This window comes from Cupriavidus sp. MEYA8, from assembly GCF_059278825.1.
This window is the reverse complement of the sequence record NZ_CM181221.1, coordinates 841076-953483: the sequence shown is the minus strand read 5'-3', so window position 1 is coordinate 953483 and position 112408 is coordinate 841076. Positions and strand designations below refer to the sequence as shown.

The 112408-nt window shown below is 66.4% G+C and carries 102 protein-coding genes, 4 tRNA genes and 1 pseudogene (2 of these 107 cut by a window edge); 61 read left to right on the top strand and 46 right to left on the bottom strand.

The window, feature by feature from the left end:
• The 3 genes from pepN to AC5WJ1_RS04405 all read left to right on the top strand — a co-directional run.
• Positions 1-1305: the 3' end of an aminopeptidase N gene (gene pepN / locus AC5WJ1_RS04415; RefSeq protein ID WP_135704859.1), read on the top strand. Its footprint begins 1410 nt before the window's first position; only the last 1305 of its 2715 coding nucleotides appear in the window; its start codon lies off the left edge, out of view; it ends in the stop codon at positions 1303-1305.
• A 96-nt stretch (positions 1306-1401) separates the two neighbouring features.
• Positions 1402-2418 (top strand): class 1 fructose-bisphosphatase, encoded by a 1017-nt coding sequence (locus tag AC5WJ1_RS04410; RefSeq protein WP_133094119.1) that lies wholly within the window; start codon positions 1402-1404, stop codon positions 2416-2418.
• Positions 2419-2600: 182 nt separating this feature from the next.
• A tRNA-Thr gene (locus tag AC5WJ1_RS04405) sits at positions 2601-2676 on the top strand.
• A 463-nt stretch (positions 2677-3139) separates the two neighbouring features.
• On the opposite strand, the pseudogene AC5WJ1_RS04400 reads toward AC5WJ1_RS04405, so the two are convergent.
• From AC5WJ1_RS04400 to AC5WJ1_RS04385, 4 genes and pseudogenes are all read right to left on the bottom strand, one after another.
• A pseudogene (locus AC5WJ1_RS04400) lies at positions 3140-3472 on the bottom strand (MgtC/SapB family protein); the annotation flags it as partial.
• 12 nt (positions 3473-3484) lie between these two features.
• A complete protein-coding gene (locus AC5WJ1_RS04395) occupies positions 3485-4864 on the bottom strand; it encodes a TolC family outer membrane protein (RefSeq protein WP_195428159.1) in 1380 nt (459 codons plus the stop codon).
• Positions 4865-4877: 13 nt separating this feature from the next.
• Positions 4878-7931, bottom strand: coding sequence for an efflux RND transporter permease subunit (locus AC5WJ1_RS04390; protein ID WP_195428169.1), 3054 nt, complete (start codon positions 7929-7931; stop codon positions 4878-4880).
• A complete protein-coding gene (locus AC5WJ1_RS04385) occupies positions 7928-9034 on the bottom strand; it encodes an efflux RND transporter periplasmic adaptor subunit (protein ID WP_255519758.1) in 1107 nt (368 codons plus the stop codon). The genes AC5WJ1_RS04390 and AC5WJ1_RS04385 overlap by 4 nt, the downstream gene beginning before the upstream one ends.
• Positions 9035-9373: 339 nt before the next feature.
• Between AC5WJ1_RS04385 and AC5WJ1_RS04380 the strand changes: the two genes are divergently transcribed.
• Positions 9374-10087 (top strand): TetR/AcrR family transcriptional regulator, encoded by a 714-nt coding sequence (locus AC5WJ1_RS04380; RefSeq protein WP_195428172.1) that lies wholly within the window; start codon positions 9374-9376, stop codon positions 10085-10087.
• 9 nt (positions 10088-10096) lie between these two features.
• Here the strand turns inward: AC5WJ1_RS04380 and AC5WJ1_RS04375 are convergent, their stop codons facing one another.
• Entirely contained in the window at positions 10097-10744 is a 648-nt protein-coding gene (locus tag AC5WJ1_RS04375; protein WP_135704841.1) for a TetR/AcrR family transcriptional regulator, read from the bottom strand.
• A gap of 336 nt (positions 10745-11080) precedes the next feature.
• Between AC5WJ1_RS04375 and AC5WJ1_RS04370 the strand changes: the two genes are divergently transcribed.
• From AC5WJ1_RS04370 to AC5WJ1_RS04310, 13 genes are all read left to right on the top strand, one after another.
• Positions 11081-11728, top strand: coding sequence for a paraquat-inducible protein A (locus AC5WJ1_RS04370; RefSeq protein ID WP_135706230.1), 648 nt, complete (start codon positions 11081-11083; stop codon positions 11726-11728).
• Positions 11725-12399 carry a paraquat-inducible protein A gene (locus tag AC5WJ1_RS04365; RefSeq protein ID WP_195428174.1) on the top strand — a complete coding sequence of 225 codons (675 nt, stop codon included), beginning with the start codon at positions 11725-11727 and terminating at the stop codon, positions 12397-12399. The genes AC5WJ1_RS04370 and AC5WJ1_RS04365 overlap by 4 nt, the downstream gene beginning before the upstream one ends.
• The gene (locus AC5WJ1_RS04360; protein ID WP_195428346.1) at positions 12383-14014 is read left to right on the top strand and encodes a PqiB family protein; all 1632 of its coding nucleotides are present in this window, start codon (positions 12383-12385) and stop codon (positions 14012-14014) included. The genes AC5WJ1_RS04365 and AC5WJ1_RS04360 overlap by 17 nt, the downstream gene beginning before the upstream one ends.
• Positions 14011-14616, top strand: coding sequence for a PqiC family protein (locus AC5WJ1_RS04355; RefSeq protein WP_195428176.1), 606 nt, complete (start codon positions 14011-14013; stop codon positions 14614-14616). The genes AC5WJ1_RS04360 and AC5WJ1_RS04355 overlap by 4 nt, the downstream gene beginning before the upstream one ends.
• Positions 14617-14756: 140 nt before the next feature.
• Positions 14757-15572, top strand: a complete 816-nt coding sequence (locus AC5WJ1_RS04350) for a GntR family transcriptional regulator (RefSeq protein WP_135704839.1) — start codon at positions 14757-14759, stop codon at positions 15570-15572.
• Positions 15573-15843: 271 nt separating this feature from the next.
• On the top strand, positions 15844-16392 hold the full coding sequence (locus AC5WJ1_RS04345; RefSeq protein ID WP_133094108.1) for a 2,4'-dihydroxyacetophenone dioxygenase family protein: 549 nt from the start codon (positions 15844-15846) through the stop codon (positions 16390-16392).
• 143 nt (positions 16393-16535) lie between these two features.
• A complete protein-coding gene (locus tag AC5WJ1_RS04340; protein ID WP_255519759.1) occupies positions 16536-17639 on the top strand; it encodes an SMP-30/gluconolactonase/LRE family protein in 1104 nt (367 codons plus the stop codon).
• A 202-nt stretch (positions 17640-17841) separates the two neighbouring features.
• Entirely contained in the window at positions 17842-19095 is a 1254-nt protein-coding gene (locus AC5WJ1_RS04335) for a CaiB/BaiF CoA transferase family protein (protein ID WP_195428178.1), read from the top strand.
• Complete coding sequence (locus AC5WJ1_RS04330; RefSeq protein WP_195428180.1) at positions 19088-19855, top strand: enoyl-CoA hydratase/isomerase family protein; 768 nt, start codon at positions 19088-19090, stop codon at positions 19853-19855. The genes AC5WJ1_RS04335 and AC5WJ1_RS04330 overlap by 8 nt, the downstream gene beginning before the upstream one ends.
• Positions 19856-19865: 10 nt before the next feature.
• On the top strand, positions 19866-21656 hold the full coding sequence (locus AC5WJ1_RS04325) for an acyclic terpene utilization AtuA family protein (RefSeq protein WP_195428181.1): 1791 nt from the start codon (positions 19866-19868) through the stop codon (positions 21654-21656).
• Entirely contained in the window at positions 21653-22468 is an 816-nt protein-coding gene (locus AC5WJ1_RS04320; protein WP_195428183.1) for a GntR family transcriptional regulator, read from the top strand. The genes AC5WJ1_RS04325 and AC5WJ1_RS04320 overlap by 4 nt, the downstream gene beginning before the upstream one ends.
• Positions 22469-22506: 38 nt before the next feature.
• The gene (locus AC5WJ1_RS04315; RefSeq protein ID WP_195428186.1) at positions 22507-23268 is read left to right on the top strand and encodes a cupin domain-containing protein; all 762 of its coding nucleotides are present in this window, start codon (positions 22507-22509) and stop codon (positions 23266-23268) included.
• Positions 23269-23321: 53 nt separating this feature from the next.
• Positions 23322-24314: a Bug family tripartite tricarboxylate transporter substrate binding protein gene (locus AC5WJ1_RS04310; RefSeq protein ID WP_135704833.1), complete on the top strand. Its 993-nt coding sequence runs from the start codon at positions 23322-23324 to the stop codon at positions 24312-24314.
• 654 nt (positions 24315-24968) lie between these two features.
• Here AC5WJ1_RS04310 and ppk2 read toward each other — a convergent pair.
• Together ppk2 and AC5WJ1_RS04300 are read right to left on the bottom strand one after the other, a co-directional pair.
• Entirely contained in the window at positions 24969-25886 is a 918-nt protein-coding gene (gene ppk2, locus AC5WJ1_RS04305) for a polyphosphate kinase 2 (protein WP_135704832.1), read from the bottom strand.
• A 79-nt stretch (positions 25887-25965) separates the two neighbouring features.
• The gene (locus tag AC5WJ1_RS04300; protein WP_494476376.1) at positions 25966-27354 is read right to left on the bottom strand and encodes an FAD-binding oxidoreductase; all 1389 of its coding nucleotides are present in this window, start codon (positions 27352-27354) and stop codon (positions 25966-25968) included.
• 231 nt (positions 27355-27585) lie between these two features.
• On the opposite strand from AC5WJ1_RS04300, the gene AC5WJ1_RS04295 reads away from it, so the two are divergent.
• A complete protein-coding gene (locus AC5WJ1_RS04295) occupies positions 27586-28698 on the top strand; it encodes a CapA family protein (RefSeq protein ID WP_133094100.1) in 1113 nt (370 codons plus the stop codon).
• Positions 28699-28783: 85 nt separating this feature from the next.
• Here AC5WJ1_RS04295 and AC5WJ1_RS04290 read toward each other — a convergent pair whose 3' ends face one another.
• Positions 28784-29113: a hypothetical protein gene (locus tag AC5WJ1_RS04290; RefSeq protein ID WP_133094099.1), complete on the bottom strand. Its 330-nt coding sequence runs from the start codon at positions 29111-29113 to the stop codon at positions 28784-28786.
• Between the two features lie 126 nt (positions 29114-29239).
• On the bottom strand, positions 29240-30853 hold the full coding sequence (locus AC5WJ1_RS04285) for a flagellar assembly protein A (protein ID WP_195428188.1): 1614 nt from the start codon (positions 30851-30853) through the stop codon (positions 29240-29242).
• Between the two features lie 264 nt (positions 30854-31117).
• Between AC5WJ1_RS04285 and AC5WJ1_RS04280 the strand changes: the two genes are divergently transcribed.
• Positions 31118-31975, top strand: coding sequence for a class I SAM-dependent methyltransferase (locus AC5WJ1_RS04280; RefSeq protein ID WP_133094097.1), 858 nt, complete (start codon positions 31118-31120; stop codon positions 31973-31975).
• A gap of 1 nt (position 31976) precedes the next feature.
• Here AC5WJ1_RS04280 and AC5WJ1_RS04275 read toward each other — a convergent pair whose 3' ends face one another.
• On the bottom strand, positions 31977-32594 hold the full coding sequence (locus AC5WJ1_RS04275) for a DUF1415 domain-containing protein (protein WP_135704829.1): 618 nt from the start codon (positions 32592-32594) through the stop codon (positions 31977-31979).
• 89 nt (positions 32595-32683) lie between these two features.
• On the opposite strand from AC5WJ1_RS04275, the gene AC5WJ1_RS04270 reads away from it, so the two are divergent.
• A complete protein-coding gene (locus tag AC5WJ1_RS04270) occupies positions 32684-33958 on the top strand; it encodes a TIGR03862 family flavoprotein (RefSeq protein WP_135704828.1) in 1275 nt (424 codons plus the stop codon).
• On the opposite strand, the gene AC5WJ1_RS04265 is transcribed toward AC5WJ1_RS04270, so the two are convergent.
• Entirely contained in the window at positions 33955-35580 is a 1626-nt protein-coding gene (locus AC5WJ1_RS04265) for an NAD(P)/FAD-dependent oxidoreductase (protein ID WP_195428190.1), read from the bottom strand. The two genes, AC5WJ1_RS04270 and AC5WJ1_RS04265, sit on opposite strands and share 4 nt — an antisense overlap.
• A gap of 69 nt (positions 35581-35649) precedes the next feature.
• Positions 35650-36039, bottom strand: coding sequence for a hypothetical protein (locus AC5WJ1_RS04260; protein WP_240745934.1), 390 nt, complete (start codon positions 36037-36039; stop codon positions 35650-35652).
• Between the two features lie 175 nt (positions 36040-36214).
• On the opposite strand from AC5WJ1_RS04260, the gene AC5WJ1_RS04255 reads away from it, so the two are divergent.
• On the top strand, positions 36215-37651 hold the full coding sequence (locus AC5WJ1_RS04255; RefSeq protein WP_195428192.1) for an aminotransferase-like domain-containing protein: 1437 nt from the start codon (positions 36215-36217) through the stop codon (positions 37649-37651).
• A gap of 200 nt (positions 37652-37851) precedes the next feature.
• A complete protein-coding gene (locus AC5WJ1_RS04250; protein ID WP_195428203.1) occupies positions 37852-39357 on the top strand; it encodes a sensor domain-containing diguanylate cyclase in 1506 nt (501 codons plus the stop codon).
• A gap of 58 nt (positions 39358-39415) precedes the next feature.
• Here AC5WJ1_RS04250 and lpxO read toward each other — a convergent pair whose 3' ends face one another.
• From lpxO to AC5WJ1_RS04235, 3 genes are all read right to left on the bottom strand, one after another.
• Entirely contained in the window at positions 39416-40318 is a 903-nt protein-coding gene (gene lpxO / locus AC5WJ1_RS04245; RefSeq protein WP_133094091.1) for a lipid A hydroxylase LpxO, read from the bottom strand.
• Positions 40319-40456: 138 nt separating this feature from the next.
• A complete protein-coding gene (locus AC5WJ1_RS04240) occupies positions 40457-40780 on the bottom strand; it encodes a hypothetical protein (RefSeq protein WP_133094090.1) in 324 nt (107 codons plus the stop codon).
• A gap of 247 nt (positions 40781-41027) precedes the next feature.
• A complete protein-coding gene (locus AC5WJ1_RS04235; protein WP_133094089.1) occupies positions 41028-41471 on the bottom strand; it encodes a carboxymuconolactone decarboxylase family protein in 444 nt (147 codons plus the stop codon).
• 131 nt (positions 41472-41602) lie between these two features.
• Here AC5WJ1_RS04235 and pdxR point away from each other — a divergent pair, with 131 nt between their 5' ends.
• Positions 41603-43051, top strand: coding sequence for a MocR-like pyridoxine biosynthesis transcription factor PdxR (gene pdxR, locus AC5WJ1_RS04230; protein ID WP_133094088.1), 1449 nt, complete (start codon positions 41603-41605; stop codon positions 43049-43051).
• Positions 43052-43205: 154 nt separating this feature from the next.
• A complete protein-coding gene (locus AC5WJ1_RS04225) occupies positions 43206-43514 on the top strand; it encodes a hypothetical protein (protein WP_116317469.1) in 309 nt (102 codons plus the stop codon).
• Positions 43515-43587: 73 nt separating this feature from the next.
• Here AC5WJ1_RS04225 and AC5WJ1_RS04220 read toward each other — a convergent pair whose 3' ends face one another.
• The gene (locus tag AC5WJ1_RS04220) at positions 43588-44271 is read right to left on the bottom strand and encodes a Fe2+-dependent dioxygenase (protein ID WP_135704826.1); all 684 of its coding nucleotides are present in this window, start codon (positions 44269-44271) and stop codon (positions 43588-43590) included.
• 180 nt (positions 44272-44451) lie between these two features.
• Here AC5WJ1_RS04220 and AC5WJ1_RS04215 point away from each other — a divergent pair, with 180 nt between their 5' ends.
• Complete coding sequence (locus AC5WJ1_RS04215) at positions 44452-44733, top strand: hypothetical protein (protein WP_133094086.1); 282 nt, start codon at positions 44452-44454, stop codon at positions 44731-44733.
• Between the two features lie 127 nt (positions 44734-44860).
• Here the strand turns inward: AC5WJ1_RS04215 and AC5WJ1_RS04210 are convergent.
• The 3 genes from AC5WJ1_RS04210 to AC5WJ1_RS04200 form a co-directional block, all read right to left on the bottom strand.
• Positions 44861-44936 (bottom strand) — tRNA-Met (locus tag AC5WJ1_RS04210).
• Positions 44937-45161: 225 nt separating this feature from the next.
• Positions 45162-45422: a hypothetical protein gene (locus AC5WJ1_RS04205; protein ID WP_063237150.1), complete on the bottom strand. Its 261-nt coding sequence runs from the start codon at positions 45420-45422 to the stop codon at positions 45162-45164.
• Between the two features lie 189 nt (positions 45423-45611).
• Positions 45612-45688 (bottom strand) — tRNA-Arg (locus AC5WJ1_RS04200).
• Between the two features lie 134 nt (positions 45689-45822).
• On the opposite strand from AC5WJ1_RS04200, the gene greB reads away from it, so the two are divergent.
• Positions 45823-46386: a transcription elongation factor GreB gene (gene greB / locus AC5WJ1_RS04195; protein ID WP_133094085.1), complete on the top strand. Its 564-nt coding sequence runs from the start codon at positions 45823-45825 to the stop codon at positions 46384-46386.
• Positions 46387-46484: 98 nt separating this feature from the next.
• Here the strand turns inward: greB and AC5WJ1_RS04190 are convergent, their stop codons facing one another.
• The 4 genes from AC5WJ1_RS04190 to AC5WJ1_RS04175 all read right to left on the bottom strand — a co-directional run bounded on the left by AC5WJ1_RS04190 (position 46485) and on the right by AC5WJ1_RS04175 (position 51050).
• A complete protein-coding gene (locus tag AC5WJ1_RS04190) occupies positions 46485-49016 on the bottom strand; it encodes a RelA/SpoT family protein (protein ID WP_218959574.1) in 2532 nt (843 codons plus the stop codon).
• Positions 49017-49107: 91 nt separating this feature from the next.
• Positions 49108-49311, bottom strand: coding sequence for a DNA-directed RNA polymerase subunit omega (rpoZ, locus tag AC5WJ1_RS04185; protein WP_006578656.1), 204 nt, complete (start codon positions 49309-49311; stop codon positions 49108-49110).
• 95 nt (positions 49312-49406) lie between these two features.
• The gene (gene gmk, locus AC5WJ1_RS04180; RefSeq protein WP_133094084.1) at positions 49407-50069 is read right to left on the bottom strand and encodes a guanylate kinase; all 663 of its coding nucleotides are present in this window, start codon (positions 50067-50069) and stop codon (positions 49407-49409) included.
• A gap of 45 nt (positions 50070-50114) precedes the next feature.
• Complete coding sequence (locus AC5WJ1_RS04175) at positions 50115-51050, bottom strand: YicC/YloC family endoribonuclease (RefSeq protein ID WP_135704825.1); 936 nt, start codon at positions 51048-51050, stop codon at positions 50115-50117.
• Positions 51051-51266: 216 nt separating this feature from the next.
• On the opposite strand from AC5WJ1_RS04175, the gene AC5WJ1_RS04170 reads away from it, so the two are divergent.
• The 5 genes from AC5WJ1_RS04170 to hemW all read left to right on the top strand — a co-directional run bounded on the left by AC5WJ1_RS04170 (position 51267) and on the right by hemW (position 55972).
• The gene (locus tag AC5WJ1_RS04170) at positions 51267-52301 is read left to right on the top strand and encodes a serine/threonine protein kinase (protein ID WP_135704824.1); all 1035 of its coding nucleotides are present in this window, start codon (positions 51267-51269) and stop codon (positions 52299-52301) included.
• A 55-nt stretch (positions 52302-52356) separates the two neighbouring features.
• Complete coding sequence (locus AC5WJ1_RS04165; RefSeq protein WP_133094081.1) at positions 52357-53271, top strand: PP2C family protein-serine/threonine phosphatase; 915 nt, start codon at positions 52357-52359, stop codon at positions 53269-53271.
• Between the two features lie 108 nt (positions 53272-53379).
• Positions 53380-54099: a ribonuclease PH gene (gene rph / locus AC5WJ1_RS04160; protein ID WP_133094080.1), complete on the top strand. Its 720-nt coding sequence runs from the start codon at positions 53380-53382 to the stop codon at positions 54097-54099.
• Positions 54100-54113: 14 nt separating this feature from the next.
• Entirely contained in the window at positions 54114-54731 is a 618-nt protein-coding gene (gene rdgB, locus AC5WJ1_RS04155) for an RdgB/HAM1 family non-canonical purine NTP pyrophosphatase (protein WP_133094079.1), read from the top strand.
• Positions 54728-55972, top strand: a complete 1245-nt coding sequence (gene hemW, locus AC5WJ1_RS04150; RefSeq protein WP_133094078.1) for a radical SAM family heme chaperone HemW — start codon at positions 54728-54730, stop codon at positions 55970-55972. The genes rdgB and hemW overlap by 4 nt, the downstream gene beginning before the upstream one ends.
• A gap of 86 nt (positions 55973-56058) precedes the next feature.
• On the opposite strand, the gene AC5WJ1_RS04145 is transcribed toward hemW, so the two are convergent.
• Entirely contained in the window at positions 56059-56565 is a 507-nt protein-coding gene (locus tag AC5WJ1_RS04145) for an outer membrane lipoprotein (protein ID WP_133094077.1), read from the bottom strand.
• 312 nt (positions 56566-56877) lie between these two features.
• Here AC5WJ1_RS04145 and AC5WJ1_RS04140 point away from each other — a divergent pair.
• Positions 56878-56967 (top strand) — tRNA-Ser (locus AC5WJ1_RS04140).
• Between the two features lie 43 nt (positions 56968-57010).
• Here the strand turns inward: AC5WJ1_RS04140 and AC5WJ1_RS04135 are convergent.
• From AC5WJ1_RS04135 to AC5WJ1_RS04115, 5 genes are all read right to left on the bottom strand, one after another.
• On the bottom strand, positions 57011-57334 hold the full coding sequence (locus AC5WJ1_RS04135) for a hypothetical protein (protein ID WP_494476523.1): 324 nt from the start codon (positions 57332-57334) through the stop codon (positions 57011-57013).
• Positions 57335-57430: 96 nt separating this feature from the next.
• Positions 57431-58606, bottom strand: a complete 1176-nt coding sequence (locus AC5WJ1_RS04130) for an osmoprotectant ABC transporter ATP-binding protein OsmV (RefSeq protein WP_135704822.1) — start codon at positions 58604-58606, stop codon at positions 57431-57433.
• Complete coding sequence (locus tag AC5WJ1_RS04125; RefSeq protein WP_133094239.1) at positions 58603-59253, bottom strand: ABC transporter permease; 651 nt, start codon at positions 59251-59253, stop codon at positions 58603-58605. The genes AC5WJ1_RS04130 and AC5WJ1_RS04125 overlap by 4 nt, the downstream gene beginning before the upstream one ends.
• A 22-nt stretch (positions 59254-59275) precedes the next feature.
• On the bottom strand, positions 59276-60217 hold the full coding sequence (locus AC5WJ1_RS04120) for a glycine betaine ABC transporter substrate-binding protein (RefSeq protein WP_135704821.1): 942 nt from the start codon (positions 60215-60217) through the stop codon (positions 59276-59278).
• Between the two features lie 26 nt (positions 60218-60243).
• A complete protein-coding gene (locus tag AC5WJ1_RS04115) occupies positions 60244-60960 on the bottom strand; it encodes an ABC transporter permease (protein ID WP_133094073.1) in 717 nt (238 codons plus the stop codon).
• Between the two features lie 675 nt (positions 60961-61635).
• Between AC5WJ1_RS04115 and AC5WJ1_RS04110 the strand changes: the two genes are divergently transcribed.
• From AC5WJ1_RS04110 to AC5WJ1_RS04085, 6 genes are all read left to right on the top strand, one after another.
• Positions 61636-62574, top strand: a complete 939-nt coding sequence (locus tag AC5WJ1_RS04110) for a pirin family protein (RefSeq protein ID WP_195428219.1) — start codon at positions 61636-61638, stop codon at positions 62572-62574.
• Positions 62575-62929: 355 nt separating this feature from the next.
• Positions 62930-64489, top strand: a complete 1560-nt coding sequence (locus AC5WJ1_RS04105; RefSeq protein ID WP_195428221.1) for an ABC transporter ATP-binding protein — start codon at positions 62930-62932, stop codon at positions 64487-64489.
• Positions 64482-65591 (top strand): ABC transporter permease, encoded by a 1110-nt coding sequence (locus AC5WJ1_RS04100; protein ID WP_494476375.1) that lies wholly within the window; start codon positions 64482-64484, stop codon positions 65589-65591. The genes AC5WJ1_RS04105 and AC5WJ1_RS04100 overlap by 8 nt, the downstream gene beginning before the upstream one ends.
• 17 nt (positions 65592-65608) lie before the next feature.
• Positions 65609-66529, top strand: a complete 921-nt coding sequence (locus AC5WJ1_RS04095; RefSeq protein WP_133094069.1) for an ABC transporter permease — start codon at positions 65609-65611, stop codon at positions 66527-66529.
• A gap of 70 nt (positions 66530-66599) precedes the next feature.
• Positions 66600-67745, top strand: coding sequence for a BMP family ABC transporter substrate-binding protein (locus AC5WJ1_RS04090; RefSeq protein ID WP_195428222.1), 1146 nt, complete (start codon positions 66600-66602; stop codon positions 67743-67745).
• Between the two features lie 211 nt (positions 67746-67956).
• Entirely contained in the window at positions 67957-68250 is a 294-nt protein-coding gene (locus AC5WJ1_RS04085) for a YkvA family protein (protein WP_062797448.1), read from the top strand.
• Positions 68251-68319: 69 nt separating this feature from the next.
• Here AC5WJ1_RS04085 and AC5WJ1_RS04080 read toward each other — a convergent pair whose 3' ends face one another.
• From AC5WJ1_RS04080 to AC5WJ1_RS04065, 4 genes are read right to left on the bottom strand one after another with little or no spacing between them, the layout of a single operon-like run.
• A complete protein-coding gene (locus AC5WJ1_RS04080) occupies positions 68320-69297 on the bottom strand; it encodes a quinone oxidoreductase family protein (RefSeq protein WP_195428224.1) in 978 nt (325 codons plus the stop codon).
• Between the two features lie 42 nt (positions 69298-69339).
• Complete coding sequence (locus AC5WJ1_RS04075) at positions 69340-69741, bottom strand: methylglyoxal synthase (protein ID WP_195428350.1); 402 nt, start codon at positions 69739-69741, stop codon at positions 69340-69342.
• 44 nt (positions 69742-69785) lie between these two features.
• On the bottom strand, positions 69786-70574 hold the full coding sequence (locus tag AC5WJ1_RS04070) for an SDR family oxidoreductase (protein WP_133094065.1): 789 nt from the start codon (positions 70572-70574) through the stop codon (positions 69786-69788).
• A 54-nt stretch (positions 70575-70628) separates the two neighbouring features.
• A complete protein-coding gene (locus AC5WJ1_RS04065) occupies positions 70629-71516 on the bottom strand; it encodes a DMT family transporter (protein WP_133094238.1) in 888 nt (295 codons plus the stop codon).
• A gap of 244 nt (positions 71517-71760) precedes the next feature.
• Here AC5WJ1_RS04065 and AC5WJ1_RS04060 point away from each other — a divergent pair, with 244 nt between their 5' ends.
• Positions 71761-72765: a Bug family tripartite tricarboxylate transporter substrate binding protein gene (locus AC5WJ1_RS04060; protein ID WP_135704815.1), complete on the top strand. Its 1005-nt coding sequence runs from the start codon at positions 71761-71763 to the stop codon at positions 72763-72765.
• A 67-nt stretch (positions 72766-72832) separates the two neighbouring features.
• Positions 72833-73321: a MarR family winged helix-turn-helix transcriptional regulator gene (locus AC5WJ1_RS04055; RefSeq protein WP_133094063.1), complete on the top strand. Its 489-nt coding sequence runs from the start codon at positions 72833-72835 to the stop codon at positions 73319-73321.
• A gap of 71 nt (positions 73322-73392) precedes the next feature.
• Here the strand turns inward: AC5WJ1_RS04055 and AC5WJ1_RS04050 are convergent, their stop codons facing one another.
• Complete coding sequence (locus tag AC5WJ1_RS04050; protein WP_195428226.1) at positions 73393-75672, bottom strand: xanthine dehydrogenase family protein molybdopterin-binding subunit; 2280 nt, start codon at positions 75670-75672, stop codon at positions 73393-73395.
• A 70-nt stretch (positions 75673-75742) separates the two neighbouring features.
• Here AC5WJ1_RS04050 and AC5WJ1_RS04045 point away from each other — a divergent pair, with 70 nt between their 5' ends.
• Positions 75743-76510 carry a TetR/AcrR family transcriptional regulator gene (locus tag AC5WJ1_RS04045; protein ID WP_195428228.1) on the top strand — a complete coding sequence of 256 codons (768 nt, stop codon included), beginning with the start codon at positions 75743-75745 and terminating at the stop codon, positions 76508-76510.
• A 19-nt stretch (positions 76511-76529) separates the two neighbouring features.
• Here the strand turns inward: AC5WJ1_RS04045 and AC5WJ1_RS04040 are convergent, their stop codons facing one another.
• The 4 genes from AC5WJ1_RS04040 to AC5WJ1_RS04025 are packed head-to-tail and all read right to left on the bottom strand — an operon-like array spanning position 76530 to position 79851.
• Positions 76530-77171, bottom strand: a complete 642-nt coding sequence (locus AC5WJ1_RS04040) for an N-carbamoylsarcosine amidohydrolase (protein ID WP_133094060.1) — start codon at positions 77169-77171, stop codon at positions 76530-76532.
• Complete coding sequence (locus AC5WJ1_RS04035) at positions 77164-78243, bottom strand: 2,5-dihydroxypyridine 5,6-dioxygenase NicX family protein (protein WP_135704812.1); 1080 nt, start codon at positions 78241-78243, stop codon at positions 77164-77166. Before AC5WJ1_RS04035 ends, AC5WJ1_RS04040 begins: the two co-directional genes overlap by 8 nt.
• 13 nt (positions 78244-78256) lie before the next feature.
• A complete protein-coding gene (locus tag AC5WJ1_RS04030) occupies positions 78257-79087 on the bottom strand; it encodes an alpha/beta fold hydrolase (RefSeq protein WP_133094058.1) in 831 nt (276 codons plus the stop codon).
• Positions 79088-79098: 11 nt separating this feature from the next.
• Positions 79099-79851, bottom strand: coding sequence for an aspartate racemase/maleate isomerase family protein (locus tag AC5WJ1_RS04025; RefSeq protein WP_368671147.1), 753 nt, complete (start codon positions 79849-79851; stop codon positions 79099-79101).
• Between the two features lie 352 nt (positions 79852-80203).
• On the opposite strand from AC5WJ1_RS04025, the gene AC5WJ1_RS04020 reads away from it, so the two are divergent.
• The 6 genes from AC5WJ1_RS04020 to AC5WJ1_RS03995 all read left to right on the top strand — a co-directional run bounded on the left by AC5WJ1_RS04020 (position 80204) and on the right by AC5WJ1_RS03995 (position 87984).
• The gene (locus AC5WJ1_RS04020; RefSeq protein WP_195428231.1) at positions 80204-81364 is read left to right on the top strand and encodes an FAD-dependent monooxygenase; all 1161 of its coding nucleotides are present in this window, start codon (positions 80204-80206) and stop codon (positions 81362-81364) included.
• Positions 81365-81460: 96 nt separating this feature from the next.
• A complete protein-coding gene (locus AC5WJ1_RS04015) occupies positions 81461-81958 on the top strand; it encodes a (2Fe-2S)-binding protein (RefSeq protein ID WP_135704809.1) in 498 nt (165 codons plus the stop codon).
• 68 nt (positions 81959-82026) lie between these two features.
• Positions 82027-84882, top strand: coding sequence for a c-type cytochrome (locus AC5WJ1_RS04010; RefSeq protein WP_135706223.1), 2856 nt, complete (start codon positions 82027-82029; stop codon positions 84880-84882).
• A 590-nt stretch (positions 84883-85472) separates the two neighbouring features.
• Positions 85473-86873 (top strand): MFS transporter, encoded by a 1401-nt coding sequence (locus AC5WJ1_RS04005; RefSeq protein WP_218959576.1) that lies wholly within the window; start codon positions 85473-85475, stop codon positions 86871-86873.
• Positions 86874-87035: 162 nt separating this feature from the next.
• Complete coding sequence (gene upp, locus AC5WJ1_RS04000; RefSeq protein ID WP_116317432.1) at positions 87036-87686, top strand: uracil phosphoribosyltransferase; 651 nt, start codon at positions 87036-87038, stop codon at positions 87684-87686.
• Between the two features lie 136 nt (positions 87687-87822).
• Entirely contained in the window at positions 87823-87984 is a 162-nt protein-coding gene (locus tag AC5WJ1_RS03995) for a DUF3149 domain-containing protein (protein ID WP_133094054.1), read from the top strand.
• 81 nt (positions 87985-88065) lie between these two features.
• Here AC5WJ1_RS03995 and AC5WJ1_RS03990 read toward each other — a convergent pair whose 3' ends face one another.
• A complete protein-coding gene (locus AC5WJ1_RS03990; protein WP_195428235.1) occupies positions 88066-89592 on the bottom strand; it encodes a helicase HerA-like C-terminal domain-containing protein in 1527 nt (508 codons plus the stop codon).
• A 176-nt stretch (positions 89593-89768) separates the two neighbouring features.
• Between AC5WJ1_RS03990 and AC5WJ1_RS03985 the strand changes: the two genes are divergently transcribed.
• The 9 genes from AC5WJ1_RS03985 to AC5WJ1_RS03945 all read left to right on the top strand — a co-directional run bounded on the left by AC5WJ1_RS03985 (position 89769) and on the right by AC5WJ1_RS03945 (position 97910).
• Positions 89769-90494: a YebC/PmpR family DNA-binding transcriptional regulator gene (locus AC5WJ1_RS03985; RefSeq protein ID WP_133094052.1), complete on the top strand. Its 726-nt coding sequence runs from the start codon at positions 89769-89771 to the stop codon at positions 90492-90494.
• An 88-nt stretch (positions 90495-90582) separates the two neighbouring features.
• Entirely contained in the window at positions 90583-91851 is a 1269-nt protein-coding gene (gene purD, locus AC5WJ1_RS03980) for a phosphoribosylamine--glycine ligase (protein ID WP_133094051.1), read from the top strand.
• Positions 91852-92013: 162 nt separating this feature from the next.
• On the top strand, positions 92014-92925 hold the full coding sequence (hemF, locus tag AC5WJ1_RS03975) for an oxygen-dependent coproporphyrinogen oxidase (protein ID WP_133094050.1): 912 nt from the start codon (positions 92014-92016) through the stop codon (positions 92923-92925).
• Between the two features lie 10 nt (positions 92926-92935).
• Positions 92936-93661, top strand: a complete 726-nt coding sequence (locus tag AC5WJ1_RS03970; protein WP_195428238.1) for a nicotinate-nucleotide adenylyltransferase — start codon at positions 92936-92938, stop codon at positions 93659-93661.
• Positions 93662-93723: 62 nt separating this feature from the next.
• Positions 93724-94497, top strand: a complete 774-nt coding sequence (gene rsfS / locus AC5WJ1_RS03965; RefSeq protein ID WP_135704806.1) for a ribosome silencing factor — start codon at positions 93724-93726, stop codon at positions 94495-94497.
• A gap of 71 nt (positions 94498-94568) precedes the next feature.
• Entirely contained in the window at positions 94569-95048 is a 480-nt protein-coding gene (gene rlmH / locus AC5WJ1_RS03960) for a 23S rRNA (pseudouridine(1915)-N(3))-methyltransferase RlmH (RefSeq protein ID WP_133094047.1), read from the top strand.
• A gap of 91 nt (positions 95049-95139) precedes the next feature.
• The gene (locus tag AC5WJ1_RS03955; RefSeq protein ID WP_135704805.1) at positions 95140-95742 is read left to right on the top strand and encodes a Maf family protein; all 603 of its coding nucleotides are present in this window, start codon (positions 95140-95142) and stop codon (positions 95740-95742) included.
• 89 nt (positions 95743-95831) lie between these two features.
• A complete protein-coding gene (gene rng / locus AC5WJ1_RS03950; protein WP_133094045.1) occupies positions 95832-97298 on the top strand; it encodes a ribonuclease G in 1467 nt (488 codons plus the stop codon).
• 99 nt (positions 97299-97397) lie between these two features.
• The gene (locus AC5WJ1_RS03945) at positions 97398-97910 is read left to right on the top strand and encodes a hypothetical protein (RefSeq protein ID WP_133094044.1); all 513 of its coding nucleotides are present in this window, start codon (positions 97398-97400) and stop codon (positions 97908-97910) included.
• Between the two features lie 40 nt (positions 97911-97950).
• Here the strand turns inward: AC5WJ1_RS03945 and AC5WJ1_RS03940 are convergent, their stop codons facing one another.
• Complete coding sequence (locus AC5WJ1_RS03940; protein ID WP_135704804.1) at positions 97951-98541, bottom strand: peroxidase-related enzyme; 591 nt, start codon at positions 98539-98541, stop codon at positions 97951-97953.
• Positions 98542-98752: 211 nt separating this feature from the next.
• On the opposite strand from AC5WJ1_RS03940, the gene waaC reads away from it, so the two are divergent.
• Positions 98753-99739, top strand: a complete 987-nt coding sequence (gene waaC / locus AC5WJ1_RS03935; RefSeq protein WP_195428257.1) for a lipopolysaccharide heptosyltransferase I — start codon at positions 98753-98755, stop codon at positions 99737-99739.
• Between the two features lie 60 nt (positions 99740-99799).
• Here waaC and msbA read toward each other — a convergent pair whose 3' ends face one another.
• Entirely contained in the window at positions 99800-101521 is a 1722-nt protein-coding gene (msbA, locus tag AC5WJ1_RS03930) for a lipid A export permease/ATP-binding protein MsbA (protein WP_195428259.1), read from the bottom strand.
• A 160-nt stretch (positions 101522-101681) separates the two neighbouring features.
• On the opposite strand from msbA, the gene AC5WJ1_RS03925 reads away from it, so the two are divergent.
• Together AC5WJ1_RS03925 and AC5WJ1_RS03920 are read left to right on the top strand one after the other, a co-directional pair.
• Entirely contained in the window at positions 101682-102443 is a 762-nt protein-coding gene (locus tag AC5WJ1_RS03925; protein ID WP_195428262.1) for a glycosyltransferase family 2 protein, read from the top strand.
• A 47-nt stretch (positions 102444-102490) separates the two neighbouring features.
• Positions 102491-103546: a glycosyltransferase family 4 protein gene (locus AC5WJ1_RS03920; RefSeq protein WP_195428264.1), complete on the top strand. Its 1056-nt coding sequence runs from the start codon at positions 102491-102493 to the stop codon at positions 103544-103546.
• Between the two features lie 25 nt (positions 103547-103571).
• Here the strand turns inward: AC5WJ1_RS03920 and AC5WJ1_RS03915 are convergent, their stop codons facing one another.
• A complete protein-coding gene (locus AC5WJ1_RS03915; RefSeq protein ID WP_195428266.1) occupies positions 103572-104825 on the bottom strand; it encodes an O-antigen ligase family protein in 1254 nt (417 codons plus the stop codon).
• Between the two features lie 257 nt (positions 104826-105082).
• On the opposite strand from AC5WJ1_RS03915, the gene AC5WJ1_RS03910 reads away from it, so the two are divergent.
• Positions 105083-106105: a glycosyltransferase family 2 protein gene (locus tag AC5WJ1_RS03910; RefSeq protein ID WP_195428268.1), complete on the top strand. Its 1023-nt coding sequence runs from the start codon at positions 105083-105085 to the stop codon at positions 106103-106105.
• Positions 106106-106141: 36 nt separating this feature from the next.
• On the opposite strand, the gene dnaE is transcribed toward AC5WJ1_RS03910, so the two are convergent.
• A complete protein-coding gene (gene dnaE, locus AC5WJ1_RS03905; protein WP_135704802.1) occupies positions 106142-109657 on the bottom strand; it encodes a DNA polymerase III subunit alpha in 3516 nt (1171 codons plus the stop codon).
• 216 nt (positions 109658-109873) lie between these two features.
• On the opposite strand from dnaE, the gene AC5WJ1_RS03900 reads away from it, so the two are divergent.
• Positions 109874-110719: a sulfurtransferase gene (locus tag AC5WJ1_RS03900; protein WP_135704801.1), complete on the top strand. Its 846-nt coding sequence runs from the start codon at positions 109874-109876 to the stop codon at positions 110717-110719.
• A 21-nt stretch (positions 110720-110740) separates the two neighbouring features.
• Here the strand turns inward: AC5WJ1_RS03900 and AC5WJ1_RS03895 are convergent, their stop codons facing one another.
• The 3 genes from AC5WJ1_RS03895 to trmD all read right to left on the bottom strand — a co-directional run.
• A complete protein-coding gene (locus AC5WJ1_RS03895; protein ID WP_133094034.1) occupies positions 110741-111421 on the bottom strand; it encodes a CoA pyrophosphatase in 681 nt (226 codons plus the stop codon).
• Between the two features lie 150 nt (positions 111422-111571).
• A complete protein-coding gene (rplS, locus tag AC5WJ1_RS03890) occupies positions 111572-111964 on the bottom strand; it encodes a 50S ribosomal protein L19 (protein ID WP_133094033.1) in 393 nt (130 codons plus the stop codon).
• 75 nt (positions 111965-112039) lie between these two features.
• A protein-coding gene (gene trmD, locus AC5WJ1_RS03885) for a tRNA (guanosine(37)-N1)-methyltransferase TrmD (protein ID WP_133094032.1) crosses the window boundary here: on the bottom strand, positions 112040-112408 show its final stretch. It continues 414 nt past the right edge of the window; only the last 369 of its 783 coding nucleotides appear in the window; its start codon lies off the right edge, out of view; the stop codon is at positions 112040-112042.

Genomic DNA, 112408 nt, shown 5'->3' with positions numbered 1-112408 from the left:
CTGACGCTGACGCAGCGCTGCCCCAAGGTCGGCATCGAGACCCGCGCCGGCACGCCCGAGAAGCAGCCCTTCCACATCCCGTTCGCGCTCGGCCTGCTCGGCGCCGACGGCAAGGACCTGCCGCTGCAGCTCGAGGGCGAAGGCGCGCCCGGCGCGACCACTCGCGTGCTCGACTTCACGCAGGCCGAGCAGACCTTCCGCTTCATCAACCTCCCGCGCGGGACCGAAGCGCCGCTGCCCTCGCTGCTGCGCAATTTCTCCGCACCGGTGATCGTCGATGCCGAGTACACCGACGCGCAGCTGACCTTCCTGCTGGCGCACGACAGCGACGCCTTCAACCGCTGGGAAGCCGGCCAGCGCCTGGCCACGCGCGCGCTGCTGCAGCTGGTCGCCGACGTGCAGGCCGGCCGCGAGCTCAGGCTCGACCCGGCGCTGGTGCAGGCCATGCGCGCGGTGCTGACCGACGACACGCTCAACCCCGCCTTCCGCGAGCAGGCGCTGGTGCTGCCCGCCGAGGCCTACCTGGCCGAGCGCATGGGCGTGGCCGATCCGGCCGCCATCCACCGCGCCCGCCAGTTCATGCGCGAAGGCCTGGCCCGCGCGCTCAAGGCCGACTGGCTGGCCGCCTACGAGGCCAACGCCACGCCCGGCCCCTACTCGCCGGATGCTGCCTCCGCCGCCAGGCGCGCGCTGCGCAACCTGGCGCTCGGCTATTTGGCCGACAGCGGCGACGCCGACATGCACGCGCTGGCCGACCAGCAGTACCAGGCCGCCGACAACATGACCGACCGCTTCGCCGCGCTGTCGGCGCTGGTCAACAGCTTCGCGCCCGGGCGCGAGCATGCCCTCACCGATTTCTACGAGCGCTTCGAGGACGACCCGCTGGTGATCGACAAATGGTTCTCGCTGCAGGGCATGCAGCGCGGCAGCGTGGGGAAACAGCCGGGCGGTCCGCACGCCGGCAAGCGCACCATCGACACCGTGCTCAGGCTGATGGAGCATCCGGCGTTCAACCTGCGCAACCCCAACCGCGCGCGCTCGCTGATTTTCAGCTTCTGCTCCGGCAACCCGGCGCAGTTCCATGCCGAGGACGGCTCGGGCTACCGCTTCTGGGCCGACCAGGTACTGGCGCTCGACGCCATCAACCCGCAGGTGGCCGCACGGCTGGCGCGGGTGATGGACCGCTGGCAGAAATACGAGCTGACGCTGCGCGACCGCATGCGCGCCGAACTGGAGCGCGTCGCCGCCAGCACCACGCTGTCGCGCGACGTCCGGGAGATCGTCGGCAAGGCGCTGGCCGCCTGAACCACGGAGTATGTCAGGGAGGCCCCGCAACGCCCCCTTTGCCCGGCCAGGGCCGGCCGGGCATGTAGAATTGCGGCCATCCAAGGAGAACCAACCATGACTCGCATCAGCCTCACCCGCTACCTGGTCGAGGAGCAGCGCAAGCACAACACGATCCAGCCCGAACTGCGGCTGCTGATCGAAGTGGTCGCGCGCGCCTGCAAGGCCATTTCCAACGCCGTCAACAAGGGCGCGCTCGCCGGCGTGCTCGGCTCGGCCGGCACCGGCAACGTGCAGGGCGAAACCCAGCAGAAGCTGGACGTGATCGCCAATGAAGTGCTGCTCGACGCCAACGAGTGGGGCGGCCACCTCGCCGCGATGGCGTCGGAGGAAATGGAATCGTTCTACGAGATTCCCAACCGCTATCCGAAGGGCGAATACCTGCTGCTGTTCGATCCGCTCGACGGCTCGTCCAACATCGACGTCAACGTGTCGATCGGCACCATCTTCTCGGTGCTGCACATGCCCAAGCCCGGCCAGACCGTGACCGAGGCCGACTTCCTGCAGCCGGGCACCCACCAGGTCGCCGCCGGCTACGCCGTGTACGGTCCGCAGACCACGCTGGTGCTGACCGTCGGCAACGGCGTGCACGTGTTCACGCTGGACCGCGAGGCCGGCAGCTTCGTGCTGACGCAGTCCAACCTGATGATTCCGGAAGACACCAAGGAATTCGCCATCAACATGTCGAACATGCGCCACTGGGCCCCGCCAGTGCGCAAGTACATCGACGAATGCCTGGCCGGCGACGAAGGCCCGCGCGGCAAGAACTTCAACATGCGCTGGATCGCCTCGATGGTCGCCGACGTGCACCGCATCCTGACCCGCGGTGGCGTGTTCATGTATCCGTGGGACAAGCGCGAGCCGGAAAAGGCCGGCAAGCTGCGCCTGATGTATGAAGCCAACCCGATGGCGATGCTGGTCGAGCAGGCTGGCGGTGCCGCCACCAACGGCCAGATCCGCCTCATGGACGTGCAGCCGGAAAAGCTGCACCAGCGCGTGTCGGTGATCCTGGGCTCGAAGAACGAAGTGGAACGCGTCACCCGCTACCATCACGAAGCCGAAGGCAAGGCCTGAGCCTCGCCACCCGGCAACAAGACGGGGCGCCAGCTGGCGCCCCGTTTTTCATCCGCCTCCCGCAAGCGGAGCAGGCGCCGCCTGGACGGTAGACGGCGGATGACACAGGCGACACAAAGGGCTTCCCAAGCCGTAAAAACACTGCTAGTATTGCGGGCTGTTCCAGTTCACCGGAACTTGTTGCCGAAGTAGCTCAGTCGGTAGAGCAGCTCATTCGTAATGAGAAGGTCGGGGGTTCGATTCCTCTCTTCGGCACCAATCAAATCAAGCACTTAGCCCAGCCCGCCCGGTTGGGCTTTGTTGTTTCTGGGCAGCGTGTAGCCAGCAGGCTGCGGTTATTCTGCGCTGCCTGAAGCCGATGCCGAGGGCGTGGCATCGGCAAGAACGTGCGTGGCCACCCAAAGCCAGCCACTTGTCGTCGACCGACGCCTCCACGAGCCGGCTCTGGCCGCTTACGTCAGGTCTCTTCCAACAGTACTTTGGCATCTTGCCAGTCAACGGTATCGAACCCTTCGGTGAAGGTGTCATGAATACCGGCCAGGATGGTGCAGTTCGGCCGCGAAGATCAGGCTCATGGCAAGGGCGAACGGATCAGAGGCCTTGCTGGCCAGCGCCAGCGCTTTCTCGCTGCGCACGCACGCCTGGTCCGGAAAACCAAGAAACCAGAGCGTCCAGCTTAACGTGCTCCGCATATGGAGGGCGAGGTTAGGCGCATGACGCAGAGGCCCCGGATGGTCATGCCGTCCTTCATGATGCCCCCCGCGCAAAGGAAGCCGACGCCGGTGACGACCCCCTGCACAATACGTGTCGGGTCTGCCTGGGCGTGCGCTGCAGCACCGCCGTACCACAGCGCCGGGTAGCCGACGAACACCGTCAATGCCGTCGACGCCATGCACACGAGGCCGTAAGTGCGCATGCCAGCGGCCCGGCCGTTGTACGAGCGCTCGTAGCCAACCAGCATTCCCAGCAGCAACGCGCCCGCCAGGTTCAATCCGATGAACGCGTTGGCGGCGAGAAAGCTACCGCTCCAATAGTGCTGCAGATCTCCGATCATGGGGTTTCGCGATCAGGATGCGAGCCAGGCATTCAGCGAGCGCAAGGTTTCCTCGCTCAGCTCGCCGGCCGCGGCGGCAAGACGCAGACGGCCCAGGAGGTAGTCCAGGCGTGCCTGGACCACGTCAAGCTCGGCGGCGAACACGCGCTGCTGCGCGTCCAGCACGTCGGGTTCCGTACGGGTTCCCACGTCACGGCCAAGCGTCGTCGCCGCGAGCGCGCTACGCGCCGAAGTCAGCGACTGCTCGAGTGCGGCGACGCGCGACACGCCCGTTTTCACCGAGAGGAATCCATCCTGCACCTTCAGGCGCACGTCGCGCCGGGCGGCGGCAAGCTCCTGCTCCGCCTGGCTCTTCCTCGCAACGGACTCCCGCTCGCGCGAATCCAGACCGCCGCCCGCGTACAGCGGAATGTTGAGCTGCAAGCCGACCGTCGCGGTGCGGGTGTTGCTGGGTGCAACCCAGGGAGCCAGGTTGCCGCTCTGCCCTTGTGCGCCATAACGTGCCACCAGCGCAACGGTCGGGCGGCTGCTGACGCGGTACTTGTCGATCTCCATGCCGGCAATGTCGAGCTCCGACTGCCTGGTCTTCACCAGGTAGCTCTGCTCTTCCCCCCTTGCCTGCCACGCCGTGAGATTGTCCGGTTCCGGCGGCCGCGGCGCGAAACCGGGCGCCAGCGCGCTGAGGTGATCGGGCGGCATGCCGACGGTTTCCTGGAATCGCGTGCGTCGTTGCTCCAGCGCGGACTGCGCCGTAACTTCGCGACTCTCCACCCCATCCAGGCGCGCCTGGGCTTCATGAAGATCGGTGATCTTGCCCTGGCCGACGTCGAAGCGGGCCTTGGCGCGGTCGCGTTGCTGCCGCAAGGCCGCCTTCTCGGCTTGCACCACACGCAGCGTTTCCTCGCCCAACACCACGCCGAAGTATGCCTCTGCCACCCGCAGGGCCAGGTCTTGGCGAGACTGGTCGAACTGCGTCTGCGCCAGGTTTGACTGCTCGCGGAACTGCTTCCTCGTTGCTACCGCGGTCCTGTCGTACAGCGGCTGAACCAGCACCACGCCGGCCTGCCGCGACGTTCCCGAGCTATCGCTGGCTACCAGCGGCGCGCCGTCGACCGGCTGGTTGCCAGACGAACGATTGTTGATCCTGTCCAGTGCCGCCTGGAGGTTTACGCGGGGACGCAGCAAGGCGTCGCCCTGCACTGCCTTTTCCCTCCCCGCCGTGAGCGCATCGTTTGCAGCGAGGCTCGTCGGATCATGCGCCAATGCTTGCTGATAGGCCGTCACGAGATCGATAGCGCCCGACTCTCCGGCGTTTAGGAACAGCATGCAGCCCAAAGCCACTTGCGCGGCCCGCAGGGCCATACTCAATCTTTTCATCGAAATCACTCTCATCGTCACATTGCGATCAGACGGTCGCAGGACGCTTTGCGCGGTACCAGGTCGCATACAGGGCAGGAAGGAAGACGAGGGTCAGCACCGTGGCAACGGCGAGCCCACCCATGATTGCCCACGCCATGGGACCCCAGAACACGGAATGGGTAAGCGGCACCATCGCCAGGATCGCCGCCAGGGCAGTCAGCACGATCGGGCGTAGCCGTCGGACCGCCGCCTCCACGATGGCCGTCCACAATGGGACACCCGCGGCCACGTCCTGGTCGATCTGCACGACCAGAATCACCGAGTTGCGGATGATCATTCCGGCGAGGGCGATAACGCCTAGCATGGCGACAAAACCAAATGGAATCCGGAACGCGGCCATGATGATGCTGACACCGATCAATCCGAGCGGCGCTGTCAGCAAGACCATCGCCATCTTTCTCATATCCTGCAATTGAATCATCAGCAGCAGGAGCACCACGATGATCGTCACAGGCATCACCGCGAAAACAGAAGCCTGAGCCTTCGCACTCGATTCGTAAGCGCCACCGATCTCGATGCCGTAGCCGAGCGGAAGTTCTTTTTCCAGTGCGTCGATCTTCGGCTGCAGTGCACGCGTGACGTCGGGTGCCTGCGCCCCCGCGATATCGGCACGAACCGTCAGCGTCGGCACGCGATTACGCCGCCACAGCTCGCTGTCCTCGCTGTCAAGCGTGAGTCGGGCCACCTGCGAGACCGGCACGAACTTGCCGTCGCGCACGTAGATCTTTGCGTCCTTCAGGTTGTTCAGGTCCGTGCGTTCCGCCGCGACGAGGCGCGACACCACATCGATACCCTGGTCTTCCTCGCGGTACTGCGTGATTGGCGTGCCCGACAGCGAAGCCTCAAGGGCCTCCTTGATCTGGCCTGAGCTGACACCCAGTGCACGCGCCTTGTCCTGGTCGACGTCGACCTGCAAGCGCTTGACGCGTTCGCCCCAGTCCTGATTGACCTGGCGCACGTGCGGCTCTTCGCGCATGATTGCGGCCAGTTTCTGCCCGATTGCGCGTACTTTGGCGTTGTCCTGCCCGTACACTCGGAACTGCACCGGGTAACCGACCGGCGGACCGTTTTCCAGTCGATTGACGCGGCCGCGCACATTGGGGAATTTTTCGTCGAACAGCTTCTCGAGCTTCTCCTTCACCCGCTCCCGTGCCTCGCCGCCCTTCGTCATCACCAGCATCTCGCCCAGATTCAGATTGGGCGTCTGCACGTCGAGGGGCAGGTAGAATCGCGGCGCACCGTTGCCAACAAAGCTGGTCACCGCCGCAATGTCCGGATCGCCCTTGAGCAGGCCTTCCAGCTTCTGGACCTCGCGTTGACTCGCCTCGAACGTCGAAGCCTTCGGCATCCACAGGTCCACAATGAGTTCGGGACGGTCAGACGCCGGAAAGAACTGCTGGGGTATTGCCTTGAACAGCAGCAGTGAGCCGATGAACGCAGCAACCGTGATGCCGAGCACCCACACGCGCTGCTTCAGGCAGAAGTCGATGAACCGGCGGAATCTGACATAGAAGCCGCGCTGGTAGACCGCGTCCTCGTCATGCGAGGCGTGCGCATGCTCCTTCAGGAGTTTGAAGCCGATGTAAGGCGTAAAGAGGACTGCCACGACCCATGACAGCACCAGCGAAATACCCACCACCTGGAACAGGGAGTACACATATTCGCCCGTGCCCGACTTCGCAAAGCCGACCGGGAGAAAACCCGCCGCGGTAATCAGCGTTCCGGTGAGCATCGGGAAAGCCGTGGCAGTGTAGGCGTAGGTGGCGGCGCGGAACCTGTCCCAGCCCTGCTCCAGCTTCAGCGCCATCATTTCGACGGCAATGATGGCGTCGTCCACCAACAAACCTAGCGCGATGATCAGCGCACCGAGCGAGATGCGCTGCAACTCGATGCCCATCACGTACATCGCCAGGAAGGTCATGGCCAGCACCAGCGGGATGCTGAGCGCGACGACCAACCCGGTGCGCAAGCCCAGCGACAGGAAGCTGACGACGAGCACAATGATCACGGCCTCGGCCAGGCTCTTCTTGAACTCGAATACGGAATGTTCGACGATACGCGGCTGGTCGCTGACCGCGTGGATCTGCACGCCCACCGGCAGGTTGGACTCGATGCGCTGGATCGTTTCGTCCAGCTTTGCGCCAAGCCGAATCACGTCGCCGCCCTTGCGCATGCTCACAGCCAGGCCGATCGCCTCATTGCCGTTGAAGCGCATCCTCGAGGTGGCGGGCTCCACAAAGCCGCGGCGGACGTCGGCGATATCGCCAAGGCGGAAGGTACGCTGGCCGGCACGGATGCCGATGGCGCGAATTTTTTCGACTGAGTCGAACTCGCCACTGACAGCCAGCCGTACTTGTTCCGCCGACGTTTGAACCGTTCCGCCGGATGTCACGGCATTGGTTTGTGCGAGCGTCGATGCGATCAGTGCCGGGTCGATACCCAGCGAGGCGAGCTTGGCGGTGGAGACTTCCACATAGATCTTTTGTTCCTGCTTGCCTACCAGGTCGACCTTGTTGACGTCGTCGACACGAAGGAACTCATTACGCGCGGCGTCCGCGATCCGTCTCAGGTCGTCATAGTCGAAGCCATCGCCCGTGATGGCATAGAGGTTACCGAACGTGTCGCCGAACTCGTCATTGAAGAGCGGGCCCTGCGTGCCCTGGGGCAGGGTATGCCGGATGTCGCCCATCTTCTTGCGGACCTGGTACCACACATCGGGTACGGCCTCCGGTGGTACATTCTCGCGCAGGTTGACCTTGACCTGCGTTTCGCCCGGCTTCACATAGGTGGACGTATAGTCAATCTCGGCGACCTCTTGCAGCTTGCGCTCGATCTTGTCGGTGACCTGGTCGGCCATCTGCTGCGCGGAGCTTCCCGGCCAGTACGCCTGCACAACCATGGTCTTGATCGTGAACTCGGGGTCTTCCTTCTGGCCCAGGCTGCCGTATGCCAGCGCACCGGCCACTGACAACAGCAACAGCAGAAACGCCACCATCTGCTGGTGCTTCAGTGCCCATTCGGACAGGTTGATCCCTTTCACTTCACACCTCCCGCCCTGGCGACAGTTACCGCCTCGGCCACCTTCACCTGCTGGCCCGCCTGCAGCATGTGCACGCCGGCACTCACCACGGTCTCTCCGCCCGCCAGGCCCTCAACCACGAGGACGCTGTCGTTCTGCGCCGCACCCAGCCTGACTTCACGCGCGATCACCCGCGACGTCTTCGGGTCGACCACCCATACCTGGCGGCCACGTTCATGATCAACGATGGCGGTCAGCGGCACGCGGACTACGCCGTTGCCGTCCACGTCGGGTGCGATCACCGACGCTGTCATGCCTAACCGCAGCTCCGGATCCGCCTCCTGAATGGAGATGCGCGCCGAGTACGTCCGGGTGACGCTGTCCGCGTCCGGCGCAAGCTCGCGGAGCTTGCCCGTCCAGGACTTGTCCGGTTGCGCCCATACCGTAATCGTCAGCATCGGCGCCTTGCGCAACTCGTCGACGCGCGACTCCGGAATGCTGATTGAAACCTCGCGTTCGCCGTCAGCCGCGACGGTGGCGATCGTCTGCCCGGCTGAAACCACCTGGCCAGCTTCCGCGTTGATTGCGCTTACCACGCCATCGCGGTCGGCTACGAGCGTGGTAAATCCGCGCATGTTGGCATTCAGCTGCTGACGCGCCTGTGCCGAACGCAGTTGTGTTTCCGCCTGGTTAAGCGCCAGCCGCTGCTGGTCCAGCTCGGCTTGCGAAGCAAAGTTCTGGGCCAGCAGTTGCTCGGTACGCTTAACGTCCACCCGCGCCTGGGCTACCCGGCTTCTTGCCGCATCAGCCTCCGCGCCCGCCGCGGCTACCTGCAACGTTTCTTGCGTGGGATCGAGCTGGAACAACGGCTGGCCGCGCTTGACATGGCTGCCGACTTCCACCATGCGCGCGACGATCTTGCCGCTGGTGCGGAATCCCAGCTGACTTTCGTAACGCGCACGAATCTCGCCTGAATAGGTCGCACCGACCGACCCGGCGGTGCGCCCGGCGACCACTGTCCGCACTGGCCTCACGTCCTTGCGTTCGGGTTCCGGACCCGGTGTGCACGCGGCCAGATGTGCCGCGATGACGGTAAGAGCTGCCGCTCGAAGGTTCCTGTTCAATTTCTGCGCTCCACTAAGGTCCGTCGCTCGCCTGCGATTCATCAGCGATCCACGCCACGGACTCGTGCTGGCTTCATTGACGGCAGGCCTGTTCGGGCTTTCGCCCTTCCTGAAAGCCCGAAGTCTACTTCATAATGATTTATTTGTCATGATGACATACAATGTATTTTTGTGTGTGTGAGGACGGGTCGCCTTTGAGGTCCCGGAGCGCAGGAGACGAAGACAGCCCGTGCGCAAAACGACAATGGCGATACGCGAAGTGATGCGACGGAGGCTGCAGATGCAGGAAGACCGGCGCGCGGGTCGCCGACGCATTAACCATGAGGAGAGAACAGATCAATGGCCCCGATGCAGACCCGATTCGCAACGGAAGCAGAACCGTGGAAGACTGGCGACCACCGTCAGCGCGTCGCGGCAAAACGGCGGCAGCGTATGCGCTCACTGTTGCTGAACAGTGCGATGCGCCTGATGCTGGAGAACAGGGTCTCGACGCCGTCCATCGACGACATCATCTCGGCAGCAGGGGTTTCACGCGGAACGTTCTACAAGTACTTTCCGTCGTCCGACGCGATCGTGCAGGAGATTGTCGGGAAGATGGCCGAGCAGTGGGTGCGGGCGGCCGACCCCATTGTGCGCGACCATGACGACCCGGCCGAGCACATCGCCAGGGGAATACGGCTGGCGTCGATCCTGACGGTACACCAGCCGGAGGTGGCTGGCATCCTTGGCCGGCTCGGATGGACGGCCTACCAGGCGCCGAATATGCTGGAGTTTGTCCGCAGGGACATAGAGGAAGGCGTTCGGCTCAATCGCTTCAAGCGCATGCCGATCGCCCTCGGCTTCAATATCGTTGCCGGAGCCGCAATGAGCGCAATGCAGAGCATGCTTGAGACCGAATGTCGCGAAGATTTTTCGGAGCTCGCCGCTGCCGTGGCATTGCGCGCCCTGGGCGTGGAGGAATCAGCGGCCGATGCGATATCCAGGTCGCCGCTGCATGCGAGTGAAGCGCTATTCGATGGCTTGCTCGCGAAAACGATCAGCGATATGCCATAGCGCTGGCTGCTAGTTGGAGGGCTCGGCCTTGGCGGCGAGCTTCTCCTGGGCCTTTTCGAGCAAGGATTCCGGCGGAGCCACCAGCTTTGGCAAAGGCGGGGAGGTCAACCGTACCGCACTCGCTGCAGGCACGCCGAGCGACTGCAACACCGCCCGGACAATCCGTTCCGGATAATCCTTGGCTGTTCTTCCCTTGGCCATGCGGTGAACGGCGATCAACCCGGCGCCGGCCACCATGTCCAACGCCACATCGGCCGCAACCTCGTCAAACGTGCCTCTCTTCAGGCCTTCCTTGATATCCGAGGGCAGGTATTCGTAGACGGCAGCACCCTTGCTGCCGACCAAAAGCAGGCCCGTACCGGAAAGAAACTGCGCCACGACAGGATAGGAGCGCGCAAGGTGGAGGTATAAGCGTATCCCCGTTGCAACCCGCAACGCCGGGTCTTCGATATCGCCGACCACGCTCTCAATCATTTGCACCATGTCGTGACTGAGCGCGTCACCGACAGCCGCCAGCAGATCCTCGTTAGTACGGAAATGGTTGTAGAAGGAACCTTGCGAGACGCCAGCAGACGCGATGACTTCCGGGATCACGCTGGCCCCCACACCCCTTTGCCCAAAAACGATCATCGCGCTTTCAATGAGACGTTTGCGCATCCGTTCACGACGTTCTGCGGCAACGCGAGGGCGATGGTCTTTGGGATCAGGAGCGGCAGGCATCTTCAGTTAGAGGACCTTATGTGACGAGGCGATTATATCAATACGCCGCTTCAACGCCGCCAGCATGGCGTACGCCATGCTGGCGGCAGCGGGCGCCGGCGCTCTTCTTATAACATACAACATGTCATGATGACATCTAAGTCATTATGTGGAAGAATACGGAACTCATCAAAGATCCCGATGCGCACACGCGCTACTTGCCTCACGCAACGAGGCCCAATCATTTTCCCGAGGACATCAGTGCATCAGAACCACGCGTCGCTGCCAGTGGCCATGCAGGATCCGGACAAGCTGGTGGCATGCGAACATTGCGACGCACTCCATACACGAGCGGCGCTGAAACAGGACGAACGTGCCACGTGCCTGCGCTGCGGCGGCGCGCTGTATCGCGACAGTTCGCGAGCCTATCGCCGCTTGCTGCCGCTCGTGGTGACTGCCTTGATCCTGCTTCTGGTTTCGAACGCGTACCCGATTGTCGCCATGGACCTCAAGGGCTCGCGCATGGAGACCACGCTATGGAGCGCGGTACAGGCACTCTACGCGGACGATATGGCGCCGGTGGCGATGCTCGTGTTCGCCACGACCATCCTGTTTCCGCTCGCCGAACTGCTGATGATGTGCTACCTGCTCGTGTCGATGGCGCAGAACCGCACGCCACCCGGGTTCGAGCGCATCTTGCGCGGCATTTGCCGGACGCGGCCGTGGGGCATGATCGAAGTCTTCATGATCGGCGTGCTGGTTACGCTGGTGAAGCTGTCGACCATAGCGCAAGTGATGCCTGGTGTCGCGCTCTGGTCGTTCGGCGCCCTGGTGGTTGTACTGGCCGTCATCCTGTCGTTCGACCCGCGTGAACTCTGGCACCACCTCGATGTGCACGATGCAGATGACGTACCGGCCCGCTCGCGGGATACCGCGCCATGACCGAGCCGCTTTCGCCCCTCCCCACCGCCACCTCGCGCGGACTGCTGTCGTGCCACACGTGCGACCGGCTCAGTCCGATGACGCTCGAGGCGGAACCGTGTCCGCGCTGCGGCACCGTACTGCATCATCGCAAGCCGGCCAGCCTGGCGCGCGCCTGGGCCTTCCTGCTGGCTGCCTACCTACTGTATATCCCGGCCAATCTGTTGCCGATCATGGTGACGCAGTCAATTTTCGGCACGCAGCGCGACACCATCATGTCCGGCGTGATCTATCTGTGGTTGTCCGGCTCATACATGCTGGCAATCGTGGTGCTGATCGCCAGCATCGTCGTCCCGTTGCTGAAGATGATGATCCTCACCTTGTTGCTGCTATCGGTGCGCCGCGGATCGACCTGGCGCCTCCGCGAGCAGAGCAGCCTCTACACCCTGGTCGAAGTCATCGGCCGGTGGTCCATGCTCGACATCTTCGTGGTGGCACTGCTGGCATCGCTGGTGCGCGCCGGGGCGCTGGCCACCATTGCGCCCGGTGCCGGAGCCCTGGCCTTTGCCTCGGTTGTCGTACTGACCATGCTCGCGTCACTGAGCTTTGATCCCCGTCTGCTGTGGGATGCGCTCGAGACCTCTCCTTCCCCCACCGAATTTCAGCACTCCGAAAATGCCCGAACACACTAACCATCCTCCCCCAAACGGTATTCCACCGCCAGGACGCAAGCCCCGCGCGCGCTGGCTACCTTCCCTCGTCTGGGTAGTCCCGATCGTTGCCGCGGTGGTCGGACTCTCGCTGCTGGTCAGCACGCTTGCGTCACGCGGGCCCGAGATCACCGTCACATTCCGCACCGCGGAGGGCCTGACGCCAGGCAAGACCGCCGTGCGCTACAAGGACGTCGATATCGGACTGGTCAAGACAGCACGTCTGGCAGCGGACCGTTCGCATGTGATCGCGACGATTGCTCTCACCAAGGACGCCAGGAACTTCGCCGTGGCCGACACACGGTTCTGGGTGGTACGGCCCCGCTTTGCCGTGAGCGGCGTGTCAGGACTGGAGACGCTGCTATCGGGCGCATATATCGGCGTGGATGCCGGCAAGTCGGCCGAGACGAAGCACAGCTTCACCGGGCTCGAAAATCCGCCGGTCATCACCACCGACGCTACCGGCAGGCAGTTCGTGCTGCGTGCGCAGGACCTGGGCTCGCTCGACATCGGCTCACCGGTCTACTATCGTCGCGTGCGGGTCGGCCACGTGGTGGCGTACCAGCTCGAACCGAATGGCCGCGATATATCGCTGCGCGTATTCGTCAACAAGCCCTATGACAAGCTCGTTTCCGCCGACACACGCTTCTGGCACGCCAGCGGTGTCGACCTCAAGCTCGACGCGAACGGCCTGAAGTTGTCCACGCAGTCGCTGGCCACCGTGATGCTTGGCGGGGTGGCCTTCCAGGCCCCGGACCACTCCACCGCGCATGCCCCGGCCGCCGAGAACACCGAGTACCTGCTGGCGGCGGACCAGTCCGAAGCCATGAAGGAACCGGACGAGCTCGCTCCCGCGCTGGCAGTGCTCAACTTCGATCAGTCCGTGCGCGGCCTGTCGCCCGGTGCGCCGGTCGATTTCCGCGGCGTGACCGTCGGGCAGGTGCGCTCGATCGGTATCGAATACCAGCGTGACAAGAAGGCCTTCCGCATGCCCGTGGTCGTGGAGCTCTATCCGTCTCGCATGGGTCTGCGCGAGAAGGACGTGGCTGACGACGCGCGCAAGCGCGCCATTGTGCATAGCATGGTACAGCGCGGCATGCGTGCGCAGATGCGCACCGGCAATCTGCTGACCGGCCAGATGTATGTGGCACTCGATTTCTTTCCGAAAGCGTCCTCGCCGGTTAACCTGGACCTGAACGCGTCGGTGCCTGAGCTCCCCACCACACCGGGCACCTTCGACGAGTTGCAGGCCAAGCTTGGCGACATCATCACCAAGATCGGCAAGGTGCCGTTCGACCAGATCGGACAGGACGCGCGCACGGCGATGGTGTCGATGAACAAGATGCTCGTCAAGGCGGACAAGCTCGTGGCACAGGTCAACGGCGATGTGGCTCCGCAGGTGGTCGCTGCCCTGCAGGATATGCGCCGCACGCTCGATACGGCCAATGGCGCGCTGGCGCCCGACGCATCACTGCAACAGGATACGCGCAGGATGATGCAGGAACTCACGCAAACAGCCGTCTCGCTGCGCATGCTCACCGATTATCTCGAGCGGCATCCCGAAGCGCTCCTGCAAGGCAAGAGGGAAGAGAAATGATGAAACGTCTAACGATGCTCCTTACGCTGGCCGCCGCGGCCACGACCCTGATAAACGGCTGCGCGTCGCCCGAGGCGCGCTACTACACGCTGGCGGCCAGTCCCTCCGACGCCGCGCCGGCCGGTACCTCGCGAGCCGGCCGTAGCGGCGACCCATTATGGATCGAAGTCACGCCGGTGCGCGTGCCGGAGCGCCTGAACCGTATTCAGCTGGTGGTGCGTGACGGCAATGGGGGCCTCAAGCTTTCCGACACCTCTCGCTGGACGTCGCCATTACCCAACGAACTGCGCGATGCGCTGTCGCAGCAGCTGCAGGCGAGCCTCGATGCGGTGGATGTCTACCAGCGCGGCCTGTCGGCGACGCAGCCGGCATTCCGTGTGACGACCGATGTGGTAGCCCTCGACGCCGACGTGGGCAAGCGGGCAGCGGCGACCATCGCCTGGACCGTGCGGCGGCTGCCGGACGGCAAGGTCCTGAGCGGCCGCACCGAAACGGAGGTGCCCGCGCCCGGGCAGGTGGAGGGCGTGGTGAAAGCATATCGGGAGATCCTCGCGACAACCGCGGCCGATATAGCAGTTGGCGTGCAATCGCTAAACCGCTAGACGTGACGTTCGTACCCGGCGCCACCGCGCCACATCTCGACGCAGCCGGTTCCGGCCGACCGACGGTGGACGCCTGCCAGCTAAGGGGCCACCCGTTTTTCTGGGGCATACTCCAAGGTTCTGAGTGTCAGGCAACTGGAATGACGGACGATCGAACTACGGGGAATGAGTGGCCGGACCTGTCGGCTGAACGGGGCGTTGCGCAATATCAGCGGCTGGCCTCGTTGCTGAGGCACCGGATCGCAAAGGGCGAGTATCCGCTCGGCATGCTGCTGCCGCCGATAACGCAGCTCGCCGCTGACCTGGGCGTGGCCGTCGTTACCGTCCGGCAGGCGTATGAGCTGCTTTCCAAGGAAGGCCTGATTCGTAGCCAGCGAGGCATCGGGACCCACGTGGCTGCCCTGCCCGCCGCCACCGGCGACCTCGAACTGGCGATCAACGATCCGTTCGCGGCGCCGGAGGCGCTCGCCTTCGAAGTACTCGAAGTCCGGCGCCGCACCAAGGTGCCGCAGGAACTGCTCGGACCGGGCGACCGGTCGGACGGCGAGTACGTCTGTGTCCGCAAGCTACACACCTATTCCGGCGAGCCGTTCTGCTACGCGGAGATCTATGTGTTGACCCTGGTCTTCGACGCATTGCCCAAGGACACCGCCAGGAACAAAAAGCTTCTCGCCGCGCTGCTCGATGAACTGGGCTCGCGGGGCAAACGTGTGCGACAACGGTTGACCGTAATGCCGGCGGATTTTCCCCTGTGCGACATGCTGAAAATCCCGTTCGCCACACCCGTCGCGAAGATGTCGCGACGTCTTCTTGATAACAAAGGCAACGTACTCTACGCCGGCGTCACATGGTATCGGGGTGACCGCTACGTCTCCGAAATTGACATCCCGGCGTCCGCATTGAAGGCGGTGCCTGCCATTACCGAACCTCGCAGGGCCGCTGGCGAGCGCAAGTAAGGCTAAAAATCCTGGTCGTTCAGCCCCTAGGGTAAACAAGGGGCAGAAAAATCCTTCCTCAGCCACTAACATTCCAACATTAGAACTTTAGAAGTATCAACTTGACATGCAAGCCCGTTAGCCAGGCTTCGCCGTTGCACTGGGCGCTTCTATTCCTCCGGCGCGTTGCCGCCGTACTGAGTTCCCCGCCGAAGCGGCGTCCCTCTTCCGTGTCGTCAAAGGGCGACTTCCTTCTCAAGGATTCACATCCTCTAACAAACGGAGACAACTCATGACTGCAAGAGTACTTACACAGCCCACGACGTCCACCGGCGCCAAGCTGCCGCTGCCCGCCTTGCCGCAGGACAAGCTCCTGACCGTCAATATCGAGCAGATCCCGCTGATCAAGGATGTCTTTCCGGGCATCCACATCAGGCCGCTGCGCATGGACCCGGAGCGTGGTGAGTGGGTCATCATGGCCATCGTGGAACCCGGCTGTTCCCTTCCGATTCACTACCACACCGGAACGGCGCAGGTGTGGACAATCCAGGGCTGCTGGAAGTATCGCGAGTACCCTGACCAGCCGCAGACGGCCGGCTCCTACCTGTACGAACCCGGCGGCTCGGTGCACACCTTCTACACCCCCGAGGACAACACCGAGGACACGATCACCATCGCCTGGATCGAAGGCGCGCAGGTGAGCTTCAACGAGGACGGCACGTTCCACTCGCTCAATGACGCACTCTCGATCCAGTACGCGATCCAGGCTCTCGCGGCTGCGCGCGGCATCGGACCGGTGCCCTACGTCCGCGGTAACGGCACCGACGTTATCGAGGGATAAGAAGCGACTGACACCAAGGCAGGCCGCTCGCCGGCCTGCGCGGTGCCGTTCCTCTGCTCCTTACAGGCCAGCGTGTACGACACCGATCAGATCAATCAGTGACGATCCATCAATCCGCGAGATTGAGAGAGTGCAAGATGAGAATGATCAAAGCCGAGAGGATGTCGATACTGCCGATGCTGTTGTTGCTCGCTTTGCTGGCGACGCCGCTAGCCACAAGAGCGTGGGAACGCGGCAAGGTCGAAACCTTCGCCAAGTTGCCCGCTGGTGAGGCGCATCCCGAGGGGATCACCGTGGACCGCGAGGGCAATGTCTACGTCGTCACGGTGGCGGCGAACAAGCCCAGGACGAGCGAGGGCACGCTACTTGTGTTCGATCCGCGGGGCAAGCACCTGCGCACTGTCACCATCAAGGGCTCGAGCAGATTGTTGCTTGACCTCGGCTTCCATCCCCGGACGGGCCAGTTGCTCGTCGTCGACTACAAGGGTGCGAAGGTCCTGAGCGTCGACCCCAGGACGGGTGCCTCGTCCGTGTTCATGACGGTCACCGGCAAGAACCCCGGCCTCGACGGGTTGACGTTCGACCCCGCCGGAAACGTCTACGTGACCGACGCCCATCAGGGGATCATCTGGAAGGTCGGACCCGATGGCGGCGAAGGGACGGCCTGGGTCACCAGCGCGCTGCTGAAGCCCACGCGGATACCACCGACCATCGGCGCCAATGGCCTGGCGTTCAACAACAAGAAGACGGCATTGTTCGTTGCCAATACGGCGAACGACATCGTTGTCAGGATACCGGTGAGCGGCCCGACGCTCGAGCCCGGCACCCCTGAAGTCTTCGTCAACCGGATCGGCGGCGGACCCGACGGCCTGATCATCGACGAGCACGACAACCTCTGGATCGCGTGCAACCAGTCCAACGAGATTCTCGTGCTCGAGCCGACGCAAGGCCGGGTCATTGCCAAGCTCGGCGATTTCGGCGGCATCGATCGCAACGGGGCGCCGATCGGCTTCCTCTGGTCGAACAGCCTCGTCTTCCATGGCGACGACATTCTGGTCACCAACCTCTCACTCGATGTCGAGACGGCCATTTCGCAGCTCAGTGACGAGCTTGGCCTGGCGCATCTTGTGCCCAGGAATCTGCGCACCATCGATGGGCCGTGGGCGCGCCAGGTGAAGACCCACACCATCTCGAGAATCAAGAAGCCGATACCAGAACGTCTTGCGCTCGACCGCGGTCCACGCTAACCAGATCCTGGTCGCTGACCGCACGACACCGGTCGATGAAAGCTTGCAGCCGATGATGGTGGACGAATTCAACTGAGTTAATCCAGCCGGAGACCGACCGATGAACGATGCGTTGTTGCAAGCCCGAGGTCGCGGCCGATCGGCACGGAACGGCGGCCTTCCGGCCAGCCGTCATACATTGCCCCAACGGGATGAAAAGGATATGAAGAAAGAGGAGACAACGGGGCCGCTGGCCGGCGTGAAAGTCGTCGACATCACGTCAGTATTCATGGGGCCTTCTGCCACCCAGATGCTGGCTGACCTGGGCGCCGACGTGATCAAGGTCGAGCCTCCGGGCGGAGACAGTACGCGCGGCATCGGTCCCTGCGGCGATGAGAAGATGGGCCCGCTATTCCTGGGTCTGAATCGCAACAAGCGCAGCATCGTGCTTGACCTGAAAGCGCCCGCGGGGCGTGAGGCCCTGCTTTGCCTGGTACGGGATGCCGACGTGCTGGCCTACAACGTGCGCCCGCAGGCGATGCAGCGGCTGGGGCTGGACTATGAAACGCTGTCGGCCATCAATCCGCGCCTGGTCTATGTCGGCATGTTCGGCTTTTCGCAGCGGGGACGCTACGCGCCCCAGGCTGCCTTCGATGACCTGATCCAGGCCGCAACCGGCCTGCCGCTGGCCGTTTCGCTGGGCAGCGGCGACAGTCCCCGGTATCTGCCCATCACCATCGCGGATCGCTCGGTGGGGCTCTATGCTTTCGGTGTGATCTGCGCCGCCCTGTATTCGCGCATGAGCACTGGCAAGGGCCAGCGCGTTGATGTGCCCATGTTCGAGACGATGGTTCCCTATGTGATGGGAGACCACCTGTATGGCGAGACCTTCGTCCCGCCGAAGGGCGGCTTCGGCTATCCGCGACTGCTCTCGCCCGAGCGGCGCCCGTATAAGACGAAGGACGGACATGTCTGCTGCCTGATCTATCACGATCACCATTGGCGGGCCTTCCTCCGGGTCATTGGCAAGCCTGAGTTGTATGACACCGATCCGCGCTTCGCCAACATCAACACCCGCACCGCCCACATCACCGACCTGTATGCCATGGTCAGCAACGAAATGGCCAGGCGCAGCACCGAGGAATGGCGCACCCTGCTCAAGGAGGCCGATGTTCCGGTCTTTCCGATGCACACGTTCGAGTCGCTGCTGGACGATCCGCATTTGCAGGACATCAGCTTCTTCAGCGAATCGGACCACCCGGCCGTCGGGCGTATCCGGGAGATGGCGGTGCCCAGCGAATGGCATGGCACCCCACCGACCAGCCGCCGCCATGCACCTGGCCTGGGTGAGCACAGCCGCGAGGTACTGCGTGAGGCCGGCTACGACGACGCCACCATCGATGCGCTGCACGCGTCCGGCATCTTGGGGGACTGGCCGAAAGCGCTCCACGCCAAAGGAGAAACCAGCCATGAGTGAAGAATTGCTGAGCGAGGTCCGGGGCGCAGTGCTCTACCTGACCATCAACCGCCCGGGGCGCCGCAATGCCATCACGCCGGGCGTAGTGCAGGGACTTCGCGACGGCATCCTGCGCGCCGATCGTGATGCCGACATCCGCGCTGTGGTCATTACCGGAACGGGCGAGCAGGCGTTCTGCGCCGGCGCCGATCTGCAGACCGGCAGATCCTTTGCCTTCGATTACGCCGAGCCCTACCTGGGGATGGCGGACCTTTTCCGCTGCGCCAGACAGTCGACGGTACCGCTGATCGCCCGTGTCAACGGCGCCTGCATGGCGGGCGGCATGGGGCTGATGGCGATGTGCGATCTGGCGATCGCCAGCGAAGGCGCCCGCTTCGGCCTGCCGGAGGTCAAGCTGGGCTTGTTCCCGGCACAGGTCTTGAGCGTGCTGCAGCACCTGGTGCCACGCCGCACGCTCACCGAATTGTGCCTGTGCGGCGAGCCGCTGTCCGCGAGGGAAGCGCTGGCCGCAGGACTCGTCAACGATGTCAGCGACGCTCTCGACGCCAGGCTGGACTTGCTGCTGGCCCGCCTGCTGAACAATTCGCCCGCCGCCATTCGTCGGGGGCTGTACACGCTCAAGCATACGGAAAACATGTCGTTCGAGCAGTCCATGGCGTTCACGGAAAGCCAGATCGGGCTCTTTGCACTGACCGAGGACGCGCGCGAAGGCCAGCTGGCATTCCGCGAGAAGCGCGAGCCCTTGTGGACTGGCAGATAGGGAGATGGGAATGGACGTGAAAACGGTACGCATTGGCGGGGCTTCCGGGTTCTGGGGCGACAGCAGCGTTGGCGCGCCACAGCTTGTGCGCCACGGCGATATCGATTACCTGGTGTTCGACTACCTGGCCGAACTGACCATGTCGATTCTCGCCGCCGCCCGATTGCGCAAGCCGGAACTGGGTTACGCCACCGATTTCGTGACGGTGACAATGAAGCACCTGCTCGGAGAAATTGCCGCGCGCGGGATCCGCGTGGTCAGCAATGCCGGCGGCATGAACCCGCACGGGTGTGCGCAGGCCATTGCCGCGCTGGCCGCGGAACAGGGCCTGACAGTGCGCATCGCCGTGGTGGAAGGCGATGACGTGATGCCCCTGCTTCCACACCTGCGCGAAGCCGGTGTGCAGGACATGCAGAAAGGCCGCCCCCTTCCGGAGAAGGTAGTCAGCGCCAACGCGTACCTGGGGGCCTTGCCGATCAAACAGGCGCTGGACCAGGGAGCCCAGATCGTCATCACCGGACGCTGCGTGGACAGTGCCGTGACGCTCGGCGTGCTGATGCACGAGTTCGGTTGGCAGGCCGACGACTATGACCGCCTGGCGCAAGGCAGTCTGGCCGGGCACATCATCGAGTGCGGGTGCCAGGCCACGGGCGGCTTGCATACCGACTGGGAAAGCGTCCCGGACTGGCACGACATCGGCTATCCGGTGGTCGAGTGCCGTGCCGACGGCACCTTCCTGGTCGGCAAGCCCCCCGCCACGGGGGGACTGGTCAATACCGCCACGGTCGGCGAGCAGGTGTTGTACGAGATCGGCGACCCGGCCACCTATCTGCTGCCAGACGTCACCTGCGATTTCACGCAGGTAACCCTTCGGCAGGCCGCAGCCGACCTGGTGGAAGTCAGCGGCGCGCGCGGGCGGGCCCCAGGCAATGCCTACAAGGTCTGTGCCACCTATATCGACGGCTTTCGCTGCAATGCCCAGCTTTCCATCGTCGGCATCGACGCGGTGGCCAAGGCGGAACGCACGGCGCAGGCGATCCTTGCCCGCACGCGCAAGCTGTTCGGGGAGAACGGGTGGGGAGACTACAGCCGCACCCACGTTGAGGTGCTGGGAGCGGAGTCCTGCTTTGGGCCACATGCTGCCGTCCGTCACACCCGCGAGGCGGTGATGCGGCTGGCGGTTATGCATCCCGAGAAGGCGGCGCTGGAATTGTTCGCGCGGGAAATTGCCGCGGCGGGGACCAGTTGGGCGCCGGGCACGACGGGCTCGGCTGGCGGGCGTTCCAGTCCCTCGCCATCGATCCGCCAGTATGCATTCCTGCTCGACAAGGGCACCTTGATCCCGGCGGTGGTGATAGACGGCGTACGCAGCGGCGTCACTGTTCCTTCGGGCGGCCAGGCGGTACCCGTCGCCCCGGTGGCGTCTTCACTCGCGGAAGCGCCGGCCACGGGCCCGGCAGAAAGCGACACCGTCGAAGTTCCGCTGATCCGGCTTGCCTATGGCCGTAGCGGCGACAAGGGGGATACCTCGAACATCGGACTGATCGCCCGCCGGCCGGCGTACCTGCCCGTGCTGCGGGCGGAAGTGACGGTGGCGCGCGTGGCGGAGTGGCTTGGCTACCTTGTGAAAGGGCCGGTGACCTGCTACGACCTGCCTGGCTTCGACGCCATGAACTTTGTCTGCGAGTCGGCACTGGATGGCGGTGGCATGGCGTCGCTGCGCAATGATCCGCTCGGCAAGGGAATGGCGCAGATTCTGCTTACCATGCCCGTGCGCGTGCCGCGGGAGTTGTTGTCATGACCAGCAATGCGACCAGCGCTGCGGCCAACGAGAGCGTCATCCTCGCCGACGACGGCACCGGCGGCGTGACGCGATATCGACAACTCGCCAGCGTCATCCGGCACAAGATCGTGTCAGGCGAGTACCCGGTGGGCATGCAGCTACCAACCGTGGACAGCCTCGCCCAAAGCTACGGGATCGCCAAGGTCACCGTGCGCCAGGCCTTTGCCGCGCTGACGGAAGAGGGGCTAATCAGCAGCCAGCGCGGTCGTGGCACCCACGTCATGAAGCAGCCGCCAGCACCCGGAGAAGGCCTGCGCTCCGCCATCAATGACGAATCGGCCCATGGCAGCGAACTGGAAATCCGCATCCTCGAACTGCGCGAGGGCGTGGCGCTGCGGCCGGGGCTGGCCCGCCGCGGCACGCCGCTGGACAGTTATGTCATGGTCCGCAAACTGCATTTGCATGGCGGCACGCCATTCTGCCTGATCGAGGTGTATGTGGCCTCGTCAGTCTTTGCCCGCTTTCCCCGCGGTGGCGAAAGACACCACAAGCTCGGTCACCTGCTGCGCCAGGTCGAAGGTGACCGCCTTGGCATGATGCAGCAGACCATGACAGTGGAGCCGGCCGACTACATCCTGGCGCGCGACCTCGCCTATGGCTTCGGGGCGCCTATTGCCAGGATCGTCCGGTCGACGCTGGACGTCGACGGCAATGTACTGCTGGCAGGGGAGTTCTGGTATCGCGGCGACCGGTTCATCCTGGACGTGGAAATGCCCGCCAAGCTGACCGAGCACTACCCCGCGCTCGCCATCCCCGACAGCCGTCGCTGAGCGCGACAGATTTCACCTTCAAGCGAGGAGACATCCGAATGACATCATCCTATGTACGGCGGGCCGCTGACGTGCCCGCGTACGCACCGGACAACCATACGGGAACGGCGAACCAGCGCATCATCGGCAAGGAGACTGTCGGCGCGCGCCGGCTCGAGGTCCTGCTGGGCACGATTTCGCGGGGCCACGGCGCGTTGCCGCATGCACACCCGAATCTTGAGCAGGCGTCGTTCCTGCTCGCCGGCGAGGGTCTTGGCGAACTACCGGGAAAGCAGCGCATCTTGCGCGCGGGTGACTGGAGCTTCAACGCCGCCGGCGTCTTCCATCGCTTCGAGGTCATCAGCGACGAACCGGTACAGGTGATGGTGGTCTACGCGCCGCCGTACAGCGAAAACCCGAACGCTGCAGTGACCGCGGCCGGCCCGGACGACCCACGCCTTCAGACCGGTGCTGCCGATGTCCGCGACGTTCCTGCCAGCACCGAACCGATCGCGCTGCCGCACTACCGTGGCGCGCTCGTCAGGCCGGTCATCACACGCGAGACCGTCAATTCCCGCTTTCTCGACATCTATATGGTCGAACTTGATCCCGATGGCGGCGCCGAGCCGCACAGGCTTGGCGAGACCGAGCAGGTGCTCTTCGTGCGTGGCGGCACGCTCCACGGGCACATTGAAGAGGAGCGCTTCGCAGCCGGGACCGGGGAGTGGGTCTACGTTCCCGACGGTGCGGAACTCAGCCTCGAATCGGCGGACGGGACGTGTGAGCTGATTGTCATTCGCGCACACGATCCGCTGTCTTGACGCAAGCTCGGCCAAGTCAATCCATCAGATCCCGAGATGCGGGAGGAGACAAGATGATCCAGCGATTTCCCCGGCGGCGCATGCTCGCCCTGCTGTCCGGACTGGCCGCTGCTTCCGCGGCCCCGCAATGGGTGTGGGCAGCGGGCCTCAACGAGTATCCGGACAAGCCGATCCGTGTCGTGGTGCCGTTCCCTGCAGGCAGTGGCACGGACAACATCGCGCGCTACATCGCGCGGATTATCACTGACCAGACCGGACAGTCCGTCGTCGTGGAAAACCGCCCCGGTGCCAACGGCTTCATCGCGGCAACGGCGGTCGCGACTGCGCCCGGCGATGGCTACACGATGCTCATCACGACAAATACCACCCACGCGGCCAATGCGTCCCTGTTCAAAAAGCTGCCCTATGATCCCATCAAGGACTACGCGCCGGTGTCGTTGATCGCAAGAAGCGGATTGGTCCTGGTGGTGCCATCCGACAGCCCGGTGCAGAAGGTCTCAGAACTGACCACGCTGGCGAAAAGCCGGCAAGGCAAGTTGACCTTCGCCAGCGGCAGTTCCTCCACCCGGGTCGCCAGTGAGCTCTACAAGATGATGAGCGGCGCACCGGCACTGCATGTGCCCTACAAGGGCGTGCCGCAGGGCCTGACCGACTTGATGGGCCACCAGGTCGACTTTATGATTTCCGACATCAATCCGGCCCTGCCCCTGATCCAGAACGGCAAGCTGCGCGCAGTCGCCGTGACCACGTCCAGGCGCCATCCCCTGCTCGCCAATGTTCCGACCATGGCGGAAAGCGGCCTGGCAGGGTATGAGATGACGGCCTGGGTTGCTGCCTTCTTTCCTGCCACCACGCCGAAACCCGTCGTCGCGCGCATGAGCCAGCTGATTCGGCATGGGCTGACGAGCCCGGCGGCTACCGAACACTTCAGCCGGACAGGAGGCCAACCCTTCCCATCGACGCCAGAAGAACTGGCAGCGTTCGTGCGCAGCGAGACCGTCAAATGGTCTGAGGCAATCAAAGCCGCCGGCATTCAGCCGGAATGACCTGCGCCGCCGTCGGAGGCCGGGAATACTCGGCCGGCCCCCTGGCGGTAGTCAGAACATCCGGATCAGTCGGATCTGGGTGAACTTTCCGTGCTTGGCATTGCGCGACGGCGCCACGAATAGGATTTAACTCGTTGATTTTTAAGGAGTATGACAACGGAAATCGCCTCTCTTCGGCACCAAAAAGAATTCAGGGCATCGCCCACGCAAACCCGGACAGCCCTCACGCTCTCCGGGTTTTTTGTTGCCTGATCTCCGAAGCGCGGCCCAGGCCAGCGCAAGCGGATCTTCTTCCGTCTCGATAAGCTCCCATCCTCGCGGCATCTAGCGCATGGCGTCTGCCCACGGCGCGCATGATGCCACCGCAGACGCGTCGGCCATGGCGTTCCGGCAAACGGGGAGAGGCAGGCTACCGCCCCAACCGCCGCGCCCACCAATACCGGAACGGATGGTCGAAGTCGGGATAGAGCACCGGCTGGCTGAAGCAGCCAGCGTGCTTCATCAGGAGGTAGGCGACAAGCATGGTCGCCCAAAAAGCAAACAGGTCCACGATGCACGGCCACCCTTGTTTGCCAGGTGGCCGTTTTCATTATAGGGAGCGCTGCCGCTGCGGGGCCGATACCGCACTCCGCACTTACCCTAACGCCAGGTGCGTCAGTACACTTCCGGCACGAACATCTCTTGCGGCACCGGATGCCGCACATAGTCCTCATGCCGCTCGCGCGCCGGCAGCACGATCGTGGGTGCGTCCACGTCCTGGTAAGGCACCAGGCTGAGCAGGTGGTGGATGCAGTTCAGCCGTGCGCGCTTCTTGTCGTCGGCCTGCACCACCCACCACGGCGCCTCGGGGATGTGGGTGCGCTCGAGCATGATCTCCTTGGCCTTGGTGTAGTCCTCCCAGCGCCGCTGCGATTCCAGGTCCATCGGGCTGAGCTTCCATTGCTTGAGCGGATCGTGGATACGGCTGAGGAAGCGCAGGCGCTGTTCGTCGTGCGTGATCGAGAACCAGTACTTGACGACCTGGATGCCGGAGCGCACCAGCATCTTCTCGAACTCTGGCACCGAGCGGAAGAATTCTTCGTACTGCTCGTCGTTGCAGAACCCCATCACGCGCTCGACGCCGGCGCGGTTGTACCAGCTGCGGTCGAACAGCACGATCTCGCCTGCCGCGGGCAGTTGCGCCGCGTAGCGCTGGAAGTACCACTGGGTGCGTTCGCGGTCGTTGGGCGCGGGCAGCGCGGCCACGCGGCATACGCGCGGGTTCAGCCGCTGCGTGATGCGCTTGATCACGCCGCCCTTGCCGGCGGCGTCACGCCCTTCGAACAGGATCACCAGCTTGTGGCCGGTGGCCGCGACCCAGCTCTGCAGCCTGACCAGCTCGCCCTGCAGGCGGAACAGCTCGCGGAAATAGTGGCGGCGGCTGTCCTGCTCGGCCCCTTCGGGCAGATGTACCGGGTCGCCGAAGGCTTCGCTGGCTTCGCGGTCGTCCAGCTCCAGTTCGATCTCTTCGTCGTAGTAGTCGGCCACTTCATTGTGGATGCGCCGTACCAGCTCTGCCTCGCCCGGTCTCATCTGCTCCTCCTGTCGGATACATCGCGGTCGCGCCGATGCTGGCACGCCAGTGTTGCAGCCGCGTGAACGCCTGCGCGCGCTATGCCGCCGGGTTGATGTTGTGGTTGTGGCGGAACAGGTTGCCCGGGTCGTAGCGGCGCTTGACCTCGACCAGCCGTGCGAAGTTGGGACCGTAGGCGGCGCCGATGCGGTCGGTTTCTTCCTGCGTCAGGAAATTGACGTAGACGCTGCCCAGCGCGAACGGCGCCGCGGCGCGGAATACTTCGCGGGCCCAGCCGATGCACGCGTCGTCCTCGGCCGGCGTGTCCCAGCGCCCGTGCAGGTTCATGATGAACTGCGCGTCGCGGTTGGCATAGGCGGTGGCGTCCGGCGCCACGCGGTTGGTCTGGCCGCCCATCGCGCCGACGAACACCTCGCATTGCGGCGACGGCAGCTTGCCGATCTGCTCGACCAGCATCGCGATCAGGCCGTCGTCGAGCCCGGCGAAGTTGTGCGATTTCCAGTAGTTGCGCGCTCCCGGCGTCAGCAAGGGATCGAAGGCCTGCTGCCATGCCGTGAACGGCATCGGTCCGACATGCTCGCCATAAGGCGTGCCCAGTTTGCGCAGCGGCTCGACCAGCGCGGCGCCATGCTCCGGCGGGCCGATATAGCAGATCGCCAGCGCCATGATCGGCTTGCCATGCGCCTCCGGTGGCAGGAACGGCAGCGGTGGGGCCTGGCGCAACACCGCCCATACCGTCAATTCATCCGGCATCGACTTGAACTGCTCGCGAAAGGCCGGCAGCACGGTGGGACCCTGCTCGAGGGGGTAGATGATCAGGCCGCCATAGACCTCGGGGCCGACGGGGTGCAGCCGGAACTCGAACATTGTGACCACGCCGAAATTGCCGCCGCCGCCGCGCAGTGCCCAGAACAGGTCGGGGTGCTCGTCGGCGCTGGCGCGCAGCAGCTTGCCGTCGGCAGTGACCACCTGCGCCGAGACCAGGTTGTCGACGGTGGTGCCGAACTTGCGGCTGAGCCAGCCGAAGCCGCCGCCAAGGGTCAGACCCGCGACGCCGGTGGTCGAGTTGATGCCCAGCGGCGTGGCCAGCCCGAAGGCCTGCGCCTCATGGTCGAAGTCGCGCAGCGTGGCGCCGGGCTCTACCCAGGCACGCTGTGCCCGCGGGTCAATGCGCACCGAGCGCATCGCCGTCAGGTCGAGCACCATGCCGCCGTCGCAGATCGCCAGCCCGCCGATATTGTGGCCGCCGCCGCGTATTGCCAGCAGCACACCGTGCTCGCGCGCAAAGTTGACCGCGGCGATCACGTCGGCGACGCCGGCGGCCTGCACGATCAGTTGCGGCCGGCGGTCGATCATTGCGTTCCAGATGCGGCGGGCATCATCGTAGGCGGCGTCGGCGGGCTGCAGCAGCCGTCCGCGCATTTGCGCCTTTAGTGATTCGATATGTTCTTGCGATAACTGGCCCATGATCAGCCTCCCGATGCGGGTTTGGAAACATCGGACGACGCGCGGCTGCCGGGGTGCAGGAAGATGGCCACGAGGACCGATGACTTCACCATTTAAGGCAGGCCCCCGGCGAATGTAAACGCGGCGTGCAGCGCGCCCCGCTCAAGTGCCGCAACGCGATCATGGCGCCGTGCCCGCCTATCATGGAAGCAACGCCGGCACGGTGCAAACGGGCGCCGGCCGGCTGCGCAAATGGACACAACCAGCCACCCTCCCCTGTTCCTGTGCGGCGATGTGATGACCGGGCGCGGCATCGACCAGATCCTGGCGCATCCCAGCCAGCCGCTGCTCCACGAGTCGTATGTGCATTCGGCGCTCGACTATGTGCGCCTGGCCGAGCGCAAGGCGGGCCCGATCGCTCATCCGGTGGCGCCCGCGTATCCGTGGGGCGATGCGCTTGCCGAACTCGACAGTCGCGGCGCATGGCCGCGCATTGCCAACCTGGAGACGGCGATCACCACCAGCGACGACGCATGGCCCGGCAAGGCCGTGCATTACCGCATGCATCCGGACAATGTCGATTGCCTGCAGGCGGCAGGCATCGACTGCGTGTCACTGGCCAACAACCATGTGCTCGACTGGGGACGCGCTGGCCTGGCCGATACGCTGGCGGCGCTCGATGCCGCGCGTATCGCGCATGCCGGTGCCGGCCCCGATGAGGACAGCGCGATGCGGCCGGCGTGGCTGCCGCGGCCGGGCGGCGGGCGCGTCGCGGTATTTGCCTTCGCCATGCATAACTGCGGCACGCCCGCTGCATGGCGCGCCACCGCCGGCCACTCCGGCGTGAACCTGCTGGATGACTGGTCCGCCGCCTCGTGCGACCGCATTGCCGCGTGGATTGGCAGGGACAAGCGTGCCGGCGACCTCGTGGTGGCATCGATCCACTGGGGTGGCAACTGGGGCTACGACATCGACCCGGCGCAACGCGCCTTCGCGCACGGGCTGGTGGAGCGGGCCGGCGTGGATATCGTGCATGGGCATTCCTCGCACCATCCGCTCGGCATCGAGCTGCATGCCGGCAAGCCCATCCTTTATGGCTGCGGCGACTTCATCAACGACTACGAGGGCATCGGCGGCTACGACGACTACCGGCCGGACCTGGCGCTGATGGTATTCGTCCGCTTCGATGCGGCAGGCAACGCAGACCTGCGGCTGGTTCCGCTGCGGCGCAGCCATTTCCGGCTCGAATATGCGGGCGAAGTCGACATCGCCTGGCTGCTGGCGATGTTCGCCTATGAAGGACGCACGCTCGGCACGCGGGTCGAGCGCAGCGGGCTGCACGAACTGCGCCTGTCGGCGGCATGAGATCGCACCATGAGGCCGGCGCCATGAAAAAGCCCGCCGGCACGGCGGGCTCTTGCGGCACGTACCGCCAGGCTGCGGTGCGGCGCTAGTGGCGGTGAATCATATGGTCGAACCATGTGCGTACCGACTGCTCCTGCTGCTGCAGCAGCGTCGGATTCTTTTCGCGCATGATCCAGATGGCAAAGGCGGCACAGGCCACCAGGGCGATCAGCGCCAGTGCCGTGATCAGTGCGGCAGTCATAGCAACCTCCTGTAGAAGACTGGTTGCACCTTCAGTGTAGGTCGGATCGCGCGCGATGCAGGGGACGTGCAAAAGCAGGAAGGCCAGCCGCATTGGCTGGCCTTCCGGTATCTCAAGTGCCACGTGAGTCGGTTCCGTGTAACGCTTCCACAGTTTGCTGGTCCGCTTCTGCATTCACTGCCCGAGACTAGCTCTCTCGCCCATCCTGCGGCACCCCAGGACATACCTGCAGGATAGTACAAATTCGGGCGCGGGGAAGCGCGCGCGCTGATGCGGGCACAGGTCACGCACAGGTCACGCTCACGTCACCTCAATACGGTCGTCGACGAGGCGGATCTGGCCACCGGGCTTGTCTTCCACCACCTTGAGCACGCGGCTGCCCACCTGCAGCGTGACGCCGCCATGGATGCGCCGTGCCGCGTCGATGACGGCACCGGCTGCGGGCTGCATCTGCTGGCCCAGTTCGGCCAGGCGGCCTTCCAGCTCGAACAGGTCACGCGAGAGCTTGAACAGCGTGGCACGCGCCTTCTCGCGCAGGTCGCCGACGGCCTTCTCCGGATGCCTGGCAAAGAACGCCACCAGCTGCCTGACCTTGTTCTGCTCGTCCAGCAGCCGCCGGCGGTCTGCCTCGAGCGCGGCGCGTTGCGCGTCGGCATAGGGATTCAGTCCCACCTGCACGCTGGTGGCGCTGCCGGCAGGACTGCCGAGCACCGCGGCGTGCACCGCCAGCATGGCGCGCGTGCGCCCGCCGCTGATGCTGCCCTGCACGCCGGGGCCTCCGACCACGATGCGCGCGCCCGCGGCAACATCGCTCTGGCGGATGCCGCTGTCGACGTTCACCTCGGTACCGGCCTCGACCACGGCGTTCTCGATGAAGCGGGCCTTGACCGCGCCCTTGCAGCGCACGCTGGCGCGGCTGATGCCGCCGTCGGCATGGCCGGTCTCGGACTTGCCGATGATGCCGCCCTTGACCACGACATTGCCGCCGGCGTCGATGTCGGCGGCTTCGATGGTGCCTTCGACCAGCACGTCGCCGCTGACGCGCACCGACATGCCGGTACGGATATCGCCCGCCACCCGCAGCGTGCCGTCAAATGCGACGTTGCCCGAATGCAGGTCGACCGCCTCCACCTGCACCACCGGGCTGACGGCGATGCCATGCACGCCGGCTACTGGGGCGCCGGCGATCACGGCAACCAGCAGGTCGGGGTCGTCGGGATCGGCGGCGGCGCCGGTCAGGCCCTCGGCAAAGGGCGGATCGTCCATCGGATCGGCGGCAATGGGCTTGCCGAACACGTCGACGCCATCATGGCCGGGCACCGCCGGGATGCGGCGCATCAGCGGCATGCCGGGACTGACCAGCAGCAGGTTGCCGAGGTCGCGCAGGTCGACGCGCGAATCGTCCTCATCGGCCTGCACTGGCTTGCGCGGCTGCAGCAGGTTGACGAAGCGTGCCGGCTCGCCCTGGCGCGGCGCCACGCCGGCGGCGATGGTGCGCAGCTCGCTGCGGCCTTCGGCCAGCGCGGCGTCGAGCGCCAGCGCCTGGATCGGCGCCACCACGCCGCGCTCGGCGACGGCGCGGCGGATCTCGTCCTCCGTGACCGGGCGGCCGCCTTCGGCGGGCATCAGCGTGAGCCGCGCGGCCAGGCCGTCGTCCGTGATATCGAGCTCGAACGCGCCATCGACGAGCACACCGATGGCGGCGTCGATCTCATGCTCGGCGCGCTGGCACTGCTGCAGGAACTGCGCGACCGCGCGTGCATCCAGCCTCGCGCCGGCCCAGCCGTGGCTGTCCAGGCACTGCCTCAGGCTGGCGTGATCCGGAGCCAGCCTGCCTGGCTCCGGTGTGTAGCGTGCATGCACCTGCTCACCTGGCTCGGTCAGCTCCAGGCGCAATCCCGACTCGTGCATCATGAGTCCCCTGACGTTGGTTGCGGAGCTGCATGGCGCTCGGCCACGGCGGCCTGCCCGCGCTGGCGGACAGCGCGTGCCCGGACGGCTGGCGCTCCACTTGTTATCGATCCAAGACCATCGGCAGCGGGAGTACGAAACTTGAGCGGGCAACGGCCCCCGCCGAGGAGGGGTGGGCCAGGCCATCAGCGGATGGCATCGCCGGACTTTTCGGTAAACTGTCGGCATTTCCGGGACGCGCCGCGTCCCGCAGCCTGTGCAGTCCCCATGTCAAATACCCACGAAATCCGCCCCGGCCAGTCCCTCGAGCTGCTCAAGGAACTCCATATCCTGACGCGCGACGGCAAGATGAACCAGGACAGCCGGCGCAAGCTAAAGCAGGTCTACCACCTGTTCCAGTTCATCGAGCCGCTGCTGCAGCAGGTCAAGGATGAGCGCGGCCGTGTCACGCTGGTCGACCATGGCGCCGGCAAGTCGTACCTCGGCTTCATCCTGTACGACCTGTTCTTCAAGGCCTTGAAGGACGATTCCCATATCTACGGCATCGAGACGCGCGAGGAACTGGTGAAGACCTCGCAGGCGCTGGCAGCGCGGCTGGGCTTTCCCGGGATGTCGTTCCTGAACCTGTCGGTGGCGGACTCGATCACCTCGCCACAGTTGCCGCCGACCGTCGACGTGGTCACCGCGCTGCATGCGTGCAATACCGCCACCGACGACGCCATCCGCTTCGCGCTGGCCAAGCGCGCGCAGCACATCGTGCTGGTGCCCTGTTGCCAGGCCGAAGTGGCCAGCGTGCTGCGCAAGCACAAGGGCAAGCTGCTGGCGGGCAATCCGCTGACCGAGATCTGGCGCCACCCGCTGCATACGCGCGAATTCGGCAGCCAGGTGACCAATGTGCTGCGCTGCCTGCAGCTGGAGGCGCATGGCTACCAGGTCAGCGTGACCGAGCTGGTGGGCTGGGAACACTCGATGAAGAACGAGCTGATCATCGCCCAGTACAAGGACCTGCCGCGCCGGCGCCCGGCGGAGCGGCTGCAGAACGTGCTGGAAACGCTGGGACTGGAAGAGATGAACGAGCGCTTCTTCACCGCCCCGGTTTCGGACAAGCCGGCCGAGCCAGCGTAAGTCAGTCTTTCGGGGGCGGGTTCTTGCCGGTGGCTTTGTCTTCGGCTTTGTCTTCGGCTTCGTCCTCGCCCGCCATCACGCGGCGCCAGCCCGCATGCCCCAGGCGGCGCATGGTTGCCTGGTTGCGCTCGTAGATATCCGCCGCATCCGGGAAGGCCGCCGCCGCGCGCGCGATGCTGTCCTCGCGCAGCAAGTGCAGGATCGGATACGGTGCGCGGTTGGTGTAGTTCTCGATGTCGTCAGGCTCGCTATCGGCGAACTGGTACTGCGGATGGAAGCTGGCGATCTGCAGCGTGCCTTCCAGGCCCAGGCTGCCGAGCAGGCGGTCGGCGAAGTACAGCAGGTCGTTGTAGTCGAGGAAATCGGCCACCGCGTGGGGCAGGATCAGCAGCGTGGTGTCGATCTCCGCCGGATCCGTCTCATCGAGCAGGCGCAACTCGCGCTCGAGTTCACCCAGCACATCCGGCGCTTCGGTGGCGGTGCTGACCACGTAGCGCACCTGCTCCTTCACATAAACACTCTTGGCAAATGGGCACAGGTTGAGCCCGATCACCGCGCGCTCAAGCCAGTGGCGGGTGGCGGCGATGACAGCGTCTGCGGAAGTGGCGGCGGAGGGCATGATGGGGATACCGGGCAAACCGTCATTCTAGCGCTGCCGCAGGCTCTATAATCCGCGGCGGAAACACTGCTGTCCTTGCCGAGCGCCCCATGTCCCCTGCCACGCCTCCCGCTGCCACCGCCAACCCACCAGATGTCGCCATCATCGGCGGAGGACCGGCCGGGCTGATGGCTGCCGAAGTGCTGGTGGCGCAAGGCGCCAGCGTGGCGGTCTATGACGCGATGCCGTCGGTCGGGCGCAAGTTCCTGATGGCCGGCAAGGGCGGCATGAACCTCACGCATGCCGAGCCGGAACCGGCCTTCCTCGGCCGCTATGGCGCCCGTGCCGCGCAGATCGCGCCGATGCTTGCGGACTTCGGCCCGCAGGCGCTGCGCGAGTGGGTGCACGGGCTTGGCATCGACACCTTCGTCGGCAGCTCGGGCCGCGTTTTCCCGACCGACATGAAGGCCGCGCCGATGCTGCGCGCATGGCTGCACCGGTTGCGCGAGGCCGGCGTGCAGTTCCATATGCGGCATCGCTGGCTGGGTTGGGAGGACCGGGATCAGGGAGCGCTGCACGTGCTGCGCTTCGCCACGCCGCATGGCGAAGTGCCGGTGCCCGCGCGTGCCGTGGTGCTGGCGCTCGGCGGCGCAAGCTGGGCGCGGCTGGGATCGGATGGTGCGTGGGTGCCGCGGCTGGCTGACCGTGGCGTCGATATCGCGCCGCTGCGGCCGGCTAACTGCGGTTTCGATGTGGCATGGAGCGAATCGTTTGCCGACCGTTTCGCCGGCACGCCGGTCAAGCCGGTGGCGATCGCACTGACCGATCGCGATGGCAACGCGCACTATCGCCAGGGCGAGTTCGTCATCAGCGCTACGGGCATCGAAGGCAGCCTGGTCTATGCGTTATCGGCGCCGATGCGCGACCGGCTCGAAGCCGATGGCAGCGCGGTGATCCACCTCGACCTGCTGCCCTCGCACACCGCGGAACAGGTCGGCAACGAAGTGAACCATCCGCGCGGCTCGCGTTCGCTGTCGAGCCACCTGCAGAGCCGGCTCGGCATCACCGGCGTCAAGGCCGGGCTGCTGCGCGAATGCCTGACGAAAGATGCGATGCAGGATCCCGGCACGCTGGCCGTATCGCTCAAGGCGCTGCCGTTGCGCCTGCTGCGCCCGCGTCCGATTGACGAGGTCATCAGCAGCGCCGGCGGCGTGCGTTTCGAAGCGATGGATGAACGGCTGATGCTGCGCGCCCTGCCGGGCGTCTTCTGCGCGGGCGAAATGCTGGACTGGGAAGCGCCCACCGGCGGCTACCTGCTGACGGCATGCTTCGCCAGCGGACGCACCGCGGCGCTGGGCGCCGCGGCGTATCTGAGGCAAACCTAAGCCTGCTTGCCGCCGACGATGCTGAGCGCCACCGCCTCGGCCACCTCGATGCCATCGATCGCGGCCGAGTAGATGCCGCCGGCATAGCCAGCGCCCTCGCCCGCCGGGTACAGGCCCCTGACGTTGATGCTCTGGTAGTCGTCGTTGTTACGGCGGATGCGCAGCGGCGACGAGGTGCGCGTCTCCACGCCGGTCAGCACCGCGTCATGCAGCGCGAAGCCGGGCAGCTTCTTGTCGATCTCCGGAATGCCTTCGCGGATCGCCTCGATCACGTAGTCGGGCAATGACGTGCTCAGGTCGGTCGGCGTCACGCCCGGCTTGTACGAAGGCTCGACCGAGCCCAGCGACGTCGACGCACGGCCGGCGATAAAGTCGCCCACCAGCTGTCCCGGCGCGTTGTAGTTGCTGCCGCCAAGCTCGAACGCGCGCTCTTCCCACTTGCGCTGGAACTCGATGCCGGCCAGCGGGCCGCCCGGATAGTCTTCCGGCGTGATGCCGACCACGATGCCGGCGTTGGCATTGCGCTCGGCGCGCTTGTACTGGCTCATGCCGTTGGTCACCACGCGCCCCGGCTCCGACGCCGCCGCCACCACCGTGCCGCCCGGGCACATGCAGAAGCTGTACACCGAACGCCCGTTGCTGCAGTGGTGCACCACCTTGTAGTCGGCCGCGCCCAGCAGCTTGTTGCCGGCGAACTTGCCGAAGCGGCTGCGGTTGATCAGGCCCTGCGGATGCTCGATGCGGAAGCCCAGCGAGAACGGCTTGGCCTCCATGAACACGCCGCGGTCGTGCAGCATCTGGAAGGTATCGCGCGCGCTGTGGCCGACCGCCATGATGACGTGGTCGGCTTCCAGGTACTCGCCATTCGACAGCTTCAGGCCGCGCACCTTGCCGCCGTCGATGTCGATATCGTCGACGCGCGTTTCGAAGCGGATCTCGCCGCCCAGCTCGATGATCTCGGCGCGCATCTTCTCGACCATGCTGACCAGGCGGAAAGTGCCGATATGCGGGCGCGCCTTGTACAGGATGTCTTCCGGCGCGCCGGCGCGCACGAACTCGTTCAGCACCTTGCGCCCGTAGTGCTTCGGGTCCTTGATCTGGCTGTACAGCTTGCCGTCCGAGAACGTGCCCGCGCCGCCTTCGCCGAACTGCACGTTCGACTCCGGGTTGAGCACGCTCTTGCGCCACAGGCCGAACGTGTCCTTGGTGCGCTCGCGCACTTCCTTGCCGCGCTCCAGCACGATCGGGCGGAAGCCGGATTGCGCCAGGATCAGGCCGGCGAGCAGCCCGCACGGGCCCATGCCGATCACCACCGGCCGCAGCGCGGGCCCGCCCTGCGGGGCGCGCGCGACGAAGTGGTACTCCATATCGGGCGTCACGCTCCAGTTGGGCTTGCCGGCCATGCGCTTGCGCGCCGCGGCTTCGTCGCTGACTTCGAGATCGATGATGTAGGTCAGCTTGATGTCGGAGCGCTTGCGCGCATCGTGGGCGCGGCGGAATACGGTATAGCCGATCAGGCCGTCTCCCTTGACACCGATCTGCGCGGCGCTGGTACGCACGGCGGCGTCCAGGTCGGCTTCGGCATGGTCGAGCGGGAGTTTGACTTCACTTAGACGTAGCATGGGGAACCCGGGAACTGCGGCCGGGGGGGTTGGGCACACCAATGTGCCAGGTCCGGCCGGAGCGCAATTTTATAGTTTTTCGGGCGCCGGGTCGGCAATCGATTGCGGCTGGTGCCGCGATAGCCATGGCACGCGGCGCTTGCGCCACTCCAGCAGCGCCGCCAGGCGGGAGAACAGGCCAGGCGGCACCGCGATGGTAAAGACGGCGTCGCAGCCCGCCGCCACCTGCACCCAGCCTCGCGCCGGCATGGTCAGGGACTCGCCCGCACGCAGGCGCCGGCGCGGAATGTGGCAGGTTTCGGCCAGCCATTGCGGCGGCCCGCTGATCTCGACCTGCCCTGCGCCGGCATGCAGCACCGTACCCGCTGGCACATGCAGATGCAGGCATTGCCCGGCGGACAGGCGCGTGGCTGACACCTGCGGGACGGCTGCTGAAGTGTCGATCGATACGCTTGGCATGGCTTGGCTCCGGTAACAGGCACAGGACTCCAGCCTATCGACCGCCTCTCGCGCGCGGCAGGCACACCCCCGTGCGACCTCGACCGTAACAGCAAGGCAAAACCGGGGCTGTTACGATACAGAGGCCCCGCATCTGTATCTGTAACCCGATGGCCTTCCGCGCCACCATGCCGCCATGGAATCCACCCCGCTCTACCGCCAGGTTGCCGGCCACTACCGCCGCGCCATCGAAGCCGGCACCCTGACCGCCGGCGACCGCATGCCCTCCGTGCGCGCGCTGATGGGACTGCACGGCGTCAGCCTGTCCACGGCGCTGCAGGCCTGCCGCCAGCTGGAGAGCGACGGCCTGCTCGAAGCCCGCCCGCGCGCCGGCTATTTTGTTTCGGCGCCCCAGCGCGCGCCGCTCGCGCCGCTGACCGAGCCCGACGCAGCGCTGCCCGATCCCGCGCAGTACGTCGGCATCCACCAGCGCATTTCGGGGCTGCTGGCGCGCAGCCAGCACCAGCATGTCCATACCAACCTGGGCGGCGCCTACTGCGCGCCCTCGCTGTATCCCGCCGATGCGCTGCGCAGCGCCGCGGCGCGCGCCCTGCGCCGGCATCCGATGCTGTTCGCCGAGGCGGTCGAGCCGGAGGGCCATGCGCCGCTGCGCGGCGCCATCGCGCGCCAGGCGCTGCACGCGCGGATGCAGCTGGCGCCGGAGGAGATCGTCATCACGCACGGCTGTACCGAGGCGCTCAACCTGGCGCTGCGCGCGGTGGCCGGCCCGGGCGACGTGATCGCGGTGGAATCGCCCACCTACTACGGGCTGCTGCAGATCCTCGAAAGCCTCGGCATGCGCGCGCTGGAAATCCCGTGCAGCCCGCAGACCGGGATGTCGCTCGAAGCGCTCGAACTGGCGGCACAGCACTACGACAATATCCGCGCGGTGGCGGTGGTGCCCAACCTGCAGAACCCGCTCGGCTGCATCATGCCCGACGCGCACAAGGCGCGGCTGGTGCAGTGGTGCGAGGCGCGCGGCATCGCGCTGATCGAGGACGACTGCTTCTCCGCCACCGCCGACGGCGATACGCAGCCGGCGGCGGCCAAGGCCTGGGATAGCAGCGGCAACGTGATCCACTGCGCTTCGCTGCACAAGGTGCTGGCGCCGGGCATGCGGCTCGGCTGGATCGCCGCCGGCAAATGGCAGCCGCGCGTGGAAATGCTCAAGTTCGGGCTGTCGCGGCCCAACGAGATGCTGTCGCAGATGGCGGCGGCGGACTTCCTCGCCAGCGGCGCGCATGAACGGCACCTGCGCCGCCTGCGCACGCGGCTGCAGCTGCAGCGCGAATGGTTCGCCCAGGCGGTGGCGGCCAGCTTCCCGGCCGGCACGCGGCTGGGCTCGCCGCGCGGCGGCATGCACCTGTGGGTGGAGATGCCCGCGCAGGTCTCGTCCGAGGCGGTTTTCGACCAGGCGCTGCAGGCCGGCATCCGCGTCATGCCCGGGGTGATGTTCTCCAACGCCGGTCGCTTCGACCATTGCCTGCGCATCAACTGCGGCACGCCGCGCTCGGCGCAGATCGAGCGCGCGCTGGCCACACTCGCCGGCGTGGTCCAGAAGCTGGCGGGCTGAGCATCCGCTGCCGCTACGCATTTTTGCAGCACCGGCCCGATCCGCCCTTCCCGATCGACCGGCTTTTTTGCGCCGGTTTGTCCCCATTTGCCGCCGCCTCGCCTATCCTAGTGCGCTGGCGCGGCGGCCATGGCCCGGCTGGTCCCCGGTAACTTGCGAGCTCCGCCGCCAGACGGGAACAAGAACAAAGGAGAGTGGCCTTGAGCAGTCCATCCGCGGCATCGCGCAACCGCCCTGCCGGCACCGAGCCGGGCAACAGCTTCGACGATTACCAGACACTGTTCCAGCTCGCCCCGGTGTCACTGTGGCTGGAAGACTTCAGCGACGTGCGGGTGCACTTCGAACAGTTGCGCCGCGACGGGGTCACCGACCTGCGCGCCTACCTGCGCGCCAATCCGCACCAGGTGGCGCAATGCTCGTCGCTGATCCGCGTGATCGGCGTCAACCAGCGCACGCTCGACTTGTTCCGCGCGGCCGACCTCGATGACCTCATCGCCAATCTCGAGACGGTCTTCCGCGACGACATGTTCGACCAGCATGTGGAAGAACTCGGCCAGCTCTGGGACGGCGGCAACCGCTTTGCCAGCCAGACCGTCAACTACACGCTGGACGGCGAACGCCTCGACATCCGGCTCGAAGCCACGGTGATGCCCGGCCATGAAGGCAGCTGGGAGCGCGTACTGCTGTCGATCGAGGACATCACCGCGCGCGTGCGCACCGAACGCGAGCTGCGCCGCAGCGAGCAATACGCCGTTGGCCTGTTCGAACACTCGCCGGTATCGCTGTGGGTGGAAGACTTCAGCGCGGTCAAGATGCTGCTCGATGAAGTGCGCGCAGCCGGCATCACCGACTTCCGCACTTTCCTCAACGTGCATCCGGACTTCGTCTCGCGCTGCATGCAGGAGATCCGCGTGCTCGACGTCAACCGGCAGACGCTGCTGATGTTTGGCGCCGAGTCCAAGGAGATCCTGCTGTCGCGCCTCGGCGACGTGTTCCGCGACGACATGCGCATCCACTTTGCCGAGCAGCTGATCGACCTCTGGCACGAGAAGCTGTGGCAGCAGCGCGAAGTCATCAACTACGCGCTCGATGGCCGCCAGGTCGACGTCTTCATGCAGTGGTCGGTCTTCCCCGGCTGCGAGGCCGACTGGGACCAGGTGCTGGTGTCGCTGACCGACATCACCGCGCGCAAGAAGGCCGAGGCCTATGTCGAATTCCTGGGCAAGCACGACGTGCTGACCAAGCTCTACAACCGCGCCTACTATGAAGACGAACTGGCTCGGCTCGGCCGCAAGGGACCATGGCCGGTCAGCGTGGTGGCGGTGGATTTGAACGGACTGAAGGTGGTCAACGACCAGTTCGGCCACGGGGACGGCGACGGCCTGCTGCGCCGCACCGGCGAGGTGCTGAAGAAAGCGGTGGGCGAGCAGGCCTGCGTGGCGCGCATCGGCGGCGACGAATTCATGGTGCTGCTGCCCGGCCGCGACGAGCGCGGCGCCGCCACGGTGGTCGAGCAGATCGAGAAGGTGGTCGAGCTGAACAACACCTTCTATCCCGGCGTGCGCCTGAGCTTCTCTATCGGCCACGCCACCTGCGTGCAGGGCGAGCGCCTGACCGACTCGGTCAAGGTGGCCGACAGCCGCATGTACGAAGCCAAGCGCGCGCACTACGAGGCGCTGGGCAACGAGCGCCGCCGCGAGAACTGAAGCAGCCCAGCGCAAAAGAGCCGGCTTGCGCCGGCTCTTTTGCTGATGACATCGCGTACTACAGGAAGATGACCAGGGCCACGCCCCCCACGATCAGGCCGAACTTGGCCACGTAGTACAGCTGGCGGTTCCACGCCTTGAAGCGGCGGCGATATTGCCCGCCCAGCCAGACAAAGCGGAACAGCTTGTTGATCATGCCGGTCTGGTCGTGCTCGTCATTGGGCGAGCTGGCCGCGGTCATGACCTTGCGGCCCATCCAGTGGTTGAACCTGGCGGCCCAGCCATAGCGCATCGGCCGCTCGATATCGCAGAACAGGATCAGCCGGTTGGCGTCGCTGCGGTTCTCGGCCCAGTGCAGGTAGGTTTCGTCGAACACCACGCCCTCGCCGTCGCGCCAGCTGTGGCGCTCGCCGTCGACCTCGATGAAGCAGCGGTCATCGTTGGGCGTGGCCAGGCCCAGGTGGTAGCGCAGCGAGCCCGCGAACGGGTCGCGGTGCGGATTGAGCTTGCCGCCCGGGGGCAGCTCGGCGAACATCGCGGCCTTCACGCTCGGCAGCTCGCGCAGCAGCGCCACGGTCTTAGGGCATAGCACTTCGGCGGACGGGTGCTGGGCCTCGTACCACTTCAGGTAGAAACGCTTCCAGCCGTACTTGAAGAAGGAATTGAAGCCGGCGTCGTCGTTCTTGTCCGCGGCCTTGATCTTGCGCATCGCGGCCAGCGCCAGGCCTTCGTCGCGGATCTCCGGCCACGCGGCGCGCAGCTTCTCCAGGTCGGGGAAATTTTTGACCGGAATATACGGCGTGCGCGGCACGCCCGAGAACGCGTACATAAAGCAGTTGATCGGCGCGACCAGCGCCGAATGGTCCAGCAGCTGGCGCCAGATCTTCAGCCTTACCTTGCCGCGGAAGTGCACATACAGGATGGCACCGAGGTAGCCCGCGACGATTATCCACTTGATCACCCGAAATCCTCCTGGTTGGCCGCCCTGGCGCGCATGATGACGGGCGCAGCGGGCAGTTGGGCGAAAACCGGCATTTTACCGAAATGGCCGCCACAGCGCAGCCAGTGGCGGCTGCAGCACATCGCAACGGAGCGGCTGTCAGGACTCGCGATCCGGGCCGCCGCGCGACTGGCGCGCGATCCGATCGATCAGCGCCTGGGCATCTTCGGGCATGCCCTGCAGCGTCAGCAGGCGGGCGTTAAGCACCAGGTTTTCCAGCACCAGCTTGGCGGTCGAGGCCCACATCGTGGCCAGCAGCGCTTCCATCGGCATGCCGGAGGCTTCCAGCTGCTCGGAGCGCTCGGCGATCAGCCGGCATGCCAGCTGGCGCAGCGCGCGGTCATCGAACGGCAGGTCGGCGTAGTCGATCGGGTCTTCCTTCTCGACCTCGGCCATCAATTGCAGCAGGGTGTCTTCTGTCATGGGCAGACTCCTGGCACAGCATGAACGCGATGGGCATCGCCAGTCACGCGGCGACGAACTACGTGCCATCGCGCTCGACCTGATCGGCGTAGCCATTGCCATAGCCTACCATCGCATGGCCTGTCGGGCCACGATGCCTGCCCGCCACCCGCGTGGGATTGTGCCTTCCGCTCGGCGCCACAGACGCGAGCAAATGCAGCGCGCCGGGGCCTGTGGACCGGCCGCGGCGGCGAGCGTGGCGCTATGTTCAGAGCGCCGGCGGCTGGCGGCGGAAGCCGACGCCGAAGCGGTTCCACGCATTGATCATCGAGATCAGCAGCGTCAGGTCGGCAATTTCCTTTTCCGAGAACTGCTCGCGCACCGCGTTGTAGTCGGCGTCGGGCGCCTGGCTTTGCGGCAGCAGCGTCAGCGCCTCGGTCCAGGCCAGCGCGGCACGCTCGCGCGCGCTGAACCAGCTCACTTCGCGCCATGCCGGCAGCAGGCTCAGGCGGCGATCGCTCTCGCCGTGCTTGCGCGCGTCGGTCACATGCATATCCAGGCAGAAGGCACAGCCGTTGATCTGCGAGGCACGGATCTTCACCAGTTCCTTCAGGCTGTTTTCCAGCCCGCAGCGGGCAATGTAGATCTCTACGCCGACCATGGCCTTGTAGGCATCAGGGGCCACGTCTTGCCAGTTCATACGTTCTTCCATGTCGATTCTCCAGGGATCCGGTTGAGTGATTGGCGGGCGCTGGCCCGTTGGACTCAAAGATAGCCGCCGCGATTGGCTCCGTACACAGCCAATTTCCGGCAAAATCGGTAGACCAATTCCACGCAACGACCATGGAGCTCCATCTCGCGCTGGACCACGCCGGCGACCTGACCGCGCAGATCGTCCACCAGATCCGCGACGCCATCCAGTCGGGGCGCCTGGAGGCCGGCGCACGCATGCCGCCCACGCGGCTGCTCGGCACGCAGCTGGGCGTCGCGCGCAAGACCGTGACCACGGCCTACGAGCGGCTGGTGGCGGAGGGCTGGCTGCACGCCCGCGTCGGCGATGGCACCTATGTCGCCGAGGGACTGGCGCGCAAGCCGGTGCGCATCGCCGCCGCGCCGGTGCTGCCGCCGGCAGTTCTGCGCTGGATGGCGGCCGAGGCGCCCTTCCTCGGGCCGGCCGGCGGCGCGCGCTACGCCTTCCAGCCAGGCCAGGCCGACACCGCGCGCTTTCCGCACGAAGCCTGGTCGCGCTGCGTGCGCGCGGCACTCGCGGCGGAGCGGCAACGCGCGCCCGGGCCCGCGGATCCCAGTGGCGAGATGCCGCTGCGGCAGGCCATTGCCACTCATATTGCCTTCACCCGCGGCGTGCAGGGCGCTCCCACCGATATCCTGGTCACCGCCGGCGCGCAGCAGGGCATCGACCTGGCCGCGCGGCTGCTGCTTGGGCCGGGCGCCGTGGTAGCCATGGAGAATCCCGGCTACCCGATGGCCCGCGCGTTGTTCCAGGGGCTGGGCGCGCGCGTGGTGCCGGTACCGGTGGACGGCGAAGGACTGGTGGTGGAGGCGCTGCCCGGCGAGGCGACGCTGGTCTTCGTCACGCCGTCGCACCAGTCGCCGCTGGGCGTGCCGATGAGCCTGGCGCGGCGGCAGGCGCTGCTCGACTGGGCCGCGCGCCGCCACGCGGTGATCCTGGAGGACGACTACGACAGCGAGTTCCGCTATGGCGGGCAGGCGCTGGACGCACTGCAGACGCTGGACCGCCACGGCCGCGTGGTGTACCTGGGGACGTTTTCCAAGACGCTGCTGGCCAACCTGCGCTGCGGCTATCTGGTGGTGCCGCCATGGCTGATGCCGGCGGCACGCAAGGTCAAGCACCTGATGGACTGGTACACCCCGACGCTGATCCAGCAGGCGCTGGCGCGCTTCATGTCGGAGGGACACCTGCTGCGCCATATCCGGCGTTCTCACGCGCGCCATGCGCAGCGGCGCGCGCGTCTGCTGGCGCGGCTGCACGGCGACCTGTCACCGTGGCTCGAAGCCCTGCCGGCAATGGCCGGGTTTCACCTGGCGGCGCGGCTGCGCGTGCCAATGGCTTCCGACGCGCTGGTGGCGATGGCACGGCTCGCGGACCTGGAACTGGCCACCCTCGACCCCTTCTACGCCACGCCGCCACCGACCTGCGCCGGCCTGCTGCTCGGCTTCGGCGCCATCGACCTGCTCGACATCGATCCGGCGCTCGACCGGCTGGCAATGGTACTCTCTGCCTTGGCCCCCGAGCCGGCGCGCGTCGTGTGACGCTGCCGCCATCCAGCAAAAGTGCCGGCCTCAGGGTACGCACCGAATGCGTAGTAGCGCACGCGCAGTCATACTGGCGTTCGCAAGCTTCCGTTGAACAAATCGGACCGGAAGCAGTCTTATTCGCACTTCCAACCACACCAGAGTCGCGTTCATGACCAAGCGTTTGTTGTCCGCCATGCGTCAGTACGCATGGTTTTCAGGGGTGAAGCATCATGTCGTGCAGGGCGTCGAAGCCCTGGCGGAGTTGCTCAAGTCCCCTTCCGCCGCGGCGCGTGCCGTCGCGGCCGTGATCGCCGAAACCGAACACGGCGTGCAGGTCTGGGTCTCGTATCTCGGCAAGCCGCTGGACCCGCACACCAACTACGTGCTGTGGCCGAACCGCGCCCTGCGGCCGGCACGGCGCCGCATCCAGCCCTCCCCCATCGAGCAGTTGCAGATGCGGCGACGGCGCGACGAATAGCCCGAACAGCCGCGCCCTCCGCTGCATCGACGCAGCGCCCCGCCGGTATCCCGGCGCCGGGCGCTGGCGGCGCTCAGGCGTCCGCCCAGCGGCGCAGCAGGTTGTGATAGACGCCGGTCAGGCCGATAACGGCTTCATGCGACTGACCGAGTTCCTGCGCGGTCTGGCGGATGCGCCCGTCCATCTCGAACAGCAGCGCACGCTGGCCGTCGTCGCGCACCATGCTCTGGATCCAGAAGAACGACGACACCCGCGCGCCGCGCGTGACCGGCGTCACGTGGTGGATGCTGGTGGCCGGGTACAGCACCATATGCCCGGCGGGCAGCTTCACGCGCTGCTGGCCGTAGGTGTCCTCGATCACCAGTTCGCCACCGTCGTACTGGTCCGGTCCGGTCAGGAACAGCGTTGCCGACAGGTCGCTGCGGATGCGGAAGCTGGTGCCGCGCAGGTAGCGGATCGCGTTGTCGACATGGTTGGCAAAGGTGTGCCCGCCCTCGTAGCGGTTGAACAGCGGCGGATATACCTTCAGCGGCAGTGCCGCCGAGAAGAACAACGCGTTGTTGCCCAGCGCATCCTGGATCAGGTCGCCAACCTGGCGCGCCGCGGGCGAGCCTTCGGGCAGCTGCAGGTTGCGCTTGGCCAGCGCCGACTGGTAGCCCGAGGTTTCATTGCCATCGGTCCACGGCGCGGCGTCGATGATCTGCCGCACCTGCGCCACCTGGTCCTTGGAAAGTACGTCTGGAATCTGCAGCAACATGGTGGCGACAACCTCTGGGCAAGAATGGGGAAAGCGCGCACGCCGGACGGACGCGTCGTGAACGCGTATTGTATGTGAACCCTGATGCCGCTCGAACAAGAATCATTATTGTTTGAGCTTGCGCAGGCGCCGGTTCCACTACAATGGTTTTTGTGTTCCCGTCATCGCCAAGGAGAAGACATGTCCGAACCGCTACACGACGAAGCGCTGGTCAATCTCTACCTGGAACGCATTTCAGCCCTGTCGGTGAGCGCCTTCGATGGTGCCGATGTCGGCGCCGAGCTCGATGCCGTGATGCGCGAAGCGGTGGCCAAGTGCCAGGCAGCAGGCGGTCCGCAGGCACAAGGCACGCTGGCGGTGCTGGCCAAGCGATTGCGGGAGCGCGCCGATGCAGCCGAGCGCGAAGACCAGTCGCTGGTGCGCAATACCTTCCTGCAGGCGGCGCAACGATTGCCGGCCTGACGACGAGCAAGCACCGAGCGCGATCATCGCGGAGGTTCGCAGTTCAGTTCGGAGCTGGGAATGAATCAGGCCGGACGGCCTTGAGAACAACACCTTGAAGAATTGCGGCGGACACCGCGAAAGGTGTTGGTTGCGGGGGCAGGACTTGAACCTGCGACCTTCGGGTTATGAGCCCGACGAGCTGCCAACTGCTCCACCCCGCGTCTGAAGAAGTAAATTATGCAGCATTCGCGCGGATCTGGCAAGTCTTTTCTTGACCGGCTGCAAAAATCGCCAGCGTGCTCACACGCGATGCCTGGCGGTGTCACCACATCCAGCGTAGGAATGCCGGCCCGGATCAAAAATGATCCAGGTCAACGGCCACAGATCATGCCGTGATATATGCCATTGCGAACCGCGCAACGGCGCGCAAGTGGCGCGCGGGGGCATCACTCGGGCGGCGGCCCGAGCAGGCGGTCCACCAGCGCATAGCCAGCACCGAACGCCGCCACTTCCGCCGCATGGCGCGTAGCGAACTGTTGCGAGCCGCTCACCAGCACTTCGGTATCGCCCGCATCGGCGGGATCGACGCCTTCCTGGGCCACGCGCACTTCATAGCCCCATCGACCGATGCTTCCCTGGCCCTGCGGCGACACCTGGACGTAGACATCCATGTCGCGGTACTGCTCGACGCGCCAGTCGTTTTCCATGCCCATTGCTCCGGTTTGGCTTGTACTGCCCTTGAGTCGAGCCTAGGAGGCGGCAAGGACGCGCGCAAGCCGTGGCGCAGCAAAAACGCTGGCGGCGCGGGGACTACAAGCGATGCGAAAGACAGGGAGAGAGAGGCAGGAAAACAAAAAGGGCTTCCGTTTCCGGAAGCCCTTTTCTTACTGCATAGGTGGCGCGGCTGGCAGGATTCGAACCCACGACCCCTTGGTTCGTAGCCAAGTACTCTATCCAACTGAGCTACAGCCGCACTCGAGAAAAGAGATTATATCTGAGATTTCAGATTTGTGAACCCCCTTCTGCACTTTTTTCTCATCTTTTTGCGAGCGTGGGTCTGTCCGCAGCGTTTTTCTATAATGAGAACCCGAAGATGTGATCCGGACCATGAACAAGGCATTTGTCAAAGAGTCCTCTGGCGACGAGGACGACGACCTCCCCGAAGGCGCAACGCCGCTGCCACCCGGCACCAAGAACTACATCACCGCCGAAGGCTACCACCGCCTGCGCAATGAGCTGATGCAGCTGATCGACGTCGACCGGCCCGATGTGGTGCAGATCGTCTCGTGGGCGGCATCCAATGGCGACCGCTCCGAGAACGGCGACTATCTCTACGGCAAGAAGCGCCTGCGCGAGATCGACCGCCGCATCCGCTTCCTGACGCGCCGCCTGGACAAGGCCGAGGTGGTCGATCCCTCATTGCAGGGCGACAACGACCAGATCTTCTTCGGCGCCACCGTCACCTACGCCAACCGCGCCGGCGAAGAGACCACCATCACTATCGTGGGCATGGATGAAGTGGACCTGGACAGCAACTGCGTGAGCTGGATCTCGCCGATCGCCAAGGCACTGATCAAGGCGCGCGAAGGCGACACCGTGCCACTGCGCACGCCGGCCGGGATCGAGCAGATCGATATCCTGGAAGTGAGCTACCCGTCAAAGAAACAATAAGTGGGCATGTGCCCTGGCGCGGCGTGCGGCCGCAGACTGTACAAGTAGCACGGCAACAAGGCCGCACAACGACGCCAGGGCCGTCCTGAAACGCCCGCCTAGCCGTCGTTGCGGTCGCGGAAGATGCGGATGACGTCGGGGTTGCGGCGCAGCCCGCGCATCACGTTGGCCAGGTGCAGGCGGTTCTGCACCTGGATAATGAACTGCATGTAGGTGGCTTCCTGGTGGCTGCCGTCCTGCTGCTCCATCGCCACGTGCGCGACGTTGGCATCGGCGGCGGTCAGGTCCGCGGCGACGCGGGCGACGATGCCCTTGACGTTGCGCACCATCACTTTGATCGACACGTCGAAGGCACGCGTGGTTTTCTTGGCCCACATCACGTCGATCCAGTGCTCCGGATCCTTGCTGTGCAGGCGCTTGGCGATCTTGCAGTCCTGCACGTGGATCTGCAGCCCTTCGCCCTTGCCCAGGTAGCCCACGATCGAATCGCCGGGGATCGGACGGCAGCACGCCGAGAAGATTATCGACATGCCCTCGTCGCCGGTGATCGGCACCGCGGGCGCCTCTTCGCCGGCAAAGGTCTGCACCGCCGCCAGCAGCGCGCTGTCGACGTCGCCGGACAGCTCCTGCAGCAGGATCTCCATGCGCTTGGCCACCACCGCCGGCACGCGCCGGCCCAGCGCCAGGTCGGCGAAGATGTCTTCGCGCTGCTTGTTGCCGGTCCACTGGATCATGCGGTCCCACACCGACTGCGGCACCGCCTTCAGCTCGATGCCGAGCTGGCGCGCGGATTGTTCCAGCAACCGCTCGCCGAGCTGGATCGCTTCGTCCAGCTTGGTGGTCTTCAGGTAATGGCGAATCGCCGCGCGCGCCTTGCCGGTGCGCACGAACGACAGCCACGCCGGATTCGGCTTGGAGTACGGCGCCGTCACCACCTCGACGATATCGCCGCTCTTGAGTTCGGTGCGCAGCGGCAGCAGCTCGTTGTTGATCTTGACCGCGACGCACTGGTTGCCCAGGTCGCTGTGCACCGCGTAGGCAAAGTCCAGCGCGGTGGCGCCGCGCGGCAGCGCGCGGATATGGCCCTTGGGCGTGAACACGTAGACCGCATCCGGGAACAGGTCGATCTTGACGTGCTCGAGGAATTCCTGCGAATCGCCGGTCTGGCTCTGGATATCGAGCAGCGACTGCAGCCACTGGTGCGCCTGCTGCTGGATATCGTTGGCGTGGTCGGCCTGGTGCTTGTACATCCAGTGCGCGGCCACGCCGGCCTCGGCGATCTGGTGCATGTCGCGCGTGCGGATCTGGAACTCGACCGGCGTGCCGAACGGGCCCACCAGCGTGGTGTGCAGCGACTGGTAGCCGTTGATCTTGGGGATCGCGATATAGTCCTTGAACTTGCCGGGCATCGGCTTGTACAGACCGTGCAGCGCGCCCATCGCCATGTAGCAGTGCATCTGCGTTTCCACCACCACGCGGAAACCATACACGTCGAGCACCTGCGAGAACGACAGCTGCTTGTCGTGCATCTTGCGGTAGATGCTGTACAGCGTTTTCTCGCGGCCGGACAGTTCGGCCACGATGCCGGCATCGGCCAGCCCCTTCTGCGCCGCCTCGAGAATGCGCTTGACCACCTCGCGCCGGTTGCCGCGCGCGGCCTTGACCGCTTTTTCAAGCGTGGCGTAACGGAACGGCGAGCCGACCTTGAACGACAGTTCCTGCAGTTCGCGGTAGATGGTGTTGAGACCGAGACGGTGCGCGATCGGCGCATAGATCTCCATGGTCTCCAGCGCGATGCGGCGGCGCTTCTCCGGCGGCACGAAGTCGAGCGTGCGCATGTTGTGCGTACGGTCGGCCAGCTTCACCAGGATCACGCGCACGTCGCGCGCCATCGCCAGCAGCATCTTGCGGAAGCTTTCCGCCTGCGCCTGCTCGCGGCTCTGGAATTCGAGCTTGTCCAGCTTGGTCAGGCCATCGACCAGTTCGGCGACCTTGGGGCCGAATTTCTCGGCCAGTTCGCTCTTGGTGATGCCCTGGTCTTCCATCACGTCGTGCAGCAGCGCCGCCATGATGGACTGCACATCCAGCTTCCAGTCCGCGCACAGCTCCGCCACCGCCACCGGATGGGTGATGTAGGGCTCGCCGCTCTGGCGGTACTGGCCCAGGTGGGCCTCGTCGGAAAACTGGAAGGCTTCGCGTACGCGCGCCAGGTCGGGCGCCTTCAGGTACGCGAGCTTTTCCATCAGCCGGGTGATGGAAATGACCTGCTGGCGCGGCGGTACCGCCGGCTGCGAGGTCGGCCCGAAGAAGTGCCGGTATGACTGCGCCAGCACTGCATCGATAAACAGGCTGTCCGCCACCGGAGGCGTCGCTTCCTGCACTGCGGCCAGCTCATCCTGCAGCGCGGGCGCCCTCGCCTTGCCCGGCGCCAGCGCGGGCGCGACGGCACGCTCCCCGACGACATCGTCGCCGAGCGGATCGGGAAGATTGGGAGCGCCGGTGCGCGCGTTCACGGAAGACTGGCCCGGGATGGTGCGCTTACGCGCCGTGGGCGGTGCCGCATCGCCGTGCGCGCCCGCCGCGGGCGTCGACGGAGAGGAAGGCTGGGAGGGCGGTTGCGGCGAAGGCATGGCGGCGGCCCCTGGAATCCGGCTGGAGAGCCTGGAAATATGCTGGCACGTTGCGAGGATGAGCCATGGGCCGGCCGCTCGATCGGGTCGATCAGGTCGGGACCTTCTTCAGCATCTCGATGCCGACCTGGCCCGACGCGATCTCGCGCAGTGCCACCACGGTCGGCTTGTCCTTGGCCTCGACCTTGGGCGTGTGGCCCTGCACCAGCTGGCGCGCACGGTACGTGGCCGCCAGGGCGAGCTCGAAACGATTCGGGATGTGTTTCAGACAATCTTCGACGGTAATACGCGCCATATCAAATCCACCTTGGGACAAAACCTTGTGTTGGGTTGCTATTTTACAGCACGCGGCGGAAAACGCCGGCGGCGCCTGCGCTCGCGTGCCTCGGCTCAGTGGATGCCGAGCTCGATGAACAGCTCCGCGTGCCGTGCCTTTTGCGACGAAAAGCGCAGACGGGTGGCCCGAACCACGTTGCGCAGCTCTTCCAGCGCATCGTCGAAGACCTCGTTGATGATGACGTAGTCCGACTCCGACGCATGCGACATCTCGCTGCCCGCCGCCAGCAGCCGGCGCACGATCACGTTGGGCTCGTCCTGGCCGCGCTTCTTCAGGCGCTCTTCCAGCGCGGTCAGCGACGGCGGCAGGATAAAGATCTCGACCGCGTTGGAGAAGCGCTGGTGCACCTGCTGCGCGCCCTGCCAGTCGATCTCGAGCAGCACGTCGTTGCCTTGCGCCATCTGCTGCTCGATCCACACGCGCGAGGTCGCGTAGTAGTTGCCATGGACCTCGGCCCACTCCAGGAAATCGCCGCGGTCGCGCGCGGCGCGGAAGGCGTCGACGGTGACGAAGTGGTATTCGCGACCGTCCTGCTCGCCCGGGCGCGGCGCGCGCGTGGTGTGCGAGATCGACAGCCGGATGGCCGGGTCCTGCGCCAGCAGCGCGTTGACCAGCGTCGACTTGCCGGCTCCCGACGGCGCCACCACCATGAACAGGTTGCCCGGGTAGACGGTGTCGATGGGAGGATGCGGCGCGGTTTGAGACGTTTGGCTCATGATGATGATTCGGTGACTTCGGGGTGATTCTGGTTTTTTACTGCGTTATTCGAGGTTCTGGACCTGCTCGCGCATCTGCTCGATCAGCAGCTTGAGCTCCATCGAGGCATCGGCCAGTTCCTTGGCGGCGGCCTTGGAACCGAGCGTGTTGGCCTCGCGATTGAGCTCCTGCATCATGAAGTCGAGTCGCTTGCCGACCTGCCCACCCTTCTTCAGGATATGGCGGGTCTCGTTCAGGTGTGCCTGCAGCCGCGACAGCTCTTCCGCGATGTCGATGCGGATGCCGTAGACGGTGGCTTCCTGGCGGATGCGCTCGGCAATCTCGTCGCGGCTCATCGACGGCATGCCGGTGGGCGCGGCCAGGTTGAACGCTTCCTGCAGGCGCTCGGTCAGCTTCTGCTGGTGGTGCGCGATCAGCTGCGGGATCGCCGGCGTCAGGCGCTCGACGATCGCCAGCATGGCATCGACGCGCTCCATCAGCGCCGACTTGAGCGCCTCGCCCTCGCGGCGGCGCGCTTCCAGCAGCTGATCCAGTGCCTCGCGCGCGGCGCCGGTCACGGCTTCGCGCAGCGCGTCCTGCGACAGCTCGGGCTCGACCAGCACGCCCGGCCAGCGCAGGATCTCGCCCATGCGCAGCGTGCCGGCGCTGGGGAAGGTGCCGGCCACGGTGGTCTCCAGCGCGCGGATCTGCGACAGCAGGCTGTCGTTGAGCGCCAGCGTGGCGCCGCCCGAATCGGTGCGCTGCAGGTTGATGCGGCATTCCAGCTTGCCGCGCGACAGCTCGGCCATCAGCATCTCGCGCAGCGCCGGCTCAAAGGCGCGGCACTCTTCCGGGGCCCGGAACAACAGGTCGAGGAAACGCGAATTGACAGTGCGGAATTCCACCGAAACGGAGGCGGTGCGACCGCTCGGCTCGCCCTGTGCGTTGGTCAGTGGCGCCTGGCGCGTCGCCAGGCCATAGCCTGTCATGCTGTGGATCATTGGATGTTCTCGTGAGTGGAGGCGGCCCCGGGGGCGCTGGCGGCCCGCGGGCACCCTCCCCGAGCCTCCCGCAACCGGACCGGGAGCGCTCTCAAAACGTTGAAAGGAGGGCAACAATGCCCGTATTTGTGTTCTTTACAAGTGACCGATTAGCCCGGACAATCCGTTGGCAAATCTGCGGAGTCATCCGCGGAGGCAAATCCGGCCCCTATTCCCATGACAGAGTCCAAGGGCACGACACAACCGAAGAGTGCACCGCTGCCCGTCGGCACGCTGTTGTCCAACTATCGTATTGTAAAGAAGTTGGCCAGCGGGGGGTTCAGTTTCGTCTACCTGGCCACCGATGAAACCGGCGCGCCGGTCGCGATCAAGGAGTACCTGCCGTCGTCGCTGGCGCGGCGCAACCCGGGCGAACTGATCCCCGTGGTGCCCGAGGAAAACGCCGCGGCATTCCGCCTCGGCCTCAAGTACTTCTTTGAAGAAGGCCGCTCGCTGGCCCGCATTTCCCATCCGAGCGTGGTGCGCGTGGTGAATTTCTTCCGCGAGAACGCCACGGTCTACATGGTGATGAACTACGAGCTGGGCAAGACGCTGCAGGAGCACGTGCTGGCGGCCCGGCAGCAGGGCCGCGCCAAGGTGCTGCGCGAGCATTTCATGCGCAAGGTCTTCCACGACCTGATGAGCGGCCTGCGTGAAGTGCATATCCACAAGCTGCTGCACCTGGACATCAAGCCCGGCAACATCTACCTGCGCGAGGACGAGTCGCCGATCCTGCTGGATTTCGGCGCCGCGCGGCAGACGCTGACCATGGAAGCGGCGCGCTTCCAGCCGATGTACACGCCCGGCTTCGCCGCGCCCGAACTGTACGGCAAGCATTCCGACCTGGGGCCCTGGACCGATATCTACAGCCTGGGCGCCACGCTCTATGCCTGCATGGCCGGCATGCCGCCGCAGGAAGCCAACCAGCGCGAGAAGGAAGACCGCATGGGCGAGGCGCTGGTGCGGCTGCGCAGCAGCTATACCAACGGCCTGGTCGACCTGGTCGAATGGTGCCTGCGGCTGGTGCCGTCGGAGCGGCCGCAGAGCGTATTCAGGCTGCAGAAGGAACTGCGCGAGCAGACCAACGCGCTGAGCGGGCAGGCGCTGCTGGCGCCGCCGCCGGCCCCCGTCGAGCGCCCTGCCCCCGCTTCGCGCTTCCTTACGCTGCTGCGCCGCCGCGACGAGCCGGGCTCCGGCGCGAGCGTAGAATAAATCACAAATCGCGCCCATCGGGGCGCGGTGACCTTACTGAATTTCCGAAGCCAACATGCGATTCTCTGTCTACCAGGAAAGCAGGAAAGGCGGCCGCCGCGTCAACCAGGACCGCATGGGCTATTGCTTCACGCGCGACGCGCTGCTGATGGTGCTGGCCGACGGGCTCGGCGGCCACGCGCACGGTGAAGTCGCAGCGCAGCAGGCGCTGCAGACGCTGGCGCGGCAGTTCCAGGCCCAGGCCCGCCCGGCGATACGAAACCCCGCGGAGTTCCTGCAGGACACTATCATGCTGGCGCATCGCGAGATCCACCGCTACGCGGAAGCCAATCGCATGGCCGACGTGCCGCGCACCACGGTGGTCTGCTGCCTGGTCCAGCACGGCCAGGTCTACTGGGCCCATGCCGGCGATTCGCGCTACTACCTGTTGCGCAAGGGCCGGCTGCTGACGCGCACGCGCGACCATTCCAAGATCGAGAACCTGCTGCAGCAGGAACGCGTGCTGCCGATGCACGTGGCCAACCACCCCGAGCGCAACAAGCTCTACAACTGCCTGGGCTCGCCCAACCTGCCGCTGATCGACCTGGGCGGCCCGGTGCGGCTGGAGCCCGGCGATGTCGCCCTGCTCTGCTCCGACGGCCTGTGGGGGCCGCTGGACGACCAGGCGCTGGTCGACAAGCTGTCGCGGCTGTCGGTGGTGCAGGCGGTGCCGGCGCTGATCGAGCAGGCGCTGCAGAACGCCGGCGAAGGTGCCGACAACACCACCGGCATCGCCATGATGTGGGAGCTGGACAACAACACCACCGGGCCGGATTCGGTGATGACCGATACGCTGCCGCTGAACGCGTTCACCACGTCGATCCTGGACCGCACCGGCACGGACAGCGACCTGCTGTCCGAGGAAGAGATCGAGCGCTCGATCGCCGAGATCCGCGCCGCCATCGACAAGACCAGCAACCTGATGCGCTGACCCGGTTCGCGGGCGGCCTTTGCCCTTCACCGCGCGCCGGTATGCAGCGCGCGCGGGCCGGCGGCGGTAGAATCGCGGTCTCTCCCCCGATTCCGACCCGAACATTCCATGCGACCCAGCGGCCGCGCAGCCGATGCGCTGCGTTCCATCAGCCTTACCCGCCACTACACCCGCCACGCCGAGGGCTCAGTCCTCTGTGCCTTTGGCGATACCAAGGTGCTGTGCACCGCCAGCGTGCTCGCCAAGGTGCCGCCGCACAAGAAAGGCAGCGGCGAAGGCTGGGTGACGGCCGAGTACGGCATGCTGCCCCGCGCCACCCACACGCGCTCGGACCGCGAGGCCGCGCGCGGCAAGCAGACCGGCCGCACGCAGGAAATCCAGCGCCTGATCGGCCGTGCCATGCGCTCGGTGTTCGACCTGGCGGCGCTGGGCGAATACACCATCCACCTCGACTGCGACGTGCTGCAGGCCGACGGCGGCACCCGCACCGCTGCCATCACCGGCGCCTTCGTCGCCGCGCACGACGCGGTCGCCACGATGCTGCGCGATGGCCTGATTGCCGCCAGCCCGATCCGCGACCACGTGGCCGCGGTCTCGGTCGGCATGGTCGACGGCGTGCCGGTGCTCGACCTCGACTACGCCGAGGACAGCAGCTGCGACACCGACATGAACGTGGTCATGACCGGCAGCGGCGGCTTTGTGGAGGTGCAGGGCACTGCCGAAGGCGCGCCATTCAGCCGCGCCGACCTCGACGCCATGACGCGCCTGGCCGAAGCCGGCATCGCCCGCCTGGTGCGGCACCAGCGCGAAGCGCTCGGCCTGGCCTAAAGCGGGATCCGACCATGCAACGACTGGTACTGGCCTCCAACAATCCCGGCAAGCTGCGCGAGTTCGGCACGCTGCTGGCACCGCTCGGCTTCGACGTGGTGCCGCAGGGCGAACTGGGCATCCCGGAGGCCGAGGAGCCCTTCGTCACCTTTGTCGAGAATGCCCTGGCCAAGGCACGCCACGCCAGCCGGCTGTCCGGGCTGCCCGCGCTGGCCGATGACTCCGGCATCAGTGCGCGCGCGCTCGGCGGCGCGCCCGGCGTCTATTCGGCGCGCTATGCGCAGATGGCCGGCAAGCCCAGGTCGGATGCGGCCAACAACGCTTACCTGGTGTCGCAACTGGCCGGCAAGCTGGACCGCCATGCGCACTACTACTGCGTGCTGGTGTTCGTGCGCCATGCCGAGGATCCCTGCCCGCTGATCGCCGAAGGCGTGTGGCATGGCGAGGTCGTCGACGCGCCCCGCGGCGCGGGCGGCTTTGGCTACGATCCGCATTTCCTGCTGCCGGGGCTGGGCAGGACTGCCGCCGAGCTGTCGGCGGAAGAGAAGAACGCCGTCAGCCACCGCGCGCAAGCTCTGCGCGCACTGGTGGCCAGGCTGCAAGCCGACGCCGCGCAGCGCAACGGCCGATGATCCCGATCGTACCGGCCGGCAGCGCGCCGTCCGCCGCCTCCCCCGTCGACAGCAAGCAGCTGTGGCTCAAGCCCGGGCAGATCAGCCTGCCGGGGTCGCCGCCGCTGTCGCTGTACGTGCATATCCCGTGGTGCGTGCGAAAGTGCCCGTATTGCGATTTCAATTCGCACGCGGCGCCGGGCGCCGACAACCACGAGATCCCGGAAGAGATCTACCTGGACGCATTGCGCGCGGACCTCGAGCAATCGCTGCCGCTGGTGTGGGGCCGCCCTGTCCATACCGTCTTTATCGGCGGCGGCACGCCCAGCCTGCTGTCGGCCGCTGGCATGGACCGGCTGCTGTCCGATATCCGCGCCTTGCTGCCGCTCGATGCCGACGCCGAGATCACGATGGAAGCCAACCCCGGCACCTTCGAGTCCGACAAGTTTGCCAGCTACCGCGCCAGCGGCATCAACCGGCTGTCGATCGGCATCCAGAGCTTCAACGACCGGCACCTGCAGGCGCTCGGGCGCATCCATGGCGGCGCCGAGGCGCGCAAGGCGATCGATATCGCGCAGGCGAGCTTCGACAACATCAACCTCGACGTGATGTACGCCCTGCCCGGGCAGACGCTGGAAGAATGCCGGCAGGACCTGGAGACCGCGCTGTCGTACGGCACCACGCACCTGTCGCTGTATCACCTGACGCTGGAGCCGAACACGCTGTTCGCCAAGTTCCCGCCCGCGCTGCCGGACGACGACAGCGCGTACGAGATGCAGGACCTGATCGAGGCACGCACGGCCGAGGCGGGCTATCGCCACTACGAGACCTCGGCCTATGCCAGGCCGCATCGCGAGGCGCGCCATAACCTCAACTACTGGCGTTTCGGCGATTACCTCGGCATCGGCGCGGGCGCGCACGGCAAGCTGTCGTTCCCGCACCGCATCCTGCGCCAGATGCGGCACAAGCATCCCGCTACCTACATGGAGCAGGCGCTTGCCGGCAATGCCGTGCAGGAGGCGCGCGATGTGAGCGCCGACGAGTTGCCGTTCGAGTTCATGCTCAATGCGTTGCGTCTGACCGATGGCGTGCCGGCATCGAGCTTCCACGACTACACCGGGCTGCCGCTGCACACCATCAGCAAGCAACTCGCCGAAGCCGAGAAGAAGGGACTGCTGGAAGCGGACCTGACCACCATCCGGCCGACGGAGCTGGGGCGGCGCTTCCTGAATGACCTGCAGGAGATGTTCCTGAAGGACTGAGTTGTGGACGCTGCGGCGTCCCGGTAAGTCTCAACGAGAAAGGCCACGCAAGCGCGTGGCCTTCTGCTTTCTGACCGCCGTCAGCGTCAGTACGGCGTCGCCATATCGTTGGCCACGCGTGCGCGCATGCCCACTTGCAGGTTGCCCAGGTTCGACTGGGTCACCGTCGCGACGCGGCCGTCGTCCAGGCGCACGTTGACGCGATACGCGGTCTGCGTATTGCTGCCCGCACGCTTCTCGATCTGGTTGCCCGCTACCGCGCCGACCACGGCACCGCCGATGGTGGCCGCGGTCTGCCCGCGCCCGCCGCCGATCTGATGGCCCAGCAGGCCGCCGGCGGCACCGCCGATGACCGTGCCCAGCAGGCCAGAGCTGCCTTGCGTGGAGGTGATCGGCTCGATCGATTCCACACGGCCGTAGTACACCGAGCCGGCAGGCGCCTGCGTGGTGTTGGGGGTCTGGTAGCCCGGGGGCGGCGCCGTGTTGTAGCCGGTATTGCTGTAACCGCCGTTGTACGGCGCAGCACAACCGGCCAGCACCGCCACCGCGGTAGCTGCCGGCAGGATCAGCCATTTCTTGCTTTGCATTCGCATTTTGAGTTCTCCTCTGTTGCCAGTCGAAGCAGGGATTGCAGCACACACCGGCAGCAAACACCGGCGGCACACGCCGCGACCCCGTGCACTCCAATATGAGCAGCAGTCCCATGTGAAGGTTCCGCGGTGTCAGACAGACGCCGACAGCCGAGGCCAGCGGTGTGGCAGGAAGTTTACGCATGCCGCCTCGCCGCGCTGCAAGAGCACCCCGTTGCCCGCGTGGCCTTGTATAATGCGCGGCCTGACCTTCAGGTCGATGGCAACGCGGCGCCGAGGGACCCGCCCTTTCGCGCTACAATGCCCGCACTTTCCGGAAGCGTGGCCGAGTGGTTTAAGGCAGCAGTCTTGAAAACTGCCGATGGGGTGACCCATCCGTGAGTTCGAATCTCACCGCTTCCGCCAGACAGCAAGACGGCCCGCACCAGGCAACCGGTGCGGGCCCTTCTTATTTGGAAGTGGATTCGGGACTCTGCGTCAGCAACCGGTAGGCTTCCGCCTCAGAAATCTTCAGCCGGTACTTCTGAGCCAGCACGCGCGCAAAGGCGTGTGCCGAGTCCGGGTGACAGTACCGCAACTGCTCCCGGTACGCCTCCACTTCATAGCGCAGCCGCCAGCGTCGGCTGGCGAGATACAGCACGCCCATCAGCCCCCAGCTGCGCCAGAACTGGCGCACGTGGACCTTCTCGTGCTCGATCAGCGCGTCGCTGGCGCCGGGCCGCAGCAGGATCAGCGGCCCGGGCGTAAAGCCGTCAAACCCGCGCGGGATCAGCCAGCGGGTTTCGACGACGAGGCATAGCGGCTAGCGGCAGCAGCGGAGCATGTGTCAAGCATAGCCCGGATGCCCGCACTCTGCCGTGCGTTGCGCTCAGGCCGCCGCGCGCAGCGTCGCCGGCGCGGGAACCGCCGGCAGCGCCAGCGCCGACTGGCCGCGCGAGCGGCCGGAACTGAGGTAGCCCGCGATCGATTCCTGCGTCACTTCGCCCAGGTAGTCGCCGTCCGCGCCCATCACCGGCAGCCAGCTGGTGTTGTGCTGGTACATGCGCGACAGCACGATGCGCAGGTGCTCGTCGAACGCAGCGGTGACCGCGAACGGGCGCATCACGTCGCTGCACACGCCCTTGCCCGGGCGCGCGTCGCGGCGCGTGACATAGCCCAGCGCGCGCTGCGCATCGTCCACCACCGGCAGGTGGCGCACGTCGGCATCATCCATCACGCCCAGCGCCTCGGCCAGCGGCATGTCGGGGCGGCAGCTCGGCGGCATGGTGGCGGCGTCGCCGGCGCGCACCAGCAGCAGGCGCTTGAGCGTATTGTCGTGGCCGACAAAGGCCTGCACGAACTCATCGGCCGGGTGCGCCAGCAGCGCGTCGGGGTGGTCGAACTGCACCAGCTTGCCACGGCGGAACACCGCCACCTTGTCGGCCAGCTTGATCGCCTCGTCGATATCGTGCGAGACCATGATCACGGTCTTGCCGAGCTGGCGCTGCATCTGCAGGAATTCGTTCTGGATGCTCTCGCGGTTGATCGGGTCGACCGCTCCGAACGGCTCGTCCATCAGCAACACCGGCGCATCGGCCGCCAGCGCTCGGATCACGCCGATGCGCTGCTGCTGCCCGCCAGACAGCTCGCGCGGGTAGCGGCCGAGCATCAGGTTGGGATCGAGCTGCACCATCGCCATCAGCTCGCGCGCGCGCTCGCGGCACTGCTTCTTGTCCCAGCCGAGCAGGCGCGGCACGACCATGATGTTCTCTTCGATGGTCATGTTGGGGAACAGGCCGATCTGCTGGATCACGTAGCCGATCTTGCGGCGCAGGGTCACGCCGTCGATGCCGCGCGTGTCCTCGCCCTCGATGCGCACCGTGCCGGAAGTGGGCTCGATCAGCCGGTTGATCATCTTCAGCGTGGTGGTCTTGCCGCAGCCCGACGGGCCCAGGAAGACGCAGATCTCGCCGCGCGGCACCGTCAGCGACACGGCGTCGACGGCACGCACTTCGGTGCCGTCTTTCTGCTGGAAGGACTTGGTGAGTTGGTCGAGTTCGATCATAGACGGATCCCCTTCGGCGTCAGCGCCCGCTGCAACCACTGCAGGAAAGCGTCCGCCACGATGGCAAGCAGGCTGACCAGGACCGCGCCCACGGCCAGCTTGCTCATGTTGCTCTGGCTGATCGCTTGCAGGATCAGCACCCCAAGGCCACCCGCGCCGATGATGGCGGCAATGGTGGCAACCCCGATATTCATCACCACGGCGGTACGCACGCCGCCGAGGATCACCGGCACCGCCAGCGGCAGGTCGACCAGCCGCATCCGTTGCCAGGTGGTCATGCCGATGCCGCGGCCCGCTTCCTGGATGCCGGGGTCGACATTGGCCAGCGCGGTGTAGGTGTTGCGCATGATGGGCAGCAGCGAGTACAGGAACACCGCCGTCACCGCCGGCACGTAGCCGAGCGCATGGCCGAAGCGCGCGAAGATCGGGATCATCAGTCCGAACAGCGCGATCGACGGCAGCGTCAGCACGATGGTGGCCAGCGCCAGCAGCGGCGTGGCCAGCGCGCGGAAGCGCGTGATCACGATGCCCAGCGGCACCCCGATCAGGATCGCCAGCCCTACCGCCGAGCCGACCAGCGCGAGATGCTCGCCGGTCATTTTCAGCAGCGTGGGCCAGCTGTGCTGCAGGTAACCAAATATGTCCATTCGCAGGTCCATGCGGCCCTCCTCAGATCAGTCCGTGGCTGCGCAGGAAGTCCTCCGCGACCTTGTCCACCGGCTGCTGGCCGATGTCCACCTTGTAGTTCATGTCGGTCATGCTCTGGTTGTCGAGCTTGGCAGCGAGTGCATTGAGCAGGCCGGCTAGTTCCGGATGCTTGTCGAGCACCGGCTTGCGTACCACCGGCACCGCGTTGTAAGGCGGGAAGAAATGCAGATCGTCTTCCAGCAGCACGAGGTCGAAGCCCTTGACGCGGCCATCGGTGGCATAGACCAGGCCCAGCTCGACCTGGTTGTTCTTCAGCGCGGTGTAGACCAGGCCGGGGTCGAGCTGGATCACGTCGCGGCGCGAGAACGGCAGCTTGTACAGGTCCTTGAGCGGCTCCAGGCCATCCGGGCGCGCTGCGAATTCCATGTCGACCGCGAACGGATGGGTGGCGTCGGCGCCGGCCTTGCGCATCTGCTCGGCAAACGCCGACAGCGTAGTCACGCCTTTGCCGGCGCGTTCCTTCGGCATCGCCAGCGCGTAGGTGTTGTTGATGCCCGAGGCATCCAGCCACACCAGGCCGCGTGCGCCGTCCATCTGCCTGACGCGCTCATAGCTTTCCTTCGCGCCCAGCTTTTCCTGGACCTTGTTGAACACGATCAGCGCGGTGCCGGTGTAGTCCCAGACCACGTCGAGCTGGTTGCTCTCCATGGCCTGGCGCATCAGCGTGCTGCCCAGCCCGGCGGTCAGCTCGGTGGTGAGGCCCTTGGCGCGCAGGTACTTAGACGTCATCGACGACAGCAGCAGCTGCTCGGTAAAGTTCTTGCCGCCCACGCGGATCGGTGCTGCGGCAGCATCGGCGGCGTGCGCATCGGGCGCCGTTGCCAGCGCCAGCCCTGCCGCGAACGCGGTAACAGCCGCCACCAGCATCGCGGCGCGCCGCGCGCGGCGGCGGATAAATTGCATTGGATCTTTCATGTCGGCCCCTCTGTTCAGCGCACCAGCCCGCGGCGGCGCAGGTACACCTGGCCGGCAGCGGCGAACAACGCGTCCAGTGCCAGTGCCAGCAGCGCGGTGGCGGCCGCGCCCAGCAGCAGCAGCGACTGGTTGTTCAGGTAGATGCCCGGGAAGATCAGTTCGCCCAGGCTGTTGGCACCGATCAGGAACGACAGCGGCACCGTGCCGACGTTGATCACCAGCGCAATGCGGATGCCGGCCAGCATCACCGGCAGCGCGTTGGGCAGTTCCACGCGCACCAGCCGCTGCACCGGGGTCATGCCGATGCCGCGCGCCGCTTCCAGCAGCGTGGGCGAAACGTTGCGCAGCCCCTCGTAGGTGTTGCGCACGATCGGCAGCAGCGAAGCCAGCCACAGCGCCAGGATCGCCGGGCGCTCGCCGATGCCGAGCACTGCCAGCGCGAGTGCCAGCACCGCCAGCGACGGCACCGTGTTGCCGACGTTGAAGACCTGCATCAGCCGGTCGGCCCAGCGGCGCATGCACGGGCGGCTCAGCGCGATGCCGGCCGGGATGCCGGTGGCCAGCGCCAGCGTCATCGAGATCGCGACCAGGCGCAGGTGGTCGGCAACGTCGTAAATCAGGCGTTCCTGATATTTCCGAATCACATCGACGCCGATCCACGCGACCAGTGCGGCGATCGCGGCAAGCGTCAGTCCTGCCCAGGCGAAAGACCGGGCCGATTGCTTTGACATACTCTCCCCTTTTCCGGCCGGAAAAGAGCGCAAGACGCCACTTCCAGATCGCGGAAAACAATATGGGCTGGTGGTTGCGGAGATGTAGGCGCCACCCGCCCGGTTCAGATTGCATTGCCGCCATGACCGGCACGATTGCCGGCGGACGGTCTGTGGGCCTTCCGCGTTGGCGGGGAGCCCGATTGACGGGATGCCGGCATGCGGCCGGACATTCCCTGAAGCGGCGCAACCGGCGACGCTTCAAGCGTGGCGACCAGTTGGCCTGTGGCAGCGCAGGTATTGAGGTTTTTCGACGCGCCGCCGATCCATCGGCCGTTGACTGGCAAGGGCTGGCGCGGAATCGGCCACCTTGCAACTCACATCAACGGATGACAATGAGAGCGCTATTATAGCGATCTTCTTTTATTTTGTCATCTTTCCGCCTTCCGGCGCCAATTTTGCGGCAATTTTATGCTTTTGGGAGGCGTTCAGGGCACCGGTTTTCCCGGGCTTGCGGCGCCGGGTGCGCCGTTCCAATTTTGATAGCGACTCCTTCGCGCTATGCCTATGAGTAGAACAATCTGTTCCCTTCCCGCCCTCTACTCTTTCCCAGCCAAACCACTAAATTGACGGGGTAGCTGAAACGACGGGACCGCGCGGCACGATCGCAGCGCTTCCCGCCCACCGGAGAAAGACATGGACATCCGTACCCCCTTCACCACCGTTCCCGCCACCACCGCGGAAAGCGTGCAACGCTCGCGCACCGTGGACCGCGTCGTGCGGGGCATTGCCACGTCCGACGGCGCCGGCGTCAAGCTGACCCGCGTGCTGACACAGAACCTGCAGCGCCGGCTGGACCCGTTCCTGATGCTCGATGCCTTCGGCACCGACAGCAAGGACGACTACATCGGCGGCTTCCCCGATCACCCGCACCGCGGCTTCGAGACCATCACCTACATGCTGGCCGGCCGCATGCGCCATCGCGACAGCGCCGGCAACGAAGGCCTGCTGCAGAACGGCGGCGCCCAGTGGATGGTGGCCGGCGCCGGCGTGGTGCACTCGGAAATGCCCGAGCAGGAAGACGGCCGCATGGAAGGCTTCCAGCTCTGGCTGAACCTGCCGGCCGCGGACAAGATGACCGCGCCGTGGTACCGCGACATGCCGTCGGCCGAGATTCCGACGGTGGCACTGGACAATGGGGGCACGGTTCGCGTGCTGGCCGGCGCCAGCCATGGCGTGGCCGGCGCGGTGGCGCGCCCGGTGACCGAGCCGCTCTACCTCGACGTGCACCTGCCGGCAGGCCAGGTGTTCACGCAGGCGCTGCCGGCCGGGCATAACGCCTTTGTGTACGTGTACCAGGGCGAGGTGTCGATCGGCGACGAGGGCGACGACGGCGACCGCGCGGTGGTCGAGGCCCAGCGCATGGGCGTACTGGACAACGCCGGCACGGCTGACGGCGTGGTGGTGCGGGCCAACGCCGACGCGCGCTTCCTGCTGATCGCCGGCAAGCCGCTGAACGAGCCGATTGCGCAGTACGGCCCGTTCGTGATGAACACGCAGGAGCAGATCTACCAGACGCTGGCGGATTTCCGGGATGGGCGATTCGCGACCATCGCGGCTGGGAACGGTGCCTGAGGACGGGCTCCAGGCCGTCACCGCGCCGCCGGCTTGCGCCCCTCTCCCGCCCGCGGGAGAGGGGCGCAAGGGGAGAAAACAATCTCAAAGGCCGCCGCCTCCACCAGGAGGCCGCGGCTTTTTTTCGTGCCGCAACCGGCACGCGACTTGCAACCCGCCTGCAACCGTTGCAGGGACTGGACACTCGCTCGTTTCAAGCCTTCCATCCCCTGCTCACTTATATAATTCGTCACCTATATCGAGCATCACCAGTTCATGATGAATGCTGCAATGCGTCGCGGCGATCCTGCGCCACGCACTGCCGCGCTTTGACTCATCCGACGTTGCTGCCCTCACAACAACCCGAGCCGCCTCAGTGACATCACAAACCCCTCCCAGGCTGGCGCTTTCCCATATCAGCAAGCGCTATCCGGGCGTCGTCGCCAACGACGACGTCAGCCTTACCGTCGCACCCGGCGAGATCCACGCGGTCCTGGGCGAGAACGGCGCCGGCAAATCCACCCTGATGAAGATCATCTTCGGCGCCGTCCGGCCCGATGCCGGCGAGATGCACTTCAACGGGGCGCCGGTCACGATCAACAGCCCGCACGATGCCCGCAACCTGGGCATTGCCATGGTGTTCCAGCATTTCTCGCTGTTCGACACGCTGACCGTGACCGAGAACATTGCGCTCGGCCTGCCGGCCAGCCAGCAAGGCAACATGAAGCAGCTGGCCGAGCGCATCCGCGTCACCGCCGAACGCTACGGCCTGCCGCTGGAACCGAACCGCCACGTGCACACGCTGTCGGTCGGCGAGCGCCAGCGCGTGGAGATCGTGCGCGCGCTGCTGGCCAATCCGCAGCTGCTGATCCTGGACGAGCCCACTTCGGTGCTGACGCCGCAGGCGGTGGAGACGCTCTTCGTCACGCTGCGCCAGCTGGCCGGCGAAGGCACCAGCATCCTCTACATCAGCCACAAGCTCGACGAGATCCGCGCGCTGTGCCATCACGCCACCGTGATGCGCATGGGCAAGGTCACCGGCGTGTGCGATCCGCGGCAGGAAACCGCGGCGTCGCTGTCGCGGCTGATGATCGGCGGCGAACCGCCGCGCGAGGCGCGCGTGACTGCCTTCCGCGGTCCGGTGCAACTGAGCGTGCAGGAGCTGTCGCTGCCGCGCGCGCATGCCTTCGCCACCGAGCTGAGCCGGATTTCGCTGGACCTGCATGCGGGCGAGGTCGTCGGCATCGCCGGCGTCTCCGGCAACGGCCAGCAGGAGTTGTTGGCGGCGCTCTCGGGCGAGGACACGCGCGCGGCCAGCGCATCGGTGCAGATCGGCGGCAGGCCGGTGGGCAAGCTCGACGCGCGCCGGCGCCGCCGCGCCGGCCTCGCCTTCGTGCCGGAGGAACGCCTGGGCCGTGGTGCTGTGCCGGGCATGAGCCTGGCTACCAATGTCCTGTTGTCGCACCAGACGCGACCCTACGTGCGCAAGGGCATGATCTCGCCGAAGGCCGCCACCGGGCTGGCCACGGCGGTGATCGACCGCTTCCGCGTCAAGGCCAGCGGACCGGATGCGCTGGCGCGCAGCCTGTCCGGCGGCAACCTGCAGAAATTCATTGTCGGCCGCGAGATCGAAAGCGGCCCGAGGGTATTGATCGTGGCGCAACCGACCTGGGGCGTGGACGTGGGCGCCGCGGCGCAGATCCATAACGAGATCCTGGCGCTGAAGGCCACCGGCTGCGCCATCCTGGTGGTGTCGGAAGAACTCGACGAGCTGTTCGCGATCTGCGACCGGCTGCATGTTATCGCCAAGGGCCACCTGTCGCCGTCGGTGCCGACCGAAACTGCCACGCGCGAGCAGGTCGGCCTGTGGATGAGCGGCTTGTGGCAAGGCGGCCCCGCCAAGGCACACCCGGCGGAGGTGGCAAACCATGGCTGATGTGCGACGCCTCCTCCCCCGCTCCCCGCTAACGCTGGCACCGCGCGGGCTGCCGTCGCGCACCATGGCCTATGCCTCGCCGGTGGTTGCGCTGGCGCTGACGCTGCTGTTCGGCGCGCTGCTGTTCCTGGTGCTGGGCAAGGACCCGGTGGCCGCGCTCAAGGTCTTCCTGGCGGATCCGCTGCGCGACAAGCGCGCGATCGGCGAGGTGCTGCTGAAGACGGTGCCGCTGGTGCTGTGCGCGCTGGGGCTTTCGGTGTGCTACCGGGCCAATGTGTGGAACATCGGCGCCGACGGCCAGCTGATTGCCGGCGGCATCTGCGCCGGTGCCATGGTGCTGTATTTCGACGTGCCGGGGCAGGCCCTGAACGGCACCGTGGTTCTGGTACTGGCTTCGCTCGCCGGCATCGCCGGCGGCATGGCGTGGGCTTCGCTCACGGCGCTGCTGAAAGACAGGTTCAACGCCAACGAGATCCTGGTCTCGCTGATGCTCACCTATATCGCGCAGCAGTTGCTGCTGTGGGTGGTCAACGGGCCGCTGAAGGATCCCAATGGCATGAACTTCCCGCAGTCCAAGGTGTTCTCGTCCGAGTTCCTGCTGCCCAACCTGATGTCGGGCTCGCGCCTGCACGCCGGCTTTGCGGTGATGCTGGTGTTGGTGGTGGTGATGACGGTGTTCGTGTTCCGCAGCTTTGCCGGCTATCGGCTGCAGGTCGGCGGTACCGCGCCGGCGGCGGCGCGCTACGCGGGCTTTTCGGCGCGCAGCGCGTTGTGGAGCGCGCTGCTGATCTCGGGCGCGACCGCGGGGCTGGCAGGCGCGTTTGAAGTGGTCGGACCGATCGGCCAGTTGCTGCCGTCGATCTCGCCGGGCTACGGCTTCACCGCGATCATCGTCGCGTTTATCGGCCGGCTGCACCCGGTCGGCACCGTCTTCGGCGGCATCATGATGTCGCTGTTCTATATCGGCGGCGAGATGGCGCAATCGCGCCTGGGCCTGCCGTCGGCCATAGGCTGGGTGTTCCAGGGCATGCTGCTGTTCTTCCTGCTGGCCTGCGACACGCTGATCGAAAACCGCCTGCGCTGGCGCGCCACCACGGCCTGAGCGGAGCAAGAAAAAACATGGAACAACTCGCTCCCCTCATTGCCACCGCCATCAACGCCGGTACGCCGCTGCTGCTGGCGGCGCTGGGCCTGCTGATCAACGAACGCTCGGGCGTGCTCAACCTGGGCGCCGAAGGCATGATGCTGGTCGCCGCGGTGGCCGGCTTCATGGTCGGCTACCAGACCCAGTCGCCGATGCTCGGCTTTGCCGCCGGCGCGCTGGCCGGCATGCTGATGGCCACGCTGTTCTCGTGGCTGGCGCTGGTGCTGGCCACCAACCAGGTCGCCACCGGCCTGGCGCTGTCGATCTTCGGCACCGGGCTGTCGGCCTTCATGGGCCAGCGCTTCGTCGGCTTCGCCATGCCGGCGCAGGCCAAGGCCGTGCCGGGACTGGCCAACCTGCCTTTCTTCGGTCCGGCGTTCTTCCAGCATCACTGGATGGTCTATTTCAGCCTGCTGCTGTGCCTTGCCATCATGTGGTTCCTGTTCCGCACGCGCGCCGGCCTGACGCTGCGCGCGATCGGCGAGTCGCCGGAATCCGCGCACGCGCTGGGCTATCCCGTGCGCACCATCCGCTTCGGCGCGCTGCTGTTCGGCGGCGCCTGCTGCGGGCTGGCGGGCGCCTACCTGTCGCTGGTCTATACCCCGATGTGGGTCGAGAACCTGGTCGCCGGCCGCGGCTGGATCGCGCTGGCGCTGACCACCTTCGCCACCTGGCGTCCGGGCCGCGTGCTGATCGGCGCGTGGCTGTTCGGCGGCGTGACCATCCTGCAGTTCTACCTGCAGGGCATCGGCGTATCGGTGCCCTCGCAGTTCCTGTCGATGCTGCCGTACGCGGCCACCATCGTGGTGCTGGCGCTGATCTCGCGCAACCCCGCGTGGATACGGCTGAACATGCCGGCATCGCTGGGGAAGCCGTTCCGGCCCGGCAATGCCTGATCGCCAGTATCTGATCGATTTTTTTGACGGAAATCCCCGAGCTACCAAACAATTCACACAAGGAGAAATCATGATCGTCACGCGCAGGAAGACCCTGGCGGCGCTGGCCGCCACCGCAGTGCTGGCCCTGGCCGGCTGTGGCAAGAAGGAAGCCGAGAAGCCTGCCGAGACCGCGGGCCCGGCCTCCGCGCCGGCTGCCGCTGCCGCGGGCGAGCCGCTCAAGGTCGCCTTCGTCTATATCGGACCGGTCGGCGATGCCGGCTGGACCTACGCGCATGACAACGGCCGCAAGGCCGTGGAAGAAAAATTCGGCAGCAAGGTCAAGACCACCTTCGTCGAAAACGTGCCCGAATCCGCCGCCGACGCCGAGCGCGTGTTCCGCGACCTGGCCAGCCAGGGCAACAAGCTGATCTTCGGCACTACCTTCGGCTACATGGAGTCGATGCTCAAGGTCGCCAAGGAATTCCCGGACGTGAAGTTCGAGCACGCCACCGGCTTCAAGACCGCCGACAACCTGGCCCAGTACGACGTGCGCACCTATGAAGGCGCGTACCTGGCCGGCGTGGTCGCCGGCAAGATGAGCAAGACCGGCAAGATGGGCGTGGTCGCGTCGGTGCCCATCCCAGAAGTGATCCGCAATATCGACTCGTTCACGCTGGGCGCCCGCAGCGTCAATCCGAACGCCACGGTCAAGGTGGTGTGGGTCAACAAGTGGTTCGACCCGGGCAAGGAGCGCGAAGCCGCCACCACGCTGATCGGCCAGGGCGTCGACATGCTGATGCAGAACACCGACTCCGCCGCGGTGGTGCAGACCGCGCAGGAGAAGGGCGTGCATGCCTTCGGCTGGGACAGCGACATGACCAAGTTCGGCGACAAGGCCCACCTGGCCGCGTCGGTGATCTCGTGGGGCGTCTACTACAACAAGGTGGTGGAAGACGTGCTGAACAACCAGTGGAAGAACGGCACCACGTGGTGGGGCCTGAAGGAAGGCATGATCGACCTGAAGTCGTTCAACGCGGTCGTGCCCGAAGATGTGAAGAAGCTGGTCGAGGAGCGCAAGAAGGGCATTGCCGATGGCAGCGCGCCGATCTGGAAGGGTCCGATCAAGGACAACACCGGGACCGAGCAGCTGGCGAAGGATCAGGTCGCGGATGACAAGTTCCTGCATGGCGTGAAGTTCTACGTCGAGGGTGTAGAAGGGAAGATTCCGGGCTGATCGGTGCACCAAAGCCGCCCGGACTAGCCTAAGCAAGGTGTTCTCCCTCTCCCGCGCGCGGGAGAGGGGAGAAAACCGCAGGCATTGGCAGCCGCACCCCCACCGCCTCTCCCATCACATTGCCCCCGCGGAACTTGAAGCCGCCAACAACGGCCCAAGCTATCTGCGTATGCGCCAGTGTCAGGCGCGCGCCATGTGAAGGAGGCCTCTCATGTTGAAGCGATTTTCGGCCCTGTGGACGCTGGTACGCCGCGACGGGCGGCTGTTCTGGTACGCGCTGCGCCACCCGGATGCCCCGGCATGGCTGAAACCCGCGGCGATCGGGCTGCTGCTGTACGCGATTTCGCCGATCGACCTCGTGCCTGACGTGGTCGCCGGGCTTGGCATCATCGACGACGTGGTGCTGATCCCGCTGGCCGTCCACCTGATCCTGAAGCGCCTGCCGCCGCATATCCTGCGCCAGGCGCAGGCGCGCGCCACAGCCACCACGGTCCGGCCGCACTGAAGCCGCCAAAGAAAAATCCCCGGGGCACTCGCTGCGCCGGGGATTTTTTATGCCTGAGCGGAACCGGATTCAGCGCGGCAGCAGGATGGTCGAGCCGGTGGTCTTGCGCGCTTCCAGGTCGCGGTGCGCCTGCGCCACTTCCGACAACGCATATTGCTGGCGGATATCGACCTTGACCTTGCCGGTCATGACCGCATCGAACAGGTCGGCCACCATCGGCTCGAGCAGCTCGCGGTGCACCACGTAGGTCATCAGCGTCGGGCGCGTCAGCCGCAGCGAACCCTTGTTGCCGAGCACCGAGAGGTCGAACGGCGGCACCGGGCCCGAAGCATTGCCGAAGCTCACCATGGTGCCGCGCGGCGCCAGGCAGTCGAGCGAGCCCTGGAACGTATCCTTGCCGATCGAGTCATAGACCGCCGGCACGCCCTTGCCGTTGGTGATTTCCTTGACGCGGTCGACGAACGACTCGCGCGTGTAGACGATGGTATGGGCGCAGCCGTTGGCGCGCGCCAGCTCTGCCTTCTCGTCCGTGCCGACGGTGCCGATCACGGTCACGCCAAGCGCCTTGAGCCACTGGCTGACGATCAGGCCCACACCGCCGGCAGCCGCGTGCAGCAGCACCGTGTCGCCCGGCTGCGCCTGGTAGCTGTCGCGGATCAGGTATTGCGCGGTCAGGCCCTGCAGCATCATGGCCGCGGCGGTGTCGAACGGGATCGCGTCCGGCAGCCGCACCACGATATCGGCCGGCATCACGCGCACCTGCGCATACGCGCCGGTCGGACGGCCGGCATAGGCGACGCGGTCGCCCACGCTCACGTGGCCGACGCCCTCCCCCACGGCCTCGACCACTCCCGCGCCTTCCATGCCCAGGCCGCCCGGCAGCGGCTGCTTGTACAGGCCGGTGCGGAAATAGACGTCGATGTAGTTCAGGCCCACCGCTTCGTGGCGCACGCGCACCTGGCCGGGGCCGGGCTCGCCCACTTCCACATCGACCCACTGCATGACTTCAGGACCGCCGGTCTGCTCGATCCGGATGGCTTTGCTCATCTGCGTCGCTCCTAGTTGTGGTGTTGCATCGATCGGGGGAATTCAGCTTGCCTGCGCGCCGTCGGCCTCGTTGGCCAGGCCCGCGATCAACAGTTCGGCAGTAGCCACGTTGGTCGCGCACGGCACGTTGTGCACGTCGCACGCGCGCACCAGCGCGTTGATGTCGGGTTCATGCGGCTGCGGCGTCATCGGGTCGCGCAGGAACACCACGGCGCGCACGCGCCCTTCGGCCAGCTGCGCGCCGATCTGCAGGTCGCCGCCCCACGGCCCCGACAGCATGCGCGTCACTTCCAGTCCGACCTCGTCGATCAGGCGGCCGCCGGTCGTGCCGGTGGCCAGCAGCTCGCATTGCGAGAGGAACGCGCGATGGCGCGTGGCGAAGGCGACGATATCGTCCTTCTTGTGGTCGTGGGCGATCAGCGCGATGCGAGGGCGTGTCATCAGTAATTCCTGGTTGGGGTGGTGAGACTGCAGCAGGCTGGTGGAAATCAGAACGTGCCGGGGTAGGCGCCGCCGTCGATCAGCAGGTTCTGCCCGGTGATATAGGCAGCCTGGCGGCTGCACAGGAAGGCGCAGGCAGCGCCGAACTCGGCCGGCTCGCCGAAGCGGCGCGTCGGGTTCTGCGCGGCACGGCGCTGCGCCACTTCCTCGACGCTCAGGCCGGCCTTCTGGGCGCCGCCTTCCATGGTCTTGCGCAGGCGATCGGTATTGAACGGCCCGGGCAGCAGGTTGTTGATGGTCACGCCATGCTGCGCCACTTCGCGCGCCACGCCCGCGACAAAGCCGGTCAGGCCCGAGCGCGCGCCGTTGGACAGCCCCAGCACGTCGATCGGCGCCTTGACCGCGCCGCTGGTGATATTGATGATGCGGCCCCACTTGCGCGCGATCATGCCGTCGACGGTGGCCTTGATCAGCTCGATCGGGGTCAGCATGTTGGCGTCGAGCGCGGCGAGCCAGTCGCTGCGCTCCCAGTCGCGGAAGTTGCCCGGCGGCGGGCCGCCGGCGTTGTTGACCAGGATGTCGAGGTCGCCCAGCCTGGCGGCGGCGTCCAGCGCCGCCTTGCGGCCTTCGGGCGTGGTGATGTCGGTCGCCACCGCGATCACGCGGCGGCCATGGCGGGCGCGCAGGTCGGCGGCGGCCTTCTCCAGCGCCTCGGCGCCGCGCGCCACGATCACCACGTCAACGCCTTCCGCCGCGAGGGCGTCGGCGCAGGCCAGGCCAAGGCCCTTGCTGGCGCCGCACACCAGCGCATGCTTGCCACGCAATCCCATGTCCATGTGTTTCTCCTTTGTCTGTTGTGTTGGTACGGCCGGGAGCGCCCGGCCGATGCATCAATTTCTCTTTGCCGAGAGCAGGTACATGCCGCCCATCACCAGCGCGCCGCCGGCCAGCTGCACGCCGCTGATCGGCTCGCCCAGCAGCCAGTAGCCGAGCAACAGCGTCGATACCGGGCCGATCATGCCGGCCTGCGAGGCCAGCGGCGCACCGATGCGCGCCACCGCGACCATGGTCATCGACACGGGCAGCACCGTGCAGAACACCGCATTGACGAGTGACAGCCACATCACCGGCGCCGGCTGCGCCAGCTCGGCCACGGGCCGGCCCAGCGCCACATACTGGATCACGCAGCAGGCGGTGGACACGCACATCGCATAGGCCACCAGCCGCAGCGAGCCGATGCGCCGCACCAGCTCGCCGCTCAGGATCAGGTAGACAGCGTACGTCATGGCACTGCCCAGGACCAGCGCGCCGCCCAGCCACACCTGGCCGCCGCTGACGTCGAGGTCATGGGCAAAGACCAGTACGATGCCGGCATACGCCAGCAGCAGCGACAGCCACTGGCGCGAACTGATCGGCCGCCGGAACACCAGCGCGGTGGCCAGCAGCACGAACGACGGCGTCAGGAACAGGATCAGCCGCTCCAGCCCGGCGGTGATGTACTGCAGGCCGATGAAATCCAGGAAGCTCGACAGGTAATAGCCGATGAAGCCGAGGAACACCACGCGCCCGCGGTCCGCCCACGACAGCGGCGCCAGGCGGCGCGACTGCCACCAGCCGATCGCCATGAACAGCGGCACGGCGAACAGCATGCGCAGCGTCAGCACCATCACGGCATCGACGTTGTAGCGGTACATCAGCTTGGCGACGATCGCCTTGGCGGAGAACAGCACCGCGCCGACGGCGGCGATGGCAAGCCCCGCGCGCTGCGGCGACGGCAGCGCGGCAGGCGCGGCGAGGGACTTCTGGGAGACGGACACGGGAATACGTGGAAAGCGGGCCGCAGGGCCGGCGCACCGGCCCCGCGCGGCCCCGCGAAGCGACCCGACGATTGTATTCGAAAAGACGCAACCGCATCGGCGGTGCCCCCGGCCCTGCCCTGCCTGCGGCCTATCCCCTACAATGGCCGCGCGCCGCCTGCGTCACGGCCGGCGCCACAATAACAACCCCAGGAGACTTCTCGCCATGCCAATCCACCCCGCACACGCCGGCCGCCGCGCGCTGCTGCTCGCTGCCCTGACCGGGGCCGCGGCGCTCGCCGCCAGCTTCAGCGCCGCCGCCGCGCCCGGCGACGGCTATCCGTCCCGTCCGATCCGCTTTGTCGTGCCCTACGCCGCCGGCGGCACCACCGACCTGGTGGCGCGCACGGTCGGCCAGCGCGTGGGCGAGAAGCTCGGCCAGCCGGTGGTGATCGAAAACCGCCCCGGCGCCGGCGGCAACGTAGGCATGGACGCGGTGGCCAAGGCCGCGCCGGACGGCTACACCATCGGCTTCGGCGCGATCTCCACCAACGCGCTCAACCCGCATATCTACAAGCAGGTGCCGTTCGACCCGCGCAAGGACTTCACCGCGATCAGCCTGCTCGGCACGTCGACCATCGTGCTGGAGGTCAGCCCGGCGCTGCCGGTGAAGACCGTCAAGGAACTGGTGGCCTACGCCAAGGCCAACCCGGGGCTGACCTATGCGACGGCGGGCACCGGCACCTCGATGCACCTGGCCGGCGCGATGTTCGCGCAGATGACGCAGACCAGCCTGACGCATGCGCCTTACAAGGGCAGCAGCCCGGCCATCAACGACATGCTGGGCGGCCATATCAGCGTGATGTTCGACAACCTGCCGGCATCGCTGCCGCATATCCAGGCGGGCAAGCTGCGTGCGCTGGCGGTGGCCGGCAAGCAGCGCTCGCCTTCGCTGCCCGACGTGCCGACGCTGGCCGAGGCGGGCTTGCAGGGCTATGCGGTCGAGCCATGGTTCGGGGTCTTTGGTCCGGCCAACCTGCCGGCGCCGGTGGTGCAGGCGCTGAACAGCGCCTTCGTCGAGGCGCTGGCCCGTCCCGATGTGCGCGAGAAGCTGGTGCAGGCGGGCTTCAATCCCAAGGGATCGAGCGCGGCCGAACTGCAGGCGCTGACGCAGTCGGAATACGAGCGCTTCGGCACGGTGGCGAAGACTGCCGGGATCACTGTGGAGTAGTAGCAGTAGCGGACCAGCAGGCAGCGGATATACTCGGGGCACGCTCATCCAACGCATCACCATCGACGTGCCCAACCCCTCCGCATCCTCCGCATCGTCAGCAGACCAGGCCGCCCCCGACTACGATTTCACCGAGCAGGTGGGCCACCTGCTGCGCCGCGCGTACCAGCGCCACGTGGCGATCTTCCAGCAGACCATCCCGGATTCGCAGCTCACCGCGGCGCAGTTCGTGGTGCTGTGCGCGGTCAGGGACCGGCAGCCGTGCTCGCTGAATGAAGTGGTGCGCGCCACGGCGATCGACCAGGCGACGGTGCGCGGCATCATCGAGCGGCTGAAGGCACGCAAGCTGATTGCGGTGTCGCATGACCCGAACGACCGGCGCAAGGTGGTGGTGACGGTGACCCCCGGGGGGCTGGCGTTGATCGACGAGACGGTGCCGTTTGCGAAGCAGATCTCGGAGCAGACGTTTGGCAGCCTGAATCCGGCGGAGCGAGTGGCGGTGACTTACCTGCTGCGGAAGATGAGCGAGATCGATGAGGGGAATGGCGGCGTGTAAGTGAGACCTCCACCATGCCGCCGGTTTGCTCCCTCTCCCGCTTGCGGGAGAGGGAGCAAACCACCAGTTGGTTAAGGGCGCTCGCTCCTTAGCGCCGCCAACACTGTCTCCGGCACGAACGGCGGCCGCCGCAGACGCACGCCGATCGCATCGAACAACGCATTGGCAATTGCCGGCGCCCCCGGCAGCGATGCCGACTCCCCTGCCCCCATCGGCGGCTCTTCCTGCCGCGGCATCAGCACCACCTCGATCGGCGGGATCTCCGGAAAGGTCAGCAACGGATAGCTGCCCCACTCGCGGCTGGCGACACCGTCGGCGTCGAAGCGCACCTGCTCCTTCAACACCCGGCTCAAGGCCTGCACCACGTTGCCGTGGATCTGGTGGCGCACGCCGTCCGGGTTGACCATCATGCCGGTGTCCTGCCCGACCACCAGTTTCTCCACGGCGATGCGGCCCGTTGCCGCCTCCACCGCCACGTCGACCACCCATGCCGCCCATGCCGCGCCGAAGCCTGGGAAGCGGCTGTGGATATAGCGCGCATAGGCAACGCCGCGCCCGCGCAGCATGCCGTCGTTGCCAGCCTTGCCACGCGAACCGTGCGCGCCCCGCTGCCAGCCCGCCGCGTCGGCCACCGCGCGCAGCAGTTCGGCTGCGCGCGTGTCCGGCAAATGACGCAGCCGGAAATCGATCGGATCGGCGCCGGCTTCGGCAGCCAGTTCATCGATCACGCATTCATGCGCGAACGAATTCGGCAGCGCCGATACGCCACGCAACCATGACGCGCGCACGATGGCGGGCGTGTCGTCGCAGCCGATGCGGCGCGCGCGGTAGTCATACGGCGGCACCGCGGTGCGGTCGCCCATTTCCAGCGTGCGCGGCGCGTTGGGCACGATGCCGGCGAGCACCAGCGCCAGCGTCGGCGCATCGTTGGACGGATAGCGGCTGGTGAAGTCATAGCCGAGCAGTTCGCCGTCGGCGCCCAGCGTTGCGCTGACATCCATCAGCTGGGCCGCGCCCTTGGGTTCCCACAGGTGCTCCTGCTCGCGCGACAGCTGCACGCGCACCGGATGGCCGACGGCGCGCGACAGCAGCGCGGCATCGGCGCAGACATCGTCCGCGCAATTGCGGCCGTAGCAGCCCGAGGCTTCCATGCGCACGATCTCGATGCGGTCCTCGCCCAGCCCGCACAGGCGTGCCAGGTCGATGCGCAGAACATGCGGATTCTGCGTGCCCGACCATACCGTCAGGCCATCCTCATGCCAGTGCGCAACCGCGCATGAGGGGCCGATCGAACCGTGCATCTGGTATGGCCAGACGTAATGGCGATCCAGCGTCTTGCCGGTACCGGCCGCAGGCATCTCGCCGTCATTCAGCAGTTCGCGCCGCGTTGCGGGGTTGGCGCGCAGCGCGGGTTCAGGGTCGGCGAGCGACGGCATCGGCGGCACGGGTTTCCACTGCACCCGCAGCTTGCGCGCGGCAAGCACCGCGTACTCTTCACGCTCGGCCACCACGCCGACGAAGTCGCCCTGCACCACCACGTCGACCAGTCCCGGCACATCGCGCACCGATTCGCGGTCGACCGCGAGCAGGCTGTTGCCGACGAAGCCGCCGCTGTCGCGCCCGGCGTAAGGTGGCCGCACCACGCGCCCATGCAGCATGCCGGGCACGCGCACGTCATGGACGAAAGTCAGCACACCGCGTGCCTTGTCGGGGATATCGACGCGTCCGGCCGGGCGGCCGACGATGCGGTAGGCCTCCACCGGCTTGATCGCCACGTCGTCTGCCAACGGCAGCGCCACGTGATCGCCTTGCACCAGCGCGCCATAGCCGATGGCGGCGTCGGCCCCGCGCACGCGGAACTCGCCATCCTGCGCTTCCAGCTGGTCGGGCGCCACGCCAAGCTGTTGCGCGGCGCGCGCCAGCAGCCACGCGCGCGCCTGCGCCGCGGCACGGCGCAGCGGGATCGCGGAAATCTGGATCGATGCGCTGGCGATGGTCGGCCCCTGGTTGGGGGTGGCTTCGGTATGGCCCAGCACCATGCGCACCCGCGACAGCGGCACGTCGAGTTCTTCCGCCACGATCTGCGCCAGCGCCGTGCGGATGCCGGTGCCAAGGTCGACATGGCCGTTGAAGGCCAGCACCTCGCCACTGTCGCGCACGGCGATGAAGATATCGGGCAGCGCCGGCACGTAGTCCGACGCCGCGCCGGGCTGGCCGGGCGCGGGACGCGCCGCCGCCTGCGGCGCGCGCGTGACCAGCAGCACGCCGACGGCCTGCAGCAACGCCAGCCGCAGTGCGCGCGGCGTGGCGGGATCGGCCTGTGCCGCGGGTTGCAGCGTTGTTGCGGTCATCGTCTTCCCATCTCCTTCAACGGGGCCCCCGTTATACTGCCAGCCAACGGAGTCAGAGCCACCAATCATCATGACGAACACCACCGCGGCGAAACCTGCCGCCAAGCAGGCTCCCAAGCGGGCTGCCCCAGGCACGCGGGCCAGGCAGGCGCAGGACAGCCGCGACCGCATCCTGAAAGCGGCGATCAAGGTCTTCGCCCAGCGCGGCTATGACGGCGGCCGCATCGAACGCATTTCGTCGCTGGCCAAGACCTATGACCGGATGATCTACTACTACTTCGGCAGCAAGGAAAAGCTGTTCGTCGAAGTGCTGGAGACCATCTACCTGCAGCTCAACGAAGCCGAGCAGCAGCTCGAGCAGGAACTCGACGCCGCCGACCCGGTGCGCGCGCTGTCGCAGCTGGTCGACTTCATCTGGCAGTACTACCTCGGCCACCCCGAATTCGTCGCGATCCTGTCCAGCGAGAACATGAGCCAGGGCAAGCACGCGAAGAAGTCGGTCCGCCTCAAGGAAATCTCCAGCTACGCGCTGTCGGTGCTCGACGGGATCCTCACACGCGGCAAGTCCGCCGGGCTATTCCGTCCCGAGACCGGCGCGCGCGATGTCTACATGGTGATCGCCTCGCTCGGCTACTTCTACAACTCCAACCATCATACGCTCAGCGCCTTCCTGGGCGAGGCCATGATGAGCCCGCCCGCCTTGGCGCACTGGCGCGATGTGATCCAGCAGACAGTGCTGCGCACGGTGACGCTGCCCGGCGCCGTGCCGGAAGCCAGCGTGCCGCCGGCTACGCCGGCGCGCAAGGCCGCACGCAACAGGCGCGCGGCTGCAGGCTGAGACGCGGCGCCGGGTCGCCTCAGGCGGCGGCGCGGACGCCCTCACCCGCAATCCGCGCCAGCGCCTCGTCGCGCGCCAGCACGGTCGCGTACTTCTGCGCCATGTCGAACAGGTTGGCATCGTGCGGCCCGATGGCGCGGTCGCCCACGCAATCGGACACCACCAGCGGGCGGAAGCCCAGCGACATCGCATCGACCACGCTGGCGCGCACGCAGCCGCTGGTGACGCAGCCGGCCACCAGCAGCGTCTGCACGCCGCGCTGCGTCAGCCACGCCGCCAGCGAGGTGCCGAAGAACGCCGACGGCACCGTCTTGCGCACCACCAGCTCGCCCGGCGCGGGCACGAGCTCGGGCACGAGCTGGCTGTTGTGGCCATCTTCCTTCAGCGTCAGCATGCCGGGCACCTTCAGCGTGAAGATGTTGTGGTCACTGTCGTCGTCGGCGAACACGATGCGGCTGTGCGCCACCGGCCAGCCCTGCTCGCGCGCGGCGCGCAGCAGCGGCTGCGTGTTGCGGATGGCCTCGGGGATATTGCCGCCACCGAACACGGCCGGGTCGGCAAAGCCGTTGACGAAGTCGATGATCAGCAGCCCGTACGGCGCTTTCAATTCCATCGACGCGCCGAACCCTTGGCGCTGGTAGGTCTGCACTGCGTCATCCATGGCGCGAATCCTTGTAGAGCGATGCGGCGGGAGCATGGTGCCCGTCCATCACCTTGCCGCGCACCACCACCGGCTCGCCGTCGAGGCTGACCGTGCAGTGGCGCACCGGGATATCGATATGGCAGGCAGTGGTGCGGCTGCCGCCTGCCTCGTTGTTGGGGCCGAACGAGCACAGGAAATTGCCTTCATACGCACGCGCGTCCATGCCGATGGTGGCCTCGCGGTCGTACATCGCCAGCGCCGACCAGCTGGCGCGCGGCTGCAGGCCCCAGCCGATATGCGACATCGCATACGCTTCCGGGTCGTTGAACGAGGCCATGTAGTCGGCCAGCAGCTCGGCATCGACACCGCCTTCGATGCGGCGCACGTAGCCGGCCTCCACCGTGATGCGGATCGGCGCCTGCAGATAGGACTTCATCGGCAGCAGGATGTCGCCGCGGTCCAGCACGATGGTGCCGTTGGTGCCGCCCTCGTCCGGCCAGGTCAGCACGAAGCCGCTCGGCCAGTGGTCCCAGCGGCCGGGCTCGTCGACAAAGCCGTACTCGCTGATTGCCGGGAATTCACCCAGCCTGCAGCGCAGATCCATGCCCGCCTCGGACACGATATGCATCTCTCCCGCGCGGCCCAGCCGTTCAGTGGCAGCCTTGACGCGGGCGCGGTCGGCCTCGGTCGGCACCAACCGGGCCAGCACTTCGGGCGGCTCCACCGCCAGCAGGATCTTGGTGCCGCCGGACAGTATCTCGTGCTGCTCGGGCGAGAACAGCAGCGTCATCAGGTCCAGCACCAAATCGCTTGCTTTCAATGCGGCAATCGCCGCCGGATTGCCGGTCAGCGGCGTGGTGCCGAGATAGGCCAGTGCGTCGCGGCTGAGCGCCTTCTCGCCGTTAACCGGCGGCAGGTCGAGCCGGTTGACGATGGCGCCCATCGACTGCGCCGCCACCATCGCCGTACGCAGCGTCTGCGGATGCGTGGCCGCGCCGGTCAGCACGGTGACGGTCTGCCCCGGCTGCAGCTTCGACAGCGTCAGCACCTGCTTCCACGCTGCGGTCAGGTCGTAATCGCTTACGGGCATGTTCCCTCCTTGATCAGTTCAGCGCCGCGCCGAGGAAGTCGCCGAAGGCACGATAGAAGCCGGGCTCATCGTCCCACGGGATCATGTGGCCGGCATTGGCGACATGCGCGACCAGCAGCGCGGGCAGCAGCCTGCGCATTTCCTGCACGTCTTCCTCGCGGATCACGTCGCCGCGGCCCGCGGTCATCAGCAGGACCGGCACATCGACCTGCGGCAGGTCGGCGTGGATATCGTCTTCATGGAAGCCGTTGAAGCTGGCCAGGATCGCGCGCTCGTCGCAGGTATGCAGCCATTGCGCGCGCAGGCGCAGCTGGTCTTCAGTCCATGTGGGGCAGAAGCGGCGCATGCCTTCCGCGTCGATGCCCTGCTGTGCCAGCCGGATCGAATCGATGTACCACGGCAATTGCGCCGGATAGGCGCGGCGCCCCGGGCCCGACACCGGCGGATCGACCAGCACCAGCCGCGTCAGGCCAGCGGGCTTGCTATGCGCGGCGCGGATGCCGATGCGCGCGCCCATGGAATGGCCGACGATGGCGTAGCGCTGCAGCCCGAGCGCTTCGGCAAACGCGATCACGTCGGCGGCCTGCGCATCGAGGCTATAGTCCAGCTCCGCGCCGGCCTGCGACAGCCCGCGGCCGCGCACGTCGAGCACATAGGTATCGAACTGCCGCCCGAACTGCTCGCCGACGAAGCCCCACGTGACCGCCGGGCTGGTGATGCCGGGCACGATGATCAAGGCATCGCGCTGCGCGCGCGCGCCGTCCTGGCCGCCATAGCGCAGGTAGTGCTGCCGGATGCCGTTGGCATGGACGTTGCCGCCGTAAAGGAAAGTACTGGTCGCCATGGCCGGCTCCTTCAGTAGGCGCCGGACAGCAGCGCGCCCGCGCCCGGCACCACCGGCTCGAGGCCCAGGCGCTTGAGCATTGCATAGGTGGTGGCGATGGCGGCGGTGACCACCGGCTTGCCCGTCATTGCCTCGACCTTGGCCACCGCCGGCAGCGACGGCATCTGTACGCAGGCGGACAGCACGATCACGTCGGCATCGGCGACATCCATCTGCGCGACGATCTCCGGCAGCCGCGACGGATCGTGGCGGCCGACGTCGAGGTTGTCGGGGATCTCCAGCGCGCGGTAGTCGACCACCTCGTAGCCCTCATTGCGGATGTAGTCGACCACCAGCTCGGTCAGCGGCTTCATGTACGGCGCCACCACGGCGATGCGCCTGGCGCCCATCACCTTGAGCGCATCGACCAGCGCGCCGGCGCTGGTGATCACCGGCGCGTCGCCGCCGTTCTCGGCGGTGTGCGCCTGCAGCCGCTGCTCGGAGACGCGGTGGTAGCCGTGGCCCATCGCCATGATCGCCACCAGGCAGGCATAGCCGAGCACGTCGACGCGGGCGTCGCTCAGCTCCACCGCGCAGCGGTCGGATTCGGCATCCATGGCCGCCAGTTCCTCCTTGACCACCTTCTTCATCCGCATGCGGCTGGAGTGGAAGGTAAAGCGCTCCGGACGCACCAGCTGGCGCGCGGCCAGCATCGCCGGGATCTCGGTTTCCATCGTGGTGTTGGAGCTCGGCACGATCTGGCCGATTCGGAAAACTTTCTGCACTGTCGACTCCGTTATCTGTTTGTCTGTCTACCCGCCTGCCCTGCCCGGATGGCCTTGCATGCTGCGAATCGATTGTAGTGTACACACTTTATATAGGCAAATAGAATCTGCACCAAGCGCGATTCACTCGTTCAGTGCATACTTAATTAACCAATCCCTTGTTTAGCGCACAAATTCACCGTATTAAAGCATCGTGCGCAGACATTCATAAGATCATAAGGGTTTTCCATAGGACCCTCATTTTCTTCCTTGCCCTTGATATTTTGAGTGTGTACACTCGTTTTCAACGGTCGACCACATAGGTCGCCCAAGCCCCCATCGACCCATGTGTCATTGCCCCAGGAGAAATAACGTGCAAGGCAAACCGCGAATCGCAGTTGTCGGCGCCGGACTCGGAGGAACGGCCGCGGCCGCCCTGCTGCAGCGAGCCGGCTTCCAAGTCAGGCTGTATGAACAGGCACCGGCGTTCTCGCGCCTGGGAGCGGGCATCCACGTGGGGCCCAACGTGATGAAGATCATGCGGCGCATCGGCATCGAGGACGCGCTCAACAACATGGGCTGCCACCCCGACTTCTGGTACAGCCGCGACGGCCTGACCGGCGAAGTGATCGCGCAGATCCCGCTGGGCGACTACGCGGAGCGGCACTATGGCGCCAGCTACCTGACCGTGCACCGCGGCGACTTCCACAAGCTGCTGACCGACGCCGTGGCGCCGGGCACGCTGTTCTTCAACAAGAAGCTGGAAAGCGTCACCGACCGGGGCGACGTGGTCGAGCTGCGCTTCACCGATGGCACGCTGGACCAGGCGGATATCGTGATCGGCGCCGACGGTGTCAACTCCCGCATCCGCGAGACCCTGCTGGGCGCCGAGCCTCCCAAGTACACCGGCTACGTCGCGCACCGCGCGGTGTTCCCGATCTCGCGCGTCAAGGGCTTCACGCACGAGCGCTGCACCAAGTGGTGGACCGACGACCGCCACATGATGGTGTACTTCGACACCAGCAAGCTGGACGAGATCTACTACGTCACCGGCGTGCCCGAGCCCGAGTGGGACATGAGCAAAAGCTGGGTGCCGAGCAGCATCGAGGAAATGCGCACCGCGTTCGACGGCTGGCACGAAGGCGTGCAGTCGCTGATCGAAGGCACGGTCGAAGTGACCAAGTGGCCCCTGCTGGAGCGTGACCCGCTGCCGCTGTGGAGCCGCGGCCGCCTGGTGCTGCTGGGCGATGCCTGCCACCCGATGAAGCCGCACATGGCGCAAGGCGCCGCGATGGCGATCGAAGATGCCGCCATGCTGACGCGCTGCTTCACCGAGACCGGCCTGGACGACTACGCCGCCGCGTTTGCGCTGTATGAAGCCAACCGCGCCGAGCGCGCCGGCAGGGTCCAGCTGGTCTCGCACAACAACACGTGGCTGCGCAGCAACGAGAACCCGGACTGGTGTTTCGGCTACGATGTGTTCAACGTGCCGCTGGTGTCGGCCGGGCGTACGCCGCTGTCCGCGGCGGCGTAACACCGACCTTAGGCCTGACCTGAACCTGCACGCCGCAGCCCCTCGCACGAAGGGGCGCGGCGTGCCTGCCGCGTGATCTGCAACTTGCCGCCCCCGATGAACACGCCTCGCCCCCTGACGCTACAAGTCAACCACGCGGAGCACACGCTCAGCGTGGCGCCCGACACGCCGCTGCTCTATATCCTGCGCAACGACCTGGCCTGCAATGGCCCCAAGTACGGTTGCGGGCTGGGCCAGTGCGGCGCGTGCACGGTGCTGGTCGACGGCCTGGCCGCGCGCTCATGCGTGCTGCCGGTCAGGGCCGCGGTGGGCCACGCGGTCACCACGCTGGAAGGCCTGGGCACGGCGGAGCATCCCGACCCGGTGCAGCAGGCCTTTATCGACGAGCAGGCCGCACAATGCGGCTATTGCCTGAACGGCATGATCATGACCGCGAAGGCGCTGCTCGCGCAGAATCCCGATCCTGACGAAGCGCAGATCCGCGAGGCGCTGCGCTTCAACCTGTGCCGCTGCGGCACGCATGTGGAAATCGTGCGCGCAGTGCAGCGCGCCGCGGTGCTGATGCGGCAGGCTGGCGTGGGAGCGGCATCGTGAAGCAGGAACTCGTGCGACAGGCCGTGCAAACCGGCGCCCTGGCGAAACATGAGCCACCGCCGGCTTCCATGTGCCTCGTCGCCCATGTGCTGACGCCGCCAGGGCTGCGCTGGATCGACGGCAAGCCGTTGGTACCACGCCTGCTCGGCGCGGAGCGCGATGCCGCGCTGGCGTTGCCCGGCGTGCGCGCGGCCGTGGTGCGCAACCAGTTTGCGGGCGTGGCCGCGGAAAGCGATGCCTTGGCGGCCGACGCCGCCAGGGCCCTGCAGGCACGCTGGTCGGCGCCGCCTCGCGCGGATGAAGCTCCCGTACCGCGCCACGCCGTTGCGCGGCGCGGTGACGCCACCCGCGCGCTCGCCAGCGCCGCCACGCGCCACGCGCAGCACTACCAGTGGCCGCTGGCCGGCACCGGGACCGAAGCGTTCTGCACCGCGATCGCGGACTGGCGCGACGGCATGCTGTATGTGTGGCTGCCAAGCCTGCGCCACGGCGCACTGCGCGAAGAACTGGCCGCGCTGCTGGGCATTGCGCCGCAACAGGTCGCGCTGGCCGGGTGGCAGGCGGCCGCCGACGCCGGCGATCCGGCCCTGCTCGCCCACCACGCGGCCGCCGACGCCGCACTGCTGGCCCATGCCGCCGGCAAACCCGTGATGCGCCGGCTGTGCGCCGGCGATATCGGCCTGTCCGGTGCGCAGCTCGCCGTATGCATCGACAGCGCGCGCAGCGGCAATGCCATCGACGCCTACGCCGCAACACTGGCCGGCACGGCTCCGCCGCCGGTGCCGCTGGCACTTTGGCTCACGCATACGGCGTCGCCCGTGACGGACACCGGCGACAGCGGCAGCGCAGTCATGCCGCCCTACCGCATTCCCGATGTCGATGTCGGCAGCGCCGGCGCTGTAGCCGCTTTCGATGCCGCACCGCTTGCGGCGGCGCGCGCCCATGTCTTTGCGCGAGAATCCCATCTCGATGAAATCGCCGCCGCATCCGGCACCGACCCGGTCGCGCTGCGGCTTTCGCACCTCGACGACTCACGCGGCTCGGCCCTCGTCAGGCAGGTCAGCGAGCGCTCCGGCTGGACGCCATCCGTTCCGCATGCCGCCACATCGGCAGGCAATGTGCGGCGCGGGCGCGGTTTTGCCTATGCGCACACCGTCGACCACGACGCCGGCCAGAGCTGGTCGGCATGGGTGGCGGAAGTCGAAGTCGATGGCACCACCGGCGAGCTGGCCGTCACGCGCGTGACGGTGGGGCATGACAGCGAATCGCTGGCGCCCGCGCAAGCCACACCTGCTGCGCGCTCGCTGGAGCAGGCTGTTGCCGACGCTACCCTGCAATTGACCGCTGTCAGCCCGGCATTCGATACCTGGCCTGCCACGGAGGCTTCTGCCAACCAATCGCTCCCCGCCGTCGCAACCAGCGCAGTATTGCCGGAGGTCCACCTGGCTGGCACGCTCACCGAGCGTGACCAACTGGCCGCAGGCCCGGCCGATACGCTGCCCGCGGCTGCCGCCGTGGCCAACGCCATCTTCGACGCCACCGGCGTGCGCCTGCGCACGCCGCCCTTCAGCGCCGAACGCATCCGCCTGGCGCTGGCCGAGAGTGAGGACAAGCGCGCCGGCAAGCGCAGCAAGCGCGGCTGGATCGCCGCCGCTGCCGCGACCGCGGCCGGCCTGTGCGCAACGCTGATGCCGTGGCGCGCGCCGATCGCGCCGGTCGCACCGCCCGGGCCCGGCTTCTATTCCGCGGCCACGCTGGAACGCGGCCGCCTGGTGGCCGCGGCAGGTGACTGCGCGGTATGCCATACCGTCCCCGGCGGCGTGAAGAATGCGGGCGGCCTGCCGCTGGAAACGCCGTTTGGCACGGTCTATAGCACCAACATCACGCCCGATGTGCAGACCGGCATCGGCAACTGGTCGTTCGCCGCCTTCGAGCGCGCGATGCGCGAGGGCATCCACCGGGACGGACGGCGCCTGTATCCGGCCTTCCCCTACACCGCGTTCGCCAAGGTCAGCGATGCCGACATGCAGGCGCTGTATGCGTACCTGATGTCGGCCGAGCCGGTGAAGTCAGAGGTGCCGCAGACCCGGCTCACGTTCCCGTTCAACCTGCGTCCGCTGCTGGCGGGCTGGAACCTGCTGTTCCATCGCGACGCACCCTTCAAGCCCGACCCCGCGCGCTCCGCGCAGTGGAACCGCGGCGCGTATCTCGCCGAGGGGCTGGGCCATTGCAGCGCCTGCCATTCGCCGCGCAACGCGCTCGGCGGGGAACAAGGCGGGCGCAAGTACCTGACTGGCGGCAGTGCCGAAGGCTGGGAGGCACCGCCGCTGACATCGCTCTCCCACGCACCGGTGCCGTGGACCGAGGCGGCGCTGTTTACCTACTTGCGCGGCGGCTATGCACCGCATCACGGCGCCGCCGCAGGACCGATGGCGCCGGTGGTGGAAGAACTCGCGCAGTTGCCCGAATCGGATGTGCGCGCGATCGCGCATTACGTCGCGTCATTCGGCACGCCGCCGCCAGCGCCTTCCGTGCTCGACGCGCAGGCTGCCAGACTCGAACAACGCAGCGCACAGGCTGCACGCACCCTCGGCGGCCCCGGTGAACGCCTATACCAGAGCGCCTGCGCGGTGTGCCATCAATCAGACCAGGGCATCGCGCAGTTTGGCGTAAAGCCGTCGCTCGCACTCAACACCAACTTGCACAGCAAGCTGCCCGACAACGTGATCCAGGTGCTGCTGCAAGGCATGCCCGCGCCGCCCAACAGCGAGCTGGGCGCGATGCCGGCCTATGCCGACACCTTCGACGACCGGCAGATCGCGCAGCTGGCGCAGTACCTGCGCGCGCGCTTTGCCCCCGACCAACCCGCCTGGCAGGACCTGGAGAACACCGTCGCGCGGCTGCGCGCGGCGCCTGCCCACTGAAGACCAGCGGAGGGCCTTCGCGGCCGGCCCGCCGCGCCTTCGCATCCATCCTGACAGTATCCGTGCCGTGCCTGGCAGGGCGCTTTGCCACCGGGCAGGGAGGCCTGCGCCGACAGATCGGCGCACTGCGCGCCAGGCGCGGGAAAACCCCAAGGAGAGAAACCGCAGTTCGGCCTTGCCCGCCAGTTTCATGTAGCTTACGCTGAACGATCATGTAGCGCGCACTACATGAGTGCCGGCATCGATACCAAAAGCCGCGCCGCGGTGCCTCCCGGCACAAGGACGGCGCAAGAACCGCGCACACAAGCGGCAGACGAGACAACAAGACCACAAGATTGGCCCTTTACATCACCGGAAGCGCTGGCCCCGGGGCTTGCGTAGTCCCTCGCCGTGCCGACCGGGAACCCGGGCCCGGACAACCAAGGGTAGACAACAAGGAGTGACTATGTCGTATCAGTACCAGGAAGGTGTTGCGAGAGGACTACCTGGCCAGGTCTGGCCTCGCTAGCTTGGGGTAGCCACAGGTTTCGCCGCATCGCGGTGCTTGGCTTCCGAATTCAAGAATCAGCCTATAAAGACAGGTAGACAAAATGTCGTCATCAATTTCCTCAATGGCAGCAACGACCATCCCCGAAGCGACGATCAGCGTGCCCCCGCAGTCAAGCGCGCGGGCATCGTCGTCCCAGACCATCACGATCGAGCAAGGCATCCGCGCAGCCGGTGTCGGCCGGTTCCAGTATCGGCTGTTCGGCATTTTCGGCCTGGTGTGGCTGGCCGACGCGATGCAGGTCCTGTCGATCGGATTCACCGCGCCTTCCATTGCCGCGACATTCGGCATCCCCGTGCCGAGCGCCTTGCAGACCGGGACGATGTTCTTCGTCGGCATGCTGATCGGCGCCTTCGCGTTCGGCCGGCTGGCGGACCGGATCGGCCGCCGGCCGGTGCTGATGATGGCGGTGATCCTTGACGCCATCTGTGGCGTCGCCTCCGCCTTCGCCCCGGATTTCCAGTGGCTCCTGCTGCTGCGCTTCCTGACCGGCATCGGCGTGGGCGGCACGTTGCCCGTCGACTACACCATGATGGCCGAGTTCCTGCCCTCTGACCGGCGCGGCCGCTGGCTGGTGCTGCTGGAGTCGTTCTGGGCCGTCGGCACGATCCTGCTCGCCGTCCTGGCGCTGGTCGCCGTCTCGCAAGGCAACGATGCCTGGCGCATGATCTTCTTTGTCACCGGCCTCCCTGCGCTGGTCGGCGTAGTGGTTCGGTTCTTTGTGCCAGAGTCGCCGCTCTACCTGAATAAATCGGGGCGCTCGGAAGAGGCCCGCGCTGTGCTGCAGCGCGTTGCCAAGGCCAATCGGGTTTCGGTCGAGATCGCCCCGCTGGAGCCGCAGAAGATGGAGCGCAAATCGGTGTTCGCGCTGTTCGCGGCCGGATGCCGGCGCCGCAGCATCTGCCTGCTTGCTGCGTGGATGCTGATCTCGATCGCCTATTACGGTGTCTTTGTCTATCTGCCGGTAAAGCTGGCCGGCCAGGGCTTTGGCTTCATGCGTGGCCAGGTCTTCCTGATCCTGCTCGCGCTGGTCCAGCTCCCCGGCTTCGCGCTCGCCGCGCACGGCGTGGAGCGCTGGGGTCGCAAGCCGACCCTGATCGGCTTCCTGCTGCTCAGCGCCGCGGGCTGCATGCTGTACAGCCTGGGCACGTCCACCGCGCTGATCGTCGGCTCCACCCTGTTGATGAGCTTCGCGCTGCTGGGCACCTGGGGCGCGCTCTACGCCTTCACGCCGGAGGTGTACCCGACGGACCTGCGGGCCAGCGGCATGGGCACCGCCGGTGCGATGGCACGATTCGGTGGCCTGTTCGCCCCTTCGATCATTGCGCCGATCATGGCCACCCAGTTCACGCTCGCGCTTGGGTTGCTTTCGTCGTTCCTGGCGGTGGCGGCGTTTGCCATCTTCATGGTGGATATCGAGTCCAAGGACCGCGCGCTGGACTGACGCCCGCCGGATAAGGCCAGCTTGCCGGGGACCGGGCCGCAGCCGCGCTGCGGCCCGCTTCCATTACAATCCGGCTACAACGGCGCGGCGGCCGGGTCCACCCGACCCGGCCGCCCGCTCCAGCCGCTTGCCCCTATCCCCGCCGAGCCCTCGCCGCCAGCCATGAAACAAGATCCGCGCTTTCCCAACCTGTTTATCCTCGACCACCCGCTGATCCAGCACAAGCTCTCGCACATGCGCGACAAGGAAACGTCCACGCGCACCTTCCGCGAGCTGCTGCGCGAGATCACGCTGCTGATGGGCTATGAGATCACGCGCAACCTGCCGCTGACCACGCGCCGCATCGACACGCCGCTGGTGGAGCTGGATGCGCCGGTGATCGCCGGCAAGAAGCTGACCATCGTCCCGGTGCTGCGCGCCGGCGTGGGCATGAGCGATGGACTGGTCGAGCTGATCCCGTCGGCGCGCATCGGCCATATCGGCGTGTACCGCGACGAGCAGCACCGCCCGGTCGAATACCTGGTGCGGCTGCCAGACCTGGAAGACCGCAGCTTTATCCTGTGCGATCCGATGGTGGCGACCGGCTACTCGGCCGTGCATGCGGTGGAAGTGCTCAAGCGCCGCGGCGTCAAGGACGAGGCCATCACCTTCGTCGCGCTGGTGGCGGCGCCGGAAGGCGTGGAGGTGTTCCAGAAGGCGCATCCGGGCGTGAAGCTGTTCGTGGCCTCGCTGGACAGCCACCTGGATGCGGATGCGTACATCGTGCCGGGCCTCGGCGACGCGGGCGACCGGCTGTTCGGCACCAAGAACTGACGCGTGCCGGCGCGGCGCGGGCTTGACCAGCCTCAATAGCCCGCGCCGCCTGGCTCCCTAAACTGGCGACACCCGCTGGCGACACCCGCTGGCGGTTCTTCCGCCGGCACATGCCGCCAACCCGAGGGAGCCAACCATGGAAGCCATCAAGATTCTCTTCAGCACCAGCACCGGCCTGATGAGCCTGGGCGTGATCGTTTTCATCATCGGCATGGGCTGGTTCTTCGCCCGGATGTTCGCGCGCAAGATGCGCGAGGATGCGGCGGCCGCGAAGGCGCAGGCCGGACAGCGGCAATAGCGCGTCCTGCGAGCTGATCGTTTGCTCCCCTACCCGGCGAGCGGGAGAGATGAGCAAACCAGCGGCTTTTCAAGGGTTCAACTACTTCTTCTTCCCTAGCAAGCTGCCCAGCACGCCACGAATCAGCTCGCGGCCCACCTGCGAACCCACCGTGCGCGCGGCCGACTTGGCCATCGACTCCAGGATCGAATCGCCGCGCCCGCTCTTGCCGGTGCCCTTGGTCAGCGTGCCGAAGATGTCGCCGGCAGTGCCAAGCCAGCCGCTGTCCTGTTCCGCTTCCGGCTTGGCTTCAGGTTTGGCGTCCGACGGCTTGCCCTTGCCATTGGCCACCGTCGGCACGCCGCCACGCAGCTTTTCGTAAGCCGATTCGCGATCCACGGCCGCTTCATAGGTCCCCGCGACCAGCGAATTCGCGATCAGTTGCCTGCGCTCCTCGTCGGTCGCCGGGCCGATGCGGCTACCCGGCGGCAGCACCCATGCGCGCTCGGTCACGCACGGCGTGCCCTTGGCATCCAGGAACGACACCAGCGCCTCGCCCACGCCCAGTTCGCCGATCGCGGTTTCCAGGTCCAGCTTCGGGTTGGCGCGCATGGTGGTGGCCGCCACCTTGACCGCCTTCTGGTCGCGCGGCGTGAACGCGCGCAGCGCGTGCTGCACGCGGTTGCCCAGCTGGCCGAGCACCGTGTCGGGGATGTCGACCGGATTCTGCGTGACGAAATACACGCCCACGCCCTTGGAGCGGATCAGCCGCACCACCTGCTCGATCTTGTCGAGCAGCGCCTTGGGCGCGTCGTTGAACAGCAGGTGGGCCTCGTCGAAGAAGAACACCAGCTTGGGCTTGTCGAGGTCGCCGGCCTCGGGCAGCTTCTCGAACAGCTCGGACAGCATCCACAGCAGGAAGGTCGCATACAGCCGCGGCGAGTTCATCAGCTTGTCCGCCGCCAGGATACTGACCACGCCCTGGCCCTTCTCGGTCTGGATGAAGTCTTCCAGGTTCAGCATCGGCTCGCCAAAGAAGACATCGCCGCCCTGCGACTCCAGCGCCAGCAGCCCGCGCTGGATCGCGCCGATCGAGGCGGCGGAGATATTGCCGTACTCGGTCGTGAACTGCGAGGCGTTGTCGCCCACGTACTGCAGCATTGCGCGCAGGTCCTTGGCGTCGAGCAGCAGCAGGCCGTTGGCATCGGCGATGCGGAACACCAGGTTGAGCACGCCCTGCTGGGTGTCGTTGAGCTCGAGCATCCGCGACAGCAGCAGCGGGCCCATGTGCGAGACCGTGGCGCGCACCGGGTGGCCCTTCTGGCCGAACACGTCCCACAACGTTGTCGGGCATCCGCCCCAGGCCGGCTCCGGCAGCCCCAGGTCGGCCAGGCGCTGCTTGAGCTTGTCGGACAACTGGCCGGATTGCGAAATGCCGGTCAGGTCACCTTTGACGTCGGCCATGAACACCGGCACGCCCAGGCGCGAAAAGCCCTGCGCCAGCGTCTGCAGCGTGACGGTTTTGCCGGTGCCGGTGGCGCCGGTGATCAGGCCGTGGCGGTTGCCCATCTGCGGCAGCAGCACCAGCTCGTGTTCGGCGTTCTTGCCGATAAGGATGGGGTCGGCCATGGTCTTCCTGGTAGCAAGTGCCGCGGGACTCGCCGCGGCAGCGGCGCGGGCAGGCCCGCGTGATAAAATCCTGGGCTGATTATAGCCAGCCGCCAGGCATATCCGTCACCTGGCGCCCGCGCCTGGCATCCCGCATTCCATCACCGCATAACACCTTTTCCGCCTCGGAGAGCATCATGGCCGGTCACTCGAAATGGGCCAATATCAAACACAAGAAAGCCGCAGCTGACGCCAAGCGCGGCAAGATCTGGACCCGCCTGATCAAGGAAATCACCGTTGCCGCCAAGCTCGGCGGCGGCGATGCCGACACCAACCCGCGCCTGCGCCTGTCGATCGACAAGGCCATGGACGCGAACATGCCCAAGGACAACATCCAGCGCGCGATCCAGCGCGGCGTGGGCGGCCTGGAAGGCGCCAACTACGAAGAGATCCGCTACGAAGGCTACGGCCTGGCCGGCGCGGCCATCATCGTCGACTGCCTGACCGACAATCGCACCCGTACCGTGGCCGAAGTGCGCCACGCGTTCTCCAAGCATGGCGGCAACATGGGCACCGAAGGCTCGGTGGCATTCATGTTCACGCACTGCGGCCAGTTCCTGTTCGCGCCCGGCACGCCGGAAGACAAGCTGATGGACGCCGCGCTGGAAGCCGGCGCCGACGACGTCGTCACCAATGACGACGGTTCGATCGAAGTGACCTGCCCGCCCAACGATTTCCCGGCGGTCAAGGCCGCGCTTGAAGCCGCCGGCTTCAAGGCCGAAGTCGCCGACGTGGTAATGAAGCCGCAGAACGAAATCAGCTTCGCCGGCGACGACGCGGCCAAAATGCAGAAGCTGCTCGACGCCCTGGAAAACCTCGACGACGTGCAGGAAGTCTTCACCAACGCGGTGATCGAAGACTAAGCTGAAGCAACAAGCCCCCCATGGCGGCGGCCCGGACTCAGACCAGGCCGCCGCCTTTTAGTATCTGTTTCTTTTCTGGCAGTGGATCATGAAAGTATTGGTTGTCGGCTCGGGTGGACGTGAACACGCGCTGGCCTGGAAATTGGCCCAATCCCCCAGGGTACAGGTGGTGTACGTGGCGCCGGGCAACGGCGGGACCGCGCTCGACAAGCGCCTGCAGAACGTTCCGCTGACGGATCCGGAGGTCATCGCCGCCTTTGCCGAGCGCGAAGGCGTGGCCTTTACCGTGGTCGGGCCGGAGGCACCGCTGGCGGCCGGCATCGTCGATATCTTCCGTGCCAAGGGCCTGCGCATCTTCGGGCCGAGCAAGGCGGCCGCGCAGCTGGAATCGTCCAAGGACTTCGCCAAGGCGTTCATGCAGCGCCATGGCATCCCGACCGCCGCCTACCAGACCTTCTCCGACGCCGCACAGGCGCATGCCTATATCGACGCGCAGGGCGCACCGATCGTGATCAAGGCCGATGGCCTGGCCGCGGGCAAGGGCGTGGTGGTGGCGATGTCGCTGGAAGAGGCCCACACCGCGGTCGATATGATGCTGGCCGACAACAAGCTGGGCGACGCCGGCGCGCGCGTGGTGATCGAGGAATTCCTGGAGGGCGAGGAAGCCAGCTTCATCGTGCTGGTCGACGGCAAGAACGTTCTGGCGCTGGCCACCAGCCAGGATCACAAGCGCCTGCTGGACGCCGACGCCGGCCCCAACACCGGCGGCATGGGCGCCTACTCCCCCGCCCCGGTGGTCACGCCCGCGCTGCACGCGCGCGCGCTGCGCGAGATCATCCTGCCGACCGTGCGCGGCATGGAGAAGGACGGCATCCCCTACACCGGCTTCCTGTACGCCGGCCTGATGATCGACAAGGACGGCAACCTGAAGACGCTGGAATTCAACTGCCGCATGGGCGACCCGGAAACCCAGCCGATCCTGGCGCGCCTGAAGACCGACCTGGTCGACGTGATGGAGCACGCCGTCGACGGCAAGCTCGACGCGATCGAGCTGGACTGGGACCGCCGCACCGCGCTGGGCGTGGTGATGGCCGCCTACAACTACCCGGACAGCCCGCGCAAAGGCGATGTCATCACCGGCATCCCGGCCGAAACCGACGACAGCGTGACCTTCCACGCCGGCACCACGCTCAAGGACGGCACCCTGCTGACCTCGGGCGGGCGCGTGCTGTGCGTGGTCGGGCTGGCCGACACCGTCAAGGCCGCGCAGCGCGCCGCCTATGCCGCGGTCGAGCAGATCCGGTTCGACGGCATGCAGTACCGGACCGATATCGGTTATCGCGCCATCAAGCGCTGATTGGCCACCGGCTGGCCGCCGGCGCGGCCTCAGCGGGCTCTGGCGACCACCTGGCCGCCCCAGCCGGTACAATCGTGACAACGCTGTGACGCAGCCGGCAGCCCCAGGGCTGCCGGAATGCCATCAGCCCGGTCCATCCGGTCCATTCGTTTTCCGCCCACCATGATCGATTCCCAGGCAGTCCGTGCCTATCTGCTCGGCCTGCAAGACCGCATCACCGACGCCATCGGCGCCATCGACGGCCAGCCGTTCCTGACCGACGCCTGGGAGAAGCCGCCCACCGAACGCCTGCGCGGCAGTGGCCGCACCCGCATCCTGGAAGGCGGCGCGGTGATGGAGCGCGCCGGCGTGGGCTTCTCGCACGTCAGCGGCGATACCCTGCCGCCGTCGGCCAGCGCCAACCGGCCTGAACTCTCCGGGCGCAGCTTCGAGGCGATGGGCGTATCGCTGGTGTTCCACCCGCGCAACCCCTACGTGCCCACGGTCCACATGAACGTGCGCTGCTTCCTGGCGGTCAAGCCCGGCGCCGAGCCGGTCTGGTGGTTCGGCGGCGGCATGGACCTGACGCCCTACTACGGCAATGCCGGCGACTGCGCGCATTTCCACGGCACCTGCAAGCAGGCGCTTGCGCCATATGGCGACGAGCTGTATCCGCGCTTCAAGCAGTGGTGCGACGAGTATTTCTTCCTGAAGCACCGCAACGAGGCGCGCGGTGTGGGCGGGATCTTCTTCGACGACTTCTCGGCGCTGGGCTTCGAGCGCAGCTTCGCCATGATGCAATCGGTCGGCGACGCCTTCCTCGACGCCTACCTGCCCATCCTGCAGGCCCGCAAGGACACGCCCTACGGCGAACGCGAGCGCGGCTTCCAGGCCTACCGGCGCGGGCGTTATGTCGAATTCAACCTGGTGTTCGACCGCGGCACGCTGTTCGGCCTGCAGTCGGGCGGACGTGCCGAATCCATTCTGATGTCGATGCCGCCGCTGGTGACCTGGCGCTATGACTGGCAACCGGAAGCGGGCAGCCCTGAAGCGGCGCTGTACACCGACTTCCTGCCGGCACGCGACTGGGCCTGACGGCAGACCTATGGCCAATCCCGCGCAAGACCATATGCCCGCCGCCGATGCGGGCGACCTTCCCGCCCGCCCCTACCGACTGGGTATCCTCGGCGGCACCTTCGACCCGCCCCATGTCGGCCACCTGGCGCTGGCGCGGCTGTGCATCGACCACCTGGGCCTGGACGAACTGGTGTGGATCCCCACCGGCCAGTCGTGGCAGAAGGGCACTGATGTGACGCCTGCTGCGGACCGCCTGGCCATGACTGAACTGGCCGCCGCCGCCCTGGGCGACACCGGCGCCAAAGTCCGCGTCAGCCGCATGGAAGTCGACCGCGCCGGCCCCAGCTACACCATCGACACCGTGCGCCAGCTGCGCGACGACTACGGCCCGCAGGCCTCGCTGTGCTGGCTGATGGGCGCCGACCAGTTGCTGCGCCTGCACACCTGGCACGGCTGGCAGGAACTGTTCGCGCATGTCCACCTGTGCACCGCCACCCGCCCGCGCTTCGAGCTGGCCGCGCTGGAAGGCCCGGTGCTGGAAGCGCTGTCGCAGCGCCAGGCCGACACGACCCTGATACAATGCACGCCCTCCGGCCGGATGTGGATCGACCAGACGCTCGCCGTCGACCTGTCTTCCACCCGCCTGCGCCAGCGCCTGGCGGCCGGCCAACCCGCAGATGACCAACTGCCGCCGGGCGTGGCACACTACATCGCCAGCCACGGGCTGTACCGCGACGCCCCGGCCAGGGCCTGACCCCCGGTTGCCCGCAACCGGCGCCCACCACCCAACCGATCTCAGCTGAACAAGAAGACACCATGGATATTCGTAAACTGCAACGCGCCATCGTCGACGGCCTCGAGGATGTCAAAGCGCAGGACATCAAGGTGTACGACACCAGCCACCTGACCGAACTGTTCGACCGGGTGGTGATTGCCAGCGGGACGTCCAACCGCCAGACCAAGGCGCTGGCAGCGTCGGTGCGGGATACGGTGAAGGAAGCCGGCGGCCATATCGTGGCGGTCGAAGGCCTGGAGACGGGCGAATGGGTGCTGGTCGACTGCGGCGACGCCGTGGTCCACATCCTGCAGCCGCAGCTGCGCCTGTACTACAACCTGGAAGAAATCTGGGGCGACAAGCCGGTGCGCATGAAGCTGGCCACCGGTGCCCGCAGCCTGGCCAAGGCCAGCGAGCCGATGGACGAGGACGAGGACGAAGTCCCGGCCGCGCGCGGCACGCGCCGTGCCAGCAGCCTGCGCCCGGCGCTGGCCCGCCTGCCCGAAGGCATGAAGGAGCCGTCGCCGCCGATGGGCCACGAGGACACCGACCCGGACGCCATTGCCACGGTGCGCAAGCCGGCGCGCAAGACTGCCGCCAAGACTGGGACCAAGACGGCAGCCACCAAGACGGCAGCCACCAAGACCGCCGGCACCCGCGCCGCCGCGCCGCGCAAGACCGCCGCTGGCACCACGGCACGCAAGACTGCACCCCGGACGGCGACCAAGACCGCTGGCAAGACGGCAGGCAAGACCGCCACCAAGACCGCGGCGGCCAAGCCGGCCGCGCGCAAGCGCACCACCCGCTCGGCCTGATGCCGCGGCGCGCGGCCGCCTGACGGCCGCGCCGCCTGCACTGGCCTCCGCACTGCCGCCAATCCGCCCTCATGCAACTGGTAATCGTGGCCGTCGGCCACAAGATGCCCGCCTGGATCGAAACCGGCTTCAACGAGTATGCCAAGCGCATGCCGCCCGAGCTGCGCATCGAGCTGCGCGAGGTCAAGCCGGAGGCCCGCTCGTCCAGCAACAACGCCACCACCGTGATGCAGCGCGAAGCCGCGCGCATCGACGCCGTGCTGGGCTCGCTGTCCAGGCAGTGCCGCATCGTCGCGCTGGACGAACGCGGCCGCGACTTCACCACCGTGCAACTGGCTGCGCAGCTGACCGACTGGCAGCGCGAGGGCGGCGATGTCGCCTTCCTGATCGGCGGCGCCGACGGGCTCGACCCGGCGCTGAAGGCGCGCGCCAGTACGCTGATCCGCCTGTCCAGCCTGACGCTGCCGCACGGCATGGTGAGGGTGCTGCTGGCCGAGCAGTTGTACCGGGCCTGGTCGGTCACGCAGAACCACCCCTACCACCGCGCCTGACACGGAACCGCGCCGCCGCGGGCGTTACAATTCACGCCACTGCCGGCCCGCCGCCGGCAGGTCCATACTCCCGCCTGCCCCGCCTGCCGCGATGCACGACTACCTCTACCTCGCCTCCCAAAGCCCGCGCCGCCGCGAACTGCTGACCCAGCTGGGCGCGCGCTACGAGTTGCTCCTTGCCGATGACGACGAGGACGCCGAAGCGCTGGAAGCCGTCCTGCCCGGCGAAACGCCCGACGACTACGTGCAGCGCGTCTGCGCGCTGAAGGCCGAAGCCGCGCTGCGCCGCCGCGAGCGCCGGGCCCTGCCCGACGCGCCGGTGCTGACCTCCGACACCACCGTCTGCCTGGGCGGCCGCATCCTCGGCAAACCCGGGGACGCCGCCGATGCGCACGCCATGCTGGCCGCGCTGGCCGGTAGCACGCACCGCGTGCTCACTGCGGTCACGGTGGTTTCCACCCTGGGCATGCACCACGCGCTGTCGGTCTCCGAAGTGACCTTCCGCCCGATGCGGCCCGACGAGATCGCGCGCTACGTCGCCAGCGGCGAGCCGCTCGGCAAGGCCGGCGCGTACGGGATCCAGGGCCGCGCGGCCGAGTTCGTCGAGCGGATCGCGGGCAGCTATTCAGGTATCATGGGCTTGCCCTTGTTTGAGACGGCGGCGTTACTTCGCCAGGCCCGCCTGCAGTTCTGAGCCGCGGCCACGCCGCCGCCCAGGACAAGACCCGGCCGCGCCGGGCAACCCCAATACCGCCGGGCCACCGGCGACCGCGTTTCACCGCTATGACTGAAGACATCCTCGTCAACATCACGCCCCAGGAGACGCGCGTTGCCATCGTGCAGCAGGCTGCCGTCCAGGAACTGCACGTCGAACGCACGCTCACGCGCGGGCTGGTGGGTAATATTTACCTGGGCAAGGTGGTGCGCGTGCTGCCCGGCATGCAGTCGGCCTTCATCGACATCGGCCTGGAGCGCGCCGCGTTCCTGCACGTGGCCGATATCTGGCACCCGCGCGACAACGACCGCAACGGCGGCACCCCGCAACTGGCGATCGAGAAGACCCTGTTCGAAGGCCAGGCGCTGATGGTGCAGGTGATCAAGGACCCGATCGGCACCAAGGGCGCGCGCCTGTCCACGCAGGTGAGCATCGCCGGGCGCACGCTGGTGTACCTGCCGCAGGATCCGCATATCGGCATCTCGCAGCGCATCGAGGGCGAAGTGGACCGTGAAGCGCTGCGCAGCCGCGTGCAGGGCCTGGTGCCGGCCGACGAGCGTGGCGGCTTTATCGTGCGCACCATCGCCGAAGAAGCGACCGACGAGGAACTCGGCAACGACATCGCCTACCTGCGCAAGATCTGGGGCACGATCCGCCAGAACGCCACCACGCTGCCAGCGCCGGCGCTGCTCTACCAGGACCTGAACCTGGCCCAGCGCGTGCTGCGCGACTTCATCAACGACGCCACCGGCGTGATCCAGATCGATTCGCGCGAGAACTACCAGATGCTGGTGGAGTTCGCCAAGGAGTACACGCCGGCGGTGCTGTCGCGGCTGTCGCACTACACCGGCGAGCGGCCAATCTTCGACCTGTTCAATATCGATGCCGAGATCGAGAAGGCGCTGTCGCGCCGGGTCGACCTGAAGTCGGGCGGCTACCTGATGATCGACCAGACCGAGGCGATGACGACGATCGACGTCAACACCGGCGGTTATGTCGGCGCGCGCAATTTCGACGACACGATCTTCAAGACCAACCTGGAGGCGGCCCACACCATCGCGCGGCAACTGCGGCTGCGCAACCTCGGCGGCATCATCATCATCGATTTCATCGATATGGAGAATGCCGAACACCGCGAAGCGGTGCTGTCCGAACTCAAGCGCGCGCTGTCGCGCGACCGAACCCGCATTACCGTCAACAACTTCTCGCAGCTCGGGCTCGTAGAGATGACGCGCAAGCGCACGCGCGAATCGCTGGCGCACGTGCTGTGCGAGCAATGCCCGGTGTGCCACGGCAAGGGCCAGGTCAAGACGCCGCGCACGGCGTGCTACGACATCCTGCGCGAGATCATGCGCGAGTCGCGCCAGTTCAATCCGCGCGAATTCCGCATCCTGGCCTCGCAGGAAGTCATCGACCTGTTCCTGGAAGAAGAAAGCCAGCACCTGGCGATGCTCGGCGATTTCATCGGCAAGCCGATCTCCCTGCAGGTCGAATCGACCTTCCACCAGGAGCAGTACGACATCATCCTGATGTAGTCATTGCCTGACGCCATGCTGCGGGATGGTCCTACTCCTAATTCGTCTTCGATCCGCTATAACTAAGCGAAGGTCGAGGGTTGCGAGAAGGAGTCCAGCATGAACGCCACGAAACATGGGGCCTGCCTGCTGGCCGTCCTGGTGTGCTCCGCCTGCGTGCCGCTGCCGATCGCGCAGCGCCGGCCGCCCCCACCGCCCCCCGCCGCACCGGTTGCCGAAGCGCCGCCACCGAAGGCACGCGCGGCCCCGATCGCCCCCAAAACCATTACCATCGCCGGCGCATGCAAGCGCACCGAGGAAGACGGCTTCCGCGAGGACGCGCTGATGGACGTCACCGCCAACAAGGTGGAAGCGTTGAAATGGAAACTGTGGGTATCGCGGCGCGGCAGCTGCGAGTTCAACCTGATCCAGTTCCGCCAGGTACGCACGACGCCGCACATCGAACTGCAGGCCATCGACGGCAGCCAGTGCAAGCTGCTGGTGTGGCAGGACCCGCGCCGCGTGACGCTGGCGCATAACCGCTGCGAGAAATACTGCACGCCGGGCATCTACGAGCAGGCCTGGCCAGTGCTGTTCGACCCCAAGAGCGGAAATTGCGCCGAGGTGCGCTGAGCCTCCCCGGCGCGCCGGCTCTCGCTGGCTCTCGCTGGCTCTACTTCGCCTTGGGCACGCGGCCCATCAGGTAGAACTCGTCGTTCGGGCGCATGCTGATGGTGTTGGCCATCCGGTTCGACAGCCCGAAGAACGCGGTGATCGCGGCGATATCCCACGCGTCTTCGTCGGAGAACCCATGCTCGCGCAGCGCGGCAAAATCCGCGTCGCCGACGTCATGCGACGCCTCACACACCTTCATCGCAAAGTCGAGCATGGCCCGCTGGCGCGGGGGAATATCGGCCTTCAGGTAGTTCACCGCAACCTGGTCCGCTACCAGCGGCTTCTTCTCGTAGATGCGCAGGATCGCGCCATGCGCCACCACGCAATACAGGCACTGGTTGGCGCCGGAAGTCGCCACCACGATCATCTCGCGCTCGCCCTTGGTCAGGCCGCCCTCCTTGAGCATCAACGCGTCGTGGTAGGCGAAGAAGGCACGGAATTCGTCGGGGCGATGCGCCAGCGCCAGGAAGACATTAGGGACAAAGCCGGCCTTGTCCTGGACTTCCAGGATGCGGGTGCGGATGTCGTCGGGGAGGTCCTTGAGCGCGGGGACAGGGTAGCGGCTGATGGGGAAGGCTGTGGCGGGCATGGTTGTCTCCTGTTGGCGATATGTTCTCGTCGACCTTGTCGGCCCTGATGGTTATTGCCGGGTACTGCTTCAAAGTCTACCGGATCGCCGGGACAAGGCCGTGCACCATGTTGCTCATGCATCGCAAAACCAGATGCCTGCGGGATAAGGCATACTACGTCCCTTCCTGAACAAGGCGAGCGCCCCTGGCCGCATGCGCCAACCCTTCCCGATGAAACGTATTCTCATCGTCAAGCTGACCTCGCTGGGCGACATGGTATTCACGCTGCCGCTGGTCGCCGACCTGCAGCGCGCATTCCCCGGCGTGAAGATTGACTGGATCGCGGACTCCTACTGCGCCGACGTGCCGCGCTGGAACCCAAATATCGAGCGTGTCATCGCCGCGCCGCTGCGCAGCTTCAAGAAGGCACGCAGCTGGGCCGGGCTGCGGGAGATCTTCCGCGCACTGCGCGAATTGCGGCGCGAGAAGTACGATGCGGTGCTGGACGTCCATGGCGTGTACAAGAGCGCGATCGTGACTCGGCTGGCGCGCACACGGCACCGCTGGGGCTATCCGGTGGCGGAACTGGGCGAAAGCGGTGCGCGCCACCTGTACAACCATGTCTTTGCGCCGTACATCGAGGCAGACTGCGCCCGGCAACGGATGCGCCGCGCGGTCAGCCGCGCATTTGGCTTCGAGCTGACCAAGGATATGGACTACGGCCTGGAAATGTCGCCGGACACGCCCGAGCCGGCGGCCAAGGGCCCATACGCCATGCTGTTCCATTCCACGTCGAGCGAAGAAAAGAAGTGGCCAATCGCCGACTGGATCAGCGTGGGCAGCGCCATTGCAGCGCGCGGCCTGCGCGTGCTGGTGCCCTGGGGCAACGAGTCGGAGCGCAAGGAGGCCGAGACCATTGCGGCCAGCGTGCCGGGCGCCGAGGTGATGCCGCGCCTGAGCATCACTGGCGTGGCGCAGATGGTAGGCAAGTCGTCGCTGGTGGTCGGCATGGACACCGGTTTCGTGCATATCGCCGACGCGCTGCGCCGGCCCACGGTGATCCTGTTCACGACGACTTCCAGGCACCTGTACGGAGTTGCCGAGCCGGGCCGCGCCGTCTCGCTCGGCGGCCACGGCGACGTGCCAACGCGGGCCGCGGTGCTGGCGGCCATCGATGAAGTAATGGGGGTGCAGCCGCCGGTGGCTTCGGCAAACTGAGCGAAGCGCCCAAAAGCAAAAAGGCCGGCGCATATGCCGGCCTTTGTCTTTTACATTGGTTTAATGGGTGGCGAACTGGATCCGGTGCAGGCCGGCGTAGAGGCCATTGGCCGCCAACAGTTCCGCATGCGTGCCCTGCTCCGCCACCCGGCCGTGGTCCAGCACGGCGATACGGTCGGCATTCTCGATGGTCGACAGCCGGTGCGCGATCACCAGCGTGGTCCGGCCCTTCATCAATTCTTCCAGCGCCGCCTGCACCTGGCGCTCGGATTCGGAATCCAGCGCCGAAGTGGCCTCGTCCAGGATAAGGATTGGCGCATCCTTGTACAGCGCGCGGGCGATCGCCAGCCGTTGCCGCTGCCCGCCGGACAGCTTCATGCCATTGTCGCCGATATTGGTGTTCAGGCCTTCCGGCAGGCCCTTGACCGTCTCGGTCAGGTACGCTGCCGCCAGAGCGCGCTCGACGCGCCCCATGTCGATCTGTTCCGACTGCGCCCCATAAGCCACATTCGCCGCCACGGTGTCGTTGAACAACACCACGTCCTGGCTGACAAAGGCGATCTGGTTTCGCAGGTCCTTCAGCGCCAGTTCCGACAACGGCTTGCCGTCGAGCAGGATCCGGCCCGCGGTGGGATCGAAGAAGCGTGGCACCAGGTTGACCAGCGTGGTCTTGCCGCTGCCTGACGGGCCCACCAGCGCGACCACCTCGCCCGGGCTGACGCGCAGATCGATGCCCTCCAACGCGGCACGCGGCGCCTCGCCATAACGGAAGCCGACACGCTCGAAAGCCAACTCGCCGTGGGCACGGCCGATTGCCTTGCCACCATCCTGGGGCTCGACTGGCTCGTCGATCAGGCGGAAGATCATTTCCGCCGCGGTGATGCCGCGCGTCAGCGGCTGGTTGATGTCAGTCAGGTGCTTGAGCGGCGAGATCAGCAGCAGCATCGCCATCACGAAACCGGTAAAGCCACCCACCGTGGTCTGGTTGCCCTGGGCCTGCACCATCGCGATGGTGATGATCACCGACAGCGCCAGCGCAGCCAGGAACGCCGTGACCGGCTGGTTCAGCCCGCCGGCGACCGCCATGCGCATCGAATAGTTCTTCAGCCGCTCGGCCACGGTGCGGAAGCGCGCCAGCTCGTAGCGCTCGCCGCCATGCAGCTTCACCACCTTGTAGCCGCCAACGGCTTCTTCCACCACATAGGCCGCGTTGTTGGTGTAGGTCTGGTGGTCGCGGTTGAGCTTGCGCAGCCGGCGGTTAATCTTGGACATCAGGTAGCCGATCACCGGCAGGATCACCGCCACGATCAGCGTCAGGCGCCAGTTTGTGTAAAAGAGGTAGATCAACAGCGCGACCACGGTCAGCGAATCGCGCACCAGCGTAATGAACACGCTGGTCAGGATCTGCAGCACCTGGTTGACCTCGAAGATCACCGCGTTGATCAGCGATGCCGCTGTGTTGCGGTGAAAGAACGCAGCCGGCGCGTGCAGCAGGCGCTGGAACATCTGCATGCGCATCTTCAGCAGCACGCGGTTCGAGATCAGGTTCAGCAGATATCCGGAAGCGAACTGCGCCACCCCGCGGATCAGCGCCACGCCGGTCAACAGGGCGGGCACATGCCATAGCGTTCCGGCGTATTGGCCACCGAAGCCCTTGTCGAGCAGGTCATTGACGACCTTGGGAATGACGCCTTCGCTGGCGGCGACCACCGCCATGGCTATGATGGCGCCGATAAAGACGCGGAGCTCGGGGCGCAGGTAAGACCAGAGCCGTCGCGCCATGGACTGCGACTCTGATGCCGTTTGACTGGACAAGAACGATTCCTCAGGAAGACTGAAACAGGCGGGCGCGCGTCGGGCAGCGCCGGCGCGAAGCTGCGGGATCACACAAGGTACAATGCGGCTCCCGGCTCATGCCCCCGTCGCACCACGCTATCCGCCAATGAGGATTTCCGCTGTCATCATTACCCGTAACGAGGCGCATAACATCCGCGCCTGCCTGGAAAGCGTGAAATGGTGCGACGAGGCGATTATAGTGGATTGCATGAGCGAGGACGCCACACGCGAAATTGCCCGGGAAATGGGCGCGCGGGTGGTTGAGACCGCCGACTGGCCGGGCTTCGGGCCGCAAAAGAACCGCGCGGTCGATGCGGCGAGCGGCGACTGGATCCTGAGCCTGGATGCCGACGAGCGCATCGGCGAAGCCTTGCGTGACGAGATCCTGCAATCGATCGCCCGCGCGGATGCTGACGGCTATGAAATGCCCCGCCTTTCCGAGTTCTGCGGCCGCTTCATCCGACATGGCGGCTGGTATCCCGACTATGTCACGCGCGTGTTCCGAAACGGCAAGGGGCGCTTTACCGACGCCTTGGTCCATGAGCGCCTGATCGTCGAAGGCCGGGTCGGCAGGCTCACCCAGGCGCTGATCCACCACAGCTACCGCGACTACTCCGACGTGCTGCGAAAGGTCGAGTCGTATTCCAGCGCAGGCGCGCTGCAGGCCTTGCGCAGCGGCAAGCGCTCCAGCCCCGCCGGCGCCCTGGGGCATGGCCTGTGGGCATTCCTGCGCACCTGGCTGATACGCGGGAGCATCCTCGACGGCACGGAGGGCTTCGGCGTGGCACTGATGAACGGACAGGCCAGCTACTACAAGTACCTGAAGCTCTGGCACCTGCAGCGCCAGCCGGAACAGTCGCCGCGCTGACCCAGCGGCCGCCCCGGCGGCCCGCCCATTTCCTATCGCAGAACCTCATGAGAACTGGCATCTCCTGCAACCGCTTCGGCCGAGGCGGTGGCTTCGAACGCTACGCCATGGATCTCGTGCGCGGCATGATCGCGCGCGGCGAGCGGCCGGCGGTATTTGCGCGCCGGTTCGACCGGGGCCTGCCGGAACTTGCCGCTATCGACGCACACGCGGTCCACGTGCGCTGGCTGCCGGGCAAGATGCGCGATTACGTGTTTTCCTGGAGCATGCGCCACGCCCACCGGCATTGCGACGTGCTGATCGGCTGCAATCGCGTGGTCGGCGCCGACCTTGCCATCTGCGGCGGAACGCACCGCGGCTACCTGCTAGCGGCGCAGCGCCACGCGACGTTCTGGGACCGGCGCCAGATCGCGCTGGAAAGCCGGCACTACGCTGCCGCGCGCCACGTGGTTGCCCACTCACGGCTGATGGCGCAGGAACTCAGGACGCTTTACGGTGTGCCGGAATCAAAGCTCTCGCTGCTGTATCCGCCGGTGGACTGCACGCGCTTCGGCACAGTGGACGCTGCGCACCGCGCCCGCTTGCGCGCCGCCTTTGGCTTCGGCGACGCGCCGGTCTTCCTGTTTCCTTCCTCGGATCATCGCCGCAAGGGGCTGCCGCTGCTGGAGCGGGCACTGGCGGCGAGCAACAGCGGCGCCATCATCGCCGTGGCCGGCCGCCCGGTGGGCGAAGCCCTGCCCGGTGTGCGCGAACTGGGTTACTGCGACAACATGGCCGACCTGTATCGCGCCGCGGACTACACCGTGCTGGCTTCGAACTATGAGCCGTTCGGGCTGGTGGGAGTCGAGTCGGTGCTGTGTGGCACCCCGGTGATCATGGCGGACAACATCGCCTGCCTGGAGGTGATCGCACCGGAGGCGGCGCTGACCTTCTCGCGCCAGGACGTCGCACAGTGCGCTAGCGCCATGGCGAAGGCAGCGGCGCTGGCCAGGACCGGCAATGCCCGGATCGCGGCCCCGCTGCAAGCCCTGTGCTACAACCCCGAGCCGGCCGCACACCTCGACGCGCTGCTGGCCCTGGCCGGCACCAGTCAGCACGCCTGAGCCGCACGGGCTGGCGGGTGCCGGTTCAGGCGGCGCCCTGCCTGCGGCGATTGGCGATGATGCCCAGCAATGTGGCCGTCGTTAGCGCATAGAACGCGGTATTCATCACCAGCGAGAAGACATCGATGGTCAGGCCATAGATGATCGTGCCGAACACCAGCACCAGACCCATGGTCGCGGCATTGGCCGTATCGGGATCACGGGAATGGCGATGACTCCAGAAGTAGCAGGCCGACCCCACATAGAGCAGCAACAGGGCGGCAAGGCCGACCAGGCCCATCTGCGCCAGCGTCGAGAAGATTTCGTTGTGCGAATGCGGATGGATGATTTCCTGCGAAGCCCGCCCCTGCCCGGCCATCTCTTCCAGGCTGCCCTTCAGGCGGCCCTTGCCGACCCCAAGCACCGGATGCTCCTGGAACAGCTCCCACGATGCGCGCCACAGTTGCATACGCAGGCCAATCGAGTTGTTCTCATCGCCCACAGCCATGCGGTGGAAATCGGAGACTGCGGCATGAAACCGCTCCTGCACCACCGTTGTGTTCGCCAGGCCCGACAAGCACAGCGCCACCAGCAGCACGCTGGCAATGCGCCAGACCGGCGTTGGCCTGTGCACCCGGCTGAAGCGCCCGGCGAACAGCCACAACATCACCGGCGCGGCGATCCAGGAACCACGGCTCTCCGAAGCGTATGAGGCATAGCATCCCGCCAGCAAGCCGGCCAGGCGCAGCACCCACTCCCAGCGGGGCCGCGGCGTGCCGTCGCCCAGCGAGATAACGCCCATGAAGCCCAGCGCCAGGGCAGTGCCGCCGAACGGGATAGGGTTGGTGAAGGGGTTGCCGGCCCGACCCGATATCACCCAATCATCCGGGGCAACCATGCTGACCACGGACCAGGCCGCCGCGCCGAAGGCGCCGGCGACGAAGCCCCACTGCACCGGCCGAAGGTCCCGGGCGGGCACGGCGGCGAGCAGCGCGAAGATCGGGGCGACGAACAGCAGCCGCGACGGGGCATCAAGGGCAGGACCGATGAAGGTACCGCTGATCGCCTGCTGCAGCACGATGACGAGTGGATACGCCGACATCGCGGCGACATACCATTTGTATTCAGCGAGCGTGGCCGCGGCCTGGCGCCGGTTGGAGGCATCGGACAACCAGACCAGTGCGGCGGCCATTGCCAGGAAATAGCAGTAGCCGGTCCCGCCCTGATACGTCAGGATAAGACCGGGAGAAAGCGCGGCAGACACAGCGGCCACGCGGACGGCGTACAGATTCAATTGCATTCAGGAAACTCTTACGCGGCAACGACAGCCACTGGCGAACTGATACACAGAGTTACGTTTGGGCTGGCCATGTGCACTGACCGCTACCGGTGCCGCGCCGCGACATGCACCGGAGGCCTGGCAACATTGGCGATGGCCCTGGCTGACTTTGACTTTTTGCATTATACCGGCCCACCGACCCCGCCCTGCCGCCGGCCGGAGGGGATCGGCATAGCCCACGTGGTATCGTTCTGCCTGGCTTAACACCGGGATATCCCATGAGTCTTGCCCGCGAGGAAGCGGGGCACGCCGCACCGCTTGCCAAAGCGGTCCTTCCGCCGGTCTCGCTCCTGCTGATCACTTACAACCAGGAAGCGTTCATCGCGCACGCCATCCGCGGCGCACTGGCACAGGACTATCCGGACCTGGAGATCTTGATCTCCGACGACGCGTCTACGGACACCACCTTTGCCGCGGCCCGGCAGGCCCTGGAAGGCTACGAGGGACCTCACAAAGTGACGCTGCTGCGCAATCCCGAGAATCTTGGCATCAGCGCCCATCTCAGCAAGCTGGTCGCTCAGTCCCATGGCGAGCTGATCTTCGTGGCGGCGGGCGACGATTTCTCGCTACCGACCCGCTGCAGCGAGGTGGTCCGGGCATGGCAGGCACACGGCGGCAAGCCGGATCTGATCGTCACGGACCTCGTCGACATGGCCCACGATGGGACCTTGCACGGCGACATCCGGCACAGCGACCTCGAGCCCTATGTCTCGTTCGAATACTGGGCGGCCCACCCTCCGCACGTCATCGGCGCGTCACATACCTGGACTCGGCGCATGTTCGAACGCTTTGGGCCGATCGCGCCCGGCATGATGTCCGAGGACCAGATCACCACGCTGCGCGCATCGCTGATGGGGGGTGCGCTGAACGTGCGCCGCCCGCTGGTGCATTACCGGCGCGGCGGCACGTCAGGCAAACGCAAGTGGCGTACGCCGGCCGACTTCGTGCAGCGCATTCGCTTCACCAATCGGAGTTCACTGGCGGAAACGCTGCAATTCATCGCGGATGCCGAACGGGCTGGCTGTGGCAATGCCATGCGCGAACTGAAGGCACGCAAGCTGGCGCGCGAGCAATACACCGCGGACATCTTCTCGGCACCGGACAATGTGGCGCGGCTGAAAGTGCTGTTTGGCGCGCGCCGGGTCACGCTGGGCCACCGGCTGCGCATGTTCCTGTACGCGGCCGTGCCGTCGGCCTACGCGCCTTTCTACTTCCTGGGCAACCTGTTCCGGCGCGGCTAAAGGACAGGGCCGCACGGGTGGCTCCCCGCCGCCCGATCACTCATACACCGTATTCACGCTCTCCGCCGACAGCGCCTGGCGCAGCGCGCCCAGCGCCTCGTCGGACGGCACCACCTGCCACTCCGGCCCCAGCACGGCTTCGCACGACGCGGTCCGGGCCTGGTAGCCGATCCGCACCGGCAGACCCTGGGCACCCGTGGCGCGTGCCAGGTGCGGCATCAGCAGTTCGCGCAGCAACCCGGTCGAAGAATTGCCGTTCATCGCCAGCCGCACCGCCGTCGCAAAGCGGATCCGTGCCGCGGTCAGGTCCATCACCGACTCCGCGGTAAAGCGCACGCCGCCGGTAAAGGTATCGTGCCGCGCATTGCCGGTGGCGATCAGCAGTTCATCCTCGCGGAACATCTGCCGGTTGGCGTCGAAGACCTCGTTGAACACCGTCATCTCGACCAGGCCGGTGCCGTCGTCCAGCGTCACGATCAGCATCTTGCCGCGCTGGGTCATCTGGGTGCGGATGCCGGAGATCACGCCGGCGATGGTCTTGCCGCGCACGTCGCGGCCGAAGCCGCCGCCGTTGCCCTGCACTTCCTTTTCCAGCGAGGCCAGCGTGCCCTTGTTGAAGCGGCGCACCTCGTCGCGATAGGCGTCGAACAGGTGGCCGGAGAAGTAGTAGCCGAGCGCCTGCTTTTCTTCCTGCAGCGTGCGCTTGGGGCTCCAGCGCGGTTCGTCGAGCAGTTCTGGGCGGTGCGCTTCGCCGGCATCGCCCATCAGGTCGAACAGCGAGACCTGGTTGGCGGACTCGGCCTTCTGCTCCGCGGCCTCCATGGCGATCGGCACCGAGGCCAGCAGCTGGGCGCGGTTGTCGTTCAGGCTGTCGAAGGCGCCGGCGCGGATCAGCGCTTCCATGGTGCGGCGGTTGACCTGGCGGCGGTCGACGCGCTCGCAGAAGTCGAACAGGTCCTTGAACGCCCCGCCCTCTTCGCGCGCGCGCAGGATGTCTTCGATCGCGCCCTGCCCGCTGCCCTTGATGCCGCCCAGGCCATAGCGGATGGTCTTGGGGTCGGTCGGCGCGAAGCGGTACTCGCTGGCGTTGACGTCAGGCGGCAGCACCGCGATCTTGTTGAGCTTGCAGTCCTCGTAGAGGATCTTGACCTTGTCGGTGTCGTCCATGGCCAGCGACATGTTGGCTGCCATGAATTCGGCCGGATGGTGGGCCTTGAGCCAGGCGGTGTAGTACGCCAGCAGCGCATACGCGGCCGCGTGCGACTTGTTGAAGCCGTAGCCCGCGAACTTCTCCATCAGGTCGAAAATGTCGTCGGCCTGCTGCGCGTTGAGGCCGTTCTTGTCCGCCCCCTCGCGGAACATGACGCGATGCTGCGCCATCTCCTCGGGCTTCTTCTTGCCCATCGCGCGGCGCAGCAGGTCGGCGCCGCCAAGCGAGTAGCCGCCGATGATCTGCGCCATCTGCATCACCTGCTCCTGGTAGACCATGATGCCGTAGGTCTCTTTCAGGACGGGTTCGACGCGCGGATCGGGATACTCCACCTTCTCGCGGCCGTGCTTGCGCGCGCAGAAGCTGGGGATCAGGTCCATCGGGCCCGGGCGGTAGAGCGCCACCAGCGCGATGATGTCCTCGAAGCGGTCAGGCTTGGCGTCCTTCAGCATGCCCTGCATGCCGCGGCTTTCCAGCTGGAACACGGCGACCGTGTTGGCGGTCTTGAGGATGTCGAAGGCGGGGCCGTCGTCGAGCGGGATCTGGCTGCAGTTCCAGTCGGCCTTGCTCGGGTCGAGGCGGCGGATATAGCGCTCGGCCCAGTCCAGGATGGTGAGCGTGGTCAGGCCCAGGAAGTCGAACTTGACCAGGCCGGCGGCCTCGACGTCGTCCTTGTCGTACTGGCTGACGACGCCGCTCATGCCGTCGTTCTGCGCGCCCTGCGTGTACAGCGGGCAGAAATCGGTCAGCCTGCCGGGCGCGATCAGCACGCCGCCGGCGTGCATGCCGACGTTGCGCGTCATGCCTTCGACGCGCTGCGCCAGCTCCAGCAGCTGGCGCACTTCTTCCTCGTTGTTCTCGCGCTCGGTCAGTAGCGGCTCTTCTTTCTTCGCTTCCTCGATGGTGACCAGCTTGCCCGGCTTGAACGGGATCAGCTTGGCGATGCCGTCGACAAAGCCATAGCCCAGGTCGAGCACGCGGCCCACGTCGCGCACCGCGGCCTTGGCGGCCATGGTGCCGAAGGTGGCGATCTGCGACACCGCGTCCTTGCCGTACTTCTCCTTCACGTACGTGATCACGCGATCGCGGCCGTGCTGGCAGAAGTCGATATCGAAGTCGGGCATCGATACCCGTTCCGGGTTCAGGAAACGCTCGAACAGCAGCGCGTACTTGAGCGGATCGAGGTCGGTAATGCCCAGCGCATACGCGACCAGCGAACCGGCACCGGAACCCCGGCCGGGCCCGACCGGCACGCCGTTGTTCTTGGCCCAGTTGATAAAGTCCGCCACGATCAGGAAGTAGCCGGGAAAGCCCATCTTGATGATGGTGCCGGTCTCGAACTCCAGCCGTGCGTAATATTCCGGGCGCTTCGCTTCGCGTACCGCTTCGTCCGGAAACAGCACCGCCATGCGCTTCTCGAGGCCGTCCTTGGCCATGAAGACGAGGTAGTCGTCCAGCGACATGCCGTCCGGCGTCGGGAACAGCGGCAGGCGCGGCTTGCCCAGTTCCAGCGTCAGGTTGCAGCGGCGCGCGATCTCGACCGCGTTCTCCAGCGCCGAGGGGATATCCGCGAACAGCGCGCACATCTCGTCCTGGGTCTTGAAGTACTGGTCGGTGGTAAAGCGCCGCGTGCGGCGCGGGTTGGCCAGCAGCTCGCCCTCGGCGATACACACGCGCGCCTCGTGCGCGGTGTAGTCGTCCGGCGTCATGAACTGCACCGGATGCGTGGCGACCACCGGCAACTGCAGTTCGGCCGCCAGTTGCACGGCCTGCTGCACGTAGGCATCGGTGCCGGCATGGCCGGCGCGCTGCAGTTCGATATAGAAGCGCTGCGCGAACACCGATGCCCAATGCTGCGCGGCACGGCGCGCGCCGTCGGCATTGCCGTTGGCCAGCGCCATGCCGATATCGCCGCCCATTGCGCCGGACAGCGCGATCAGGCCGGTGGCGAGCGGCATGTCGTCTTCGCCCGGCTCCAGGAACCACGACGGATCGATCTCGGCGCGGCCGCGGTGCTGGTTGCCCAGCCACGCGCGCGACAGCAGCATGCACAGGTTCAGATAGCCGCGCCGGTCCTGCACTAGCAGCAGCAGGCGTGCGGGCTTGTCGCGGTCTTCGGCATTGGTCAGCCAGACATCGGCCCCGACCACCGGCTTCACGCCCTTGCCGCGCGCTTCCTTGTAATAGCGGATCAGCCCGAAGGCGTTGGCAAGATCCGTCAGGGCGAGCGCGCCCATGCCATCGGCGGCGGCGGCCTTGACGGCGTCGTCGAGGCGGACGATGCCGTCCACGACGGAGTATTCGGAATGCAGGCGGAGGTGGACGAAGCGGGGTGCGGACATGGGCGACATTGTACCGGCTCGACCCGCCTGCCGGCCTCCAATATTGCGTGCAGGCGACGCGTGCCGGCCGCTGCGCAAAGCTGATCGGGGTGCTTGGGAATGAGCGGCAGAAGCGCCCGCTCGCGTTATAATTTCGCCTTTCCTATCAGGCAGTTATCGCAAGCCGCCAACGCCCTTCCCGCCCTCCCGGGTGCGGCCGTGCAGGCGCCGTCCCTCATGCAGATCGTAAATATTTCCGCTTACAAGTTCGTCTCGCTGGACGACATCGAGACCCTGCGCCCGGCCATGCGCGAGCGCTGCGAAGCGGCCGGCCTGAAAGGCACGATCCTGCTCGCGCCCGAGGGCATCAACATGTTCCTGGCCGGCCCGCGCGAAGCCATCGACGGCTTCATGGTGTGGCTGCATGCCGACGCGCGCTTCGCCGATATCGCGCCCAAGGAAAGCCTGTCGGAGAACCAGCCCTTCAAGCGCATGCTGGTGCGTGCCAAGAAGGAGATCATCACCATGAAGATGCCGCTGATCCGCCCCGAAGACGGCCGCGCGCCGTCGGTGCGGCCGGTGGACCTGAAGCGCTGGCTGGACCAGGGGCATGACGACGAAGGCCGCCCGGTGGTGATGCTCGATACGCGCAATGACTTCGAGGTGGCGGTCGGCACCTTCGCCGATGCGGTCGAGTACGACATCGCCAAGTTCAGCGAATTCCCCGAGGCTGTCGCCGCGCACAAGGCAGAGCTGGAAGGCAAGACCGTGGTGTCGTTCTGCACCGGCGGCATCCGCTGCGAGAAGGCGGCGATCCACATGCAGGAAGTCGGCGTCGAGCGCGTATACCAGCTCGAGGGTGGCATCCTGAAGTATTTCGAGGAAGTCGGCGGCAGCCACTATCGCGGCGACTGCTTCGTCTTCGACTACCGCACCGCGCTAAACCCGAACCTGGAGCCCGCCGGACCCAAGCAGTGCTTCGCCTGCCGTGCCGTGGTCACGCCGGAAGAACAGCAGAGCCCGCACTACGTGATCGGCAAGAGCTGCCCGCACTGCATCGGCACGAAACAGGCCGCAGCCTGACAGAACGCCGGCGGCGGCCGCTCAGGCCGCCAGCAGGTGGTAGAGATTGCGCAGCATGCCCGCGGTGGCGCCCCAGATAAAGCGGTGGCCGCCGCTCTCGCGCGGATAGGGCATGGCGTAGAACAGGCGTTCGCCGTCGACCCAGCGGAACAGGCGCCGCTCATGGTGTAACGGGTTCATCAGGAAGGCGAGCGGCACTTCGAAGACATCGGCCACTTCCGAGGCATCCGGGCGCAGCGTGAATCCATCGCGCACCAGGCCGACCACCGGACTGACGTGGAATCCCGTGCCAGTGATGTAGTCAGGCAGTGCGCCCAGCACTTCCACGTAGTCGCGCGCCAGACCCACCTCTTCTTCCGTTTCACGCAGCGCCGTGTCGATACGGTTCTTGTCCCACTGCTCCTGCCTGCCGCCCGGGAAGCTGATCTGCCCCGCATGCGCACTCAGGTTGGCATTGCGCTGGGTCAGCAGCACGGTCAGGCCATCGCGGCGTTCCACCAGCGGCACCAGCACGGCGGCATCGCGCAGGCCGCGGCTGCGGTCGTAGACGCGCGATTCGTCGGTCAGCTCCGGCGCCCAGGCCGGCGGCACCTCGAAGCGGTGGCGGATGAAGTCGACCTGCAGGCGCGGCTCGCTCAATGGCGCATTGCGCAGGTCGGTGTCGACGACGGGAAGGGATTCGGGATCGAAGGCGGGACGCATAGCAACCGCAAGTATGACAGAAGCGCGCGATTCGGCGCCGCAGCAAAATCGGATGTTGCCCGAACGCCAATGCAGCATGCAAAAAGGGCACCCATGGGGTGCCCTTCCTGGGGAAACGCTGGCCGGGTCGCCCCGGCCGGCATGTCCGGCTTACTCCGCAGCCTTGGCAGCGGCGGCAGCCTTCGACACCAGCTTTTCCTTGATACGTGCGGACTTGCCCGAACGCTGGCGCAGGTAGTACAGCTTCGCGCGACGCACGTCGCCGCGACGCTTCACTTCGATGGCAGCGATCAGCGGCGAGTACAGCTGGAACGTACGTTCCACGCCTTCACCCGACGAGATCTTGCGCACGATGAAGGACGAGTTCAGGCCGCGGTTACGCTTGGCGATCACTACGCCTTCGTAGGCCTGCACGCGCTTGCGGTTACCTTCCACCACGTTCACGCTGACGATCACGGTGTCGCCGGGTGCGAATGCGGGGATGGTCTTGTTCGCGGTCAGACGCGCGATCTCTTCCTTCTCGATCTGCTCGATGAGGTTCATCGTTTTTTCTCCGTTACCATCGTGCCGGCGTTGTATGCCCCAGGCATGTCCCGGGCCCCGGCAGAGGATGGGGTTTTACCTGGCGGGAGTTGCCTCCCGCCCTTCCTTCGCCGCCCATTCCGACAAGAATTTCTCGTCGGCGCGGGACAGCAAACCTTGTTCGCGAGCCGCCTCGATCAGGTCGGGGCGCTTTCTCGCGGTATTGGCCAGCGCCTGCTGGCGCCGCCATTTCTCGATCTCGGCGTGATGGCCCCCGAGCAATATCTCGGGCACCCGCACGCCTTCATATTCTTCCGGCCGCGTGTAGTGCGGACAATCCAGCAGGCCGTTGACGAAGCTGTCCTGCACCGCGGACTGCGCGTCGCCCAGCACGCCGGGCAGGTGGCGCACCACCGCGTCGATCAGCGCCATCGCCGGCAGTTCACCGCCTGACAGCACGAAGTC

What these genes read in the sequence shown, in the direction of transcription:
- rng (WP_133094045.1), top strand. Translation starts at nt 95,832, where the DNA reads ATGACTGAAGACATCCTCGTCAACATCACGCCCCAGGAGACGCGCGTT.
- AC5WJ1_RS04235 (WP_133094089.1), bottom strand. Translation starts at nt 41,471, where the DNA reads ATGGAAGAACGTATGAACTGGCAAGACGTGGCCCCTGATGCCTACAAG.
- AC5WJ1_RS04345 (WP_133094108.1), top strand. Translation starts at nt 15,844, where the DNA reads ATGACTGCAAGAGTACTTACACAGCCCACGACGTCCACCGGCGCCAAG.
- hemF (WP_133094050.1), top strand. Translation starts at nt 92,014, where the DNA reads ATGATCGATTCCCAGGCAGTCCGTGCCTATCTGCTCGGCCTGCAAGAC.
- AC5WJ1_RS04395 (WP_195428159.1), bottom strand. Translation starts at nt 4,864, where the DNA reads ATGAGAGTGATTTCGATGAAAAGATTGAGTATGGCCCTGCGGGCCGCG.
- AC5WJ1_RS04290 (WP_133094099.1), bottom strand. Translation starts at nt 29,113, where the DNA reads ATGCAGAAGCGGACCAGCAAACTGTGGAAGCGTTACACGGAACCGACT.
- AC5WJ1_RS04145 (WP_133094077.1), bottom strand. Translation starts at nt 56,565, where the DNA reads ATGCGAATGCAAAGCAAGAAATGGCTGATCCTGCCGGCAGCTACCGCG.
- AC5WJ1_RS03995 (WP_133094054.1), top strand. Translation starts at nt 87,823, where the DNA reads ATGGAAGCCATCAAGATTCTCTTCAGCACCAGCACCGGCCTGATGAGC.
- AC5WJ1_RS04240 (WP_133094090.1), bottom strand. Translation starts at nt 40,780, where the DNA reads ATGACAGAAGACACCCTGCTGCAATTGATGGCCGAGGTCGAGAAGGAA.
- AC5WJ1_RS04285 (WP_195428188.1), bottom strand. Translation starts at nt 30,853, where the DNA reads ATGATGCACGAGTCGGGATTGCGCCTGGAGCTGACCGAGCCAGGTGAG.
- pdxR (WP_133094088.1), top strand. Translation starts at nt 41,603, where the DNA reads ATGGAGCTCCATCTCGCGCTGGACCACGCCGGCGACCTGACCGCGCAG.
- AC5WJ1_RS04295 (WP_133094100.1), top strand. Translation starts at nt 27,586, where the DNA reads ATGGACACAACCAGCCACCCTCCCCTGTTCCTGTGCGGCGATGTGATG.
- AC5WJ1_RS04175 (WP_135704825.1), bottom strand. Translation starts at nt 51,050, where the DNA reads ATGATCCACAGCATGACAGGCTATGGCCTGGCGACGCGCCAGGCGCCA.
- rplS (WP_133094033.1), bottom strand. Translation starts at nt 111,964, where the DNA reads ATGAACCTCATCGAGCAGATCGAGAAGGAAGAGATCGCGCGTCTGACC.
- AC5WJ1_RS04320 (WP_195428183.1), top strand. Translation starts at nt 21,653, where the DNA reads ATGACCAGCAATGCGACCAGCGCTGCGGCCAACGAGAGCGTCATCCTC.
- greB (WP_133094085.1), top strand. Translation starts at nt 45,823, where the DNA reads ATGAACAAGGCATTTGTCAAAGAGTCCTCTGGCGACGAGGACGACGAC.
- AC5WJ1_RS04095 (WP_133094069.1), top strand. Translation starts at nt 65,609, where the DNA reads ATGGAACAACTCGCTCCCCTCATTGCCACCGCCATCAACGCCGGTACG.
- AC5WJ1_RS04120 (WP_135704821.1), bottom strand. Translation starts at nt 60,217, where the DNA reads ATGCAATTTATCCGCCGCCGCGCGCGGCGCGCCGCGATGCTGGTGGCG.
- AC5WJ1_RS04355 (WP_195428176.1), top strand. Translation starts at nt 14,011, where the DNA reads ATGATGAAACGTCTAACGATGCTCCTTACGCTGGCCGCCGCGGCCACG.
- AC5WJ1_RS04035 (WP_135704812.1), bottom strand. Translation starts at nt 78,243, where the DNA reads ATGCCCGTAAGCGATTACGACCTGACCGCAGCGTGGAAGCAGGTGCTG.
- AC5WJ1_RS04080 (WP_195428224.1), bottom strand. Translation starts at nt 69,297, where the DNA reads ATGAGCAAAGCCATCCGGATCGAGCAGACCGGCGGTCCTGAAGTCATG.
- AC5WJ1_RS04005 (WP_218959576.1), top strand. Translation starts at nt 85,473, where the DNA reads ATGTCGTCATCAATTTCCTCAATGGCAGCAACGACCATCCCCGAAGCG.
- AC5WJ1_RS04335 (WP_195428178.1), top strand. Translation starts at nt 17,842, where the DNA reads ATGAAGAAAGAGGAGACAACGGGGCCGCTGGCCGGCGTGAAAGTCGTC.
- upp (WP_116317432.1), top strand. Translation starts at nt 87,036, where the DNA reads ATGAAACAAGATCCGCGCTTTCCCAACCTGTTTATCCTCGACCACCCG.
- AC5WJ1_RS03910 (WP_195428268.1), top strand. Translation starts at nt 105,083, where the DNA reads ATGAGTCTTGCCCGCGAGGAAGCGGGGCACGCCGCACCGCTTGCCAAA.
- hemW (WP_133094078.1), top strand. Translation starts at nt 54,728, where the DNA reads ATGATCCCGATCGTACCGGCCGGCAGCGCGCCGTCCGCCGCCTCCCCC.
- rsfS (WP_135704806.1), top strand. Translation starts at nt 93,724, where the DNA reads ATGGATATTCGTAAACTGCAACGCGCCATCGTCGACGGCCTCGAGGAT.
- AC5WJ1_RS03945 (WP_133094044.1), top strand. Translation starts at nt 97,398, where the DNA reads ATGAACGCCACGAAACATGGGGCCTGCCTGCTGGCCGTCCTGGTGTGC.
- AC5WJ1_RS04280 (WP_133094097.1), top strand. Translation starts at nt 31,118, where the DNA reads ATGTCAAATACCCACGAAATCCGCCCCGGCCAGTCCCTCGAGCTGCTC.
- AC5WJ1_RS04310 (WP_135704833.1), top strand. Translation starts at nt 23,322, where the DNA reads ATGATCCAGCGATTTCCCCGGCGGCGCATGCTCGCCCTGCTGTCCGGA.
- AC5WJ1_RS04260 (WP_240745934.1), bottom strand. Translation starts at nt 36,039, where the DNA reads ATGCCAAGCGTATCGATCGACACTTCAGCAGCCGTCCCGCAGGTGTCA.
- ppk2 (WP_135704832.1), bottom strand. Translation starts at nt 25,886, where the DNA reads ATGAGACCGGGCGAGGCAGAGCTGGTACGGCGCATCCACAATGAAGTG.
- AC5WJ1_RS04265 (WP_195428190.1), bottom strand. Translation starts at nt 35,580, where the DNA reads ATGCTACGTCTAAGTGAAGTCAAACTCCCGCTCGACCATGCCGAAGCC.
- AC5WJ1_RS03925 (WP_195428262.1), top strand. Translation starts at nt 101,682, where the DNA reads ATGAGGATTTCCGCTGTCATCATTACCCGTAACGAGGCGCATAACATC.
- AC5WJ1_RS04410 (WP_133094119.1), top strand. Translation starts at nt 1,402, where the DNA reads ATGACTCGCATCAGCCTCACCCGCTACCTGGTCGAGGAGCAGCGCAAG.
- AC5WJ1_RS04205 (WP_063237150.1), bottom strand. Translation starts at nt 45,422, where the DNA reads ATGGAAAACGACTGGCGCGTCGAGCAGTACCGCGACATGGATGTCTAC.
- AC5WJ1_RS04085 (WP_062797448.1), top strand. Translation starts at nt 67,957, where the DNA reads ATGTTGAAGCGATTTTCGGCCCTGTGGACGCTGGTACGCCGCGACGGG.
- AC5WJ1_RS04190 (WP_218959574.1), bottom strand. Translation starts at nt 49,016, where the DNA reads ATGCCTTCGCCGCAACCGCCCTCCCAGCCTTCCTCTCCGTCGACGCCC.
- AC5WJ1_RS04015 (WP_135704809.1), top strand. Translation starts at nt 81,461, where the DNA reads ATGAACACGCCTCGCCCCCTGACGCTACAAGTCAACCACGCGGAGCAC.
- AC5WJ1_RS04115 (WP_133094073.1), bottom strand. Translation starts at nt 60,960, where the DNA reads ATGTCAAAGCAATCGGCCCGGTCTTTCGCCTGGGCAGGACTGACGCTT.
- rph (WP_133094080.1), top strand. Translation starts at nt 53,380, where the DNA reads ATGCGACCCAGCGGCCGCGCAGCCGATGCGCTGCGTTCCATCAGCCTT.
- AC5WJ1_RS04370 (WP_135706230.1), top strand. Translation starts at nt 11,081, where the DNA reads ATGCAGGATCCGGACAAGCTGGTGGCATGCGAACATTGCGACGCACTC.
- AC5WJ1_RS04040 (WP_133094060.1), bottom strand. Translation starts at nt 77,171, where the DNA reads ATGGATGACGCAGTGCAGACCTACCAGCGCCAAGGGTTCGGCGCGTCG.
- rlmH (WP_133094047.1), top strand. Translation starts at nt 94,569, where the DNA reads ATGCAACTGGTAATCGTGGCCGTCGGCCACAAGATGCCCGCCTGGATC.
- AC5WJ1_RS03915 (WP_195428266.1), bottom strand. Translation starts at nt 104,825, where the DNA reads ATGCAATTGAATCTGTACGCCGTCCGCGTGGCCGCTGTGTCTGCCGCG.
- AC5WJ1_RS04255 (WP_195428192.1), top strand. Translation starts at nt 36,215, where the DNA reads ATGGAATCCACCCCGCTCTACCGCCAGGTTGCCGGCCACTACCGCCGC.
- AC5WJ1_RS04375 (WP_135704841.1), bottom strand. Translation starts at nt 10,744, where the DNA reads ATGCGCAAACGTCTCATTGAAAGCGCGATGATCGTTTTTGGGCAAAGG.
- AC5WJ1_RS03920 (WP_195428264.1), top strand. Translation starts at nt 102,491, where the DNA reads ATGAGAACTGGCATCTCCTGCAACCGCTTCGGCCGAGGCGGTGGCTTC.
- AC5WJ1_RS04060 (WP_135704815.1), top strand. Translation starts at nt 71,761, where the DNA reads ATGCCAATCCACCCCGCACACGCCGGCCGCCGCGCGCTGCTGCTCGCT.
- AC5WJ1_RS04110 (WP_195428219.1), top strand. Translation starts at nt 61,636, where the DNA reads ATGGACATCCGTACCCCCTTCACCACCGTTCCCGCCACCACCGCGGAA.
- AC5WJ1_RS04130 (WP_135704822.1), bottom strand. Translation starts at nt 58,606, where the DNA reads ATGATCGAACTCGACCAACTCACCAAGTCCTTCCAGCAGAAAGACGGC.
- AC5WJ1_RS04090 (WP_195428222.1), top strand. Translation starts at nt 66,600, where the DNA reads ATGATCGTCACGCGCAGGAAGACCCTGGCGGCGCTGGCCGCCACCGCA.
- AC5WJ1_RS04070 (WP_133094065.1), bottom strand. Translation starts at nt 70,574, where the DNA reads ATGGACATGGGATTGCGTGGCAAGCATGCGCTGGTGTGCGGCGCCAGC.
- AC5WJ1_RS03940 (WP_135704804.1), bottom strand. Translation starts at nt 98,541, where the DNA reads ATGCCCGCCACAGCCTTCCCCATCAGCCGCTACCCTGTCCCCGCGCTC.
- AC5WJ1_RS03895 (WP_133094034.1), bottom strand. Translation starts at nt 111,421, where the DNA reads ATGCGTCCCGCCTTCGATCCCGAATCCCTTCCCGTCGTCGACACCGAC.
- AC5WJ1_RS04275 (WP_135704829.1), bottom strand. Translation starts at nt 32,594, where the DNA reads ATGCCCTCCGCCGCCACTTCCGCAGACGCTGTCATCGCCGCCACCCGC.
- AC5WJ1_RS04100 (WP_494476375.1), top strand. Translation starts at nt 64,482, where the DNA reads ATGGCTGATGTGCGACGCCTCCTCCCCCGCTCCCCGCTAACGCTGGCA.
- AC5WJ1_RS04010 (WP_135706223.1), top strand. Translation starts at nt 82,027, where the DNA reads ATGTGCCTCGTCGCCCATGTGCTGACGCCGCCAGGGCTGCGCTGGATC.
- AC5WJ1_RS04365 (WP_195428174.1), top strand. Translation starts at nt 11,725, where the DNA reads ATGACCGAGCCGCTTTCGCCCCTCCCCACCGCCACCTCGCGCGGACTG.
- rdgB (WP_133094079.1), top strand. Translation starts at nt 54,114, where the DNA reads ATGCAACGACTGGTACTGGCCTCCAACAATCCCGGCAAGCTGCGCGAG.
- AC5WJ1_RS03970 (WP_195428238.1), top strand. Translation starts at nt 92,936, where the DNA reads ATGGCCAATCCCGCGCAAGACCATATGCCCGCCGCCGATGCGGGCGAC.
- AC5WJ1_RS04225 (WP_116317469.1), top strand. Translation starts at nt 43,206, where the DNA reads ATGACCAAGCGTTTGTTGTCCGCCATGCGTCAGTACGCATGGTTTTCA.
- dnaE (WP_135704802.1), bottom strand. Translation starts at nt 109,657, where the DNA reads ATGTCCGCACCCCGCTTCGTCCACCTCCGCCTGCATTCCGAATACTCC.
- AC5WJ1_RS04325 (WP_195428181.1), top strand. Translation starts at nt 19,866, where the DNA reads ATGGACGTGAAAACGGTACGCATTGGCGGGGCTTCCGGGTTCTGGGGC.
- AC5WJ1_RS03900 (WP_135704801.1), top strand. Translation starts at nt 109,874, where the DNA reads ATGCAGATCGTAAATATTTCCGCTTACAAGTTCGTCTCGCTGGACGAC.
- AC5WJ1_RS04380 (WP_195428172.1), top strand. Translation starts at nt 9,374, where the DNA reads ATGGCCCCGATGCAGACCCGATTCGCAACGGAAGCAGAACCGTGGAAG.
- AC5WJ1_RS04030 (WP_133094058.1), bottom strand. Translation starts at nt 79,087, where the DNA reads ATGGCGACCAGTACTTTCCTTTACGGCGGCAACGTCCATGCCAACGGC.
- AC5WJ1_RS04340 (WP_255519759.1), top strand. Translation starts at nt 16,536, where the DNA reads ATGATCAAAGCCGAGAGGATGTCGATACTGCCGATGCTGTTGTTGCTC.
- AC5WJ1_RS04350 (WP_135704839.1), top strand. Translation starts at nt 14,757, where the DNA reads ATGACGGACGATCGAACTACGGGGAATGAGTGGCCGGACCTGTCGGCT.
- AC5WJ1_RS04300 (WP_494476376.1), bottom strand. Translation starts at nt 27,354, where the DNA reads ATGGGCCAGTTATCGCAAGAACATATCGAATCACTAAAGGCGCAAATG.
- AC5WJ1_RS04270 (WP_135704828.1), top strand. Translation starts at nt 32,684, where the DNA reads ATGTCCCCTGCCACGCCTCCCGCTGCCACCGCCAACCCACCAGATGTC.
- AC5WJ1_RS04330 (WP_195428180.1), top strand. Translation starts at nt 19,088, where the DNA reads ATGAGTGAAGAATTGCTGAGCGAGGTCCGGGGCGCAGTGCTCTACCTG.
- AC5WJ1_RS03955 (WP_135704805.1), top strand. Translation starts at nt 95,140, where the DNA reads ATGCACGACTACCTCTACCTCGCCTCCCAAAGCCCGCGCCGCCGCGAA.
- AC5WJ1_RS04215 (WP_133094086.1), top strand. Translation starts at nt 44,452, where the DNA reads ATGTCCGAACCGCTACACGACGAAGCGCTGGTCAATCTCTACCTGGAA.
- AC5WJ1_RS03985 (WP_133094052.1), top strand. Translation starts at nt 89,769, where the DNA reads ATGGCCGGTCACTCGAAATGGGCCAATATCAAACACAAGAAAGCCGCA.
- AC5WJ1_RS04315 (WP_195428186.1), top strand. Translation starts at nt 22,507, where the DNA reads ATGACATCATCCTATGTACGGCGGGCCGCTGACGTGCCCGCGTACGCA.
- purD (WP_133094051.1), top strand. Translation starts at nt 90,583, where the DNA reads ATGAAAGTATTGGTTGTCGGCTCGGGTGGACGTGAACACGCGCTGGCC.
- AC5WJ1_RS04165 (WP_133094081.1), top strand. Translation starts at nt 52,357, where the DNA reads ATGCGATTCTCTGTCTACCAGGAAAGCAGGAAAGGCGGCCGCCGCGTC.
- msbA (WP_195428259.1), bottom strand. Translation starts at nt 101,521, where the DNA reads ATGGCGCGACGGCTCTGGTCTTACCTGCGCCCCGAGCTCCGCGTCTTT.
- gmk (WP_133094084.1), bottom strand. Translation starts at nt 50,069, where the DNA reads ATGAGCCAAACGTCTCAAACCGCGCCGCATCCTCCCATCGACACCGTC.
- AC5WJ1_RS03990 (WP_195428235.1), bottom strand. Translation starts at nt 89,592, where the DNA reads ATGGCCGACCCCATCCTTATCGGCAAGAACGCCGAACACGAGCTGGTG.
- AC5WJ1_RS04125 (WP_133094239.1), bottom strand. Translation starts at nt 59,253, where the DNA reads ATGGACATATTTGGTTACCTGCAGCACAGCTGGCCCACGCTGCTGAAA.
- AC5WJ1_RS04045 (WP_195428228.1), top strand. Translation starts at nt 75,743, where the DNA reads ATGACGAACACCACCGCGGCGAAACCTGCCGCCAAGCAGGCTCCCAAG.
- AC5WJ1_RS04050 (WP_195428226.1), bottom strand. Translation starts at nt 75,672, where the DNA reads ATGACCGCAACAACGCTGCAACCCGCGGCACAGGCCGATCCCGCCACG.
- rpoZ (WP_006578656.1), bottom strand. Translation starts at nt 49,311, where the DNA reads ATGGCGCGTATTACCGTCGAAGATTGTCTGAAACACATCCCGAATCGT.
- waaC (WP_195428257.1), top strand. Translation starts at nt 98,753, where the DNA reads ATGAAACGTATTCTCATCGTCAAGCTGACCTCGCTGGGCGACATGGTA.
- AC5WJ1_RS04170 (WP_135704824.1), top strand. Translation starts at nt 51,267, where the DNA reads ATGACAGAGTCCAAGGGCACGACACAACCGAAGAGTGCACCGCTGCCC.
- AC5WJ1_RS04220 (WP_135704826.1), bottom strand. Translation starts at nt 44,271, where the DNA reads ATGTTGCTGCAGATTCCAGACGTACTTTCCAAGGACCAGGTGGCGCAG.
- AC5WJ1_RS04360 (WP_195428346.1), top strand. Translation starts at nt 12,383, where the DNA reads ATGCCCGAACACACTAACCATCCTCCCCCAAACGGTATTCCACCGCCA.